Annotated in this window: 75 protein-coding genes, 1 tRNA gene and 4 pseudogenes (1 of these 80 running past the window's edge); 48 read left to right on the top strand and 32 right to left on the bottom strand. The window is 70.2% G+C overall.

Annotated features, from left to right (window positions below; all coding sequences use genetic code 11):
• Together IPK27_00400 and IPK27_00395 are read left to right on the top strand one after the other, a co-directional pair.
• Positions 1-201, top strand: partial view of a glycosyl transferase family 2 gene (locus tag IPK27_00400; protein MBK8066124.1) — the 3' portion only. It extends 459 nt beyond the left edge of the window; 201 of the gene's 660 nt are visible here — the last part of the coding sequence; its start codon lies off the left edge, out of view; it ends in the stop codon at positions 199-201.
• A complete protein-coding gene (locus IPK27_00395; GenBank protein MBK8066123.1) occupies positions 198-860 on the top strand; it encodes a DUF2064 domain-containing protein in 663 nt (220 codons plus the stop codon). Before IPK27_00400 ends, IPK27_00395 begins: the two co-directional genes overlap by 4 nt.
• A 143-nt stretch (positions 861-1,003) precedes the next feature.
• Here the strand turns inward: IPK27_00395 and IPK27_00390 are convergent, their stop codons facing one another.
• On the bottom strand, positions 1,004-1,630 hold the full coding sequence (locus IPK27_00390) for a thymidine kinase (GenBank protein MBK8066122.1): 627 nt from the start codon (positions 1,628-1,630) through the stop codon (positions 1,004-1,006).
• Between the two features lie 287 nt (positions 1,631-1,917).
• A tRNA-Arg gene (locus IPK27_00385) sits at positions 1,918-1,994 on the bottom strand.
• A gap of 219 nt (positions 1,995-2,213) precedes the next feature.
• On the opposite strand from IPK27_00385, the gene IPK27_00380 reads away from it, so the two are divergent.
• The 10 genes from IPK27_00380 (at position 2,214) to IPK27_00335 (ending at position 15,335) form a co-directional block, all read left to right on the top strand.
• Complete coding sequence (locus tag IPK27_00380; protein MBK8066121.1) at positions 2,214-3,527, top strand: autotransporter outer membrane beta-barrel domain-containing protein; 1,314 nt, start codon at positions 2,214-2,216, stop codon at positions 3,525-3,527.
• Between the two features lie 2 nt (positions 3,528-3,529).
• Positions 3,530-4,249 (top strand): SH3 domain-containing protein, encoded by a 720-nt coding sequence (locus IPK27_00375; GenBank protein ID MBK8066120.1) that lies wholly within the window; start codon positions 3,530-3,532, stop codon positions 4,247-4,249.
• Between the two features lie 341 nt (positions 4,250-4,590).
• Positions 4,591-5,364, top strand: a complete 774-nt coding sequence (locus IPK27_00370) for a DUF3450 family protein (protein ID MBK8066119.1) — start codon at positions 4,591-4,593, stop codon at positions 5,362-5,364.
• On the top strand, positions 5,361-6,761 hold the full coding sequence (locus tag IPK27_00365; GenBank protein MBK8066118.1) for a MotA/TolQ/ExbB proton channel family protein: 1,401 nt from the start codon (positions 5,361-5,363) through the stop codon (positions 6,759-6,761). Before IPK27_00370 ends, IPK27_00365 begins: the two co-directional genes overlap by 4 nt.
• A 175-nt stretch (positions 6,762-6,936) precedes the next feature.
• Entirely contained in the window at positions 6,937-7,572 is a 636-nt protein-coding gene (locus IPK27_00360) for a MotA/TolQ/ExbB proton channel family protein (protein ID MBK8066117.1), read from the top strand.
• The gene (locus IPK27_00355) at positions 7,569-7,985 is read left to right on the top strand and encodes a biopolymer transporter ExbD (protein ID MBK8066116.1); all 417 of its coding nucleotides are present in this window, start codon (positions 7,569-7,571) and stop codon (positions 7,983-7,985) included. The genes IPK27_00360 and IPK27_00355 overlap by 4 nt, the downstream gene beginning before the upstream one ends.
• Positions 7,986-8,160: 175 nt before the next feature.
• Positions 8,161-8,799 (top strand): energy transducer TonB, encoded by a 639-nt coding sequence (locus IPK27_00350; GenBank protein MBK8066115.1) that lies wholly within the window; start codon positions 8,161-8,163, stop codon positions 8,797-8,799.
• A gap of 61 nt (positions 8,800-8,860) precedes the next feature.
• The gene (locus IPK27_00345) at positions 8,861-10,003 is read left to right on the top strand and encodes a hypothetical protein (GenBank protein ID MBK8066114.1); all 1,143 of its coding nucleotides are present in this window, start codon (positions 8,861-8,863) and stop codon (positions 10,001-10,003) included.
• A 199-nt stretch (positions 10,004-10,202) separates the two neighbouring features.
• Entirely contained in the window at positions 10,203-13,346 is a 3,144-nt protein-coding gene (locus IPK27_00340; GenBank protein ID MBK8066113.1) for a TonB-dependent receptor, read from the top strand.
• Positions 13,347-13,610: 264 nt separating this feature from the next.
• Positions 13,611-15,335, top strand: a complete 1,725-nt coding sequence (locus IPK27_00335) for a hypothetical protein (GenBank protein ID MBK8066112.1) — start codon at positions 13,611-13,613, stop codon at positions 15,333-15,335.
• Positions 15,336-15,970: 635 nt separating this feature from the next.
• Here IPK27_00335 and IPK27_00330 read toward each other — a convergent pair.
• Both IPK27_00330 and IPK27_00325 read right to left on the bottom strand, forming a co-directional pair.
• Positions 15,971-16,474, bottom strand: coding sequence for a DNA-deoxyinosine glycosylase (locus IPK27_00330; protein ID MBK8066111.1), 504 nt, complete (start codon positions 16,472-16,474; stop codon positions 15,971-15,973).
• Positions 16,467-17,873, bottom strand: coding sequence for a PLP-dependent aminotransferase family protein (locus tag IPK27_00325; GenBank protein MBK8066110.1), 1,407 nt, complete (start codon positions 17,871-17,873; stop codon positions 16,467-16,469). Before IPK27_00325 ends, IPK27_00330 begins: the two co-directional genes overlap by 8 nt.
• A 224-nt stretch (positions 17,874-18,097) precedes the next feature.
• On the opposite strand from IPK27_00325, the gene IPK27_00320 reads away from it, so the two are divergent.
• On the top strand, positions 18,098-19,036 hold the full coding sequence (locus IPK27_00320) for an EamA family transporter (GenBank protein MBK8066109.1): 939 nt from the start codon (positions 18,098-18,100) through the stop codon (positions 19,034-19,036).
• A gap of 199 nt (positions 19,037-19,235) precedes the next feature.
• A complete protein-coding gene (locus tag IPK27_00315; protein ID MBK8066108.1) occupies positions 19,236-22,637 on the top strand; it encodes a hypothetical protein in 3,402 nt (1,133 codons plus the stop codon).
• Between the two features lie 1,056 nt (positions 22,638-23,693).
• Here the strand turns inward: IPK27_00315 and IPK27_00310 are convergent.
• Positions 23,694-24,899: an acyl-CoA dehydrogenase family protein gene (locus tag IPK27_00310; GenBank protein ID MBK8066107.1), complete on the bottom strand. Its 1,206-nt coding sequence runs from the start codon at positions 24,897-24,899 to the stop codon at positions 23,694-23,696.
• A gap of 356 nt (positions 24,900-25,255) precedes the next feature.
• On the opposite strand from IPK27_00310, the gene IPK27_00305 reads away from it, so the two are divergent.
• Positions 25,256-26,914 (top strand): tetratricopeptide repeat protein, encoded by a 1,659-nt coding sequence (locus tag IPK27_00305; GenBank protein MBK8066106.1) that lies wholly within the window; start codon positions 25,256-25,258, stop codon positions 26,912-26,914.
• 255 nt (positions 26,915-27,169) lie between these two features.
• Here the strand turns inward: IPK27_00305 and IPK27_00300 are convergent, their stop codons facing one another.
• Positions 27,170-28,633, bottom strand: a complete 1,464-nt coding sequence (locus IPK27_00300) for a glycosyltransferase family 39 protein (GenBank protein ID MBK8066105.1) — start codon at positions 28,631-28,633, stop codon at positions 27,170-27,172.
• Positions 28,634-28,977: 344 nt separating this feature from the next.
• Here IPK27_00300 and IPK27_00295 point away from each other — a divergent pair, with 344 nt between their 5' ends.
• The 3 genes from IPK27_00295 to IPK27_00285 all read left to right on the top strand — a co-directional run bounded on the left by IPK27_00295 (position 28,978) and on the right by IPK27_00285 (position 30,912).
• On the top strand, positions 28,978-29,160 hold the full coding sequence (locus tag IPK27_00295) for a hypothetical protein (protein MBK8066104.1): 183 nt from the start codon (positions 28,978-28,980) through the stop codon (positions 29,158-29,160).
• Positions 29,161-29,368: 208 nt separating this feature from the next.
• A complete protein-coding gene (uraH, locus tag IPK27_00290; GenBank protein MBK8066103.1) occupies positions 29,369-29,722 on the top strand; it encodes a hydroxyisourate hydrolase in 354 nt (117 codons plus the stop codon).
• 2 nt (positions 29,723-29,724) lie between these two features.
• A complete protein-coding gene (locus IPK27_00285) occupies positions 29,725-30,912 on the top strand; it encodes a urate hydroxylase PuuD (GenBank protein MBK8066102.1) in 1,188 nt (395 codons plus the stop codon).
• A 218-nt stretch (positions 30,913-31,130) separates the two neighbouring features.
• On the opposite strand, the gene uraD is transcribed toward IPK27_00285, so the two are convergent.
• Both uraD and puuE read right to left on the bottom strand, forming a co-directional pair.
• Positions 31,131-31,634, bottom strand: coding sequence for a 2-oxo-4-hydroxy-4-carboxy-5-ureidoimidazoline decarboxylase (gene uraD / locus IPK27_00280; protein ID MBK8066101.1), 504 nt, complete (start codon positions 31,632-31,634; stop codon positions 31,131-31,133).
• Positions 31,635-31,741: 107 nt separating this feature from the next.
• The gene (puuE, locus tag IPK27_00275; GenBank protein ID MBK8066100.1) at positions 31,742-32,662 is read right to left on the bottom strand and encodes an allantoinase PuuE; all 921 of its coding nucleotides are present in this window, start codon (positions 32,660-32,662) and stop codon (positions 31,742-31,744) included.
• 88 nt (positions 32,663-32,750) lie between these two features.
• On the opposite strand from puuE, the gene IPK27_00270 reads away from it, so the two are divergent.
• Complete coding sequence (locus IPK27_00270; protein MBK8066099.1) at positions 32,751-33,725, top strand: 2OG-Fe(II) oxygenase; 975 nt, start codon at positions 32,751-32,753, stop codon at positions 33,723-33,725.
• 166 nt (positions 33,726-33,891) lie between these two features.
• Here the strand turns inward: IPK27_00270 and IPK27_00265 are convergent, their stop codons facing one another.
• On the bottom strand, positions 33,892-35,772 hold the full coding sequence (locus IPK27_00265; protein ID MBK8066098.1) for a hypothetical protein: 1,881 nt from the start codon (positions 35,770-35,772) through the stop codon (positions 33,892-33,894).
• Positions 35,773-36,357: 585 nt separating this feature from the next.
• Between IPK27_00265 and IPK27_00260 the strand changes: the two genes are divergently transcribed.
• Complete coding sequence (locus tag IPK27_00260; GenBank protein ID MBK8066097.1) at positions 36,358-38,508, top strand: protein kinase; 2,151 nt, start codon at positions 36,358-36,360, stop codon at positions 38,506-38,508.
• Positions 38,505-39,896 (top strand): hypothetical protein, encoded by a 1,392-nt coding sequence (locus IPK27_00255; GenBank protein MBK8066096.1) that lies wholly within the window; start codon positions 38,505-38,507, stop codon positions 39,894-39,896. The genes IPK27_00260 and IPK27_00255 overlap by 4 nt, the downstream gene beginning before the upstream one ends.
• Before the next feature lie 441 nt (positions 39,897-40,337).
• Here the strand turns inward: IPK27_00255 and IPK27_00250 are convergent, their stop codons facing one another.
• Positions 40,338-41,894 carry a YdiU family protein gene (locus IPK27_00250; protein ID MBK8066095.1) on the bottom strand — a complete coding sequence of 519 codons (1,557 nt, stop codon included), beginning with the start codon at positions 41,892-41,894 and terminating at the stop codon, positions 40,338-40,340.
• A gap of 232 nt (positions 41,895-42,126) precedes the next feature.
• On the bottom strand, positions 42,127-42,741 hold the full coding sequence (locus IPK27_00245; GenBank protein ID MBK8066094.1) for a TetR family transcriptional regulator: 615 nt from the start codon (positions 42,739-42,741) through the stop codon (positions 42,127-42,129).
• A 31-nt stretch (positions 42,742-42,772) separates the two neighbouring features.
• Between IPK27_00245 and IPK27_00240 the strand changes: the two genes are divergently transcribed.
• The 4 genes from IPK27_00240 to IPK27_00225 all read left to right on the top strand — a co-directional run bounded on the left by IPK27_00240 (position 42,773) and on the right by IPK27_00225 (position 53,835).
• Positions 42,773-44,368 carry a PfaD family polyunsaturated fatty acid/polyketide biosynthesis protein gene (locus IPK27_00240; protein MBK8066093.1) on the top strand — a complete coding sequence of 532 codons (1,596 nt, stop codon included), beginning with the start codon at positions 42,773-42,775 and terminating at the stop codon, positions 44,366-44,368.
• Positions 44,369-44,661: 293 nt separating this feature from the next.
• Positions 44,662-45,798: a hypothetical protein gene (locus IPK27_00235; GenBank protein MBK8066092.1), complete on the top strand. Its 1,137-nt coding sequence runs from the start codon at positions 44,662-44,664 to the stop codon at positions 45,796-45,798.
• Positions 45,795-51,104, top strand: a complete 5,310-nt coding sequence (locus IPK27_00230; protein ID MBK8066091.1) for an SDR family oxidoreductase — start codon at positions 45,795-45,797, stop codon at positions 51,102-51,104. Before IPK27_00235 ends, IPK27_00230 begins: the two co-directional genes overlap by 4 nt.
• A 451-nt stretch (positions 51,105-51,555) precedes the next feature.
• A complete protein-coding gene (locus IPK27_00225; protein ID MBK8066090.1) occupies positions 51,556-53,835 on the top strand; it encodes a hypothetical protein in 2,280 nt (759 codons plus the stop codon).
• Positions 53,836-54,343: 508 nt separating this feature from the next.
• On the opposite strand, the gene IPK27_00220 is transcribed toward IPK27_00225, so the two are convergent.
• On the bottom strand, positions 54,344-54,580 hold the full coding sequence (locus tag IPK27_00220; protein ID MBK8066089.1) for a hypothetical protein: 237 nt from the start codon (positions 54,578-54,580) through the stop codon (positions 54,344-54,346).
• A gap of 545 nt (positions 54,581-55,125) precedes the next feature.
• Here IPK27_00220 and IPK27_00215 point away from each other — a divergent pair.
• Together IPK27_00215 and IPK27_00210 are read left to right on the top strand one after the other, a co-directional pair.
• Positions 55,126-57,432: pseudogene (locus IPK27_00215) on the top strand (3-hydroxyacyl-[acyl-carrier-protein] dehydratase FabA).
• Positions 57,350-58,024 carry a hypothetical protein gene (locus IPK27_00210; GenBank protein MBK8066088.1) on the top strand — a complete coding sequence of 225 codons (675 nt, stop codon included), beginning with the start codon at positions 57,350-57,352 and terminating at the stop codon, positions 58,022-58,024. Before IPK27_00215 ends, IPK27_00210 begins: the two are co-directional and overlap by 83 nt.
• 868 nt (positions 58,025-58,892) lie before the next feature.
• Here IPK27_00210 and IPK27_00205 read toward each other — a convergent pair.
• The 4 genes from IPK27_00205 to IPK27_00190 all read right to left on the bottom strand — a co-directional run bounded on the left by IPK27_00205 (position 58,893) and on the right by IPK27_00190 (position 63,871).
• On the bottom strand, positions 58,893-60,986 hold the full coding sequence (locus IPK27_00205; GenBank protein MBK8066087.1) for a hypothetical protein: 2,094 nt from the start codon (positions 60,984-60,986) through the stop codon (positions 58,893-58,895).
• Positions 60,987-61,111: 125 nt separating this feature from the next.
• The gene (locus IPK27_00200; protein ID MBK8066086.1) at positions 61,112-61,324 is read right to left on the bottom strand and encodes a helix-turn-helix transcriptional regulator; all 213 of its coding nucleotides are present in this window, start codon (positions 61,322-61,324) and stop codon (positions 61,112-61,114) included.
• The gene (locus tag IPK27_00195; protein MBK8066085.1) at positions 61,321-61,947 is read right to left on the bottom strand and encodes a DUF2178 domain-containing protein; all 627 of its coding nucleotides are present in this window, start codon (positions 61,945-61,947) and stop codon (positions 61,321-61,323) included. Before IPK27_00195 ends, IPK27_00200 begins: the two co-directional genes overlap by 4 nt.
• 196 nt (positions 61,948-62,143) lie before the next feature.
• Positions 62,144-63,871 (bottom strand): hypothetical protein, encoded by a 1,728-nt coding sequence (locus IPK27_00190; GenBank protein ID MBK8066084.1) that lies wholly within the window; start codon positions 63,869-63,871, stop codon positions 62,144-62,146.
• A 185-nt stretch (positions 63,872-64,056) separates the two neighbouring features.
• Between IPK27_00190 and IPK27_00185 the strand changes: the two genes are divergently transcribed.
• The 8 genes from IPK27_00185 to IPK27_00150 all read left to right on the top strand — a co-directional run bounded on the left by IPK27_00185 (position 64,057) and on the right by IPK27_00150 (position 75,612).
• Complete coding sequence (locus IPK27_00185) at positions 64,057-64,620, top strand: hypothetical protein (GenBank protein ID MBK8066083.1); 564 nt, start codon at positions 64,057-64,059, stop codon at positions 64,618-64,620.
• A gap of 23 nt (positions 64,621-64,643) precedes the next feature.
• Positions 64,644-65,306, top strand: a complete 663-nt coding sequence (gene creB, locus IPK27_00180) for a two-component system response regulator CreB (GenBank protein MBK8066082.1) — start codon at positions 64,644-64,646, stop codon at positions 65,304-65,306.
• Positions 65,306-66,757 carry a two-component system sensor histidine kinase CreC gene (gene creC / locus IPK27_00175; protein ID MBK8066081.1) on the top strand — a complete coding sequence of 484 codons (1,452 nt, stop codon included), beginning with the start codon at positions 65,306-65,308 and terminating at the stop codon, positions 66,755-66,757. The genes creB and creC overlap by 1 nt, the downstream gene beginning before the upstream one ends.
• Positions 66,758-66,784: 27 nt before the next feature.
• Positions 66,785-66,952 carry a hypothetical protein gene (locus IPK27_00170; protein MBK8066080.1) on the top strand — a complete coding sequence of 56 codons (168 nt, stop codon included), beginning with the start codon at positions 66,785-66,787 and terminating at the stop codon, positions 66,950-66,952.
• Positions 66,953-67,434: 482 nt separating this feature from the next.
• On the top strand, positions 67,435-67,977 hold the full coding sequence (locus IPK27_00165; protein MBK8066079.1) for an RNA polymerase subunit sigma-70: 543 nt from the start codon (positions 67,435-67,437) through the stop codon (positions 67,975-67,977).
• Positions 67,974-70,532: a serine/threonine protein kinase gene (locus IPK27_00160; protein MBK8066078.1), complete on the top strand. Its 2,559-nt coding sequence runs from the start codon at positions 67,974-67,976 to the stop codon at positions 70,530-70,532. Before IPK27_00165 ends, IPK27_00160 begins: the two co-directional genes overlap by 4 nt.
• 168 nt (positions 70,533-70,700) lie before the next feature.
• Complete coding sequence (locus IPK27_00155; protein ID MBK8066077.1) at positions 70,701-73,121, top strand: hypothetical protein; 2,421 nt, start codon at positions 70,701-70,703, stop codon at positions 73,119-73,121.
• Between the two features lie 907 nt (positions 73,122-74,028).
• On the top strand, positions 74,029-75,612 hold the full coding sequence (locus IPK27_00150) for an alpha-amylase (GenBank protein ID MBK8066076.1): 1,584 nt from the start codon (positions 74,029-74,031) through the stop codon (positions 75,610-75,612).
• 211 nt (positions 75,613-75,823) lie between these two features.
• Here IPK27_00150 and IPK27_00145 read toward each other — a convergent pair whose 3' ends face one another.
• The 6 genes and pseudogenes from IPK27_00145 to IPK27_00120 form a co-directional block, all read right to left on the bottom strand.
• Positions 75,824-77,491 carry a sigma 54-interacting transcriptional regulator gene (locus IPK27_00145; GenBank protein ID MBK8066075.1) on the bottom strand — a complete coding sequence of 556 codons (1,668 nt, stop codon included), beginning with the start codon at positions 77,489-77,491 and terminating at the stop codon, positions 75,824-75,826.
• A gap of 3 nt (positions 77,492-77,494) precedes the next feature.
• Positions 77,495-78,791, bottom strand: a pseudogene (locus IPK27_00140) (sodium:proton antiporter).
• 391 nt (positions 78,792-79,182) lie between these two features.
• Positions 79,183-79,377, bottom strand: a complete 195-nt coding sequence (locus tag IPK27_00135; protein MBK8066074.1) for a hypothetical protein — start codon at positions 79,375-79,377, stop codon at positions 79,183-79,185.
• Entirely contained in the window at positions 79,374-81,035 is a 1,662-nt protein-coding gene (locus tag IPK27_00130) for a delta-60 repeat domain-containing protein (protein ID MBK8066073.1), read from the bottom strand. Before IPK27_00130 ends, IPK27_00135 begins: the two co-directional genes overlap by 4 nt.
• A 36-nt stretch (positions 81,036-81,071) precedes the next feature.
• A pseudogene (locus IPK27_00125) lies at positions 81,072-81,131 on the bottom strand (hypothetical protein).
• Between the two features lie 85 nt (positions 81,132-81,216).
• Positions 81,217-81,477 (bottom strand): annotated as a pseudogene (locus IPK27_00120) (delta-60 repeat domain-containing protein).
• Between the two features lie 218 nt (positions 81,478-81,695).
• Here IPK27_00120 and IPK27_00115 point away from each other — a divergent pair.
• The 3 genes from IPK27_00115 to IPK27_00105 all read left to right on the top strand — a co-directional run bounded on the left by IPK27_00115 (position 81,696) and on the right by IPK27_00105 (position 87,011).
• On the top strand, positions 81,696-82,589 hold the full coding sequence (locus IPK27_00115; GenBank protein ID MBK8066072.1) for an OmpA family protein: 894 nt from the start codon (positions 81,696-81,698) through the stop codon (positions 82,587-82,589).
• A gap of 8 nt (positions 82,590-82,597) precedes the next feature.
• Positions 82,598-85,708, top strand: a complete 3,111-nt coding sequence (locus tag IPK27_00110) for a serine/threonine protein kinase (protein ID MBK8066071.1) — start codon at positions 82,598-82,600, stop codon at positions 85,706-85,708.
• Between the two features lie 118 nt (positions 85,709-85,826).
• Positions 85,827-87,011, top strand: a complete 1,185-nt coding sequence (locus IPK27_00105) for a hypothetical protein (GenBank protein MBK8066070.1) — start codon at positions 85,827-85,829, stop codon at positions 87,009-87,011.
• Here the strand turns inward: IPK27_00105 and IPK27_00100 are convergent.
• Together IPK27_00100 and IPK27_00095 are read right to left on the bottom strand one after the other, a co-directional pair.
• Positions 87,002-88,231 carry a tetratricopeptide repeat protein gene (locus IPK27_00100; protein ID MBK8066069.1) on the bottom strand — a complete coding sequence of 410 codons (1,230 nt, stop codon included), beginning with the start codon at positions 88,229-88,231 and terminating at the stop codon, positions 87,002-87,004. The two genes, IPK27_00105 and IPK27_00100, sit on opposite strands and share 10 nt — an antisense overlap.
• Entirely contained in the window at positions 88,231-89,661 is a 1,431-nt protein-coding gene (locus IPK27_00095; protein MBK8066068.1) for a DUF4331 family protein, read from the bottom strand. The genes IPK27_00100 and IPK27_00095 overlap by 1 nt, the downstream gene beginning before the upstream one ends.
• A 246-nt stretch (positions 89,662-89,907) precedes the next feature.
• Here IPK27_00095 and IPK27_00090 point away from each other — a divergent pair, with 246 nt between their 5' ends.
• Complete coding sequence (locus IPK27_00090; protein ID MBK8066067.1) at positions 89,908-90,552, top strand: AhpC/TSA family protein; 645 nt, start codon at positions 89,908-89,910, stop codon at positions 90,550-90,552.
• A 92-nt stretch (positions 90,553-90,644) separates the two neighbouring features.
• A complete protein-coding gene (locus IPK27_00085; protein ID MBK8066066.1) occupies positions 90,645-91,316 on the top strand; it encodes a GNAT family N-acetyltransferase in 672 nt (223 codons plus the stop codon).
• A 40-nt stretch (positions 91,317-91,356) separates the two neighbouring features.
• Here IPK27_00085 and IPK27_00080 read toward each other — a convergent pair whose 3' ends face one another.
• The gene (locus IPK27_00080; protein ID MBK8066065.1) at positions 91,357-91,947 is read right to left on the bottom strand and encodes a lysophospholipid acyltransferase family protein; all 591 of its coding nucleotides are present in this window, start codon (positions 91,945-91,947) and stop codon (positions 91,357-91,359) included.
• Between the two features lie 241 nt (positions 91,948-92,188).
• On the opposite strand from IPK27_00080, the gene IPK27_00075 reads away from it, so the two are divergent.
• Both IPK27_00075 and IPK27_00070 read left to right on the top strand, forming a co-directional pair.
• The gene (locus IPK27_00075) at positions 92,189-94,507 is read left to right on the top strand and encodes a hypothetical protein (protein MBK8066064.1); all 2,319 of its coding nucleotides are present in this window, start codon (positions 92,189-92,191) and stop codon (positions 94,505-94,507) included.
• Positions 94,491-95,936: a right-handed parallel beta-helix repeat-containing protein gene (locus IPK27_00070; protein ID MBK8066063.1), complete on the top strand. Its 1,446-nt coding sequence runs from the start codon at positions 94,491-94,493 to the stop codon at positions 95,934-95,936. The genes IPK27_00075 and IPK27_00070 overlap by 17 nt, the downstream gene beginning before the upstream one ends.
• Positions 95,937-96,077: 141 nt before the next feature.
• Here the strand turns inward: IPK27_00070 and IPK27_00065 are convergent, their stop codons facing one another.
• Positions 96,078-97,226: a hypothetical protein gene (locus IPK27_00065; protein ID MBK8066062.1), complete on the bottom strand. Its 1,149-nt coding sequence runs from the start codon at positions 97,224-97,226 to the stop codon at positions 96,078-96,080.
• A 138-nt stretch (positions 97,227-97,364) separates the two neighbouring features.
• Between IPK27_00065 and IPK27_00060 the strand changes: the two genes are divergently transcribed.
• Positions 97,365-97,769 (top strand): hypothetical protein, encoded by a 405-nt coding sequence (locus IPK27_00060; GenBank protein MBK8066061.1) that lies wholly within the window; start codon positions 97,365-97,367, stop codon positions 97,767-97,769.
• Complete coding sequence (locus tag IPK27_00055; protein MBK8066060.1) at positions 97,754-98,605, top strand: DUF547 domain-containing protein; 852 nt, start codon at positions 97,754-97,756, stop codon at positions 98,603-98,605. The genes IPK27_00060 and IPK27_00055 overlap by 16 nt, the downstream gene beginning before the upstream one ends.
• A gap of 76 nt (positions 98,606-98,681) precedes the next feature.
• On the opposite strand, the gene IPK27_00050 is transcribed toward IPK27_00055, so the two are convergent.
• The 5 genes from IPK27_00050 to IPK27_00030 all read right to left on the bottom strand — a co-directional run bounded on the left by IPK27_00050 (position 98,682) and on the right by IPK27_00030 (position 107,974).
• Positions 98,682-98,909, bottom strand: a complete 228-nt coding sequence (locus IPK27_00050; protein ID MBK8066059.1) for a lasso RiPP family leader peptide-containing protein — start codon at positions 98,907-98,909, stop codon at positions 98,682-98,684.
• The gene (locus IPK27_00045; GenBank protein ID MBK8066058.1) at positions 98,906-103,843 is read right to left on the bottom strand and encodes a hypothetical protein; all 4,938 of its coding nucleotides are present in this window, start codon (positions 103,841-103,843) and stop codon (positions 98,906-98,908) included. The genes IPK27_00050 and IPK27_00045 overlap by 4 nt, the downstream gene beginning before the upstream one ends.
• A gap of 121 nt (positions 103,844-103,964) precedes the next feature.
• A complete protein-coding gene (locus IPK27_00040; protein ID MBK8066057.1) occupies positions 103,965-105,692 on the bottom strand; it encodes a hypothetical protein in 1,728 nt (575 codons plus the stop codon).
• Between the two features lie 103 nt (positions 105,693-105,795).
• On the bottom strand, positions 105,796-107,166 hold the full coding sequence (locus IPK27_00035) for a sel1 repeat family protein (GenBank protein ID MBK8066056.1): 1,371 nt from the start codon (positions 107,164-107,166) through the stop codon (positions 105,796-105,798).
• A 19-nt stretch (positions 107,167-107,185) separates the two neighbouring features.
• On the bottom strand, positions 107,186-107,974 hold the full coding sequence (locus tag IPK27_00030) for a hypothetical protein (protein MBK8066055.1): 789 nt from the start codon (positions 107,972-107,974) through the stop codon (positions 107,186-107,188).
• 145 nt (positions 107,975-108,119) lie between these two features.
• On the opposite strand from IPK27_00030, the gene IPK27_00025 reads away from it, so the two are divergent.
• Positions 108,120-110,915, top strand: coding sequence for an immune inhibitor A (locus IPK27_00025; protein MBK8066054.1), 2,796 nt, complete (start codon positions 108,120-108,122; stop codon positions 110,913-110,915).
• Positions 110,916-110,964: 49 nt separating this feature from the next.
• Here the strand turns inward: IPK27_00025 and IPK27_00020 are convergent, their stop codons facing one another.
• Positions 110,965-111,297 (bottom strand): hypothetical protein, encoded by a 333-nt coding sequence (locus IPK27_00020; protein MBK8066053.1) that lies wholly within the window; start codon positions 111,295-111,297, stop codon positions 110,965-110,967.
• 329 nt (positions 111,298-111,626) lie between these two features.
• On the opposite strand from IPK27_00020, the gene IPK27_00015 reads away from it, so the two are divergent.
• The 3 genes from IPK27_00015 to IPK27_00005 form a co-directional block, all read left to right on the top strand.
• Positions 111,627-112,295, top strand: coding sequence for a hypothetical protein (locus IPK27_00015; protein MBK8066052.1), 669 nt, complete (start codon positions 111,627-111,629; stop codon positions 112,293-112,295).
• A 48-nt stretch (positions 112,296-112,343) separates the two neighbouring features.
• The gene (locus IPK27_00010) at positions 112,344-115,052 is read left to right on the top strand and encodes a serine/threonine protein kinase (protein ID MBK8066051.1); all 2,709 of its coding nucleotides are present in this window, start codon (positions 112,344-112,346) and stop codon (positions 115,050-115,052) included.
• 111 nt (positions 115,053-115,163) lie between these two features.
• Positions 115,164-115,343, top strand: a 180-nt coding sequence (locus IPK27_00005; GenBank protein ID MBK8066050.1) for a hypothetical protein, incomplete at its 3' end; no start/stop codon positions are given.

Genomic DNA, 115,343 nt, shown 5'->3' with positions numbered 1-115,343 from the left:
GGCTTCGACGAGTCGCGCAGCTACGGCGAGGACCACGCCCTGGTGTGGGCCGCGCGCCGCGCCGGCCTGCCACTGGTGCGGATCCCGGCCGTGCTGACCACCAGCGCGCGCAAGTACCGCGACGGCGGCTGGCTGGCGACCACCTGGCGCCACCAGCGGCGGACCTGGCAGCAGGCCTGGGTGGAGTCGCGCACAGGATGACCGCGGCGGCCGGCATCGGCGTGTTCGTCAAGACGCCCGGACTGAGTCCGGTCAAGACCCGGCTGGCGGCGGCGATCGGCGCCGAGGCCGCACTGGCGGTCTATCGCGGGTGCGTCGAGTGCGTGGTCGAGTGCGTCGAAGCGGCCGCGGCGCAAGCCTCGCTGCAGCCCTACTGGGCAGTGGCCGAGGCCGAAGGCGTGTCGCACTGGCCAGGCTGGCCGGTGCTGGTACAGCCCGAGGGCGACCTCGGCGCACGCATGGCCGGCATCCACCACCAGTTGCGCCAGCGGCACGCCGGCGCGCTGTTGCTGGGTGCGGATGCGCCGGGGGTGGACTCGACCGTCGTCGGCGACGCCTGCGCCGCGCTGCGGGCCGGTCCCGCACGCGTCATCGCGCCTGCGCACGACGGCGGTTTCGTGCTCTACGGTTCCAACCGGGACCACGCTGGCGACGACTGGTCCGGCGTGCCCTATGGCGCACCGGACACCGCGCTGCGTTTCCTCGCCGCGGTCGGCGCGGAACTGCCGCTGACGGCGTTCGCGACGCAGCAGGACGTGGATACGCTGGACGACCTGCACGCGTTGCTGCGGCAACCGCCAGCCAGCTCGGCACAACGCAGGTTGTGGGCGCTCGCCGGCGAGCTGCTCCTTCCGGCGTAGCCCGGACAGGGCGCGCAGCGCGTTTCCCGGGCTACGCTGAGGGGGGCGTTGGGCGGTGCATCGCGTAACGATTCACCGCCGCGAACTTGCCGCGAGCACCCGGGGAACGCGCTGCGCACGCACCCCGGGCTGCGCGCCCGCGGTCAATCCGTCTGGAACAGATTCCCCTGCTTCAGCGGGATCGTGCTCTCGCCGGCGAACACGCGCTTGAACTCGGCGCGCGAGACCGACACATAGCGGTCGTTGCCGCCGATCTCCACCTGCGCGCCCTGGGTCAGGGCGCGGCCCTGCTCGTCCACCCGGACCACCATCGTCGCCTTGCGTCCGGTATGGCAGATGGTCTTGATCTCGCTGATCGAGTCGGCCCAGGCCAGCAGGTACTGGCTGCCCTCGAACAACTCGCCCTGGAAATCCGTACGCAAACCGTAGGCGAGCACCGGGATGTCCAGCTTGTCGACGATGTCGGTGAGCTGCCACACCTGCGCCTTGGTCAGGAACTGGGCCTCGTCGACCAGCACGCAGTGCAGCGGGCCATGCGCGGCGACGTCTGCCCTGACCTTCTCGACCAGGTTGTCGTCGCGATCGAACACATGCCCCTCGGCGGACAGCCCGATGCGCGAGCGCACCTGGCCAACGCCAAAGCGGTCGTCGATGCGCGGCGTGTAGATCCGCGTGCGCATGCCGCGCTCGTTGTAGTTGTGCGCGCTCTGCAGCAGCACCGTGGTCTTTCCGGCGTTCATCGCCGAGTAGTAGAAATAGAGCTTGGCCATGCGGGACGGGACGACAGCTGGGGGCGCGAGCGCACGCTAACGTCGGGGCGTCGCGGGTGCAACCGGCTGGCAGCGTCGAAGGTGCGCTCGCGGGTGCTCAGGGAGCGCAGTGGGGGCGGGCCGAGCCGAGCCGCGGTGGGAAGTTCACTCGGGGCGCAGCCTGAGGAAGTCCTGCACACTCTGGTCGGCAGGCTCGCAGGGACGCTTCGCATCGCCACCGACGATGCGCTTGCCCACGGATTTGCTCGGCAGCCCAATGCCGGCGGTGCACAGACCATCAAGTGAACTGGCGCGCCCGGAGGGATTCGAACCCCCGACCACTGCCTTCGGAGGGCAGTACTCTATCCAGCTGAGCTACGGGCGCGTTGTTGGCGATGATACGGGGTTTGAGGCACCGCTGCCGGAAGCCCATGGGCGTCCGGGCCGCGGAGCATACGCCATCAGTCTGGCGAGGTCAGCGCTTGTGCGCCGGCATGGCACGGCCTGCGCGCTGCCCTCGCTTCGTTGCGATCACACCGGTTTACACTGCACGTCTTGCACGGGCGCCTGACCGTGCCGCCCCCGGACTCACGAAGGAAACGCGATGAACCAGAAGAAGATCCTATTCGGCGCGCTGCTGCTGGGCATGGGCAGTGCCGCGCAGGCGCAGAACGCCGCCGTGGAGCGGCTGATCCAGTTCGCGGCCAGCCGCCCGCAACTGGAAAACGCGCGGGCGATCGGCACGCTGTGCTTTCCCGGGAACCGTCTCGCAGCGCGACTGCAGGACGACTGCAACACCCTGGTCGGCAATGCCTTCGGCGCAAATCCTGGAACAGATATCGTGGTCCGGCGCGCGCTCGCGGCGATCACTGGGGACAACGTGACCATTCCGATCGACCGCTCGGGCCTGGGGCGCGCGGCCAACCTGCCGCTGTCCGTGGGCTCGCCGGGAGCGGGATACGCCGCGCTGATGCAGGCGGACGCGTCGATGGTCTCGCTGAACCTGTCGGGCGATGAGGGCATGGCCAGCGACTGGTCGATGTACGTGAACGCGCGCCTGGACAACAGCGAGCGCGACCGCAGCGCAGACGAGGATGGCTTCGACCAGGACGGCCGCGCATTGACGGTTGGATTCGACCTGCGCACGAGCGCCTCCACCCACCTTGGCGCCGCGGTGGTCTACGGCAAGCGCGAGACGGACTACAGCAGCGATTCGGGCTCGCTCGACACCACCGATGTGGCGCTGAACCTGTACGCCGGCTGGCAGGGCGGCAACGGGTTCTATGTCGACTCGCTGCTCTCGCTGACGCGCCGCGACCACGACCAGCTGCGGCGGATCGCCTATGGCCTGGGCCCAGCGGCGGTCGACCAGCGCTTCGATTCCTCCTTCGATGCCGACGAGCGCCTGCTGGCGCTGACCGGCGGGTTCCAGTTCAACCGCGGCGCGTCCACCTTCGATCCCTATGTGCGCGTGGAACTGGTCGACGCGCAGAGCGATGGCTACACCGAGGTCTCGCGCGCCCCGCTGGCCAACGGCGGTGGCTGGGCGATGGAAGTGGATGCGCTGGACGAGAACTTCACGCGCGGCATCCTGGGCATGCGCTGGGCGCATGCAATCAGCGCCAGCAACGGCGTGTGGATGCCCTTCGTCGATGTCTCCTGGATCAGCGTTTCCGGGGTCGACGCGGACGCCGCACGGGTGCGCTATGCCGGCGACCGTTCGAACCTGGTCAACGCTTCGCGCCTCGACTTCTTCATGCAGGCGGACGAGGAAGACGACAGCTACGGCAGCGCCGCGCTGGGCCTGTCCGCGCAGTGGGCGAACGGCTGGTCCGGTTTCGCCAGCTACCGCCAGAACTTCTCCGAGGACCTGTACCGCCAGCGCGAGTACAACCTCGGCGTGCGCGCGGAGTTCTGAACATGCGTCTGGTGCTGACCTGGATGCTGGCCGTGTCCGCCGCCGCTGTCGCCGGCACCGACAATGCACCGCAACTGCCCGAGGTCGGATTCGCGGGCTTGTCCGTGCAGACGGCGCCCAGCCAGTGCTTCGGTCCCGTCAGCGTGCATTTTGATCCGGCATTGGCGACGCCACGCGACGACTTCATCGAGCTGCCGGACCATCCGGCCGGCGGCTGGCGCGTGATGCTTGCAGGCCGCCTGGACCGCAACTCGCAGGATCGCTACGAGGTCCGCTACGACGATGGCCCGAGTTGCGACCCCACGTTCACACTCTGGCGCGAGGGCGACGAGGCACCACTCGGCGAGTTCGGCGGCGATCACCTGGTGCTGCCAGGCAACGGTTTCCTCTACGTGATCCGGCGCAGCAACCGCAGTTTCGAAGGCCGCGAGAAGTGGGCCGTCCGGAAAGGCCAGCTCGTCGAAGTGACGCAGTCGCACTACTACGTCGGCGTGCACACCCACACGCGCAAGACCGTGAAGCTGCTGCAGACGCCGGCCGCCGGCGCCGAGACGATCGCCGCGGTGCCGCCTGGCGAGCGGGTGCAGATCGTGGTGCAGCAGGTCATCGACGGCCGCGACTGGTACCTGGTGCGCACGCCCTTCGGCCTGCTCGGCTGGACCGAGGATGCGGCCTATGGCGAGGATCGCCAGTTCGAGGACCTGCAGTTCTTCGGGGATTGAGCGTTTGCAGCCGGCCTGGCGGTAGCGGCTTCAGCGGCGATCTTCTCCGGCGGCGCGGAAAGATCGCCGACAGAGTCGGCTCTCACCGAACATGCGCCAAGGTGTTGAATTTCATACATTTTCAGCCCGTGCGAAACGACGACCCTGTGATTGAGTGAGAGTCACGGTTCGATGCGCGAATAAGCGCACCGGCGGGCGACCGGAACTCCCACAGGGAGCGTGCCCCGCGCCGCGCCAGCCCCGCACCGCCGTGCGCCCGATGATGACACTGCAATATCACGGTCACAGACGCTTCCTACACTGATCGCATCGCTTGATCCAAGCGCTGTCGGTCGTGTGCCATGCCTATCCCTACCCCGCGCCTGCGCCTGCTGGTCGCCGGCGTGTCCCTGTCGCTCGGCGCGGCGGCGCAAGCGCCCGATTCGCCCGGCGCGCTGGCGGAATCGCTGATCAAGCTGCGCGCGGAGGTCGAGCAGCTCAACGGCGAGGTCGAGCTGCAGCGCCAGGAGGCGCGCACCAACCTGGCGGCGCTGTCGGCGCAGAAGGCCGAGCTGCAGGCCCAGGTGCAGCGTGCCGAGTTGAACGCGCGCAAGTTGCGCGAGGACCTGGCCAAGCGCGAGGCCGAGGCGGGCGCCGCCGGGGTGGCCGGCGATGCGCTGAAACCGGTGCTGCTGGCGGCGATCGACGAGCTGCGCGCGCGCATCGCCGCCGGGCTGCCGTTCAAGCAGGCGGAACGACTGGCGCAACTGGACGACCTGAAGCGCCAGCTCGAAGGCGGCACGCTGCCGCCGCCGCGCGCTGCCAACCGTCTGTGGGCGGCCTACGAGGACGAGTTCCGGGTCACCCGCGAGAACGGCATCCACAGCCAGACGATCACGCTGGACGGCGCCGAGGTGCTGGTGGATGTGGCCAAGGTCGGTTCGATGATGCTGTTCTTCCGCGCACCCGACGGCCGCGTTGGCATCGCCCGCCGCAGCGGCAGCGACTGGCGCTTCGAGCCGCTCGCCGATGAAGCCGGGCAGAAGCAGGTACTGGCGTACTTCGATGCCCTCGGCAAGCAGATCCGCCAGGGCTGGTTCGAACTGCCCAATGGCCTCGCCGGAGGTGCCCGATGATCCGCATTCTCGCCCTCGCGGCGACGCTCGTCGCCGCCGCCGCAAACGCCCAGGCTCCCGCTCCTGCTCCACCACCAACACCAACACCGACAACCAACACGGCAGTCGACGTCGACGCCGCCTACCGCAAGGAGTACGCCTTCCTGTCCGCGCAGAAGCGCGAACTGGCGGCGCAACTGGCGCAGATGCAGGCGGCCGCCCAGAAGCAGCAGGGGGCCCTGAACGGCGAGATCGCCGCGCTCGAATCGCGCGTGCTGGCGCTCGACAACGAGTCCGCGCAACTGCAGTCGCAGGCCGGTCTCGCCGAGGAACAGGCGATCGCCAACGAGGAGACCAGCTCCCTGCTCGAAGCCACCTTCGCGCAGGCGTCGTCGACCCTGGAAGGCTATGGCGTGCCCACGATGAAGTCGCCGGAGTTCGCCGCGCTGGCGGACGGCGACAAGACCGCGCGGATGTACGCCGCCGCCGCGACCCTGCTCGGCCAGTTGTCGAGCGTGCGCAGCGAGCCCGGCAAGTTCTTCCTTGCCGACGGCACCGAAGTCAGCGGCACCCTGGTGCGCATCGGCAACGTCGCGGTGTTCGGCGTCAGCGATGCGGGTTCGGGCGCACTGGCGCCGGCCGGCGGCGGCGCGTTCAAACTGTGGCGCGAGCCTGCGGCGGATGTCGCCCAGGCGCTGGCGCAGGGCCAGATGCCGGCAACCCTGCCGCTGTTCCTGTTCGAGAACGCCACCGCGGCGGTCAGCGAGCCGGAGAAAAAGACGCTCTGGAACGAGATGCAGAAGGGCGGCCCGATCGGCTATGTGATCCTGATCCTGGGCGCCATCGCGCTGGTGCTCGCCGGCTTGCGCGCGCTGTTCCTGTCGCAGGCCGGCGCCGCGGTGCAGCCGACCATCGAGGCCGCCGCGCCGCTGGTGCGCCAGCACCGGATCAACGAGGCCATCGACGCGGTCAAGCAGCGCAAGGGCTCCGCCGCGCGCGTGGTCACCGCCGCGCTGCGCAACCTCGACCGCGAACGCGAACACCTGGAAGACATCATCTCCGAGGCGATCCTGCACGAGAGCACCCGGCTCAATCGCTTCGGCTCGGCAATCATGATGATCGCCGCGGTCGCGCCGTTGCTCGGCCTGCTCGGCACCGTCACCGGCATGATCCAGACCTTCGACGTGATCACCGAGTTCGGCACCAGCGACCCCAAGCTGCTGGCCGGTGGCATCGCGGTGGCGCTGGTCACCACCGAACAGGGCCTGCTGGTCGCGATCCCCTGCCTGCTGCTCGGCAACCTGCTGTCCGGCTGGGCCGACCGCGTCAAGGACGACATGGAGCAGGGCGCGATCCGCGTCATCAACATGTTCCAGGAGCGCCGCGAAACCGCGCGCGCCGCGATCAAGGCGGCCTGAGGCGGGTATGCGAGCAGCGACGCGACGCGGCTGCCGGGTGCTCTGCCGGAGGGCACGAGGCACGAGGGCACGAGGGCACGCGAAGCGAGCCCGGAGCGAGCTCTTGCTCTTGCTCTCGCTGTTGCGTGCCCTCGTGCCCTCGTGCCCTCCAGGTTCCACCCCCAGGGGTCCTCCGATGATCGGTGACCGCGTCAACGACGTCGGCAGCGCCATCGGCGCGGTCGGCGAGTACCTGGGCGACGGCGGCTACGTGATGCCGCCGCTGCTGTTGTGCGTGCTGGTGCTGTGGTTCGCGATCGGCTGGCGCTGGAGCACGCTCAAGCGCGGCACCGCCAAGAGCGTGCGCGTGCTGATCAACAACGCGCTGCGCGGCAAGGAACGCAGCGCGCGCGGCATCGTCGACAGCGCCGTCGCCACCGGAATCGCACTGTGGCAGGAGCGCCGGCCGTACCTGCGCGAGCGCCTCGACGAGGCGTACCTGGTCTACGAGAGCGAGATCAAGCGCTACGCGACGACGGTGTCGACCGTGGTCACGGTGGCGCCGCTGCTCGGCCTGCTCGGCACCGTCACCGGGATGATCGAGACCTTCAATTCGCTCGGCGACATGACCCTGTTCAGCCAGACCGGTGGCATCGCCGGCGGCATCGCCATCGCCCTGTTCACCACCCAGATGGGCCTGGTCGTCGCGGTGCCGGGCTACATCCTGAAAAGCCTGCTCGACCGTCGCCAGCACCAGATCCAGCACGACCTCGCGCAGATCAAGGACATCCTCTGCTCGCTGGCGCACGAGCGCCCGGAGATCCACGCATGAGCTTCCGCCGCCGCGCCGAAAAGCCCGCCGAGGGCGGTGTCGACCTGACGCCGATGATCGACATGACCTTCATCCTGCTGATCTTCTTCATGGTCAGCACCACCTTCGTCAAGGACATGAAGGTCGACATCGACCGCCCCGGCGCCACCGCCACCCAGGTCGCGTCGACCAAGGCCGTGCGCGTCTACATCGACAAGCAGGGCCAGACCTATGTCGATGGCGAACCGGTGCAGATCTGGACCCTGCAAAGCCGCATCCGCGACCAGATCAAGGGCATGACCGCCAAGAGCGTGCTGGTGGTCACCGACGAAGTGGTGCCCTCCGGCCGCCTGGTCGAAGTCGTCGACCAGGCGCGCCTGGCCGGCGCCGAGGACATCGGCGTGGCGACCAGTGTCGAGGCGGGAGAGGGGTGATGATCGCCGAGGCGTTGCGAATGGGCGCGGACAGCGCTGGAGGGCAGGAGGGCACGAGGGCACGAGGCCACGCAAGAGCAAGACCTCGCTTCGGGCCTGCTTCTGCGTGCCCTCGTGCGCTCGTGCCCTCGTGCCCTCGACTCCCGTCCGACGGGCCCACCGGCGTAGCAGCGCCATGATCCCCTCCCGCACCCGCCGCCTCGCCACCGGCCTGGCCAGCGCCGCGCTTGGTCTGCTGCTGGTCGGCGGCTCGATCATCTGGATGAACCGCAAGGCGGTGATGGCCTCGCAGGAAAGCGGCACGGCGATCGCGCAGATTGCGGCCGAGAAGCGCGAGAAGCCCAAGCCGACGCGCCAGGTGGAAAAGCGCGAGCCGCCCAAGCGCCCGCAGCGACGCGCACCGGCGCCGCCGAGCGCGGGCCTGGGCTCGGCGCTCGCGGGCCTCGATTTCGGCCTGCCGCAGTACGAGACCGAGGACCTGTCTGCGCTTGGCGGCAACCTGCTCGGCGACAACAAGGACGTGGTCATGACCGATTCCTCGGTCGACGTGCCGCCCAAGCCGATGTTGCAGACCGCCATTCCCTACCCGCTGCGCGCCAAGGCGCAGGGCGTGGAAGGCTATGTGCTGCTCTCGGTGCTGATCAGCCCCACCGGCCAGGTCGAGCGCGTCAAGGTGCTGGAAGCCGCGCCCGCCGGGGTGTTCGAAGCCGCCGCGGAAGCCGGCGTGAAGACCTGGAAGTTCGAGCCCGCGCAGTACCAGGGCCAGGCGGTGCGGGTGTGGGCGACGCAGCGGGTGAGGTTTGACTTGAGTTGAGGATGAAACGGTGAAAAGTGAAAGGTCAAAAGTGAAAGGGAAAGCGGCCCCGCGCAATTTCGTGGCTCTCGTTTCACTTTTCACTTTTCACTTTTCACTGCTGCTCGCCACCCCCACCTTCGCATCCGACGACGCCCCCGACTTCCTCGAACTCGCCGCCGTGCTCGCCTCCGACGGGCTCTACGACAAGGCCGCGGTGGAGTACGCCAAGGTCGATGCCGCGGACCCTGAACTGGATGCGGTCAAGTACCACACGCTCGGCGGGCTGATCGCGCTGAACCGGCAGCAGCCGGAGGCGGCGGTCAGGGCCTTCGATGCGGCGATCGCCGCGGGCCAGGCCGAACCGACCATTTACCTCTACCTGGCGCAGGCGCAGTTCGGGCTGGAGCGCTATGCCGACGTGCTCAAGACCCTGGACCGCGCTGGCGCCGCCTTCGACACGCTGCCGCCGGTGTTCCTGATGCGCGCCCAGGCCCACTGGCTGCTCAAGGACCGCTCGCGGGCCTTCGCCGTGCTGGCCGATGGCGCCCGGCGGTTTCCGACGAACACCCAGTTCCTGCGCCGCGAAGTGTTCTTCCTGATGGAACTCGGGCTATACCAGGAGGCCGCCGCGCGCGGGCAGCGTTACCTGGCGCTGGCCGAGGGCAAGGAAGAGGATTACGTGGCGATCGGCACCGCGCTCAAGCGCGCGCGGCAGTTCGACGCCGCGCTCGCCTTCCTCGAATCCGCACGGCTCAAGTTCCCGGCCAGCGAGAACGTGGTCAAGGCGCTTGCCGCCACTTATCTCGACAAGGGCCAGCCGCTCGCCGCGGGCGAGCTGATGTACCGAGCCTCGCTGGCCAATCCGGCGCTGAAGCCAGAGGCAGCCGAGTTGTTCCGCCGCGCCAAGCTTTACGCCCGCGCGCTGGCGGTCAACGCCGAGATCGCCGACCAGCCAGTCAAGCTGAAACAACGCCTCGGCATCCTGATCGAGCTGGGACGCACCGCGGAAGTCGCCGGCATGCAGGCTGCGCTCACGCGCACGCGGCTGCTGGACGACGAGGATGTGCGCTACGCGCTGGCTTATGCGCTGTTCAAGGAAGGCGATTTCGCCGCCGCCGAAGGCCACCTCGCGAAGCTGACCAAACCCGAGTTGTTCCGCAAGGCGACCGAGCTGCGCCAGTCGATGCAGGACTGCGCGGACGAACGCTGGCGGTGCTCGTGAGAAGCAGCGGAAAGGGGCCTCGGAGTAGTGGCATGAAAAGCGGGGCAAGGGGCAGGGGGCAGGGGGACTGCCGCCCGCTCCGCCCTCGCAAAGTCGAATCCGGAGTCTGCAGTGCCCCGACGCGCTTGATGCCTGACGGTGGCGACGAGCTTGGTCCCCTGCCCCCTGCCCCTTGCCCCGCTTCTACGCCCCCAGCCCCATGACCTGCCGACCCCCTCGCTGCACCCTGCTCGCCCTGCTGCTGACCACCGCGCTCGCCGCACAGGCGCAGCAGCGCGCGAGTGTCGATGTCTATGGCTTCGACGCCGCGAGCGGCCCCACCGCCGACTGGCGCATCCGGGTCGACGGCGTGGAGCAATCGCCCAACGAGTACGGCGCGCTGCGCCTGGAGCTTGACGCCGGCGAGCACCGGCTCGAAATCCTGCGCGGCGGCAAGTTGCTGCGCACGCTGCCGCTCAAGACCAGCGCCGGCGAGATCGCGGAACTGATCGTCAGCTTCGATGCTGACGGCCAGGCGAATGTCAGCGTGGAAAGCTCGGCAGCGGCCAGCGGCGCGCTGACCGAGCAGATCGCCGTGGCCGATCCGGGCGTGCTCGAAGGTGTGATCGTCAATGCCGAGAACGGCCAGCCGATCGCCGGCGCGCGGGTGTACATCGCCGGCACGCCGATCGACCTCATCACCGATGCGCAGGGCCGCTACCGCGCCGAGGTTCCGGGCGGCAGCTACTCGGTGTCGGTGCTCGCGCCGAGCTTTGCCTCGCAAACCCTGGATGCGGTCGAGATCCCGGCCAAGGGCAAGGCGAAACGTGACATCGAGCTGACGCCGGCAGGACTGGAACTGCCGGATTTCGTGGTCGTGGAGCCCTATGTCGAAGGCTCGCTGGCGGCCTTCGTCGAGGAAAAGCGCACTTCGAGTGCCGTGTCCGACATCATCGGCGCGGAACAGATCTCCCGCAGCGGCGATTCGGATGCCGCCGGCGCGCTGCGCCGCGTGACCGGCCTGACCCTGGTCGATGGCAAGTTCGTCTACGTGCGCGGCCTCGGCGAGCGCTACTCCTCGACTCTGCTCAACAACGCGCAGATTCCCTCGCCGGATCCCACCCGCCGCGTGGTGCCGCTGGATCTCTTCCCCACCGAGATCCTGCAGGGCATCGTGATCCAGAAGACCTACACCGCCGACATGCCCGGCGAGTTCGGCGGCGGCACCATCCAGTTGCGCACCCGCGGCGTGCCGGAAGGATTCGTCGCCAAGGTGCAGCTCACCGGGATCCACCTCGACGGTACCACCGGTTCCGAAGGCCTGACCTACCGCGGCGATGAGCAGGACTGGACCGGCTTCGACCACGGCCGCGAGCTGCCGGGTGCGATCAGCGACCGCATCGCGCTGGATGGCCGCCTGCGCCCGCGCACCACTTTCAACCCGGGCGGCGTCACGCCGGCGGAGTACGAGGCCTTCGGCGAGCAGTACGCGCAGCTCGGCTTCGACCAGAAAAGCGAGTCCCTGCCGCCGGGCGCGGGCCTGAGCGCCTCGCTCGGCAACGTCTGGGAGATCGGCGGCGCGCGCGTGGGATTCCTGTCCTCGCTGCGCTACCAGAACGCCTGGGACACCAGCGAGGAGACCCGCCGCACCTTCCGTGTCGAGGGCACAGACACGCTGGTGCTCGGCGCCGAGCTGGATCGTTTGCGCAGCGAGCAGAACATCGAGCTGTCTGGTTTCTTCAATGCCGGCGTCGAGTTCGGCGAGAACCACAAACTCAAGTCGACCACCGTGCTGGTGCGCCAGAGCGTCGACGAGGCGCGCTTTTCCGAGGGTTACACCGAGGATCCCGGCGACCGTTCGCGCTTCTACCAGAACGAGTGGATCGAGAACGAGCTGACCACCCAGCAGTTCAGCGGCGAGCACATCTTCCCGGCTGCCTCGAACCTGACCTTGGACTGGCAATGGACGCATGCGCGCGCCGGGCGCGATTCGCCGGCCAACCGCCAGTACCGCTACGACCAGGACAACAACTCGGGCGACTACCTGTTCTCCAGCCGCGCCGACAGCAACAGCAGCGACTACAGCACGCTGACCGACAACGCCGACGAGTACGCGCTGAACCTCAAGTGGCCGTGGCATTTCGGCGACGACAGTTCGCTGACCCTGAGCGCGGGTGCCTCGCAGCTCAAGCGCGACCGCGAGTCCGGCATCCTGCGCTTCGTCTACCGCGCTGTCGGCCCGCGCTCGCGCGACCAGGCCGTGCTGATCCTGCCGCCGAACCAGATCTTCAGTGCCGCGAACATCGGTCCGACGGGATTCCAGTTCGACCAGACCGGCCGCGACACCGATTTCTACGTCGCCGAACAGTCGCTCGACGCGCTCTACGCCAGTGTCGACGTGGTCTGGCGCGAGGACTGGCGCTTGACCCTGGGCGCGCGCCAGGAGGACAACTTCCAGCTCGTCGCCAACGGGGATCCCACCCAGCCGGGCGCCGAGATCACCGAGGCACGCATCGAGGACACCGACCTCCTGCCTTCGGCCAGCATCACCTGGATCCGCAGCGACAAGGACCAGTTCCGCCTGGGCTACAGCGAGACCCTGTCGCGCCCGGATTTCCGCGAGCTGTCCGCGGCGCCGTTCACCGACCCGCTGCTCGACACCGAGACCATCGGCAACCCGGATCTGGTGGCCACCGCGATCAAGAATTACGACTTCCGCTGGGAGTACTACTTCAGCGATTCGGACAGCTTCACCGCGAGCCTGTTCGCCAAGCAGTTCGACCAGCCGATCGAACGCGTGCTGGTGCCCGGCACCGGCGAGCTGCTGACCTATGTGAACGTCGAGAGCGCCGAGCTGCGCGGCGTCGAGTTCGACGTCTACAAGACCCTGGGCGCGCTCAACGAGGTCGGCTGGGCCAACCCGCAGTGGCTGCCGGATTTCCAGTGGGACAACTGGTACGTCTCCGGCAACTACGCCTATATCGACTCAACCATCGAGCTCGGCAGCGCGGCCAGCATCCAGACCACCCGCGAGCGCCCGCTGCAGGGCCAGTCGCCCTACGTGGTGAACCTCCAGCTGGGGTACATCAACCCGGAATCGGGGCGCGAGGCAAGCCTGGTGTACAACCGCTCGGGCAGGCGTATCAGCAATGTCGGCACCAATGGCGCGCCGGACATCTACGAGGAACCCTTCGACCAGCTCGACTTCGTCTACAAGCAGTCGCTGCCGTGGGCCGGCTGGACCCTCAAGGCGCGTGCGAAGAATTTGCTCGATCCCAACGTCGAGTTCACCCAGGGCGACGGCATCACCCGCGAATACCGCAAGGGGCGCGAGCTGAATCTGGCCATCGAGTGGAAGTGGTGAGAAGCGGGTGTTGGTGTTGGTTGTTGGTGTTGGAATGAGCGTGATGCACGCGGCGGGCCGCCTGCTTCGCGACGGTATTGGTGTTGGTTGTTGGTGTTGGTCAGAGCCGAGTCTCGCGAGCACGCGCCGGGCCGCATGCCAACACCACCAACCCATACCAGCACCAGCTTCGCGACACCGAACCTTCTTGTCACAGTCAAGAAACCGTCACACCCGGCTCCCAAGATGCGCGGACTCCCCACCGCAACACGCATCGAGGTTGTCATGTCCGCTATCCGTCGCCTGAAAGGCTCCCTGCTCACTGGTGCGCTCGCACTGGCCATTGGCGCTCAGGCCAACGCCGCGCTGCTCGTCAACGACGCGCTCGAAGGCGCCTGGTACAACGCTGCCGAGAGCGGTCGCGGCGCGATGGTCGACTACATCCCGACCGGCCCGGGTACCGGCGTGCTGTTCATCACGATCTTCACCTACGACGCCAACAACAACCCGCTGTGGGTGACCACCCAGACGGTGGTCAACGAGGGTGAGTTCAAGTGGACCAACCTGCCGGTGCTGCGCTTCACCGGCGGCAGCTTCGGCAGCCCGTTCACCGCGCCGAGCAATGCCGCGCTCGGCACCGCCGCAGTCACCTTCAACTCTTGTTCCGACTTGCGGATCACCTTCACCCCCGCCGCGGGCACCACGCTGCCGGCCACCACCTATACCCTGGATCGCCCGGGCGCGGTGCCGCAGACCTGCGTCTACACCCAGCCTTTCAGCGCATGCCCGACCGGCACGACGGCCGTCGCCGGCGCCGAGCGCACCTGCAAGATCAACTCGCCGGTCACCGGCAATGTGCGCCTGACCAACGCCGCCACCTACCTGATCGATGGCCCGACGCGCGTCGGTGAAGGCCGCAACACCGGCCCGGGCACGCTGACCATCGAACCCGGCACCCTGATCACCGGCAGCGGCGCCTCGCTCTCCTACCTCGCCGTGCAGCCGGGCAGCAAGCTGATCGCGCAGGGCCAGTCCTTCGCGCCGATCATCTTCACCGGCCCGACCCCGACCAACGGTTCCTGGGCGGGCCTGGTGATCGCCGGCAACGCGCAGTGCAACGCCTCGCAGGATGGCAGCGCCTGCACCTTCGAGGCGGTCGCCAGCCAGCAGTTCGGCGGCAGCAACAACACCGAATCCAGCGGCATCCTGGAATACGTGCAGGTGCGCTATGCCGGCCAGGAAGTGCGCCCGAACGAAGAGCTGAACGCGATCACCATGCTCGGCGTCGGCAGCGGCACGATCGTCAAGAACGTGCAGATCTACGGCGGCCGCGACGACGGCATCGAGTTCTTTGGCGGCACTGTCGATGCGAAGAACCTGGTGCTGATCGGCATCGAAGACGACGCGCTGGACTTCGACCTCGGCTACCAGGGCCGTATCCAGTACGCCTATATCCGCCAGGTCCCGGCGGTCGGCACGGTGGGCTCGGACTCCAACGGCATCGAGTCCGACAACCACCCGAGCGCCTTCGACCTCGCCCCGCGCACGCGCCCGACGATCAGCAACTTCACCATCATCGGCGCCGGCAACGCGGGCAACGAAGGCATGCGTCTGCGCCGCGGTTCGGGCGGCCGTTACACCAAGGGCATCGTCACCAACTTCAATGCCGAAGGCCTGAACTTCAACGACAACGCCACCTTCACCGTCGCCGGCACGCCGTCCCAGCTCGGCACCGACCTCACCATGCGCGACATCTACCTCAGCAACACCACCAACTTCGAGGACAACACGGCTGACCCGTACCTGGTCAGCGCCTGGTTCGCTGCCGGCAACGGCAACCGCACTGGCGCCAGCCCGCTCAGCGGCACCACCCCGTTCCCGGCGCCGGGCGCGGTGCAACTGGTAGCCCCGTATGCGGTGGACGCCTTCTTCGAGCCCACCGACTATATCGGCGCCTTCCGCAGCGGCGATTCCAACTGGGCCGCCGGTTGGACCTACGACTTCCGCTGATCGCAAGCTCCACAGCCGCCGGGCATCCGGTGTAACCAGGGGGCGCGGAGCAATCCGCGCCCCTTGGCGTTTGTGTTTCAGGCGTGCCCGCGGTGCCTGGCGCTACGCGCGGCGGCTCACGCCGGCGCGAAGCGAGAAGCAAAATGCAACAGGATCGCGGGCCGAGCCACTCTCACCGAACATGTCGCAAAGCATTGATTTAGAGAAGGTAAATTCGGAGGGCACGAGGGCAGGAGGGCACGAGGGCACGCAAAGGCGCTCCTTCGCACCGAACCGGCTCTTGCGTGCCCTCGTGCCCTCGTGGCCTCGTGCCCTCCAGTTCGACGCGCGAATAAGCGCACCGGCCAGGGGCGACCGGGACTCTCACCAACCATCCGATAACTCATTGATCTGAAGAGCAGTTTGTCCGCAAAGGACGCGAAGGACGCAAAGAAGAGCGGAAACCGCTTTCGCTTCCTTTGCGTTCTTTGCGTCCTTTGCGGACAAAAAAGTGGCGCGGGTCGCGAAGAAGTTCGATGCGCGAATAAGCGCACCGGCCAGGGGCGACCGGGACTCTCACCAGTGCGAAGGCCGCAGCAGACCGCCGGCGGCGCATGACTACCCCGAACCACAGTCCCCACAGCGAGGACTGCCCCTCACCCCAGCGCCAGCGCCCCATGCCACCGGCGCAATTTCTCCGCCAGCGGCATCCCCGCGTGTGCCGGGCTGGTCGACGGCAGCCTGACCAGTTCCACCCGCGGCGGCCCCGGCAGCCCGTGGCGCCCATGCAGATCCGCCGCGGCGCCGCCGTTGAAGCACACGCGCACGATCCCGGGGTGCGCGTCGAGCAGCGCGCCGATGGCATTCGGCTGCGCGCTGAGGGGGTCGATGGCGCTGTCCAGGCTGCCGGGCCGACGGCACTGCGCGAGCACATCCCACAGCGCGATGCCGGCGCGCGCCAGCGCATCGACGCGGACACTGTAGGGCGCATCCGCCGCGACGCCGCACCAGGCGGCGAGGATCGGCCAGAAGGCGTTGCGCGGATGCGCGTAATACTGCTGCGCGGCGAGCGATGCGGCGCCCGGCATGCTGCCCAGGATCAGCAGGCGCGCGCCGGTGGCGACCAGCGGTGGGAAGCTGTGCAGCAGCGACTCAGCCATGCGCCAGCCGGCCCAGGGTCTTGAGTGCCTGCTCGACGCGCACGTTCCAGGCGGTGGCGCAGGACAGCCGGACGCAGTCGCGGTAGGCGCCGCTGGCGGAGAACAGCGGGCCGGGGACGATGCCGATGCCGGCCTCGCTGGCGCGCTCGAACAGCGTCTGGGCATCGAAGCCCTGCGGCAGCCGGACCCACAGCACCAGGCCGCCGCGCGGTTGCGAGACGCAGGTGCCGGCCGGCCAGTGGCGGGCGATCGAGCCGCGGAAGCGCACCACGTTGGCGGCCAGTTCGCCGCGCAGCCGGCGCAGCGGGCGTTCCAGGTTGGCGCCGCCGAGCAACTCGGCGGTGACGTGCTGCGCCAGGGTGTTCGCGGCGATCGAGGTGAAGGCCTTGGCGCGCAGCAGCGCCTCACGCCAGCGCGGGCTGACCGCCCAGCCCATGCGCAGGCCCGGGCCGATGATCTTCGACGCCGAGCCGCACAGGATCACGTTGTCGGCCTCGTCATGGCTCATCAGCGGCGGCGGGCGGCTGCCGTCGAAGGCCAGTTCGCCGTAGACATCGTCCTCGATCACCGGCACGCCATGGCGCGCGCAGGCCTGCGCCAGAGTGCGCCGCGCCGCCGGCGGCATCAGCGCGCCGCTGGGATTGGAAAAGCTTGGGATCAGCACCGCGGCGCGGATCGGCTGGGTGGCGAGCGCCTTCAGCGCGCACTCCAGATCCGGGCCCTCGTCGCAGCACACCGGGATCTCGACCACCTTCAGCCCGCGCGCGGCGATCGCCTGCAACAGCCCGTAGTAGGTCGGGCTCTCGACCAGCACCGCATCGCCGGGGCGCGTGAGCGCCTGCAGCGACAGGGTGATCGCCTCCAGTGCGCCGGCGGTGATCACCACGTCATCGGCGTCCACCTCGACCCCGGCCAGCGCCAGCCGGGCGGCGACCGCCTGGCGCAGCCCCGGCAATCCGGCCGACTGCACATAGCCGTACAGGCGCTCCGGCGCGCGCTTGAGCAAATCGCGCGAAAGCGCGGCGACGCGCGCGGTCGGCAACAGCTCGGGCGAGGGAATGGCGACATGCAGCGGGACCAGATCGTCGCGTGCGTACAGCTGCAGCATCTGCTCCAGCAGGTTGCGCGCCGGCGGCCGCGGCTTTGGGGTCGCCCGGCTGCGCCGGCGCTCGATCCCCGGCAACTGCGTGGCGCGCACGTAGTAGCCACTCTGCGGCCGCGCCACGATCACGCCCTGGGCCTCGAGCTGCTGGTAGGCCTGCACCACGGTGCCCACACTGACCCCGGACTGGCGGCTCATCGCCCGCACCGAGGGCACCCGCGAGCCGTCGCCCAGCGCGCCGGTGTGGATGCGCTCGCGCAGCTGCGCCGCGAGGGATTCGTAGAGAGGGGCGGGCATGCTGGGGCGGGAGGTGAGTTGCAGGGATTGAGTTCTGGGTTGTGGGTTGTGGGTTGTGGGCAGCAGGATCAAAGTCCAGAAGCAGCGGCACCCAGGCTCTTGCCGCCCACAACCCACAACCCAGAACCCACAACCCGCTTACCTGAACGCCCCAAACTGTACCACACGAAACTCCACCCGACTGCATCTGTACCAGCACAGTCCCACGCCTCTACGCTGCGCCCATGAACAGAAAAGCACTGCTGCCGATCGTCGCCGCCTTCGCCACGATCTACCTGGTGTGGGGCACCACCTACATGGGCCTCGCGATCATCCTGCGCACGCTGCCGCCGTTTGCCAGCGGGGCGATCCGCTTTGCGCTGGCCGGGACGATCATGTACGCGTTGTTGCGGCTGAAAGGCGCGCGGCCCTTGGCCGGGGTGCCGTGGCGCCAGGCGATCCTCGCCGGCATCCTGCTGTCGGGCATCGGCAACGGCTTCGTGATCTGGGGCCAGCAGACCGTGCCCTCGGGCATCGCCGCACTGCTGGTCGCGGCGCTGCCGCTGTGGATCCTGCTGTTCGACACGCTCGCCTTCGCGCGGCGCAAGCCGGGCCTGAAGGACCTCGCCGGCAGCGTCACCGGACTGGCCGGGGTGGTGCTGATCGTCTCGCAGACACGCAGTTTCGATGGCAGCGGCGCGATCCTGCCGACGCTCTCGATCCTGTTCGCCACTTTCGCCTGGTCGATCGGCACGTTGGTACAGCGCGCCGCGGTCAAGCCGGGCCAGGTCGGCGCCTTCGCCTGCGCGCAGATGCTCGCCGGATCGGCCTGCCAGGCCGTGTGCGCGCTGGTGGCGGGCGAATGGCCGCAGGTGGAACTGGCCGACTTCACCGCGACTACCGTGTGGACCCTGCTGTACATGGCGGTGTTCGGCAGCGTGATCGCGTTCAGCGCCTACCTGTGGCTGGTGACCAAGGTCTCGACGCCGGCGGTGGCGACCTATTCGCTGGTCAATCCGGTGGTGGCGATGGTGCTCGGCGCGCTGGTGCTCGGCGAGCGCATCCCGCCGGCGGCGATCGGCGCCAGCCTGCTGGTGCTCGCCGGTGTGGCCCTGGTGCTGTGGCCGGCGCGCGGCACGCGCACGCGCCCGTTGCCGGCCGCGGCCTCCGCCCTGCGCGCGTAGCCCGGGGTAGGCGCGCAGCGCGTTCCCCGGGTACTTGCCGCGTGGTCCCGGCGGGGAATCGCTGCGCGATACCCCGCCCTACGCCCGATTACTGGCAGTCGCCCGCTCGTCAAGCCTTCCACAACATCCTGCACCCCATGCTTCCGGCTGCACGCGGACGATGCGAAACTCGGGCATCCCTCGCGATCCGGGTGTGCCGATGTCCCTGCGTCCCTTGCTGCTGCCGGTTGTCCTGCTGCTGGCTTCTTGCGCCTCGACGTCACCGCAACTGGCGCAGGAGCCTGCGCCCGCGCCGATCAAGTCGCCGCGCAAGGTGCCGATCGGCGAATTTCTCGCAACCACCTACACCTACCCGACCGGTCGCTTCGATCCCGCCTGGTGGGAGGCCGCGCGCGACGTCGATGCGCGCGTGCTGGCCGCGCTGCCGCGCGGCGAGCGCCGGTTGGAGAAGAGCGCCCATGCGCTCGATCCGACGCGTTTCACGCCGCTCGGCCCGCTGCCGCTGCAGGATGGCCTGGACGTCAATGGTGGGCGCGTCAACGACATCGTGGTGGCGCCGCAGCCGTCGGTCGCAGGCGATGCGAACTCCTTCGTTGCCTTTGCCGCTACCGACGGGGGCGGGGTCTGGCGCACGCGCAATTGCTGCACGTTGACGACCACCTGGGAACCGGTGACCGACGCACCGGAGATCGAATCGATCGCGATCAGCGATCTGGAAATGGACCCGAACAACCCGAACACGATCTACGCCGGCACCGGTGATCTGCGCTTCGGATCCTGGTCCTTTGGCTCGGCCGGGGTGCTCAAGAGCAACGATGGCGGCGACAGCTGGCGCGTGCTCGGGCGCGAGGTGTTCCTGCCGAACTACCCGGCCAACCAGACCACCTTTTCGCAGTACCAGTCGGTCGGCAAGGTGGTGGTCGATCCGAACAACTCGAACCGGGTCGTCGCCGGCACCAAGACCGGGCTGTACTTCTCCTACGACGCCGGCGAGAGCTGGACCGGCCCCTGCCTGACCAATCCCTACGGCCCGGCGAGCGCCAACCCGCAGCGTCAGGACATCACCGGGCTGCTCGCGGTGAACCAGGGCGGGGTCACCCAGTTGTACGCGGCGGTCGGCACGCGCGGATCGGCCACGCCGGTGCAGCCGGACCTGGACTTGAACGGCGCCAACAGCATCTATCGCGTCAGCATGCCCAGCGCCAACTGTCCGACCGGCTGGCAGCGGCTGACGCGCGCCGACAACGGCTGGCCGGCCGGCATCGGCGAAGGCACCGGCTTTGGCCCGGTCGGGCGCATCGAGATCGCGGTGGCGCCGAGCCAGCCGAACGTGATCTACGCCGAGGCGATCCACCCGCAGAACTTCAGCATCATCGGCCTGTGGCGCAGCGGCGACGGCGGCCAGACCTGGGCCGCGCGCGCCACGCCCGCCCAGTTCAGCGGCTGCGAGCCCGGCACCCAGAACTGGTACAACGCCGGGATCACGGTGGCGCCAAACAATCCCGACGAACTGATCCTGAGCGCCTGGTGGCCCTACCGCTCGGCCGACGGCGCAGCTACCTTCGCCAACATGGCGCGCCTGGACAACGAATGCGCACAGTCCAGCGCCAACATCCATGTCGACCAGCACGCGCGCGCCTATGTCGGCGGCGATCCCGCGCGCCTGCTGATCGGCAACGACGGCGGCGTCTACTACAGCAGCAATGCCAACAGCGGCAGCCCGACCTTCATCCCGCTGAACCTGACGTTCAACACCATCGAGTTCTACTACGGCGACCTCGGCCCGGACTTCGCCAATGCCAACCCGCGCATTGCGGTCGGCGGCGCGCAGGACAACGGCACCTCGTCGCTGGTGCAGTTCGGCGATCAGGTGGTACCGGAAGCCTGGCAGCACATCTACGGCGGCGATGGCATCGCCACCCGCATCGAGCCGGTGTTCGGCCAGCGCGTGTGGATGTCCAGCCAGCGCGGCAACATTGTCGCCAGCGTCAACGGCGCCAATGCCCCGGAGGTGGCGGCCAGCGGCCCGTGGTCGCCGGGCGAGGCCGGCGGCGACCGCAAGAGCTTCCTGATGCCCTTCGATTTGTACAAATTCGGCAGCACCAGTGATCCCGAGAGTGGTTGCGGCACGGTCCAGGGCTGCAACCACCTGATCGCCGGCACCTACCGGGTGTGGGAGAGCACCAACGGTGCCACTGGCAGCAGCCAGGCGCAGCGCTGGGTGCCGATCAGTCCGGACCTGACCAAGAACAACCTGATCGTCGGCACCGACAACCGCTCGGTGATCCAGGCGATCCGCTTCGCGCCGTCCACCCGCCGCGTGGCGATGGTCGGCACCCTCGACGGCAGCGTCAGCTTCGGCTTCGCGCTTGGCACCGGGTCGGCGAGCTGGGTCAACGTCACCGGCGGCAACCAGGTGCTGCCGAACCGCCCGATCCTCGGCGTCGCGGTCGATCCGCTGGACCCGACCAAGGGCTACGCCGCGGTGGCCGGATTCGGCGCCAACACGCCAGCGACACCCGGCCATGTCTATCAGGTGCGCTGCAGCGAGAACTGTGCCAGCTTCACCTGGCGCGATGTCAGCGGCAACCTGCCGGACATCCCGGCGAATGCCGTGATGGTCAACCCGTGGATCCCGCAGCAGGTGTTCGTCGGCACCGACTGGGGCCTGTACTACAGCGACAATGTGGAGGCGGCGCAGCCGGTGTGGAACCGCTTCCAGACCCTGCCGCGCGCGATGGTCTGGGACCTGGTGGTCGACCGCGGCTCCACCACGCTCGGCGTCTACACCCGCGGCCGCGGCGCCTGGGTCTGGCCGCTGCCGCGCACCCTCGCACCGACCGGCCCGCAGGACGAGCCGGCGCTTTCGCGCTACACGCTGCCCCCGCCCAACCCGGCCAATGCGAGCTGCCCGGCGGGATTCTTCATCGCCTCGGTGAGCGACGGCCCAGGCGCCGGGTTGACACCAGGCGCATTCGGCATGGAGTTGCTGCTGGACGATCCGGGCACCCGCGTGCTCGCCGGTGGCCTCAATTTCGGCGGGCTGATCGACGCCGGGCAAGTGGGCTTCGCCGGCTTCAATTTCGCCAATGCGGCGAACGAGAACCAGCGACTGAATTTGCGGGTTACCGGCAGCCCGGCGGACAATGCCAGCGGCAGCGTGCCGGTGCGGATCCGCATTGCGCGGCGCCCGGACGCCAACACCAGCGTAACCGTGTTCGAAGCGACCACCTCGCTCTCGCTGGCCAGTGCCTACGCCCAGTCCATCGACCTGCCACCGGGTTTCTACGAGACCACCGTGGCACCCGTGAACGGCGCAGTCGGTGGCGCTCCCGAGGGCCAGTTCTTCTTCGAACTCAGCACCAGTTTCACCGATCGGCCTGGCGGCGGCTTCCAGGGCGGCGCGGTGGTCGGCGGCTACCACGCCGCGCATCCCTTTGGCGGCGTCAGCGGTTTCGCCGGCTTCTGCCTCGCCACCCCGCACAGCACCAGCCTGCGCGTGTTTTCGCAGCCGACCTACGGCCCGAGCGGCGCGAAGGACTTGCGCCTGCGGCTGCAGGATGCGCAGCAGCGCGAATTGGTGGTGGTGCCGGGCGGGTGAATGGCCGCTGCCGGTGCGCTGGTTCGCCCATCGAACCTGCTGGTGCGCTTATTCACGCATCGAACTTCTTCGCGACCCGCGCCATTTTTTTGTCCGCAAAGGACGCAAAGAACGCAAAGGAAGCGAAAGCGGTTTCCGCTCTTCTTTGCGTCCTTTGCGGACAATCTGCTCTTCAGATCAATGAGTTATCGGATGTTTGGTGAGAGTCCCGGTCGCCCCTGGCGGTGCGCTGATTCGCGCATCGAACTGGAGGGCACGAGGCCACGAGGGCACGAGGGCACGCAAGAGCCAGTTCGGCGCGAAGGAGCGCCTTTGCGTGCCCTCGTGCCCTCGTGCCCTCCGAATTTATCATTTCTAAATCAATGCCTTGCGACGTGTTCGGTGAGAGTCCCGGTCGCCCCTGGCGGTGCGCTTGTTCGCGCATCGAACTGGAGGGCACGAGGCCACGAGGGCACGAGGGCACGCAAGAGCCAGTTCGGCGCGAAGGAGCGCCTTTGCGTGCCCTCTTGCCCTCCGAATTTACCTTTTCTAAATCAATGCCTTGCGACATGTTCGGTGAGAGTCCCGGTCGCCCCTGGCGGTGCGCATATTCGCGCATCGAACTGGAGGGCACGAGGCCACGAGGGCACGAGGGCACGCAAGAGCCAGTTCGGCGCGAAGGAGCGCCTTTGCGTGCCCTCGTGCCCTCTTGCCCTCGTGCCCTCCGAATTTACCTTTTCTAAATCAATGCCTTGTGACATGTTCGGTGAGAGTTCCGGTCGCCCCTGCCGGTGCGCTTATTCACGCATCGAACTTCTTCGCGACCCGCGCCATTTTTTTGTCCGCAAAGGACGCAAAGAACGCAAAGGAAGCGAAAGCGGTTTCCGCTCTTCTTTGCGTCCTTCGCGTCCTTTGCGGACAAACTGCTCTTCAGATCAATGAGGGATCGGATGTTCGGTGAGAGTTCCGGTCGCCCAATCACAGGGTCGTCGTTCGCCACTCCCGCTTGAGCCTCGATCCGGACGCTCGTCTCTGCGTCCCTTTGCGCCTCTGCGTTGAACGGTTCAAGCAACCGCGTCAGACCACGGCGCGCTCGCACTCCATCTTCGCCAGCGACATGATGTGCACCTCGTCCGGGCCATCCGCGATGCGCAGCGAGCGTGCGCCGGCGTAGGCAGCGGCGAGGAAATGGTCGTCCGACAGCCCCGCGCCGCCGTGGATCTGGATCGCGCGGTCGATCACCGTGCAGGCCATGCGCGGCACCACCACCTTGATCATCGCCACCCGGTCGCGCGCGCCGCGGGTGCCGAGCTTGTCCAGCGCCCAGGCGGTCGACAGCGTCAGCAGGCGCGCCTGCTCGATCTCGCAGCGGCTGAGCGCGATGGCCTCCTGGGCCATGCCGTGGCGTGCGATCGGCTGGCCGAACACGATGCGCGACTTGGCCCTCGCCACCATCGATTCCAGCGCGCGCTCGGCCAGCCCGATCGAGCGCATGCAGTGGTGCACCCGGCCGGGACCCAGGCGGCCCTGCGCAATCTCGAATCCCTTGCCTTCGCCATAGATCAGGTTGCCCAGCGGTACGCGCACATCCTCGAAAGCGAGCTCGGCATGGCCGCATGGCGCGTCGTCGTAGCCGAACACGGTCAGCGGCCGCACCAGGCGCACGCCCGGGGTGTCGCGCGGCACGATCACCATCGACTGGCGCGCATAGGGCTTGGCTTCCGGGTCGGTCTCGCCCATGACGATGAAGAACTTGCAGCGCGGATCCATCGCGCCGGTGGTCCACCACTTGCGTCCGCTGATGCGGTAGTGGTCACCCTCGCGCAGGATGCGGCAGCGGATATTGGTGGCGTCCGATGAAGCCACGTCCGGCTCGGTCATCGCGAAGCCGGAGCGGATCTCGCCTGCCAGCAGCGGCTCCAGCCACAGCTTCTTCTGGAACTCGTTGCCGTACAGGTGCAGCACCTCCATGTTGCCGGTGTCCGGCGCCGAACAGTTGAACACCTCGGAGGCGATCAGCGAGCGGCCCATGATCTCGGCCAGCCGCGCGTAATCGAGGTTGGTGAGGCCGGCGCCGTGGCGGCTGTCCGGCAGGAACAGGTTCCACAGCCCGGCGGCCTTGGCCTTGCGCTTCATCTCCTCCATCACCGGCGGAATGCTCCAGCGCTGGCCTTCGGCGGCCACATGCGCGTGGTACTCGCGCTCGCCCGGCTCCACCACCTCGCGCATGAACGCCAGCAGGCGCTCGCGGATCTCCTGGGCACGCGCAGACAGGTCGAACATGGGGGCATCTCGGCGGGAAAGGGGCCCTAGGGTAAGCCCGATTCGGTCGGGAGTGCAGTCGGCCATTGGTTCTGGTTGTGGGTTGTGGGTTCTGGGTTGTGGGCAGCGAAGCTCGCACGCCGCGGGCCTGTGGGAGCCGACTCTGTCGGCGATCTTCTGCTCGCGGCCGCCGGGAAAGGATCGCGGCTGAAGCCGCTCCCACCAGGATTCGGCACACCGGCTGTGGCCGCCCACAACCCAGAACCTACAACCCACAACCCGTTTCAACGGACCCACAACCCACAACCCACAACCCGTTTCAGCGACCCAAACCAGAACACCCGCTATCCTGCCCGCAACGAGACAGGGGATCCGCCATGAGCCAGCCGACCGCGCGCGAGCGCCTGGAGCGTTTTGCGCTGGAATTTCGCAGCGGCGATGTGGAGCGCGCGCTGGAGATGATCGAGGCTCTCGCGGACGAGCATCCCGACCAGGCACCGCTGCACTGGCATCGCGCGCGCACCTTGCACGCGCTGGGGCGTGAGGACGATGCGCTGGCGGCGATCAAGCGCGTGCTCGACCTGAAACCGGATTACGCACCGGCCTGGCTGATGCGCGCCGAGCTGGCCACCGAGGACGCGCAAGGCAATTTCCCGGAGTCCGATGTGCGCCGCGCGCTGGAACTGGACCCGAAGCTGGCGCGCGCGCACCTGCTGCTGGCGCGCTACCTGGGCCCGGGCGAGCGTCGCGACGAGGCACAGGCAGCGCTGGCGCGCGCGATCGAGCTCGACCCGCAGCAGCCCGAGGCCTGGAGCCTGCGCGGCGATTGGCAGCAGCGCGCGGCGGTGGTCGGCTTCGGCGACGAGGGTGGCGAGGATCCGGATGTCATCCGCACCTTCTCCGGCCAACGGCTGTCGCGCACGACGCTGCTCGCGGCGCGCGCGGATTTCGAAACCTCGCTGGCGCTGAAGAACGATCCGCGCGTGCGCCTGCGCCTGGCGCGGCTGCTGCACGACCTCGGCGAGTTCGACGCCGCGCTGGCGGCCTACGACGCGGTGCTCGCCGTGACCCCGCTCGACGATCCGCGGCGCGCGGCGATCGCCGACATGCGCGCGGCCTCCGAGAATGGCGGGCGCGGCGAGCACGAGCAGGCGGCCCGCCTGCTGGAGGAGGCGCTGGCGGACACCGACGAGCGCGAGCGAGCCACGCTCGGCCATGAGCTTGCGGCATCGATGATCAAGAGCGCCGCCGCCGGTGTGCGCAGTGGCATGACCCTGGAGCAGGCGCTGGCGCGCTTCGTCAGCGACCACCCGGACGACATGCTGGCCATCGACATCGCCTGGAAGATCTACGCCCTCGGACACGAGCCGGAGCCGGACTACCGCCCGAGCCAGCTGCAGGACTACCCGAAGTTCATGCGCGAGTTTGCCGAGCGCACCGCGGCGACCCTGGGCGCGCAGGGTTTCCGCGTGGTCGGCGATTACGAGCCGCTGCACCTGGCGCCGCAACTGGGGCGCCCGACCCTGGTGCGCATCTACGCGGCGGGCGACGGCATCACCTGCGGCGCCAGCTACGCAGTGGAGCCCAAGTGGCCGGGCTGGATCGCTTTCCTGCTGCTCAAGATCATGCGTCAGTGGAAGCGGCCCAGGGTGTTCGAGCTGGAGACCGAGTTCGACGATGGCGGCTTCCTGGTCAGCAACAACGCGGGCACCACCAGTGCCTTCGGTTACCGCGGCAAGGTCGACCTGCTTGCCCTGGCGGCGGACACCCCGCCGGCGGTGGTGTACTCCCGCCATCGGGAGCGTATCGAGCGCTATCGCCGCGATCATCCCAACGCCACCGCCGAGCGTGTCGACACCCCCGAACGGATCCTCGCGATGCAGGTGCGCATCGGTGCCGCCAAGAGCGCCTGGCGGCGTTCGATCGGCTACATCGAGGAGAACGAGCTGCGCCAACTGCTCGGCGCGCACTACGACCGACTCGCGCTGCGGGTGCGCGAGAAGCTGCGGCAGATCGTGGAGGCGGCGGGGGGCTGAGGCGGACGGGATCGGCTTTGGGTCACGTCCACTGGAAGCGGGGCAGGGGTCAGGGGGCAAGGGGACGGGACCGGGGCGATCTCTAGAACGCGACGCCGTTCGCGACTCGCGGCTTCGTTGGTCCACCCGACCGCGGCCCGGCCCATCGGCGTGCCCGGTGGTACGCGCGCAGCGCGTTCCCCGGGTGCTTGCCGCCTGCCCCCGGCGGTGAATCACTGCGCGATACACCGCCCTGCGCCCGCTCCCGACAGCCCCTCACCCGCCGCCCGCCACCACCTCCACCCGCCCCACCACATAACGTTCGAGGCGCTGCTGCGGCACGAAGCGGTAGCCGTGCGGCGCCAAGGCGGCGTCCACTCGCGCGATGCGGTTCGCGGTGGTCACGAACACGCGCGCTTCCAGTTCGGCCAGCTCTTCCAGCAGCGGGCTGTCGTAGGCCGGATCGTCCTTTTCCGAGAGGGTCACACGCTCCACCGGCACGCCGAGGTAGAAGCGCAGCCCGTACAGCGCGGATTCCTCGATGAACACGATCTCGCCGGGATCCGGCCACTGCTGGCGCATCGTGGCAGCCAGTTCGCGGGTGTCCTTGGCATGCGGCAGCAGCGGCACGCCGCCCTTCAGTGCGAGCAGCGCAGCGGCGCTGATCGCGGCGGTCCAGCCGATGCGGCGCATCTGCCCGGGCAGCGCCGGCTGCCAGCGGCGGGCGATCAGCAGCGCGAGCGGGACCATCAGCGGTAGCAGGTACAGCGGCAGGCGCGAGCGCGCCAGGCCGAACACCAGCAGCGGCAGCGCGAACCACAGCAACAGCCAGCGGTCTTCGACGGCGCGCGCCTGCCACCAGCCGCGTAGCGCGCCGCGCTGGCGCCACAGTTGGCGCATCCGCGGCCACAGCACCCAGGACCACGGCAGCATGCCGAGCAGCAGCACCGGCGCGTAGACCTGGATCGCGCCGTACCAGTGCGAGTTGCGGTCGTGCACATCGGTGAACACGCGGCCGTAGACCTCGTAGCCGAGGAAGTAGTCGAGCAGGCCGGGATTGGCGACGATCACCGCCGCGTACCAGGGCAGCGCGACCAGCGCGAACAGCGCCAGCGATGGAAGGTCGATCAGCCGCGGCCGCGGCGCGGGCAAGGTGCGCAGGAACACCCACATCGGCAGCAGCGGCAGCAGGCCCGGCGGTCCCTTGGTCATGAACGCCAGGCCGAAGCCGGCCCAGATCCACAAGCGCCCGGCGCGCGCCTCGCGTGCATCGCCCGCCTGCCACAGGCGCACGAAGCCGTACACCGCGAGGGTCTCGAAGGCGGTCAGCAGGTAGTCGGTGTTGATCAGGTTGGCGGCGGCGAAGGGCACCAGGCTGGTCGCGAAAATCAGCCCCGGCAGCCACGGCGTTGCCGGCACCAGCCGCCGCCCGAGCAGGATCAGCAGGATCACGGTGGCGATCAGCGACAGCGCGTTCGGCAGCCGCAGCGCCGCCTCATGCTCGCCGAACACGCTGACGCTGGCGGCGATCGCCCAGTAGGTCAAAGGCGGCTTGGCGAAATGGGTGTGCTCGGGATGTCGCCGCGGCGTCAGCCAGTCGCCGGAGTGCACCATCTCCAGCGCGATGTTGCTGTAACGCCCCTCGTCCGGCCCCCACAGCCCGCGCGCGCCCTGGAAGGACAATGCCAGCAGCAAGGACAGCAACAGCGTCCACATCAGGGGCCGTGAGGATGCGCTCATCGATGGGTGTTCGGCTTCGAGTCGGGCGGCGAATTCGTGCAAGGCCGCAGGGTCCATCGCAAACGCGGGAACGATAGCCTGCCGCGCGTCGCTTAGGCGTCGCTTAGCCGAACGTGTGGTTTTCGTTGGATTGCGCTCTGGACGGGACCGGTTCAACGCGGAGACGCGGAGGACTCGAAGAGAAGCAGGAAAGGAGATCGATCGGCCACGCATTCTTCGGCAGTTCTCCGCGTCCTCTGCGTCTCCGCGTTGAACGGGGTCAGTTCGCACACACCTGACCCCGGTCAAGGACGCACCTGGCGCCGCGCAACGACGATGCAGGCGCTTGCCCAGCGGAGGACACCATGGCGAACGAAACCCTGCATTGCTACCTGAGTGCGCTCGACAACGCCGCGCATGCCATCGAGCAGGCGCGCCGTATCCGCCCCGATCCGGGCCTGGACCACGCCATCGACCGACTGCGCATGCTGCTGCTGGATGCCAGCCGGGAGCTGTATCGGGACGATCCGCACCAGACCGAGTGGTAGCGGAGCTTGCTTCGCGATTCCGCTGCCGATCCAGCCGAGCAAGCTCGGCTCTACGGGTGCCGACTGGGCCCACGCCCTGTCGTAGATCAGGGCTTGCTCCGCTGATCCGCCGCAGATCCAGCCGGGCAAGCCCGGCTCCGCGGGCGCTCGGCGGAAACGGCAGGTGATCGCTAGACTGGGGCGCTCCAGCCACACTCCGACGCGCCGCATGGGCCGACTCACCACCCACATCCTCGACACCGCGCACGGCCGCCCCGGCGCCGGCATCGCGATCCGCCTGTACCGCGTCGATGGCGCCGCGCGCACGCTGATCGACAACCGCACCAGCAATGCCGACGGCCGCTGCGACCAGCCCTTGCTCGAGGGCGACGCGCTGACCGCCGGCGTGTACGAACTCGATTTCGCCGCGGGCGACTACTTCGCTGCCTGCGGCGTGGCGCTGGCCTCGCCGCGCTTTGTCGATGTGGTCACGCTGCGCTTCGGCATCGCCGATCCGGCCGCGCACTACCACGTGCCGCTGCTGGTCTCGCCCTACAGCTACAGCACCTACCGGGGCAGCTGAGCGTGGACTTCTGGATCGAGGCGGCAACCTTCCTGCTGCGCTGGCTGCACGTGGTCGCCGCGATCGCGTGGATCGGCGAGTCCTTCTACTTCGTCATGCTGGACCGCGCGCTCAAGCCCAACGGCGCGCCGGGCGTGTTCGGTGAGCTGTGGTCGGTGCATGGCGGCGGCTTCTACCACAAGCAGAAATACCTGCTGGCGCCGGCGCACATGCCCGATGACCTGCACTGGTCGAAGTGGAAGTCCTACACCACCTGGATGAGCGGCTTCGCGCTGCTGTCCATCCTCTACCTCGCGCAGCCCGGCATCTACCTGATCGACCCCGCGGTGGCGGCGCTGACACCCGCGCAGGCGATCGGCGCGGCGCTGGCCTTCCTCGCCGGCGGCTGGCTGGTCTACGACACCGCCTGCCGCGTGGTCGGCCTCCGCGATGGGGTGCTCGGCATCGTGGTGGCGGTGTTCGTGCTCGGCCTCTGCTGGCTGGCGACCCAGCTGTTCGCCGGGCGCGCGGCTTTCCTGCTGGTCGGCGCCACCCTGGCGACGATCATGTCGGCGAACGTGTTCTTCATCATCATCCCGGGGCAGAAACGGATGGTGGCGGCGCTCGCGCGCGGCGAGACACCCGATCCCCTGCCCGGCAAGCGCGGCAAGCAACGCTCGGTGCACAACACCTATTTCACGCTGCCGGTGGTGTTCGCGATGTTGTCGATCCACTACGCGCCGGCGCACGCGCACCAGCATGCGTGGATCGTGCTCGCGCTGTTCATGAGCGCCGGCGCGCTGATCCGACAGTTCTTCGTGCTCTGGCATTCGGGTGGGCGCGCCTGGTGGCTGCTGCTGGCCGGCTGCGCGGTGTTGCTCGGCACCTTCGCATGGCTGGCGCCGAAGCCGCAGCCGGCGAGCACGCCGCTGGTACGCGGCGACCACGAATCACTCGATTTCCTGCCGCCCACCGCCGCCCAGGTGCAGGCGGTGCTGGCGCAGCGCTGCGTGCAGTGCCACGCGCGCCAGCCCACGCTGATGCCCAGCGCCCCGCTCGGCGCCTTCCTCGAGACCGAGGCCGACATCGAGGCGCGCGCCGACAAGCTCTACCAGCAGACCGTGGTGCTCCGGATCATGCCGCCCGGCAACCTGACCCAGATGACCGACGAAGAGCGCGCGCTGATCGAGCGCTGGCATCGCGCACGTTAGGAGAAGCCGGTGTTGGTGTTAGTTGTTGGTGTTGGCTGAAGCGGCTTGGGGCGATGAACCGGTCCGCGGAGCGGACTTCTTTCGCCACGCCCCGTGGACACGGCCTGGTACCAGGCTCGCCCGGCTGCCGGCTCCTTCCAACACCAACAACCCACACCAACACCGGCTTCGTCCAGCACCAACAACCAACACCAACACCTGCTTCATCCGCACCAGATTCAACCCAGCAAATCCCCCAGGCGGAAGCGTGCGATGCGTTCGATCTGCGCGAGCGCGGTGGGGATCTCGGTGGCGCGGTCGTTGTCGATGCGCGCGGCCATGTTGGCGATGATCGATTCGCGGGTGTGGCCGCGCACCGCCAGGATGAACGGGAAGCCGAAGCGCGTGCCGTAGGTGGCGTTGAGCTCGGACAGGCGCGCGTATTCCTCGGGGCTGCAGCGGTCCAGGCCTGCGCCGGCCTGCTCGCGGGTGGAGGCCTCGGTCAGCTCGCCGCGGACCGCGAGCTTGCCGGCCAGCTCCGGATGCGCGCGGATCAGCGCCAGTTTCGCGTCGTCATCGGCGGCCGCGAGCGTGGCGCACATTGCCGCGTGCAGCGCGTCCACACTGGCAAAGGGCCGCGCCGCCCAAGTCGCCGCTGCGATCCAAGGCGAGTGCTCGAAGATCCCGCCCAGCGCGGCGGTGAAGGCGGGTTGCTCGAGGGCGTTGAGTTCGGCGAGGGTCATGGGGCGGGGCACGGGGCACGGGGCACGGGAAAGGCTCGCACGTCCGCTTCCTCAAGGCCATGCTTCCGCTGAGGCCGCTCTTCCCGTGCCCCGTGCCCCGTGCCCCGTCACCCGCCCCACGGATGCCGCTGCCGCCAGTGCCTGGCGATGTCGATACGCCGGCACACCCAGACGTGGTCGTGCTGCTCGATGTGGTCGAGGAAGCGCCGGAGCGCAAGGAAGCGGCCGGGGCGGCCGAGCAATCGGCAGTGCATGCCGATCGACATCATCCGCGGACGCTCGGCGCCCTCGGCGTAGAGCACGTCGAAGCAGTCGCGCAGGTATTCGTAGAAGTGGTTCGCGGTGTTGAAGCCCTGCGGCGTGGCGAAGCGCATGTCGTTGGCGTCCAGGGTGTACGGCACCACCAGGTGCGGGCGCCGGCTGCCGTCGCCGCACGCCACCTCGGTCCAGAACGGCAGCTCGTCGCCGTAATAGTCGCTGTCGTATTCGAAGCCGCCGTGTTCGACCACCAGGCGGCGGGTGTTCGGGCTGTCGCGCCCGGTGTACCAGCCGAGCGGCGCGGCGCCAGTGACCTCGCGGTGGGCCGCGACGGCCTCATGCAGGTGCGCGCGCTCGGTGGCTTCGTCGAGGTTCTGGTAATGGATCCAGCGCCAGCCGTGCGAGGCGATCTCGTGCCCGGCGTCGACACAGGCGCGGATGAACTCGGGATGGCGCTGCATCGCCATGCCCACGCCAAACACCGTCAGCGGCAGCTCGCGCCGCGCGAATTCGTCGAGGATGCGCCAGCCGCCGACACGGCTGCCGTATTCGTAGATCGACTCCATGCTGAGGTGGCGCGCCGGGTAGGCCGCGGCGCCGATGATCTCGGACAGGAACTGCTCGCTGCCGGCGTCGCCATGCAGCACGCAGTTCTCGCCGCCTTCCTCGTAATTCAGCACGAACTGCACCGCCACCCGCGCGCCGCCCGGCCAATCGGCGTGCGGCGGGTTGCGGCCGTAGCCGATCAGGTCGCGCGGGTAGTTGGCCATGTCGATTCCTCACTGAACCGGGCAAGCATAGCCAGCAGCGCCCGGGTTTACGGCCTGTGCGTGTGCGCCCTATCGTTGCCGCGCCATCATTTCCCGCGAGCTCGCCGTGCTCGATCCTTGCGTCGCCCAGCGCAGCGCCGAACTGCATGCCGAGTTCAACCGGCGCAATCCCTTTCGCCATGTGGTCATCGAGAATTTCTTCGCGCCGGAGTTCCTGGCCCGGCTGCGTGCGGAGTTCCCGGATTTCACCCGTGGCGATGCGCGCAACGAGGCCGGCGAATTGGCCGGCAAGAGCGTGGTCGAGCGCATCCGGGCCCTCGGTCCCGCCTACAAGGAACTGGACGATCGCATCCAGTCGCCGGAATTCCTGCGGCTCATCTCGCAGATCACCGGAATTCCCGACCTGCTCTACGATCCGCACTATTTCGGCGGCGGCACCCATGAGAACCGTCGCGGGCAGGACCTGGACCCGCATGTGGATTTCAACCGCCACCCGGAGACCCACTGGCATCGCCGGCTGAACCTGATCGTCTACCTGAACCCGGAGTGGGACGATGCCTGGGGCGGCGCGCTGGAGTTGCATTCGGACCCGCGGCGCGAGGACAACCGCAGGGTCACGCTGACCCCGCTGCTGAACCGAGCGGTGATCTTCGAAACCACCGAATGGAGCTGGCACGGCTTCGCGCGGATCGAGCCGCCAGCAGACCGCCCGGAGCTGACGCGACGCTCGATCGCGCTGTACTTCTACACGCGGAAACGCCCGGCCGAGGAACTGGCCGATCCGCATTCGACGATTTATGTCGACCACCCGGTGCCGGCCGAATGGACCGAGCCGGGACGCACCTTGAGCGAGCGCGACGCACGCGAGCTGCGCATCGCCCTGACCCGCCGCGAGCAGCACATCCAGCGGCTGTATCGCGACATCACCCAGCTCAGCCGGCAACTGGAGAACGCCCGCGGCTTGCTCGGCCTGGGGGCACCTGGCAGCCTGGCGCGACGTCTCTACTGGCGTGTGCGTCGCCTCGGCGGACGCGTGCTGCGCAGCCTCGGGCTGCGCCGGTAGCCTGTTCAGCGCGGAGACGCAGAGGACGCGGAGAAGAGCACTCTCTGCGTCTCTGCGTTCATCGGGTCGCGCCAGCGCCAAGGACGCGAGGAAAGGCGGCCTGACCCTGACGCTTCTCTCCGTGCGTCCTCCGCGACTCCGCGTTTGACCGGCCCGGTCAGCGGCGCTAAAGCGACGGTGTCCCGAGCAGCCGGAACTCGTAGTTGAATCCGCCCTCCCAGGGATTCACCTGGCGCGCCGTCAGGCAGTAGCTTTCACCGGGCAGCCAACCCGGACCGCTCAGGGTCAGCGAGGCTGAGGCACCGTTCTGCAGCGGCGTCGGCCCGGCGATGACGGTCCCCGACGCCCGGGTGACGCTGAAGTCCATCCCGGAATTGCCTGGGCAGGGCGCCGGCGCGGGCAGCGTGCAGATGATCGGTGAACGGCTGATCCGGAGCGTGTTCGGGCTGTTTGTCGAGTAGTTGCTGCACAGCGTGAACAGCAGATTGTCGCTGCGCCCGGCGCTGCCCATCGACAGCAGTTGCGCGAACTGGGTGGCCGAGCCGACGCAGCCCGGCACGGTCAGCACCGGCTGCGGGCAGAAACTGGTGGTCGGTCCGAAAGTCTCCGGCGTGATCGTCGCCACCGAATCGCCGCTTGGCGCGGCAGCCAGGTCCGCATAGCTCTGCTGCAGGATGGTCGCAACGAGGCCAGTGACGTTCTGCACCGCGCGTACCCGCGCCGACTGGCTGGGATTGACCACGAAATACACCCGCGGGTTGCCGCTCAGCGTGTTGTTGCGCACGGTCACCGGGCCGGCGAGGCCCGGGATCGCCAGCGCGTCCTCCTGCCCGGTGAGCCCGTTGAAGATGCGCACCTGCACCGGCGCCGGGTTGCCCTGATCGATTACCGCTGAATACAGCGCAATCGGCGACAACGCCTTGTCGGCGCCCGCAGCGGTTTCGATGGCGACGTTGTTGTGGCCCACGCTGGCCACCTGCACCTGGCCATTGGCGCTGAACACGATCTCCTCGCTGCGCACCAGGCGCACGGCCTGGCCGAAGGGACTGGTCGCAACGCGGAATTCCAGGCGCCCGCGCGAAGGTCCCTGGTAGGCCAGGTCGATGCTCTGCTTGGGTGCGACATCGGCCCAGGACACGTCATTGAGTCGCGGCGCGTACAGCCGGGTGTCCAGCGTGTTGACGATGCGCAGCGTGGCCTGCACCGCAGACGGCGCGGTCGGATTCGAGTCGTACAACAGATCGCCCGCCGCGGTTGAGTTGTCGCGCACCAGCTGGATGCGCAGGTCCCCGGCGCCCACGCCCGGGAAACTCGTGCGGCCGAAGGTGCGCACGCTCACGCTGTGGGCGTCGTCGAGGCAGAAACCCGCAAAGCCAGAGACCGGCGCGGCGGACGCGTCGTGGTAGCCGCCGAAGTTGACGCCGCCCTGGAAACCGCCGCCCGGGCGGTCCACGAAACTGGTTTCGAGGCCGATCGCGAGCTGCGCGTCCGCGCCGGCCCCGCCATCCAGCGGAAGCACCTCGAAGGCATAGAAGCCGGGCTCGACGGCGACACTGCGGGTGAATGGCAGGCCCGCCTGCAGCGTCGCCGTCTGCGCATACACCACGCGTTCTGGCGACGGCGCACGCGCGCGCAGGCGCAGCTCCACGCGCACATCGGCGCTGCTGCCGGGGCGCGTGCCGCTGACGGATACGCGCAAGGTCTGCGCTTCGTTCGCCGGATTGGTGATGTAGATCGCCGCGAAGGCCGGCACCGCGGTATCCGCCAGGCCGCCGAAATTGAAGCCGCCGGCGAACACCCGGCTGCCCGGTTGCTGCAGCTCCAGCCCGACCGAATAGAAACCCGGTGCATTGCCGGGCTCGGCGCCATCGCTCACGCGCAGCGCGTAGAAGCCCGCCGCACAACCGGGCGTGGTGCCCGCGGTCTGCGAGGACAACGCAATCTGGAAGCCCGGCTCGTCGACCTTGAGATGTCCCGCGGCGCCGACCGGGGAAGCCGCTCCCAGCAGCCAGGTCGTGCCTGCCAGGAGTGCGAGGTAGCTGCGCATGGCCGATGCTCTCCGCTGGGGATCCGAAAAGCGGGGCAGGGGTCGGGGGGCAGGGGACCCGCGTCGCCGCATGCACCGATTGTGGCGCGGATCGGGCTGTCGTGAAAGCCACGCAGGAAAGGAGGGCACGAGGGCACGTCAACGCGCTCCTTCGCACCGAACCGGCTCTTGCGTGCACTCGCGCCCTCCAGTTCGATGCGCCAACAAGCGCACCGTCAGGGGCGACCGAAACTCCCCCAACCCACTGCAGGGGCCGGAACCGCGGCACGGCGGATCCCTTTCCCCCTGCCCCGCCTCTGCTTCTCGTCCCCGCTTCACTCCAACCACGGATGCAACTGGCGGTGCGGTGCATGCCTTGGCTACCATCGCCGGGTCTCCCGCCGAGCCGACCATGACGGACCATCCGCTGCCGCAGATCCCCGGCTACGAGCTCCAGAAGGAGCTCGGCGTCGGCGGCATGGCCACGGTTTACCTCGCGCGGCAGACCTCGTTGGACCGCAAGGTCGCGATCAAGGTGATGCGCACCAATCTGCGCGAGGGCGACCCGGCGAGCGCACCGAGAAGCGCTTCCTGCGCGAGGGCCGCATGCTCGCGCGGCTGTCGCACAAGAACGTCTGCGGCATCTACGACATCGCCAAGGTCGGCAACGTCGCCTACATCGCGATGGAGTACATCGAGGGCGGCACCCTCGGCGACCACCTGCGGCGCGGCATGACCGCGGCCGAGGCGATCGGCGTCACCGTACAGCTGGCCTCGGCGCTGGCCGCGGCGCACGCGCTCGGCATCGTCCATCGCGACCTGAAGCCCGCCAACGTGATGATGCGCGGCAAGGTCCCGGTGCTGACCGACTTCGGCATCGCCCGGGACCTGTCCGGCGACCGCACCGAGATCACCGGCGACAACATCCTCGGCACGCCGCATTACATGAGCCCGGAGCAGATCAGCGGCAAGCCGATCGACGGCCGCTCCGACGTGTATTCGCTCGGCGCGATGCTCTACGAGCTGCTGACCGGGACCCAGCCCTACCAGGGCGATTCACCGATCGCAGTGTGCATGCAGCACCTGCAGGCGCCGATCCCGCAACTGCCCGAGCACTTCGCCGACCTGCAGCCGGTGATCGACCGCATGCTGGCCAAGGACCGCGACGAGCGCCTGCCGGACATGGCCAGCGTGGTGGTGGCGCTGCGCACCGTGCTGATGGAGAACGCGGACCTGCGGCAGGCGTTGCGCTTCGACGTGGGTCTGCCGCTGTCCGAGCAGATGCGCGGCCTTGGCTTCTCCTACGATGGTCCGGACGAGGACACCCTGCGCGAGCTGCTCAAGCGCACGCCGCGGCCGCAAAAGCCGATGGTGCGCGACAGCGGCCCGCCGTCGGTGGTGCAACCCGCGCCGCCGCCGCCGCCGGACCGGCGCAAGGCCTGGATGGCCGGCGCCGCGGCGCTGCTGGTGCTGCTGGCGGTGGGCCTGTGGTTCGCCTTCGGCTCGCGCGAGCTGTCGGACAAGGACCGCGCGCTGCTGGAGACGCTGGCGACGGTGTTCGACGACCGCCTCGCAGCCGGCAAGCTGGTGCGCCCGCCGAACGAGAGCGCGGCGCATGCGCTGGACCTGATGCAGGAGCTGTCAACCAGCCACAAGCTGGTGGTCGAGCGCCGCCAGCGGCTGCGCGCCGAGGTGGAAAATCAAGTCCAGGCGCTGGTCGCCACTGACGGCCAGTTCGGCGCCGCGCGCAGCCTGCTCGCCGAGGCCGCGCCGGCCTTCGATGAGGACGAACTGGCGCAGCGCCTGGCGCAACTCGACGACGCCCAGCGCGCGCTGACGCGCGACGCCGACGTCCGCCAGCGTGGCGACGCGCTGGAGACGCTGCTGGCCAGCGAGGGAGGGCTCGACAGTCCTGAGCTCGGCGCGCGGCTGGCCGAGCTGGCGGCGATTGCCGGCGCCACGGACGCGCGCTACCAGGCGCTGGAACAGCGCGTGCGCAAGGGCCTGGATGCGCGCCTGCAGCAGGCCTTGGCGGCCTCCGACCTGGCCGCCGCGCTGGCGCAGCGCGACCGCATTGCCGAGCTGTTCCCGGATGATCCGGCAGCGCGCGCGGCGGCGGTCGCGGCCGACCAGCTCAGCGTGCGCCTGCAAGCGGGGCGCACGCGCGGAACGATCGAGCAGCTCCTGCGCGACGGCCGCTTCACGCCAGGCACCATCGTCGAGGTGCTGGCTGGCCTCGAGAGCCTGCGCTATGCCGGGCTGGACGAGGCCGAGCGTGTGCTGCGCGAACAGCTCCTCGACCGCACCGCGCGCGAAGCGAACAGCGCCCTCCAGGCGATGGATCTGCCGCTGGCGCGTTCGCTGCTGGGCCCGGTGCTGCAGCGCTACCCCGACAGCGCCGCGCTGCGCATCCTGGAGGGCAAGGTGGCGACGGCCGAACAAGCCGCGCTGGCGCGCGAGCGCGCGGCCGAGGAAGCGGCGCGCGCGGGCCGCCTGGCGCTGGACGCGGTGCCCTGGGGCAAGGTGCTCAAGGTCGTCGGCAGCGATGGCCGCGAGCAGCCGCTTGGGCAGGACGCCGCCACCCCGCTGCTGCTGACCCTGCCCGAGGGCGAATACACGATCACCGTGCAGGGTCCGGACGGGCGCAGCCAGCAGACCGCCAAGGCGCAGGTGGCGCGCGGAAAAGTCAGCGCCGCCGAGCTGCGCTTCGCGGCGCTGGACGCGGACGCCTACCTCAAGCAGGCGGGTTTCCGATGAGTGCGCGCGCCCGCCTGCTGCTGGTTGTCCTGGCGCTGCTGCTGCCGCTGGTGGCGTTGGCCGACTACAAGAAGGACTACCAGGACGGCGTCGCAGCCGCGGAGAAGGGCAACTGGGCCGAGGTGCGGCGGCTGATGCAGGCTGCCATCGCCGAAAACCCGACGCCGGTTCCGCGCATGCGCACCTACGGCACCAACTTCATCCCCTACGTGCCGCATTACTACCTCGGCCTGGCGAATGCGCGGCTGGACGACTGCAACGCCGCGGTCGGTGCCTTCAAGACCGCCGCCAGCGCGCGCGTGGTCGCCGGGCTGCCGGCCCTCGCCAGCGAACAATCGACCCAACTCAAGGGCTGCGAGCAGCGCCTGCTCGCGGCTGCGAATCCGCCGCCGACCGGCCAGCCGACCACCGCACCCGCCGGGACGCAGCCCACCACCCAGCCGACGTCGCAGCCCACCACCCAGCCCACCCGGCCGCCGGTCGCGCCCACCCAGCCCGCCGTGGCCGAAACCCGCCCGGCTCCGGGCGTGACGCCGCTCGGCAGCGCGCAGACCGCCCCGGTGCAGACCGCGCTCGCCGCGAGCGACCGCCGCATCGCCGCCATCGAGGGCCGCCTGGGCAGTGCGCCGCTGGCCGGCACGGGCGATGCACGCGCGCTGTCGCGCGAACTCGGGCAGTTGAAGAGCCAGCGGCAACAGCTCGGGGCCAGTCTCGAACGCGCGCGCGCTGCCGGCGACGCCAGATCACTGCAGACGGTCAAGGCGGACGCCGGCAAGCTCGACACTGGCCTCGCGTCGCTCGACGAGCGCGCCCAGGCGGCCAGCGCCGGTTTGGCGGAAGCCCTGGCCGCGCAGACCCTGGCCCAGGCGCGCAAGCGTGGCAACGACGCCCTGGCGCGCCTGGACGGGCGGCTCACGGCTGCCAGCCAGGCCGGCATCGCCAGCGACGCCGCCGCGCGCAGCCAGGCCGCGGCCCAGCGCCAGGCACTCGAGCGCGCGCTCGGCGGCAAGGATCCCAAGGCGATCGACAGCGCGCTCGCCAGCGCCGCCAGCGCCATCCGCGGCCTCGACGCCGCGATCGCCGCCGCACCCAAGCCTGCGCCCGCGGAACTGCGCACGCTGGTCGGCTGGTACCTCGCGGCGAACTACGCCGAAGCCGCGCGCTGGAACCAGCTGGACCGCCTGACCGACGACCGCGCCCGCGCCCACGCCCTGCTGCTGCGCGCCGCCGCCCGCTGGCACCTCTACGTGCGCGGCGGCGAGCAGGACCAGGGGCTGATCGCCGCCGTCGACGCCGACCTGCGCGACGCCAAGCGCCGCGACCAGACCCTCAAGCCCAACGCCCAGGTGTTCTCGCCCAAACTCATCGCGCGCTTTGCCGGGCTTTGACGAGGCAGTTCCGGGGCGATTAAACGCGGAGACGCGGAGGGCGCAGAGAAAGCGCGTCCCGCAAGCCAGCTCATTGGGGCTGGTCGCGAACGGACGAAGAGCAGGACGCAGAGGAAAAGCAGAGAGAACACAGAGAATTCGGGGGGAGGCCTGGGTGGAGGATGGCATCGGCATCCGGGTGGTTCCGTTGCTCACCGCTCCCGGCCACGAGCGCTCTACTCCGCGTTCTCTCTGCTTTTCCTCTGCGTCCTCTGCGTCCGGTTCTTTGCAACGCGCGGCACAACGGGCTACGCGACGGCGACTCCGTGACGATCGGTCCGGTCAAACGCGTAGGCGCGGAGGACTCAGAGAAAACCGTCCTGCATCTGCTTCTCTCCGCGCTCTCTGCGTCTCTGCGTTGAATGGGTGGTCGGCGGCCCTGCGCCTCCGCGTTTGACCCCGCTACGAACTGCACGAAAGCATCGAGCATCCGGGGCGTTCGCGGGCCCAGTCGGGGCGGCGGGTGGCGTGGTGCTCGCGGCCGGGCTGGGCGGTGTAGGGCTTGCGCAGGGTGTCGATCCATTCCTGCAGCGGCGCCAGGTCGCCGCGTTCGGCGGCGTCGATGCACAGTTGCGCGAGGTAGTTGCGCGGCACGTACAGCGGGTTGACCGCGTCCATCGCTGCGCGCCTTGCGGCGGCCGGGCGCGGGTCGTCGGCGAGGCTGGCGGCGTAGCCGGCGAGCCACTGCTGCCATTCGCCCGCCTCGGCTGCGACCAGCGCCGGGCGATAGACGGCGGGTTCCAAGGTGGCGATGTCGGGAGCCGCGGGATCGATGTCGGCGACGTGCCGGAAGGCCAGCGTAAGGTCCATCTCGCAGCGTTGCAGCAGGGCGTAGAACTCGCGCGCGAGGCGCTGGCGTGGTTCGTCGAACGCTTCCCAGCCGAAGCGAGCCGCGGTCTGCCGCGCCTGCTCGGCCATGAAGGTGCGCGCGTAGGCGGCCAGCCCGGCGTGCAGCGGCGCCTGATCCGGGAACAGCGATGCGAGCGCGCCGGCCAGCGCCGACAGATTCCACTGCGCGATCTCCGGCTGGCGCCCGTAGGCATAGCGGCGGCCCTCGAAGTCGGTGGTGTTCGGGGTCCAGCCCGGATCGAAATCCTCCAGCCAGCCGTAGGGGCCGTAGTCGATGGTCAGGCCGAGGATCGACAGGTTGTCGGTGTTCATCACGCCGTGGACGAATCCGACCCGCATCCAGTGCGCGAGCATCCGCGCGGTGCGCTCGCACACCTCCACGAACCAGTCGCCACGGCGCTGCTCCGGCGTACCGCCAAGGTGCGGGTAGTCGCGCGCCAGGGTGAAATCGACCAGCCGTTCCAGCAGCGCGCGCTCCTTGCGCGCGGCCGGCAGTTCGAAATGGCCGAAGCGGATGAACGAGGGCGCGACGCGGCAGACGATCGCCCCGGGTTCGGCGCGCGGATTGCCGTTGTAGAACATGTCGCGCACCACCTCCTCGCCGGTGGCGACCAACGACAGTGCGCGCGTAGTCGGCACCCCGAGGTGGTGCATCGCCTCGCTGCAGACGAATTCGCGCAACGACGAGCGCAGCACTGCGCGCCCGTCCGCATGGCGCGAATAAGGCGTGCGCCCGGCGCCCTTGAGCTGCAGCTCGTGGCGCGCGCCGTCGGCGCCGATCACCTCGCCCAGGCTGATCGCGCGGCCATCGCCGAGCTGCCCCGCCCAGTGGCCGAACTGGTGCCCGCCGTAATTGCTCGCCCACGGCTGCATCCCCGGCCACAGCCGGTTGCCGCCGAACACCTGGGCGAAGTCCTCCGACGCGACGACGTCCGCCGGGATGCCGATGGCCGCCGCCACCTCCGGCGAGTGCGCGAGCAGCCGCGGCGCGGCCACCGGCGTCGGCATCACCGCCGACCACAGCGCGCCGTGCACCTGACGCGTGCGGTTGTCGCCTAGCGGATCGCCGGGGAGTTCGCGCAGAAAGCGGTTGTCGTGGGGGAGGGGCATGGGCGGCTATGGTGTGCGCTGGCGGGACCGGTTTGGGTTGTGAGTTGTGGGTTCTGGGTTGTAGGCAGCAGAGCTCGTGGGCCGCGGACCTGTGGGAGCCGACTTTGTCGGCGATCTCTCCGGCGGCCGCCGGGAAGAGATCGCGGCTGAAGCCGCTCCCACTGGCTTCCGGTGTGCAGGGCTTTGCTGCCTACAACCCAGAACCCACAACCCACAACCCGCAATCGGCGCCTCACCCCGCCCGCTGCCCGCCCAAAAACCCATCCTGCAGCGCATCCAGCGCCTGCTGGCCGAGCTGGCCGAGGTCCGGGCGGCCGTCGTGCTCGAACCAGTAGCGCATGGTGGCGCGGATCACGCCGATGGCGGCGCCGGCGAGCATGCGCGCACGCAGCTGCGCGAGTTCGCCGCCGCCGAAGCGGGCGACGAAGGCCTGCGCCATCGCGTGCTCCCAGTCCTGGTCGATCTCGTGTTCGCGCGCGACCAGCGAGGGTACCGACTGGATCAGGCGCTGCTGCGCGATCAGCTGCTCGCGGTTCGCGGCGTACTCGCGGGCGAACACCTGGGCGATCGCGCGCAGGCTGGCGAAAGGGCTCTCCTGTTCCGGCGCGCCTTCGAGCAGTTCCAGGAAGCGCTCCAGCCGCTCGGCGCGGTGCGGGAAGGCGAGCGCTTCCTTGTTCGCGAAATAGCGGAAAAAGGTGCGACGGCTGACGCCCGCGTCGGCGCAGATGTCGTCGATGGTGGTGGCGTCGAAACCATCGCGGTGGAAGCGCGTGTTGGCGGCGCGCACCAGCGCACGGCGGGTGGCGTCCTTCTTGGTTTCGCGCAGGGGCACGGGTGACTTCTTCATACGCGAAGGATATAAGGGCGCGTCGGCAAAAATGCCACTCAGTGCCAAAAGAACCTCAGTGCCAGATTCCATCACACCGCAGGCTCCGGCCTTCACCCCCGCGGCCATCGTCGCGCTCGCGGCCCAGCCGCGCCTCCCGCTGCTCCTGCTGCGCGATTCGCGCGGCGCGATCGGCGTCTCCCACGCACCCGCGGCCGGCTGCGAGACCCTCGGCAGCCTGCCGCCGCTGTACCCCGAGTGGCTGGGCAACCGCGGCTTCTGCGAGCAGCACGGCACGCGCTTCGGCTACATCGGCGGCGCGATGGCCAACGGCATCGCCTCGACGCGCATGGTGATCGCGCTCGCGCGCGCCGGGTGCCTGGGTTTCTTCGGCGCCGCCGGGCTGTCGTTGCCGCGGATCGAGGCGGCGATCGACGAGCTGGCGCGCGAACTGGACCCGGCCGGGCTGCCCTGGGGCGTCAACCTGATCCACGCGCCGAGCGAACCCGCGCACGAGGAGGCGGTCGCCGATCTGCTGATCCGCCGCGGCGTGCGCGTGGTCGAGGCCTCCGCCTACCTGCGCCTGACCGCCGCGGTGGTGCGCTATGCCTGCACCGGCCTCACGCGTGCGGCCGATGGCACCGTCCAGCGCCGGCACCGGCTGGTGGCCAAGATCTCGCGCGCCGAGGTGGCGCGTCATTTCCTCCACCCGGCGCCTGCCGCGCTGCTGGCCAAGCTGGTCGAGCGCGGCCAGCTCAGCCCACAGGAAGCCGAACTCGCGGCGCAGATCCCGCTGGCCGAGGACATCACTTGCGAGGCCGATTCCGGCGGCCACACCGACAATCGTCCGCTGCCTGCGCTGATCCCGGCGATCGCCCGCCTGCGCGACGACATCGCCGCCGAGCGCGGCTACACCCTGCCGATCCGCATCGGCGCGGCTGGCGGCCTGGGTACGCCGGGCGCCGTCGCGGCGGCCTTCGCGCTCGGCGCCGACTATGTGCAGACCGGCTCGGTCAACCAGGGCTGCGTCGAATCGGGCCTGGGTGAGGCGGCGCGCGTGCTGCTGGCGCAGGCCGACATGGCCGACGTGACCATGGCGCCGGCCGCCGACATGTTCGAGATGGGCGTGGACGTGCAGGTGCTCAAGCGCGGCACGCTGTTCGCGGTGCGCGCACGCAAGCTGTACGAGCTGTACCGCGCGCACCCGTCACTGGAGGCGATTCCCGCCGCCGAGCGCGAGAAAGTCGAGCAATCGATGCTGCGCGCCAGCTTCGACGAGGCCTGGGCCAGCACCCGCGCCTTCTGGGAGAAACGCGACCCGGCCCAGGTGGCGCGCGCCGAGCGCGACCCCAAGCACCGCATGGCGCTGGTGTTCCGCAGCTATCTCGGCCTCGCCAGCCGCTGGGCCATCGACGGGGTGCCTGAGCGCAGCTCCGACTACCAGATCTGGTGCGGCCCGGCGATGGGCGCCTTCAACACCTGGGCCCGCGGCAGCTTCCTCGAAACGCCGGCGAACCGCGGCGTCGCCCAGGTCGCGCTGAACCTGCTCGAAGGCGCCGCCGCGATCACCCGCGCGCAGCAACTGCGCAGCTACGGCGTGCCGGTGCCGGCGGCGGCGTTCGACTTCCGCCCGCGGGCGCTGGCGTGAAGAGCATCTGGTCCGCAAAGGACGCAAAGGACGCAAAGAACAGCGAAAGCAGGACTTTCGCGGCTCGCCCGCTCCCGGTCGTCCCCGGATCCGACCTCTGTGGTGTTCCGTAACCTTGAATTATTTCCGCCTTTGCGCCGATGCGGCTGATGCTCGTCGTCGCCATAGGCCTACGGCTCCTCCCTCGCCTTGCCTCGCCGCAATCCGGAATTCTCACAACCCGGAACACCACACCGTCCCCCTTCCGCCCCCCGCCCTCGGCCAAAGGGCATGATTCTCGCGAGTCACCCGTCATGATCGCAAGCACGCCCCGCGCCCCCATCGCCATCATCGGCGTCAGCGCGCTGTTCCCCGGCTCCACCGATGCGACCGGATTCTGGCGCGACATCCTGGCCGGGCGCGACCTGATCACGGACGTGCCGGGGACGCACTGGCGGATCGAGGACTATTACGACCCGGATCCGGCGGCGCCGGACAAGACTTACGCGAAGCGCGGCGGCTTCCTGCCCAAGGTGGATTTCGATGCGCTCGGCTGGGGCGTGCCGCCGTCGCAGCTGCCGGCCACCGACACCTCGCAGCTGCTCGCGCTGATCGTCGCGCAGCAGGTGCTTGAGGACGCCGCGCGCGAGCAGTTCGACGCCATGGACCGCTCGCGGATCTCGGTGATCCTGGGCGTCACCAGCGCGCAGGAGCTGTTGTTCTCGATGGTCAGCCGGCTACAGCGCCCGGTCTGGCTGCGTGCGCTGCGCGAGGCCGGGATCGCCGAGGACCAGGTGCAGGACGCCTGCGCGCGGATCGCGGCGCAGTACGTGCCGTGGCAGGAGGCGAGCTTCCCCGGGCTGCTCGGCAATGTGGTCGCCGGGCGCATCGCCAACCGGCTCAACCTGGGCGGCACCAACTGCGTGACCGATGCGGCCTGCGCCTCCTCGCTGTCGGCGCTGGCGATGGCGGTGGCGGAGCTGGAACTCGGCCACAGCGATCTGGCCATCGCCGGCGGGGTCGACACGCTCAACGACATCTTCATGTACATGTGCTTCTCGAAGACGCCGGCGCTGTCGCCCAGCGGCGACTGCCGGCCCTTCAGCGACGCCGCCGACGGCACCATGCTCGGCGAGGGCCTGGGGATGTTCGCGCTCAAGCGCCTGGCCGACGCCGAGCGCGACGGCGACCGCATCTACGCGGTGCTGCGGGGCTTGGGCACTTCCAGCGACGGGCGCAGCAAGAGCGTCTACGCGCCGGTCTCGGAAGGCCAGGCGCAGGCCCTGCAACGCGCCTACCGGCAGGCCGGCTACGCGCCCACGACGGTCGAGCTGGTCGAGGCGCACGGCACCGGCACCAAGGCCGGCGATGTCGCCGAGTTCAACGGCCTGCGGATGGTCTACGCGGGCGAGAACCCGTCGCGCGGCCGTGGTGCGCGCTGGGTTCGGTGAAGAGCCAGATCGGCCACACCAAGGCCGCGGCCGGCGCGGCCGGCCTGTTCAAGGCGGTGATTGCCTTGCACCACAAGGTGCTGCCACCGACGATCAAGGTCGAGCGGCCCGATCCGCGCCTGGCCATCGACAGCAGCCCGTTCTACCTCAACACCCGCGCGCGGCCGTGGATCCGCGGCCGCGAACATCCGCGCCGCGCGGCGGTCAGCGCCTTCGGCTTCGGCGGCTCCAATTTCCACGCGACGCTGGAGGAATACACCGGGCCCGCGCCGCGCGCCGAGCGCCTGCCGGTGCACGCGTCGGAACTGGTGCTGCTGCACGCCGACAGCGTGCCCGGCCTGCTGGCGAAGATCGATGCGCTGGCCGCCTCGCAGCGCCCGCTGGCACACATCGCGCACGAGAGCCGGCGCGACTGGCGTTGCGATGCGCCGCGCCGGCTGGCGCTGGTGGTCGACTCGGCGGACACCCTGCGCCAGCGGCTGAAGGCTGCGGCCGAACGCATCCGGCTGGCACCGGAATCGGCGCACGCGCTGGCCGACGGCAGCAGCTACGGCGTCGGCGCGCCGGAGGGCGGCGTGGCCTTCCTGTTCCCCGGCCAGGGCAGCCAGTACCTGGAGATGGGTGCGGGCCTCGCGATGCAGTTCGACGCCGCGCGCGGCGTGTGGGACCAGGCAGCCGCGCTGGCGCTCGACGACGGCCTGCGACTGCACCAAATCGTGTTCCCGCAGCCGGTGTTCGAGCCGCAGGCCGAGGCCGCGCAGCGCGCACGGCTGACCGCCACCGAGCACGCACAGCCGGCGCTCGCGGCGCATTCGGCGGCGTTGCTCGCGCTGCTGGACGAACTCGGCGTGCGCGCCGATGCGACCGCCGGCCACAGCTTCGGCGAGCTGATGGCGCTGCACGCCGCCGGCGCCTGCGACTTGCCCACCGCGATGCAGCTGGCCCGTGCGCGTGGCCTGGCGATGCGCGACGCCGCGCGCACGCCGGGCGCGATGAGCGCCGTGTCGGCGCCGGTGGAGCGCGTGCGCGAGCTGCTCGCCGGCCAGCGCGAGGTGCTCCTCGCCAATCACAACGGTCCGCAGCAGGTGGTGGTCTCCGGGCCCACCGAGGCCATCGCGGCCTTCGAGCAGCGCCTCGCCGCTGAGCGCATCGGTTTTGCCCGGCTGCCGGTCGCCAGCGCCTTTCACTCGCCGATCGTCGCCGGCGCCAGCGCCGCCTTCGGCGCCGCGCTCGCCCGTGCGCCGATGCAGATGCCGCGCTTGCCGGTCTACGCCAACGCCGAGGCCGCGCCCTATGCGGGCGACGAGGAAACCCTGCGCGGGCAGCTCGCGGTGCAGCTGTCGCGCCCGGTCCGATTCGTCGAGATGATCGAAGCCATGCACGCCGCGGGCATCCGCAGCTTCGTCGAGGTCGGCCCCGGCCAGGTGCTCTGCGGCCTGGTCGGCAGCATCCTAGAAGGCCGCCCGCACCGCGCCATCGCACTCGACCGCAAGGGCCGCGATGGGGTCGAGACGCTGCTGGTGGGCCTCGCCCGCCTCGCCGCCGCCGGCGCGCTGAGCCGCCCCGAGCGGCTGTACGCCGATGTGCGCCTGCCGCCCGAAACCCCGGCCAAGCCCAGGCACGCCATCGCCATCGACGGCAGCAACCTCGGCAAGCCCTACCCGCCGCCGCCCGGCACGCCGATGCCGGCGCCGAACCCGGAGCGCGAATCCGCCAACCTTGCCGGGGAGCGCGCCGGCGGCGCGCACCCCGGCCTACGCGAGCCCGGCGTAGGCCGGGGTACGGCACAGCCGTTCCCCGGCACTTCCGATGCCCCGCAACGCACCGCTTCCGAGCCCCAGGCCATGCCGAATCAACCCGAGTTCTCCCCCGCCTGGCTCGCCGCATTCCAGGACAGCCAGCGCCAGGCCGCCGCCGCGCACGCCGCCTTCCAGCAGGCGATGGCCGACAGCCACGCCGCCTACCTGCGGCTGACCGAAACCGCGTTGGCGGGGTTGGGGGCGATGGTCGCCGCCGACGGCGGCGACGGGGCAGGGGTCAGGGGTCAGGGGGACGGGACTGGGGCGGCCGCGGCGCGTGTCGTGTCCTCGCAGTCTCCGGCAGCGCCGAGCCACTCCGGCGGTGAAGCGGGGGCAGGGGGCAGGGGGCAGGGGGACAAGACAGCGGCGACCTTGTCGACCGTCGAGTCCCCAGGGTTTGTCGCTCCGCCAAGCCTCCAGCCCGCTTCGAAGTCCGAGCCTGCCCCAGTGCAGGTCCCCCGCCCCCTGCCCCTCGCCCCTGCTTCTCCGTCCCTCGCCACGCTCCTGCTCTCCGTGGTCGCCGACAAGACCGGCTACCCCGTCGACATGCTGACCCTCGACATGGACCTCGAAGGCGACCTCGGGATCGATTCGATCAAGCGGGTCGAGATCCTCGCGGCAGTCGACGAGCGCGCGCCGGCGCTGCCGAAGGTCGACCGCGCGCGGCTGGGGGCGATGCGCACGCTGGCGGAGATTGTCGCCGCCTTGGGCGGTGGTGAAGCGGGGGCAGGGGGCAGGGGGCAGGGGGACGGGACTGGGGCGACTTTTCCGACCGACGTGGCCCCAGGGTTTGTCGCTCCGCCAAGCCTCCAGCCCGCTTCAAAGTACGGGCATGCCCCAGTGCAGGTCCCCCGCCCCCTGCCCCTCGCCCCTGCTTCTCCGTCCCTCGCCACGCTCCTGCTCTCGGTGGTCGCCGACAAGACCGGCTACCCCGTCGACATGCTGACCCTCGACATGGACCTCGAAGGCGACCTCGGCATCGATTCGATCAAGCGGGTCGAGATCCTCGCGGCAGTCGACGAGCGCGCGCCAGCGTTGCCCAAGGTCGACCGCGCGCGGCTGGGGGCGATGCGGACGCTGGCGGAGATTGTCGCCGCCTTGGGCGGTGGTGAAGCGGGGGCAGGGGGCAGGGGGCAGGGGGACGGAACAGGGGCGACTTTTCCGACCGACGTGGCCCCAGGGTTTGTCGCTCCGCCAAGCCTCCCGCCCGCTTCAAGGTACGACAATGCCCCGGTGCAGGTCCCCTGCCCCCCGCCCCTCGCCCCTGCTTCTCCGTCCCTCGCCCGCTACGAACTGACCCTGCTCCCCGCCCCGCCCACCGGCCTGGCGCTGGCGGGGCTGCTCGGTGGCGGCACGGTGCATGTGCTCGGGCACGACACGCTGGCGCCGGCGCTGGCGGCGGAGCTGCAGGCGCGCGGGGTGGATGCCTGCGCGGTGCTGCGGCTGCCGGCCGATGCGGATGCGGCGATCCACCTCGGCGGCTTGCGTGAATTCGCCGACCTGGATGCGGCGATCGCGCTGAATCACGAAGTGTTCGCGGCCGCGCGCCAGCTGGCGCAGCGTGCGCCGCGGCTGTTCGTCACCGCGCAGGACAGCGGCGGCAGTTTTGGCCTGGAGGCGGGCGACGAAGGCCGCGCGTGGGCCGCGGGGCTGCCGGCGCTGGTCAAGACCGCGGCGCTGGAATGGCCGCAGGCGGCGCTCAAGGCGATCGACATCGAACGTGGCGGGCGCAGCGTCGAGGCGCTCGCGGTGGCGCTCGCCGACGAGTTGCTCGGCGGTGGTGGTGAAATCGAAATCGCGCTCGGCGCGAATGGCCGCCGGCGCACGCTGCAGAGCGTCGCGCGCCCGGTGCAACCGGATGCGCCGGTGATCGCCGATGGCGATGTCGTGGTCGTGTCCGGCGGCGCGCGCGGCGTGACCGCGGCCTGCCTGGTCGAATGGGCGAAATCCTGCCGCGCGCGCTTCGTGTTGCTCGGGCGCAGCGAGCTGACGGCCGAACCGCCCGAATGCGCCGGGATCGCCGACGAGGCCGGCCTCAAGCGCGCGCTGCTGGCCAAGGCGCAGGCGCGCGGCGAGGCGCTGACACCGGCCGCGCTGCAGGCGCGCGTGCGCGGCGTGCTGTCCGCGCGCGAGGTGCGCGCCACGCTCGCGGCCATCGCCGCCGCCGGCGCGCGCGCCGAATACCGCAGCGTGGCGGTCGAGGACGCCGAGGCACTGGCGCGCATGCTGGCCGAGGTGCGCCAGTCGCTCGGGCCGATCCGCGGCCTGGTCCACGCCGCCGGCGTGCTCGCCGACAAGCGCATCGCGGACAAGACCGATGCCCAGTTCGAATCGGTGCTGCGCACCAAGGTCGGCGGCCTGCGCGCGCTGCTCGACGCCACCGCGGGCGACGACCTGAAACTGCTCGCGGTGTTCTCGTCGGTATCGGCGCGCTGCGGCAACACCGGCCAGGCGGATTACGCGATGGCCAACGAGGTGCTGGCGAAGGTCGCTGCGGCAGAACAGCGCCGGCGGCCCGGCCTGCGCGTCAAATCGCTCGGCTGGGGTCCGTGGGAGGGCGGCATGGTCAACCCGGCGCTGCGCGAGCGCTTCGCCGCGCTCGGCGTGCCGATGATCCCGCTCGGCGTCGGCGCGCGCATGTTCGTCGACGAGATGGCCGATGGCGGCGCGGTCGAACTGGTGCTCGGCGGCGAGCCGCGCCCGCAGGCGCTGCTGGCGGATGGCGCCGACGCGCGCGTGGATGCGCTGGAACTGATTGTCAGCGAGGCCAGCCACGCCTGGCTCGCCGGGCACGCGGTGGCCGGCCAGCCGGTGGTGCCGTTGGTGCTGGTGGCCGAATGGCTGGCGCGCGCCGCGCAGAGCTGGCGTCCCGGGCTGAAGCTGGTCGCGCTGCACGACCTGAAGGTGCTGAAGGGGATTCGCCTGGGGCATTTCGGCAACGGTGGCGACCGTTTGCGGATCGAATCGCGCGCCGGACGCGACGGCCGCACGCTGGAACTGCGCGTGCTCGGCGCGCGCGGCGAACTGCACTACAGCGCACGCGCGGAACTCGGGCAGGCCGCGCCGCCGCCGCAAGCGCAGCCGCGCCTGGAACTCGACCAATGGGATGGCGCACCGCTGTACCAGGATTTGCTGTTCCACCGCGAGTGCTTCGAGCTGATCGACGCAGTGGGCGGCATTTCCGACGCGGGCATCGCCGCCCGCGTGCGCGGCGTCGCCGATGCGCAGTGGCCCGGCGAAGCCTGGCAGCTCGACGCCGCGGCGCTCGACGGCGGCCTGCAGCTCGCCGTGCTCTACGGCCAGCGCATGCTCGGCGGGCCCAATTTGCCGATGGCCATCGGCGAGCTGCGCGCGCACGCCGCGCCCTGCGCCGGCCCGGTGCACGCCACCGCCCACGCGCGCCGCGTAGGCAGCGGCGTGGCCACCACCGACATCTACCTCGACGATGCCCGCGGGCAGCGCGTCGCGGAGCTGATCGGGGTGCGGAATGTGGCGGTGGCACTGTGAGGGCTGGGTTGAGAGCGGGGCTGGGGGCTGGGGGCTTGGGTGAGTGCGCGGGGAGCGCATCGCGGGACGCGGCTGATCGCAAGCAAAGCCCATCTCCGCCCGCGCTGCCGCCCCCCCGCCCCTGGCTGGAGCGGGGCTGGGGGGGGTGGGGGCGCCGGGATGCGGCTGATCGCATGCGCGAAGCAAAGCCCATCTCCGCCCTCCGCTGCATGCCCTGCGCACGCGCCAGCCAACGCCGCGCCCTGGCTGGGTTGAGAGCGGGGCTGGGGGCTGGGGGCTTGGGTGAGTGCGCGGGGAGCGCATCGCGGGACGCGGCTGATCGCATGCGCGAATGCGGCTTCCACCGCATGCCGTGCGCTCGCGCCAGCCAACGCTTTGCCCCGGCCTTCCGCGCACTCGCCCCAGCCCCCAGCCCCCAGTCCCGCTTCTGCTTCCCCCGAGCCCCCCGCCCATGACCCCCATCGCCATCGTTGGCCGTGCCTGTGTGCTGCCGGGCGCGTTGTCGCCGCAGCAGTTGTGGGATGCGGTGCTGGCCGGGCGCGATTTGACGCGCAGCGCGCCGGCGGGTCGCTGGCGGGTGTCGTCATCGGTGCTGTGCGCCGCTGACCAGCCCGCGCCGGACCACTGCTGGTCGGACTGCGGCGGCTATGTCGACGGCTTCGATTCGATCTGGGATCCGCGCGGTTTCGCGTTGCCGCCAGAGCAGCTCGCGGGCCTCGACCCGCTGGTGCACTGGCTGCTGCACTGTGGCCGCGAAGCGATCGCGGACGTGCGTGCGCGCCCCGCGCGCGTCGGCGCGGTGGTCGGCAACCTGGGCTTTCCCAGCGAGGCGATGGCCGCGTACGCGGACCGCGTCTGGCGCGGGCTGCCGCCGGGCGACGCGCGCAACCGCGCGATGAGCGGCGGCACCGCGGCGCTGCTGGCGCAGGCGCTCGGACTGACCGCCGGCAGCTTTTGCCTGGACGCGGCCTGCGCCAGCTCGCTGTACGCGATCAAGCTGGCCTGCGACGCGCTGGCCGATGGCGACGCCGATTTGATGCTGGCCGGCGCGGTGCAGCGCGCCGACGACCTGTTCCTGCACCAGGGCTTCGCCGCGCTAGGCGCGCTCAGCAAGAGCGGGCAATCGCGCCCCTTCCACCGCGACGCCGATGGCCTGCTGCCGGCCGAGGGCTGCGCCCTGCTGGCGCTCAAGCGCCTGGCCGACGCGCGCCGCGACGGCGACACCATTCATGCGGTGATCCGCGGCATCGGATTGTCCAACGACGGTCGCGGCAAGGGCCTGCTGGTGCCGGACGAGAGCGGCCAGCGGCGCGCGATGGCGGCCGCGCTGGCGATTGCGGGCATCGCAGCCACGGAGGTCTCGCTGCTCGAATGCCACGCGACCGGCACGCCGGTCGGCGACGGCACCGAGCTCCGCAGCACCGCGCAGGTCTACGGCGCGCGCCCGTTGCCGATCGGCTCGCTCAAATCCAACCTCGGCCACCTGATCACCGCCGCCGGCGCCGCCGGCCTGATCAAGCTGACCGAGGCGCTGCGCCACGGCGTGCTGCCGCCCAGTCGTGCCGTCGATGCGCCCATCGCGGCGCTGGCCGCATCGCCCTTCCACTTGCTGCAGCAAGCCGAACCCTGGCCCGCCGACGCGCCGCGCATCGCCGCGATCTCGGCCTTCGGTTTCGGCGGCAACAACGCGCACCTGATCCTGTCCGACGACGCCTCCACCCCGCCCGTAGAGCCGAGCTTGCTCGGCTCGTCCCCCGCGCAAGGCGTCCGCGGAGCAAGCTCCGCTCTACGGGGTGAGACGCCCATCGCCATCGTCGGCATCGGCGCCTGCATCGGCAACGCGATGGACCGCGCGGCGGTCGTCGCGGCGCTGTTTGGCGAGGCCGCGATCGAGCCGCGGATGGAGACCATCGAGCTGGATCTTGCCGGCCTGCGCTTCCCGCCGAACGACTTGAAACAGGCGCTGCCGCAGCAGCTGGCGATGCTGCGCGCCGCGCGCGAGGCGCTGGCGCAGTCCGGCCCGCTGCCCTCGCGCAGCTCGGTGTTGGTCGGGATGGAGCCGGATGCAGAGGTCGCGCGCTATGGCACGCGCTGGCGCAGCGCCGATCTGGCGAAAGACGGCGTCATCGCGCCGCTGGAAGCCGCCGGCGTGCTCGGCTGCATGCCCAACATCCCGGCCAACCGGCTGTCCTCGCAGTTCGATGCCAGCGGTCCTTCCTACACCGTGCAGGCCGGCGCCGCATCGGGGCTGATCGCGCTGCGCATCGCTGCGCGCGCACTGGCCAGCGGCGAGATCGACGCCGCGCTGGTCGGCGCGGTCGACCTGTGCGACGAGCCGGTCAATCGCGCCGCCGGCAACGCGCAACCCGGCGATGCCGCGGTGGCGCTGGTGCTGCGGCGGCTCGTGGATGCGGAGGGGGAGGGGCTGCGGGTGCTGGCGCTGGTTGCGGTGAGTCCTGGAGGGCACGAAACAGCTCCGCCAGAGCGCCGCCCTGCGACAGCAATCAGCTTGCGCGAAACCGACGTGCCGGATCCCGCCGCGCTCACGTGCCCTCGTGCCCTCGTGCCCTCGTGCCCTCCAGCCGACCACGGCGCCGCCACCTCCCTCATCCGCACCCTGCACGCCACCCTCTGCCTGCACCATCGCCGCCATGCCGACGGCCGCCCCTGGCTGGGCGCGGCGACGCGCACCATCGACCTGCCGCTGCCTGGTTTGCCGGGATCCGGCTGAGCGAAGCCCGTGGCCATCGGCGCGTGAGTGAATCGCCGCAGCCGCGCCTGCATCTCTACGCCGGTGCCGACCGCGCCGCGGTGATCGACGCGCTGCGCGCGGATCGGCCGGGTGGCGAGGGCCCGGCGCGCGCGGTGCTGGTCGCATGCGGGGACGAGCTGGCGGAGGTGCGCCAGCGCGCGCTGGCGCATCTGGAGGGCGGCGCGCCGGCGGGCCAGGCGGTGCACTTCCGCGAGCGCCCGATCGGCGGCGAACTGGCCTTCTGTTTCGCCGGTGCCGGCGCGTCCTATCGCGGCATGGGCCGCGAACTGCTGCTGGCGCTGCCACAACTGCTGCAGCGCCTCGCCGCGCGCAGCACGCGGCTGTGCGAGGTGCTCGACTGGTCCTTCGATGAAGCGGCGCCGCCGCCGACCGCGCTGCAACAACTGTGGGGCGCCTCGGGCCTGTCGCAGGCGCACGCCGAGTTTTCGACTGGCGTGCTCGGCCTCAAGCCGGACGCCTGGCTGGGCTATTCCTCCGGCGAGACCAACGCGCTGGTCGCCAGCGGCGCCTGGCGCGATGCCGATGCGCTGATGCTGGAGATGGAAACCAGCGGCCTGATCACGCGTCTGCTCGGCGGCGCCTTCGAGGCGGTCGCGCCGCAATGGGGCAGGGCGGTGGCCTGGGCCAGCTGGACCGTGCTCGCGCCGCTCGCCGAGGTGCGCGCGGCGCTGGCCGACGTGCCGCGCGTGCATCTGGCGATCATCAACTCGGACAGCGACTGCCTGATCGCCGGCGAGGCCGCGGGGCTGCACTGTGGCGGTCGAACGCCTCGGCGCGCACCGCTGCCTGAAACTGGACTACCCGCTCGCGGTGCATGTGCCGGAGCTGGATGCGGTGGCCGGCGAATGGCTGGCCTTGCATCGCCGGCAGACGCATCCCACCCACCGCGGCCGGCTGTATTCGACCGCCGCCGCGCGCGCCTACGCCCCGGAGCGCGAGGCCTGCGCGCAGGCGATCCTCGCGCAGGCCAACCACACGCTGGACCTGCGCCCGCTGGTGCTCCAGGCCTGGGACGACGGCGTGCGCGTGTTCGTCGAGCACGGCCCCGGCAACAGCTTCGGCCGCGCCATCCGCAACATCCTCGGCGAACGCGAGGCGCTGGTGGTGAGCCTGGACCGCAAGGGCGCCGGGCTCGACGGCGCGCTCGCCGCTGCCGCCGCGCTGCTCGCCGCTGGCGTGGCGGTCGATGTCAATGCGCTGCACGCCGAACTACCCGCCGCCGCTCCACCAGCGGCACCGCAGCGGCCGATGCGCCTTGCCGCGCACTGGCCGCCGGTGCGGATTCAGCCGCCCGCCCAGCACATGCCCCCGGCGCCCGCGCTGCCGCCGGTGCTCGATGGGTATCGGCAGCGGGTCGCGACGCCACCGCTCAGCGCAGCTCCGGACAGCGAACTCACCCACACCGTGCAGGCCGACCGGCACTCCCCGCCCGCAATCATCCCTCGCGCACCCGCCAGCATCGCCGCCATCACCGCCATCCAACGCGCCGTCGCCGACCTGGCGGCCGCGCACCAAGGCCATGTCGCCGCGCTGGCCGGTGCGCAGCAGCAGTACCTGGCAGTACTGGGCAAGGCGCAGGGCTTGCTGATGCAAGCGGGGGCACGGGGCAGGGGGCAGGGGGAATGGCAGCGGGCTCCGCAACCCATCGTGTCGAAGTCCGGTGACCAGCGCCCCGCGACGGCGCCCGGGCTTGCCCCGGAACAGGCCTCCCGCCCCCTGCCCCTCGCCCCGCTTCCGGCATCTCCCCGCTTCACCCGCGACGACCTCGAAACCCACGCCGCCGGCCGCATCTCCGCGATCTTTGGCCCGGCCTTCGCCGGCCAGGACGGCTACACCCGCCAGGTGCGCATGCCGCAGCCGCCGCTGCTGCTGTGCGACCGCGTGGTCGCCATCGACGGCGAGCCGCTGTGCATGGGCAAGGGCCGCATCGTCACCGAGACCGATGTCGCCAACCACGCCTGGGCGCTGCACGCCGGGCGGCTGCCGGCCGGGGTGATGATCGAGGCCGGCCAGGCGGACCTGATGCTGATCTCCTGGCTCGGGGTGGACGCGCTCAACCGCGGCGAGCGGGTCTACCGCCTGCTCGGCTGCGAGCTGACCTACCACGGCGACCTGCCGCGCGCGGACGACACCCTGCACTTCGACATCGTGCTCGACGGCCACGCCGCGCAGGGCGATGTGCGCCTGATGTTCTTCCACTACGACTGCGTCAACGGCGGGCGCGCGCAGCTCAGCGTGCGCGGCGGCCAGGCGGGCTTTTTCACCGATGCCGAACTTGCAGCGTCCGCGGGCTGCCTGTGGTCGCCGCAGGCACAGGCGATCGTCGAATCGCCGCGACTGGATCCGCCGGCTGCGGCCTGCACCCGCGCGGCGCTCACACGGGCCGACCTGGAGGCCCTTGCCGCCGGCGACGCCGCGGCCTGTTTCGGCGCGGGCTTCGAGCTGGCGCGTACGCACACGCGCACGCCGAACATCCATGCCGGGCGGATGCTGCTGCTCGACCGGGTCACCGAGCTGGCCATCGACGGCGGCCCGTGGCAACGCGGCTATCTGCGCGCCGAACTCGACATCCACCCGGCGCAGTGGTTCTTCGCCGGGCATTTCAAGAACGATCCGTGCATGCCGGGCACGCTGATGTTCGAGGCCTGCCTGCAGGCGATGGCGGTCTACCTCGCCGGCTGCGGCTACACCCTGAAGCGCGACGGCTGGCGCTTCCAGCCGGTGGCGGAGCTGCCGTACCCACTGCAGTGCCGCGGCCAGGTCACGCCGGCGTCGAAGCTGCTCGTGACCGAAGTCTTCGTCGAGGAGCGCATTGCCGGGCCCAGGCCTACGGTCTTTGCCGATTTGCTGTGCACCGTCGATGGCCTGAAGGCCTTCCACGCGCGCCGGGTCGCGCTGGAACTGGTGCCGGACTGGCCGCTGGCCGACGCGCCCGCCGATGCGCCGGTTGACCTGCGCGCTCCGGTCGTCGATGGCTTCCGCTTCGATCGCCACGCGCTGATGGCCAGCGCGCTGGGGCGCCCATCGCAGGCCTTCGGGCCGATGTACGCGCGATTCGACGGTACCACCCGGGTGCCGCGGCTGCCGTCGCCGCCGTATTTCTTCATCAGCCGCATCGCGCGCATCGACGGCCCGATCGGCGTGATGCAGGCCGGCGCGCGCGTGGTCGCCGAGTACGACGCGCCGGAAGACGCCTGGTACTTCCGCGACAACGGCGCGCCGGTGATGCCCTTTGCGGTGCTGCTGGAAGCGGCGTTGCAACCCTGCGGCTGGCTGGCGAGCTACGTCGGATCGGCCCTGACCAGCGACGGCGAACTCGGCTTCCGCAACCTCGACGGCGAGGGCGTGGTGCTCGCCGAACTGACCCCAGGCTGCGGCACCCTGGTCGCCGAGGTCGAGCTGACCCGCGTCTCCGCCAGCGGCGGCATGATCATCCAGGGCTTCAACGTCCGCTGCCATCTGGGCGGCCGCGATGTGTACCGACTGCAGACCGTCTTCGGCTTCTTCCCGCCCGAGGCCCTCGCCGCGCAGGCGGGGTTGCCGGAGGATGTGGCGATGCGGGGGGTGCTGGAGGGCGACAGCAAAGGGGCAGGGGCAGGGGCACGGGCCGGGGACGTGCTGGAGCCGGGCAACCCACTTGCCCGCCGCTCGCGGCGGGGCTCCCTGCCCCTGCCCGCCCCGCTGCGCCCTGCCCCGTGCCCCGCTCCTCCCCCACTCCCACCTCCGCCTCCTCGACCCCCACCCGCGCATCGACCTCAACGCCGGCCAGGTATGCGCCGGGCGCCGGGTCGATCCCGGCGAGTGGTACTTCAAGGCGCATTTCTTCCAGGACCCGGTGCAGCCGGGCTCGCTGGGGCTGGAGGCGATGCTGCAGGCGCTGCAGGCCTACCTGCTCGACTGGAACGCGCACAGCGACATCGCGCAGCCGCGTTTCCAGGGGATCGCGACCGGGCTGACGCACCGTTGGAAGTACCGCGGCCAGGTCTTGCCGCATCATCGGCAGGTGCACACCACCCTGGAAATCACCGACCGCGGGCGCGACGAGCAGGGCGTCTACGCCATCGCGCGCGGCAGCCTGTGGGTGGACGGGCAGCGCATCTACGAGGCGCAGGGCATCGGCATGCGCATCGTGCCGGGCGCCGCATGAGCGACGCGCGCGTGGTGGTGCGGCGCATCGCCGACGTGCTCGCCGGCGCGCCACCCGCCGGCGAGTGGCTGTCGCCCTGCGAGCAGGCGCGTGCCGCCACTATGCGGGCGCCTGCGCGCCACGCGCAGTACCTCGCCGGTCACTGGTTGCTGCGCACCTTGCTGGCGCAAGCGCACGGCGGCGATCCGCGCGACCACGCGCTGCTGGAACGCGAGAACCAGCCGCCGGCCGTCGCCGGATCGGCGTTGCACACCTCGCTCAGCCATGGCGGCGACTGGATCGCGGCGGCGCTCTCGCCCGCGCCCATCGGCATCGACCTGGAACCGCGCACCCCGCGCCCCGCGCTGCGCCGGCTGCAGCACCTGCTGTTGAATCCGGACGAGCCGCCCGGCAGCCTGGACGACGACGCCCTGCTGCAGCGCTGGGTCATCAAGGAAGCCCTGATCAAGCGCGACCACGGCAGCGCCTTGCCGGAGACACTGGCGGCGATCCGCGTCCACGCGACTCCGTCCGTGGACCGCGCGGACGTCCGGTCATGGACCACCGAGACCTTCCACCTGTCCGTCGCTCCGGCCGGGGTGGCGGTGCATCGGAAGAGTTCGACCTGCCCTGGCCCAGGTCGCGTTGAAGGGAGGGAGGGCGGTGAGGCTGAACGCGCCTGCTCCGCGATCTGCGCGCTGAAGGGCGGGAACGGCAACCGTTCAACGCAAAGACGCAGAGGACGCAAAGGGACGCAGAGAAAAGCAGCTGATGGTGTTCTCGCGTCCTCTGCGTCTTCGCGTTGAATCGGCGGGTGTGCGGATGGGAAGTGCGGCGCCGCCTCTGCTTTGCTGCCCACAGCCCACAACCCACAACCCACAACCCTCCCCTAAGGCACCTGCACCCGGTTCGTCGCCCCCTGCAGGTCGCGCAGCAGGGTGATCCAGAGCTCATTGGTGTCGGCGCGCAGCGATGGCAGGTAGTCGACGTCCTGCACCAGGGTCTGGCCGTTGAAGCGGATGCCGGCGGGCAGCGCGGCGGTCCAGTTCGACACGATCAGCAGCGGCCGGCGCAGGGCGCCGTTGGCGACCGCGAGGTTGGCGTCGAGCTGGTTGCCGGCGGCGTCGAAAGCCCAGGCGGCGCGGACATGGTTCCAGCCCGCGGGCGCATAGGTCACGCTGTCCGGCCGCGCCACGCCGGCCGGGCCGCTGGTGCGCACGCTGCCGACGGCCGCGCTGGCGGTGGTGGTCTGCACGGTCTCGATTTCGGCCACCTGCGCGCCGACCGGATCCTCGCTGTGGCGGTCGAGCACCACGAAGGTGGCGTAGCTCTTGCGCGGCCAGCCGCTGGCGGTGGTGTTGGGCAGCGGGCCGCCCCAGAACGCGCTGCCGTGGGTGAAGTAGGCCTGCTGGCCGAGCCAGCCGAAGTTGCTGCCCCAGGCCAGGCGCGTGTTGTTGGTCGCGCCGCCGCCGCCGAGCGAGTAGTTGATCGACTGGTACGGCCAGTTGAAGTCGCAGGGCATGCGGTAGTTGTTGCCGAACACGGTGCAGGCCAGGCCCGCGGCGCTGGTGCTGTTCCAGCGGTTGGTGCCGAAATAGCCGCCGGCGTCCTGCTGCACGATGGTCTGGGTCTGCACCGTGCCCATCGTCGCGTCCACCGCGCTGGTCCAGAGCTTCACGTAGGGAATCGTGTTCGGCTGGTTCCAGGTCCACTCGCTGCCCAGCGTGACCGGATTGGTGGTCGAGACGAACTGGTAGCGGTCGCCCCAGCCGACGCCGGCGACCACGCTGTGCGCGCCGGCGCTGGCGGCGCCGTCGAACAGCATCTCGCCATAGGGCGCGCGGGTGTCGTCGTTCAGCGCATCGGCCGGCACCGCATTCGGCAGCGCGCCGGTCAGGTCCCAGGTCATCGCCCACAACGGATGGCTGCGCCCGTTGGCGATCATCCATTCGATCGTCACCGGCACCTGGTACTGGGTGTTCGGCGGCACGGCGTCGGTGCGCGAATAGCGCGGATAGCGCTGGGTGAAGCGCAGGATCGCGTGGTGGCGGCCGGCGAACACGCTCAGGAACTGGCCGCTGAAGCCATGGCCCAGCGGCGAATCGTCATTGCCGCCGATGCCCGTGGTGCCCTCGTTGCGATGGCTGACCACATAGCCGAAGCCGCCGGCGAAGCTGCCGGTCTGGCGCACGATGCGGGTGCCGCCCGGCACCTCGTAGCGGTATTCCCACAGCTCGCCGCCGCGCTGGCCCTGCGGGCCGACCTGGCCGTCGTTGCGCGCCAGCGCGGCCACGCGCGGCTGGTTGTCGGCGTCGCGCCAGGTGTAGCGCTCGCTCTGCATCCCGCCCACCGCGACATTCGTTTCGACCAGCAGCAGCGGCACCGCGGGTCCGCCGCCGTCACCCTCGAAGCCGTTGGCAAAGATCGCGTTGCCGCCGGGATTGGCCGGCGGTTCCAGGCTGATCGTGTCGACATACATCACCGGCTGCGCGCCGGCGACATCCGACTGCAGGTCGATGCGGTCATAGCTGCCGTTGTAGGACAGCGGCGGCTGGGTCAGGTTGACCAGCACCTCGCGCCACTGCCCGGCGACGATGGCGCCGCCCGTGATGTAGCCGTCCAGCTCGCCACTCGCCAGCGCGGTCGAGTTGCCGCCGCCGTCGGTGGTCTGCAGGAAGATCCGCAACTGCTGCCCGCCGCTGGCGCCGCCATGGACGAAGAAGCGCACCACCGGATGCGTCGCGGTGGCGTAATCGGTGCCGACATTGGCCAGGCCGATGGCGTTGAAGTTGCTGCCGGTGAACGCAATCGACGCCGCGCCCGCATGCACCGGCGCCGGGTTGGCGAAGTCCGGCGCCGGGGCGCCGAAGGAAAAGTTCAGAAAACCGTTCTGCAGCGCGTCGTCGTAGACCACCACCGACTGGCCGGAGGCGAAGCCGGGCAGTGCCAGCAACATCGCCATCATTCCCTCGCGCAAACGCATGGCTTACCTCGGGTACTTGGCAGGAGGAACGGCGTTTCCCGCCCTTCGGTACGGTTGCGCCAGCATGCGCGCGATTGCGCGATTGTGCGACCGCGCGCACCGCGCAGGCCCAGGTCGGCATCGGCTCAAGGCCGGTACTGGAACACCGCCTCGATGCCGACGCCGAGCGCGTGGGCGAGGCGGAAGGCGAGTTCCAGCGAGGGCGAGTAGCGCCCGGCTTCGAGGGCGATGATGGTCTGGCGCGTCACCCCGCAGCGGCGCGCCAGCTCCTCCTGGGTCAGCTCGCCCTGCTCGAAGCGCAGGCGCCGGATCTGGTTGTGGATGGCGCCCGCGCTCACGGCTGGTCGCGCCGGTACTGCAGGGTGGCCGACAGGTGCTCGGCGACGCTGGACACGATCAGCAGGCCGATCAGCCAGTGGGCCACGCTGACCGGGTTGGCCAGCGCCTGGAAACCGGCGCCGCCGAAGCCCAACTGCACGATCAGCGCGATCAGGGCGATCGCCAGCACGCTGTAGGCATGCGCCGAGGCGCGCGTCGCGATGGTGCGGTCGCGCTCGTCCTCGATGCCGTCGTCGCGCCGCAGCCCGCGCAGGATCGCTGCCGACACCGGCCACAGGATCAGCATCAGCAGCACATTGCGCCCGAGCACCCAGGTCTCGGCAGCGTCCGCGTCCAGCGTCCAGCCGAGGCGGTTCAGGCGCGCGAAGAAGCTGATGCCGATGGCCAGGCTGAAGCCGAAGCCCAGCAGCGCGAGCTGCTGCCCGAGCGAGGCGTATTCCTCGGCGACGTCGCGCACCCGGTGCCACAGCCAGACCACCAGCCAGGCGGTCGCCAGCAGCAGGATGCTGCCGAGCACCCCCGAGTCGATGCCGAACACGCGGTCCGGTGCCAGCCACATCAGGTAGGCGGCGAGGGCCGCGAGCGCGGCGGCCGGCAGGTTGCGGGCATGCATCAGGGTCATCGGATGTCTCCTCTAAAAGACAATATGTAATCTACAGCGTACATTTTGTCCGTCAAGGATGACTTCTGGCCCGGTGGGCTCAATCAGCTGAGGTCGCAGCCCAGGGTCCTGCCGGCGCTGCGCTGCGCGCTCCACCCGGCCTACTTGAGCAGTCCGGTTTCATCCCTCGCCGGTGTCGGACCCTTCGATGCGCGGCTCACTCGAAGCCATTCGCGAACACCGCCTCTGCCGGCGCGAGCGCGAAGGCGAGGCCGTCGGAGGTGCGGTGTTCCCAGCCCCATTTGCGCCAGGGGCTGACGCGGAAGGCGGGCAGGCCGGAAGCCGGGCCGGCCGGGCGGATCCAGTAATTCACGCCGATGTCGTAACTGGCGTAGAGGTTGTTCGCGGCGGTGCGGAAGGCTGCGGACGACTGGCCCGTCAGGTCGGCGAAGTAGGCCGACCATGCCAGCGCGCCGGCCACATTCAGCGCGTGCTCGACATCGGTACCGTTGCGCTGGCCGCTGCTGCCATCCAGCAGCATGGCGTAGCGCGGCTGCCACAGGGTGCCGCCGTAGTCGGTGTCGCTGGCCTGCTCCAGCGTCGCCACCAGGAAGGTGCCCAGGCGGCGCAGGAACTGGGCCGTCGCGGCATCCTCGCCGGTGGCATAGGCGCGCACCGCGGCGTCGAGCAGCAAGCCGGTCATCCACGACGAGCCGCCGAGGTCGGCGCTGCCCCAGTCGCCGGCGTGCTGGTCGCCAGTGTGGTACAGGCCGCCGTCGATACGCTGCGCCGGGATCGCGCCGCCGGCGCCGTCCTGGTGCGCGCGATAGTCGGCGAGGATCTGCTCGACCGCGTCGCGCCGGGCAGCGCCGCCGAGCACTTCGTACGCCACCACGTTCGCCATCAGCTTGTACGCGGCGTGGCGCTCGGTCCAGAAATTGCGTTGCGGCGTCCATGCGTGCGGGAACCCGGCGTGCGCGGTCGGCACCAGGGCGATCTTCGCCTCGGCCAGCGGGTCGGCCACGGTCCACAGCGTGTAGGCCAGCGATTCGTTGTAGGCGTACTTGGAATCCCCGGCGGCGAGGGTGTAGAAGCCCTGCGCGTCGAGCCGGTCGCCGTAGAACTGCGCCGCCTGCACCGCCTCGCGCAGCGCGGTGAAGAAGCCGCTGCGGAAATACAGCACGAACATGGTCCCGGCGCGGTCGTACAGCCAGGGCTCGGCCTGGGTCTTGTACGGGCATTGGTTGGCCGGCGTGACCAGCGGATCATCGCGGTTGATCACGCTGTAGAAGTTGTTCTTCAGCGCGCGCTCGGCTTCCTGGGTGCCGGGCCAGCTGAGCGTCGCGTCCATCGTCGCCGGGTTGTCGCGCGCCTCGCCATTGCTGGCGTCGAAGGGCGTGCTGCGCGAGGACTTGAGCAGCCCCTGGCTCAACCAGGCCGCCGGCAGCACCGCGTAGACATCCGGTTCGAACACGTTGTCGCCGGCGACAAAGCTGCCTGCGGTGACCCGGTGCCAGGCGCTGCGCGGATCGACCAGCGCAGGCACGTCGAGCGTGCGCGGCGGGCCGCCCCAGTCCAGAGTGATGGTCTCGCTCGCCGGAAACGAGGCGGCGAAGGTGTACTGGATCTGCACCCGCGCCACCCGCACCGAGGCGCCGTCGAGCGCGGCATTGCTGCGGTGGCGCCAGGGCGTCAGCAGTGAGACATGCGCCGGCTGCTCCACGCCGCCCTTGAGCACCCGCAGCGTGTTCAGCTGCGCCGGCGTCAGCGAGCCGCGCGGAAACGGCACGCCGAAGCTCACCCGCACCGGCACACCCGCGGCGACGGCTTCGGTCGGGTGCAGGCGCACCGTGAGGCTGCCCGCGGGCACCGGCGGCGCGTGGAAAGCCGGTTGCGCCCAGGCGGGTGCGACCAGGCACAGCAGCAGCAACAGGGCGATGCGCATGGCGACAGTCCCGCGACCTGATGACAACCAAGACGATAGATCCCGCCGGCTTGGGACAACCGCGCCGCGCATCACGCCTCGGGAGCTCGCGACGCCTGCATGAAACTTCATGCAGGCCTCACCGAGCGCTCCTAGCCTGTGCACGACCGGCGGCCCGACGCCCGCCACCCGATGGAGCCCGCCGCATGCCAGCAGACGCACACCCGCACGCCATCAGTCGCGGCAATCCCCGGCCCGAGGCTGTCTGGGTCGCCGCCGGAATCCTGCTGCTGCTGCCGCTGGTGGCGATGCATTTCACCCGCGAGGTGGACTGGTCGCTGGCGGATTTCGTGGTCTTCGGCGGCATGCTGCTGGCGGCCTGCGGCAGCTACGAGGCGGCCATGCGCTTGTCCGGCAGCACCTTGTACCGCGCCGCGGTCGGCGTCGCGGTGGCGAGCGCCTTCGTGCTCGTGTGGATCAACCTCGCAGTCGGGATCATCGGAACGGAGGGCAATCCGGCCAATCTGGTCTATGCCGGGGTGCTCGGGGTCGGATTCGTCGGGGCGCGGGTCGCGCGGATGCGCCCGGCCGGGATGGCTGTGGCGCTCCAGGCGACGGCGGCGGCGCAGGGCCTTGCAAGCCTGGTGGCGTGGGCTGCCGGAGAGTCGCTTGCGGCACTGTTCTCGCTGCTGTTCGTGCTCCCCTGGCTGGCGTCGGCATGGTTGTTCGGGCGCGCGGCAGCGGCGCAGACTTCCCCGCCGGCGCGCTGAGCCCGCCCACCACACTGGGGACCATGACCCGGATCCTGCTGGTCGAAGACGAGGGTGCCATCGCGCAGACGGTCGAGTTCGCGCTGCGCGCGGCCGGCTTCGAGGTGGCGCACGCGCTGACCGCGCGCGCCGCGCTGCGGCTGGCCGCGGCGAGCCCTTTCGACCTAGCCATCCTCGATGTCGGGCTGCCGGATATCGATGGCTTCGCGCTGTGCGCAGAGCTCCGCCGCCTGCGCGAACTGCCGGTGATCTTCCTGACCGCGCGCGCCGGCGAGGCCGATCGCGTGCATGGACTGGAACTGGGTGGCGACGACTACATCGCCAAGCCCTTCTCGCTGCGCGAGCTGGTGGCGCGGGTGCGCGCGGTGCTGCGCCGCGGCCAGGGCGCGGCGCCGGCGAGCGGCTTCGGCCACGATCCCGAGGGCCACCGCATCCACTACCGCGGACGCCTGCTGGAGCTGACGCGCTACGAGTACCGATTGCTCGCCGCGCTGCTGCAACGGCCGGGCGCGATCCTGACCCGCGCGCAACTGCTCGACCGCGCCTGGGGCCCGGACAGCGACAGCACCGATCGCACCGTCGACACCCACATCAAGACCCTGCGCGCCAAGCTGCGCGAGATCGATCCGGACAGCGACCCGATCCGCACCCAGCGCGGCCTGGGCTACTCGCTGGAGCAGGGCTGATGCGCATCGGCCTGCGCATCCTGATCGGCACCTTTGCCATCGTCGCGCTGACCGCGCTGCTGCTGAGCCAGGTGTTCCTCGCGCAGGTCAAACCCGGGGTGCGCCAGGCGATGGAGGACACCCTGGTCGACACCGCGAACGTGCTGGCGGAGCTGGCCAGCGACGATCTGCTGGCCGGACGCATCGCCGACGGGCGTTTCGCCGCGCGCGTGCGCGGCATGCACGGGCGCGATCCGGGCGCGGCGATCTGGGGCTTCGCCAAGCGCCGCACCAACTACCGCATCTACGTCACCGATGCGCGCGGCATCGTGGTGTTCGACAGCAGCGGGGTCGATGTCGGCGCCGACTACTCGCGCTGGAACGATGTCTACCTGACCCTGCGCGGACGCTACGGCGCGCGCTCCTCGCTCGCCGATCCGGACGATCCGGACTCCAGCGTGATGCATGTCGCGGCGCCGATCCGCGACCCCGGCGGGGCAATCGTCGGCTCGCTGACGGTGGCCAAACCGAATCGCGTGATCGCACCCTTCATCGAGCGCAGCCAGGCGGTCGTCGCGCGCTGGGGCGCGCTGCTGCTCGGCTTCGCGCTGCTGGTGGGCATCGCCAGCGCGGCCTGGCTGTCGCGCCAGTTGGGCGCGCTGCGGCGCTACGCCCAGGCGGTCACCGCGGGCGAGCGCGTCAGCCTGCCGCGCGCGGCAGGCGAGTTCGCCGAACTCGGCCAGGCGCTGGAAACCATGCGCGCACGGCTGGAAGGCAAGCAGTACGTGGAGCGCTATGTGCACGCGCTCACGCACGAGATGAAGAGCCCGCTGGCGGCCATCCGCGCCAGCGCCGAGCTGCTGGAGCAGCCGCTGCCACCAGCCGACCAGGCGCGCTTCGCCGAGGCCATCCGCACCCAGGGCGAGCGCCTGACGCAGATGATCGACCGCCTGCTCGCGCTGGCCGAGGTGGAGCACCGCCAGCGCATCGAAGCGCCGCAGCGGCTGGTCGTCTCCGAGCTGCTCGACGCGGTGGCCCAGGACAGCCGCCCGCACCTGGCCCGGCGCGGCCAGCAGTTGCGCATCCGCGTCGATGGCGCGCCGCAGGTGGATGGCGACGCCTTCCTGCTGCGCCAGGCGCTCGCCAACCTGGTCGAGAACGCCGGCGACTTCGCGCCCGCCGGGAGCGCAATCGAGCTGAGTGCGGGCATCGACGGCGAGTGCGTGCAGCTCAAGGTATGCGACGACGGCCCGGGCGTGCCCGATTACGCCCTCGGCCGCGTGTTCGAGCGCTTCTACTCGCTGCCGCGCCCGGACGGCGGCCACCGCAGCAGTGGCCTCGGGCTGTGTTTCGTCGCCCAGGTCGCGGACCTGCACGGCGGCAGCGCGACGCTCACGAACCGGCCCGAGGGCGGCGCCTGTGCCACGTTGCGGCTGCCGGTCGCCTCCAGCCGTGCCGGCATGCCCACATAGCCACCGCCCGGGCAGTGCGCGATCGAGGTGCTTGCCGACATCGCCCAGGCCGAGAGCCCGGGCGAGGTCGCCGCGCGCAGGCAGGCGCTGCTCTCGCATGACGCGCGTCGCTGCCACCTGAACCACCATCGAACGCTGCCGGCCTTCACCAAGCCCGCCCGCGGGCCCTGGGAAGCCCAAGTGCGTCCGAGATGACTCAGAGGTTGCGCGATCGCACCGCCGCGAAGCCAACGAGCACCAGGCCGAGCATCGCCATGCCCCGGGGCGTCCATCGCCGGCGCCGTTACTGGAGCCGTCACCGTCGCTCCGGCCCGCGTAACCGCCGCCCGGTCCGATTCAGGACTCACCGGCATGACCGGTCGCTCTTGCCGCCCACATAATCTCGCGCACGGCCGGCCGCATCATGATCGCCTGCCGGGACTCGGCGCCCCATTCAGCAGCGGGCGCGCCTGCGGCGCGACCGCCTCGTCGCCCGCTCGGCAATCACCACATCCATGCCGGGACGCTTCTCCGCGGTCGCCGCGGCCTCGCCTGCGAGCGCGCTCAGCAGGCACCGGCCCCAGGTCGCGAGCCGCGATCATCCCGCGTCGGGGTGCTGCGGCGGGGAGATGCGGGATGTCACGTCAATCCTTGCGCCGTCGGTATCGTCGGTGTGTCGCTTGTGCTGAAATGCACGCATGGACGACCTGAACCGCTTCCTCGACGAGCTCGGCGGCGGCGATCCGGCGCTGGCGCAGCGCGTCTATGCGCAGCTGCGCGCGCTGGCGGCGCGCCAGCGGCGCCGCGCTGGCGGCGGCGAGGCGAGCACCACCAGCATCGTCCACGAGGCCTACGAGCGCCTCGCGCGCCAGCGCAGCGTAGACTGGGTCACGCGCGCCCAGTTCTTCCACCTCGCCGCGCGCGCGATGCGCTGCCTGCTGGTCGACCGCGCGCGCCGCGCGCAGAGCGTGCGCCACGGCGGCGACGCGGTCCAGGTGGAGCTGGCCGACGTGGACGTCGCGCAGATGCCGGCGGAGGAACTGCTCGCGGTCGACCAGGCGCTGGTGATGCTCTCCACGCTCGACCCGCGCGCACACGATGTGGTCGTCTGCCGTGTCTTCGGCGGACTCGATGTGGACGACACCGCACTTGCGCTCGGCTGCGGCAGCGCGACCGTCAAGCGCGACTACGCCTTCGCGCGCACCTGGCTGTACCAGCAACTGGCGGGCACGCCCCGGTGAGCGACTACGCGCGCCTGCGGGCGGCCGTCGAGGCGGCCTGGGAGGCGCCGGCGCAGCGACGCGACGCGCTGCTGGCAGCGGCGCTGGACCAGGCTCCGGAGCTGCTTGCGCAGGCGCGCGCCCTGATCGCCGCGGATGCGCCCGCCGCGGCCCATTTCGATGCCTTCGGCGCGCGCGCGGTGCACGACGCCGAAGCGGAACTGGCGCGCCGGCAACTGGTCGGCCGCGTCTACGGTGCCTACCGGGTGCTGCGGCGGCTCGGAAGCGGCGGCATGGGCGAGGTCTGGCTGGGCGAGCGCTGCGACGGCCAGTTCGAGCGCAAGGTCGCGATCAAGCTGCTGGCGCCCGGGATCGCGGCCGAATGGACCGCGCCGCGGCTGGCGGCCGAGCGCCGCATCCTCGCCAGCCTGGACCACCCCGGCATCGCGCGCCTGCTGGACGCCGGCATCGACGCCGAGGGCCAACCCTGGCTGGTCGAGGAGTACGTCGAGGGGCGCGGCTGGCAGCAGGCGATCGCGGAGCTGCCGCTGGCAGGGCGCGTGCGCCTGCTGCTGGCGGTCTGCGCGGCGGTGGCGCACGCGCATGCGCGGCTGGTGGCGCACGGCGACATCAAGCCCGGCAACCTGCTGGTCGACGCGCAGGGCCAGCCGCGCCTGATCGACTTCGGCATCGCGCGCTGGCTGGACACGACCGATGCGGCGCCGGCCGCCGCCACGCCGGCGTGGTCGGCGCCGGAGCAACGCGCGCAGGCGCCGGTGACCGCCGCCACCGATGTGCACGCGCTCGGCCTGTTGCTGCACCACGCCTGCGGCGGCGCGCGCGCCGCGGAGGGCGCCCCGCTGCCGCTGGCGCGCCGCCTGGGCGACCTTGCGCGCATCACCGCGCAGGCGCTGGCGGCCGATCCCGCGCAGCGCCACGCGTCGGTCGCGGCCTTTGCCGAAGACCTCGAACGCTGGCTGGCGCATCGGCCACTGGCGGCGCAGGCCGTGTCCGCGCGTCGGCGCGTCGCGCTGTTCCTGCGGCGCCATCCGTGGGCCTGTGCGACCGCTGCCGCGGTGCTCGCCTCGTGGCTGGCGCTGACGCTGCAGATCGCGGCGCAATCGCGCCGGCTGGCGGCGGAGCGCGACCGCGCCGCCGCGGTCACCGCGATGCTGGTCGACCTGTATTCGGCGGCCGATCCCTCGCGCGCCCAGGGGCGCGAGACCACGCTCGCCGAACTGCTCGCGCCGGCGCAGGCGCGCCTCGCCGCGCGCGCGCTCGACCCCGAGACCCGCGCGCAGTTGCAGCGCGTGCTGGCGCGCACCTGGCAGGCGCTCGGCGCGCACGCCGCCGCGGCGCCGCTGGTCGAGGCTGCGCTCGCCCACTACCGCGCAATGCCAAGGGCGTCGAAGGAACTGGCGGCGACGCTGGTGCAGGCCGGCGAGAACGCACGCCTGGCCGGGCGACTCGACGCGGCGACCGCCGCCTTCGACGAGGCGCTGGGGATCTACCGCGCGCTCGCCGGCGCCGGCTCCGCGGACTCCCTCGACACCCTCGCCAAGCGCGCGCGGCTGGCGATCCTGCGCGGCGAGCCCGCGGTCGCGCGCGCCGACCTCGAAACCGCACTCGCCGGCAGCCGCGCGCTGCTCCCGGCGGACCCGGCGCGCGTGGCCGAGCGCCTGAACGACCTCGCGGCGGTCGATTTCGCGCTCGGCGATTTCGCCACGGCGACCGGCCGACTCGAGGAAGCGGTGGCCTTGCAACGCGCCGCGGCGGGTCCGGGCGGGCAATCGCCCGAACTCGCCACCAGCCTCAACAACCTCGGCCTCGCGCAGTTGCAACTCGGCCGCACCGACGCCGCCCGCGCATGGCTGGAAGAGGCCCTCGCGCAGCGCCGCCAGTTGCTGCCGACCACCCACCGCGACCTCGCGCAGACGCTCGCCAACCTCGGCGTGCTGCTGCAGGGTGCGGGCGAGCTCGAGCGCGCCGGCGAACTGCTCGACGAGGCGCTGCGCATCCGCGTCGCGGCGCTCGGAGAATCCCACCCGCAGGTCGCGCAGGCGCGCAACAACCTGGCGTTGCTGCAACAGGACCGCGGCGAGCTCGAAGCGGCGATCGCGGGCTTTCGCGGTGCTCGCGAGAGCCTGCACGCGCAACTGCCGGCCGGCCACGCGTTGCGCGCGCAGGCCGACCACAACCTCGGCCAGGCCTTGCTCGAAGCGGGTCTGCGCGAGGAAGCGCGCGGCTTGCTCGAGTCCGCGCTGGCGGCGCGCCGCCAGGCCTTGCCGGCCGGCCATCCGCACCTCGCGTGGACCCTGGTCGCGCTCGGGCGCCTGCGGCTGGAGGAAGGCGCGGACGCGCAAGCGCAGGCGCTGCTCGCGGAAGCCGCCGCGATCCGGTCCACGCTGGAGGCCGACGACTGGCTGCGGCTGGAGGCCGAGCTCGCGCTCGCGCAGGCACGTGTCCAGGCCGGCGAGGTCGCCGCGCGCGCCGACGTGCAGCGCCTGGCGACACAACTGGCGCGCCATCCGGGGAGCCTGGGACGCCAAGGACGGCGCGCGCTGGCGCGCCCGTAGCAGCACGCATGCATCGGACCGGCTGCGCGCGTGCCCGGGCCTCGGGCCGACGCTGCCCGGACACGCCCGGGGCCTGCCGACGCCGTCACCGCCGCTCGCGCGTACGTCCGTGATCCGCCGCGGCGCCCGATCTCGTCCCTGCGATCGTCCAGGCGAAGGAGATCGTCCATGTACCTGCGCATCCTCGGCTTGCTGCTCGGCCTCGCCACCGCGGCCAGCGCCGCCGCGGCGACGCTGCGCCCCGAGCCGGGGCTCTGGTACAACCCCAAGCGCAGCGGCCACGGAGTCGACTTCCAGTTCGCCGGCAGTACCCTGATCGGCATCTGGTACACCTACGATTCGTCGGGACGGCCGACCTGGTACATCGCGAGCGCGCCCTACTCGGGAACGACCTGGAGCGCATCGCTGTTGTCGGCGCGCTGGAACGGCAGCGCCGCGGCGCTGACCCAGGTCGGCACGATCGGCCTGCGCGTGCACGAGGACGACCGCGCCGAGTTCTCCTGGAACCTGGACGGGAACACCGGCAGCGAGCCCTTCGAACGCCTGCGCTACGCTGCCAGCGTGCCCGCGTCCAACCTGACCGGGATCTACCACCACGCCACGCAGACCGGCTGGGGCCTGAGCTTCGAGGTGCAGGGCAGCACCGCCGCAGCGGTGCTCTATTTCTACGATGGCAGCGGCTTTCCGCGCTGGGCGCTCGGCACCGGGCCGCTCGCCGCCAGCGGGGCCGACAAGGCGGGCGCGCCGACGATTCCAATGAACGCCTTCTTCAGCTTCGGCGCCAACGCCCCCTACGGCGGCGCTCCGGCCGTGGAGCCGGCGGGCACCCTGGGCCTCGTGGACGGTCGGTTGAGCATCGACGTGCTGCTGCCGGGCGCTCTCGGCGGCTGGCAGCGGGACGTGCCCGCCACGCTGCTGACCGACTTGAACCCGAGCTACCTGTTCGCGCACATCCAGGGGCCGGCGATCATTCCCGCCGGCGCCAGCGTGCCCTACAGCGCGCGCTTCGACACCGACCTCGCCAACCTGGACGGGCTGCAGTACGAGTGGACCGTGGTCTACGGCGATCGCGTCGTGCAATCGACCAGCAACACGGTGACGGTCCAGCCGATGGGCGCCGAAGGCCTGGTCGGCATCCAGCTCGAGGTGCTGCATCCATCGAGCGGACGCAGCGCCTTCGCCACGCTGACCGCGTCGGCGCAGTTGGCGGACCTGTTCGATGTCGCCATCCTGCCGGCCCACCCCAGCGCTCTCGTGGGCCGCGACAACCGCTTCGACGCGGTCGTGATCGGCGGGCGCGCTCCGTACACCTACCTCTGGGACGGCGAACACCTGAGCAGCATCGATGCCAGCAGCACCTCACTGCTCCCACCGTGCTACCTGACCGTGACCGGCAGCGCCAGCCTGGAACTGCGCGTGGAAGATGCCGACGGGCGCGTCGCCACGACCCGGCACGTGTTCAGCTACGCACCGGGCCGCTGCGCGATGACCATCCTCGGTCCGGACTGCCTGCTGCAGGGGCTGCCGAATGCCTTTGGCGTGCGCGTGGACGGCGAGGAGTACTCCGGCGATGACTATCAATGGAGCTTTCCGACGAGCCTCGGCCTTGGCTGCCAGCGTGCTTACTGCACGCTGATCGGTACCCCGAGCGCGCCCGACCAGTTCTTCGCCTTGAGCGTCAGCCACCCGGCCTACGGAACCGCCGAACGGCGCATCGCGCGCATCTGTCCAGACGGCCCGCGCCTGGCGATCCAGGCCAACCCCGCCAGCCTGGCGCCGAATGCGAGATACGTGGACCTGGTGCTGACCGCGTCCGGCGGCGTGCCGCCCTTCTCGATGGACCTCTGGTGTGTCCGGGGCGACGAGGATGAGGAACCCGAAGGCTCCGCCGCGGTGCAGACCGGCAGATGCGATTTCGACCCGCTCCAGGTTGGCGTCCAGCAGGCGCGCGCAACCGTCTTCGATGGCGAACGACGTGGCTTCCGCACCGAAGTGCTGATCCCGATCGTCGCCAGCCAGCCGCTCGCCGCGACCCTCGATTCGCCGTCTGCGCCGTCCACCTGCATCGATCATGCGATCAGCATCGCGATTGCCAACGGCACCGCGCCCTTCGACGTGCTGCTCGACTTCGGCGACGGCAGCAGTCCCTACAGCACGCGCACCAGCAACCGCAGCCTGCAACTCGTGCATGCCTGGGCACCGGCGAGTGCCGGAAGCCCGCGCACGCTGAGCCTGCGGGTGAGCGACAGCGCCGGTGGCAGCACCGAGCTGACGCGCCAGCCGGTGCCGGTCAACGCCGCGGTCGATGTCGAGGTCAGGCTGCGCAACGCCGCCGCCCAGAACATCCACATCTACGACCGCAGCACGCCGCCCGGCGGCTGGTTCGATCCCGCGACACGGCTGACCCCGGGCGCCACGCGCATCGAAACGGTGCGCCTCCCCGCAGAGGCCTGCGAGGGCCAGGTCGAATGGGGCGCCGGGCGCAATTCCACGCAACTGACCGAGCGCAGTTGCACCTACCGCAAGCGCGAACCTGCCGCCGGCCTGACCTTCACCGAATCCGGTGGCGCCATGCTCTCCTGCGACTGAGCCGGACCGCGGTAGATCCGGGGCCGACAACAACCCCTACCCAGGTGCCGATCGTGCTGGTACCGACACCCGACCACGACCAGCGTGCCGGGCGCGTCGGCGGCACGGCCGATCGCGGCGCGCACGAGTTCTCGTATGACGGCAGCTTCGCCCGCGATCCCTGCCGGGCAATGTCGGCGGCAACCCGACGCAGCTGTTGCGGGCACCGATTCCCTTGCTGTCCAGCGATTTGCTGGCGCCTTCCTGGGCAAACAAGCCAAGGGCCCGGGAGCAGGCCGCCGTCTCGCCGATCGCCAGCGCAGGACGAATGCCCACTTCGCTGCTACCGGGCTTTTCACCCTGACTGAAGCCCGAGCCAATCCCGATGAGGAAACCACCGACTGGAGCCGCGATGCGAAGAGCGTTCGGACAAGGTCCGAACCCACAGATGCCGCGAGCTTGCTGTGCGTGGGTTTGGACCTTGTCCAAACGCGGTTGCTCTTGGGGCGCTCCCGCGATGAGGATTGGTACGAATCAGGACCGCACTCTCGGTTCGAAGGGCGCAGCGGCGATGCCCTTCCCGACCCCTGTCAGGAAAAGCGCCGGGCGCCTCGCGTCGCGGGTTTGTGGCCCGTTGAAGGATGGCGGACGCGAGGACCCGGCCTGCGTCGCGCGGCTCCGGAGCACGCGGTGTCTTGGTGTGGCGTGACGGCCGACCGCGCCGGCGGCCGCGTGCTGACCCGCCGCAAGTGCCGCGCCGGCGCTGCAAACGATTGCAGTCACTCGACAGGGCCGCCTTGGCTCGGGACACTGCCTGCTTTCCGATCGCTTGGGGCTTTGCATGTCGATATCGTGGATGCGATCGGTCTGTACCGGGCTGCTGCTTGTGGCTGCCTTGGATTCGAACGCGGGTGACAGGGCTGCCGCCTTGGATCCTTTCTGGCGCAATGCCACGATCTACTTCCTGATGACCGATCGCTTTGCCAATGGCGATTCGGGCAATGACCAATCGGTGGGACGCATGCCCGATGCCGACACCCTCCGGAGTTTCGCCGGCGGCGATATCCAGGGTGTGATCGACAAGATCGAATCGGGTTATTTCAACGCCCTGGGTGTGGATGCGATCTGGACCACGCCGCTGATCGAAAACGTCCATGGCCACGTCGGCGAGAACGAATGGGGCAAGACCTACGCCTATCACAGCTACTGGCCGAAGGACTGGACCGCGGTCGATCCCAATCTGGGCGACGAGGCGCTGATGGCCAAAATGATCGGCGCAGCCCACGGCAAGGGCCTGCGGGTGCTGAAGGATGTGATTCTCAACCACGCCGGCGCGCCGACTAAGATCGACCCGAAGTGGCCCGCCGACTGGGTGCGTCCGGGTCCGGCGTGCACCTACACCAGCTTTGCCACGACGGCCACCTGCGAGCTGAGTTTCACCCTGCAGGACATCCGCACCGAATCCGAAGAGCCGGTCGAACTGCCCGACTTCCTGGTCGAAAAGTGGCGCTCCGAAGGCCGGCTGGAACAGGAACTGGCTGAGCTGGATACCTTCTTCGAGCGCACGAAACTGCCGCGGGCGCCAAAGTACTATCTGGTCAAGTGGTTGACCGACTGGGTGCGCGATCATGGCATCGACGGCTTTCGCATCGATACCGCCAAGCACGTCGACCCCGAAATCTGGGCGGTGCTCAAACGCGAGGCCGAGTTTGCCCTGGCGCAGTGGCGTGCTCGCAATCCCGATCGTATCAGGCCCGATCGCCCCTTCTACATGTTCGGGGAGGTCTTCAACTACGGCGTCGCCGGATTCCAGAACGCTGCCGAGGAGGGCCTGGCCTACGACTACGGCGACCGTCAGGTCGACTTCTACGAGCTGGGCTTCGACGCCCTGATCAACATGGGTTTTGCCACCCATGCGGCGCAGCCTGCCGGGGCGCTGTTCGCGCAGTACCACCAGGAGTTGCAGGGCCGATTCGCCGGCAAGGGCGTGGTCAATTACATCAGCTCGCACGACGACATGGGTCCGCTGGACCCTGCGCGCAAGGATGCCTTCAATGCCGCGATCAAGCTGATGCTGGCGCCCGGGGCGGCGCAGATCTACTACGGCGACGAACTCTCACGCAGTCTGGTGGTCCCCGGCACCAAGGGCGATGCGACCCTGCGCTCGTCGATGGACTGGTTGGCGGTCGAGGAGCAAGCCGAGATACTCGCCCATTGGCGCAAGCTCGGACAGTTCCGCCAGCGTTTTCCGGCCGTGGGCGCCGGCGTGCATCAGGAACTGCAAGCCAGGCCGCTGGTCTTCTCGCGCACGCTCCACGGCGCCGCGCCGGCGCTGGTGGCCCTGGACCTCAGGCGCAAGAACAATGTGGTACCGGTCGCGGGCGTCTTCGAGGACGGCCAGGTCCTGCGCGATCATTACAACGACGAGGTCTATACCGTGCGCGATCAACGGGTCGAGGTGAGCGGCCGACGGCCGGTGTTGCTGCTGGCGGCGCAGGCGAACACACCGTAGCGCAGCTCCGAGCTGCGTAGCGCGGCTCCGGTGCCCAAGCCGTGTGTGCCCGGTTGACGCCAAATCGAGCCTTCGCGCCAGCGGTCGCAGCCATGCCAGCGTCAGCCTGCAACTGCCCTCGTGGCCTCGCTCCCTCCAGCGCGATGCGAAGAGCGCACCGGCAGGGGCGACCCGTCCTTGGCCGCGTGAGAAGCTGAAATCTCGCAGCCTCTCAGCCCTGCTGGCGCTCCCCGCCCTCAGCGCCCCAGGTCGCGAGCCTTCGATACAGCGTCGCCCGCGAGATCCCGAGGCGCGCGGCGGCAGCGTCGACATCGTCGCCGGATCGGGCCATCGCCGCTTCGATCAGGCGACGTTCCTCGCGGGCGAGCTGGCTGGCCAGGTCTTCCCCGGCCGTGGCGGCGCCGCGGATCTCCGGGCGCAGTTCCTCGGCGGTGAGTGCCGCATCGTGGTCGAGAAAGGCGACCGCGCGCTGCATCTCGCGTTCCAGCTCGCGGATGTTGCCGGGCCAGCGCCACGCGAGCAGCGCGTCGAGCGCGCGTTGGCTGATGCCGCGCACGCGCAGGGCCGCGCGCCGCGGCGGCGCGGGCGAGGAGTGCAGCGCAAGGTTGCCGATGTCGGCGACCCGTTCGCGCAAGGGCGGCAGTTCGACTTCCCAGTCGGCGATGCGGTGCCAGAGGTCGTCGCGGAAAGCGCCGCTGGCGCGCATCGCGGCGAGATCGCGGTGAGTCGCGGAGACCACGCGCACGCGCGCCGGCCGCGCGCTACGGGCGCCAAGGCGCCAGACTTCACGCTCCTGCAGCACGCGCAAGATGCGCGCCTGGGTGGCCGGCGCCATGTCGCCGATCTCATCGAGGAACAGGGTGCCGCCGTCGGCGCGCTCGAACAGGCCGGCGCGTGCGTCGACGCCGGTGGCGACGCCCTTCTCGACGCCGAACAACTCGGCCTCCAGCAGGTCCTCCGGGAAGGCCGCGCAATTGACGGCGACGAAGGGCGTCTCCGGCTGGCCGCTGTGCGCGTGCAGGAAGCGCGCGAGCAGTTCCTTGCCGGTGCCGGATTCGCCGCGCACCAGCACGTGGATGCCACTGCGGGCGACCCGTGCGGCCTGCCGGTGCAGCTTGCGCACGCGCGGATCCAGCGGTTGCGGCGTGGGCCATTCGATCTCCGCCTCGGCGGGCGGCGCGCGTCGCGCCGGGCGCGCCAGCGCGAGCAGCGCATGCGCGAGCTCGGCGAGATGGGAAAACCCGGCCGGATCCTGGCCCGGCGCCAGCTCGGCCTGTACGCGCAGGTCCTCGTGTTCGAGTTCGATGGGCGTGCCGGCGTCGGTGCGCGCGAGGAACAGGCAGGCATCGGCTGAATCGGCGATCGCCAGCGCGCGCAGCGGCAGCAAGCGCATCCACGCTTCGCCGAGCGCACGCGCCAACTCGACGCGAGCGGCGCCGGCGGCGGCGAGCCGCAGCAGCGGCGCCAGCGACTTGCGCGTGAAGCGATCGCTGGCGCCCGCCGCCAGGGTCACGGCCGGCAGCGGCGAAGTCGCGGGCGCGTCCGCCTGCGGCAGCGCCAGCGCGACCTCGGCGTCGCCCTCGGCGAGCGCCCGCAGGCGCAGCGGGACGTGGCCGAGGCGCAACTCGCACCCTTCCGGCAGTCGCACCCAGTCGCCCGGCGCGATGCGCACGCCGTCGATCTCGACACCATTGCGCGCGCCGAGATCGCGGATCGCCGGCGCGGGTTCCAGGCGCAAGGTCGCGTGGCGGCGCGAGACTGTCGCCAGGGCGATGCAGGGCTCGCAATCGGCGCCACTGCCCAGCGTGTACTCGCGCGTGCCATCCAGCAGACAGCGGGTGCGCGCCGAGTCGTTGCCGATCAGCAGTTCAAAGCGCATCGATCAGTGCGTCGCGGACTTCGGCAACAGCCGGCCGATCGTGCTGCCCTGCACCAGCAGCGAGAACAGCACGATCGCGTAGGTTGCCATCAGCAGTTGTTCGCGGATCGGCCCCGGCGGCAGCGATAGCGCGAGCGCCACCGAGATGCCGCCGCGCAATCCGCCCCAGGTCAGGATGCGCACGGTGCGTTCGGGGAAGGTGTGGCGCATGCGGAAGGCGGCGATCGGCAGCCCAACGCTGACCCAACGCGCGAGCAGCGCCACCGGGATCAGGACCAGGCCGGCGACCAGGTACTGTCCATGGAAGGTCAGCACCAGCACTTCGACGCCGATCAGCAGGAACAGCACCGCGTTGAGGATCTCGTCGATCAGTTCCCAGAAGTCGTCGAGGCGCTCGCGCGTCTGCTGCGACATCGCCAGCGCGCGTCCGTGATTGCCGATGTAGAGGCCGGCGACGACGATCGCGATCGGTGCCGAGGCGTGCAGGCGGGAAGGCCAGCGCATAGCCGCCCATGACGATCGCCAGCGTCAGCAGCACCTCCACATCGTACTTGTCGACCCGCTTCAGCAGGTGGAAACCGATCCAACCGAGCACCAGCCCGAAAACGGCGCCGCCGACCGCTTCGAACAGGAACAGTTTGCCGATGCCCTCGATGCTGGCCGGCGCGCTGCCGTTGGCGATGCCGAGCAGCACGATGAACACGACGACGCCGATGCCGTCGTTGAACAGCGATTCGCCGGCGATCTTGATCTCCAGCGCCTTCGGCGCACCCAGGCGCTTGAGGGTTGCCATCACCGCGATCGGATCGGTGGGCGCGATCAGCGCGCCGAACAGCAGGCACCACACCAGCGGCAGCGGGATGCCCATCACGGTGAACACACACCAGGCGCCAAGCCCGAGCACCGCGGTGGAAATCAGCACCCCGACGCTGGCCAAAGTGGCCACCACCCAGCGCTGTTCGCGCAGTCGTTCGAGGTCGACGTGCAGCGCACCGGCGAACAGCAGGAAGCTCAGCATGCCGTGCAGCAGGGCTTCGTCGAAATCGATCTGGTGCAGCATAGTTTCGACATCGCTGGCGAAATCGAGCCCGGCGCGCCGCATCAGCGCGAGCGCGAGCGACAGCACCAGGCCAAGGCGCATCACGCCGAGCGTGGTCGGCAACTTCAGCCAGCGGTGATTGATCCATGCGAACAGCGCGGCGGCGCTGATGACGATCGCGGCGAGGTCGAAGAGATGGCGGCGCCCCGGAATGGCCTGGCCCGATCGCAAGGTCAGAACGACGTCGATCGCCCCCGGCATTCGTCCGACCGCGCGCCCGCGCCTTGCCGGACGGCGAGGACGACCCTGGCCCGGCCTGCAAACAACCGCGCGCCAAGCAACGGCCAGCCGTTGTCGTCAGGTGCGATCATGTGAGCTGCCTTGCCCGGTTCGCCGCCTACCCCGATGCGCCAACTCCGCCCATGAGTCACACCGGGACCTGCCGCCTGCAAGCCGCGTGCTGCTGGCTGCTGGTCGTGGCTGCCCTCGCATCGTCCCCCGGGCTGCGCGCCTGCCCGGGCGCGATCGAGCGGGCGCAGAGGCGAGCGCATCGTCGGCGCTCTTGACCTCGGTCGCGGCGTCGCTCGACAGGTGCAGCGCCATGCGGAAGTCAGTGAGCGGCGCACGCGTCGCGCCCGGTTGTCAGGCGCAACTACTCGAAGCCATTCGCGAATACCTGCGGCCCCGCGTTCTCGCCCGGCCGCAGCAGCAGCGCCTCGATCCGGCCGCTGCCGCCACCGACCGAGCTCGCGACGGTCGCCACGCCGCGCACGCGCAGGCCGAGCAGGGTTCCCGGCGCGGCCGCGCCAATACCGGTGCGGGTCCAGCCACCGGCGATGCGGGTCATCGGCAACTGCTCGACCGCAACGCCGGCGTGCTCCACCTGCAGGACCGGCGCCTGCACCAGTTCCGGCGCGGCAAAGCGGGATCGAGGCTGCCGTCCGCCCGCAGGCGCGCGATCCGGCTGCGCGGCTGGCCATCGATCTCGAGGAACTGGCCGCCGATCAGGATCCCGCCATCCGCCTGCACCGCGATCGCCTGCACCGTCCCGCCGACGGCCGGCGCGAAGCCGGGATCGACACTGCCGTCCGCCCGCAGGCGGGCGAAACCGGGGCGCGCCAGGCCATCGATGGTCTGGAAGTGCCCGCCGACGAGGATGCGCCCGTCGGCCTGCAGCGCCAGCGCGTGCACCACGCCGTCGGCGGCCGGGTCGAAGGCCGGATCGAGGCTGGCGTCCGCGCGCAGGCGTGCCAGCCGGCTGCGCGGCAGGCCGCCCGCCTGCAGGAAGGCACCGCCGAACACCACGCCGCCATCCGCCTGCGCGGCGAGCGCGATCACGCGCGCGTCGGTGGCGGTGGTGAAAGCGGCGTCGTGGCTGCCGTCGGCGTGCAGGCGCGCAAGGCCCTGCTGCGGCAGGCCTTCGACCGAACTGAAGTTGCCCCCGATCAGCACCGAACCATCATCGAGCGGCAGCACGGCGCGCACCTCGGCGTCGAGCGCGGCGGGCAGGAAGCCCGGATCGACGCTGCCGTCCGCCCGCAACCGTGCGAGATTCCGCCGGCTCTGGCCAGCGACCGCGGTGAAGTCGCCGCCGAGCAGCGCGCTGCCGTCGCCGAGCACGGCGAGCGCGCGCACGTAGAAGCCGGTGACGACCGGTGCGTAGCCCGGATCGAGCTGGCCGTCGGCGCGCAGGCGCGCCAGGCGGCTGCGCGGCTGGCCGTCGGCGCTGGCGAACTCGCCGGCCACCAGCAGCGCGCCGTCGGCCTGCTCGACGAAGGCCATCGGCGCGATGTCGAAACCGAACAGCGTAGACACATCGGGCCGGCCATCGCGGTGCAGCCGCGCCAGCGCCGGAACGGTCGCCCCGCCCACATGATCGAAGGCGCCGCCGACCAGCACGCGGCCGTCCTGCTGGCGCGCCAGCGCCCAGCCGTCGTCGTCCAGTTCGCTGCTCATCGCCGGATCAACGCTGCCGTCGGCACGCAGCCGCACCAGGCCACGCCGCGGCTGGCCGTTGACGCTGGCGAAGGCCCCCGCCGCGAGCACGCCGAGATCGTCCTGCGGCAGCAGCGCCGCCGCCGGCAGGTCGAGGCTGGCGGCGAAACCCGGCAGCACGCTGCCATCGGCGGCCAGCGCGGCGATGCGCGCGCGCGGCTGGCCGCCGACCGTGGCGAACAATCCACTGGCGTAGATGCGGCCGTCGCCCGCCTGCACCAGCACGTCGACATCGCCATCGGCGCCGGGATTGAAGCCGGGATCGAGCGCGCCACCCGGCAGCAGGCGCGCGAGGCGCTGGCGCGGGCTGCCGGCGAGCGTGGTGAAGCTGCCGCCGACCAGCACCGCGCCGTCGTGCTGCAGCGCGAGCGTGCGCACGCTCGCGCTGGCGTTCGCCGAGAAACTGCTGTCGAGGCTGCCGTCGGGGTTGAGGCGCGCCAGCCGCTGGCGCGCCGTGGCGTTGACCTGGGTGAAGCTGCCGCCGATCAGGATGCGGCCGTCGCCGAGCACCAGCAGCGCCGCGACCGCGCCGTTGACCTGCGGCGCGAAGCCCGGATCGAGACTGCCGTCTGCCAGCAGGCGCGCGAGGTGCGCGCGGCTGGCCGTTGACGCTGGCGAACAGGCCGGCGATCAGCAGCCGGCCGTCGACCTGCTGCGCGCTCGCCACCACGGCGCCATCGGCGGCCGCAGCGAAGCTGGCGTCCAGGCTGCCGTCGACGTGCACGCGCACCAGGCGGTTGTGCGCTTCGCCGGCGACCATGCCGAAGTTTCCGCCGGCGAGGATGCGGCCGTCGGCCTGTTGCAGGACGGTCAGCACGCTGTCGTCCGGCTGCGGACGGAAGCCCGCGTCCAGGGGCCAGGCTGGGAGCCGGGCGCAGGCCAGCAGCAGCAACAGGGCGAGCACGACCGGATGGCACGGGAACGGTGCGGGAGTTGCGGCAGAAGTGGGCATCGATGCGGCTCGGGTGGCGGCGATGGCGCTGTTCCGCAAGCCGCGTGCCAACCGGACCCACGATCAAAAGGCGCGTACTATCAATACCTTGTATGCCGCGGTTGCGATCGCCGTCGCGATCCTGAGACGGCGCTTTCGCAGTCGCGCGACGCAACCCGGCAGGCATGCGGCGGGCTTGCGCGCTATGGTTGCACCCTCGCGACCACGGAGATCCGTCGATGCGCCGTCTGCCGCCCCTGCTCGCCCTGCTGGTCGCCGTCGCGGCCGGCGCCCAGGACCACCCGCTGGTCAGCGCCTACCCGGGCTCCACCCAGAGCAAGCGCGAGGTACTGGAGTACGCCGAGTACCAGCGCATCGTCGGCATGCGCGAGGACGCCAGCCAGACCGAAGCGCTGGCCGGCAGGGTCACGCGGCTCACCTACCGCAACCCGGCCGGGCGCTCGACCCTGGAGATCGCCGCCAACTACAAACAGGCGCTGGAGCGCGCCGGGATGCGCGTCGATTACGAGTGCGTCGGCCGCGACGCCTGCGCCAGCAGCGGCGTCGGCTGGCGCAAGATCCCGTCGTGGAACGCGATCAACGGCATGAACGTCGGCGCGGTGGCCGATGTCCGCTATTTCACCGGCAGGCTCGAACACGAGGGCCGCCAGGCTTACGTCGCGCTCGCGATCAACCCCAGCGTGCACCACCTGCACGTCGTCGAAGTGCAGGCGATGCAGCAGGGCCTGGTGGTGGCGGACGCCGCGGCGCTTGCCAGCGCGCTCGACCGCGACGGCCGCGTGGTCGTCGACGGCATCTATTTCGACACCGACAGCGCGCGCCTGCAGGCGGCCTCGGACCCGGCGCTGGAGCAGGTCGCGAAACTGCTCGCGGAGCGTCCTGCGCTGACGCTCTACGTGGTCGGCCACAGCGACAGCCAGGGCGGCTTCGCGCACAACCAGAAGCTGTCGGCGGAGCGCGCCGCGAGCGTGCTTGCCGCGCTGGTGCAGCGCTTTGGCGTGGCCGCGGCGCGACTGTCGGCGCACGGCGTCGGCCCGCTGGCGCCGGCCGCCGGGAATGCCAGCGCAGACGGCCGCGCGCGTAATCGGCGGGTCGAGATCGTGCTGCAGTAGCCAGCGACGTGGCGCAGGTCGAACAGCGGCTGATCGCGCGCTACGGCACGCTGTCGCTGCTCGGCAGCGGCGGCATGGGCGCGGTCTATCGGGTGCACGATGCGGCACGCGGCGGCGAGGTGGCGATCAAGACCGTGGCGGTCGCCGATCCGCGCCTGCGCGCGCGCCTGCGGCGCGAGGCGGAACTGCTGGCGCGGCTGTCGCACCCGCATGTGTGCCCGATCCTCGAATGGCAGGAGGAGGACGACGGCGCCTGGATCGTGATGCCGGTGCTGGACGGCACCACCCTCGATCGTTGCGCGCGCGATCTCACCGTCGACACCATCGTCGAGCTGCTGCAGCAGGCCGCGCGCGGGGTCGCCGCCGCGCACGTTGCCGGCCTGGTGCATCGCGACCTCAAGCCCGCCAACCTGATGGTGCTCGACGCCGGCGGCAGCCAGCCGCGCGCGGTCGTGATGGACTTCGGCATCGCCCATGCCAGCGACGCCAGCACGCTGACCGGCACCCACGAAGTGCTCGGCACGCCCGCCTACATGGCGCCCGAACAGGCGCGCGGCGAGAGCGCGCAGGTGGACGCGCGCGCCGACGTCTGGGGCCTCGGCGCCACGCTCTACGACGCGCTGACCGGGCGCCCGCCGCATGGCCACGGCAGCCTCGCCGAGGTGCTCGCGCGGGTGCTCGACGAGGACGTCGCCTCGCCGCGCGTGCATCGCCCGACGCTGCCGGAGCCGCTCGCGCGCATCTGCCTGAAGGCGCTGGAGCGCGATCCGGCGCGTCGTTACCCAAGCGCGGACGCATTCGCCGACGACCTGCAACGCTACCTGCGCGGCGCACGCGTGCGCGCGCCGACGCCGGGTCCGCTGTACCAGTTGCGGCGCATGCTGACGCGCCATCCGCGTTTCTGGGCGGCGGTCGGTGCACTCTCGCTGGCCTTGCTGCTGGCCACCGGCGCCGCCATCTGGAGCCGCATCGATGCCGGCGTGCAGGCTGCCGCCGCGGCCGAGCGCGCCGCCCTGGTCGAGCGCGTGCGCGCCGGCATGCGCGCCGCACGGCTGGCGCCGGCGCACCCGATCGAACGCGAACGCGCCCCGCTGCTGGCCGACATCGAGGCGCTTGCCGCGCGCCAGGCAGGCGCGAGCGGCGCGACGCGCATCGAGCTGGAGCGGGCGCTGGCGCAGGCCTGGTTCGAACTCGGCGACGCCCAGCGGGCGCGCGCGCCGGCCGCCGCGCTGCTCGAGGGCGAGCCGGCGCCGAGCCACCGCGAACTCTACGCGCGCATCGAACTGGCGCTGTACGCGCAGGCGGCGGCGGGCATCGCCGACCTCCCACCCGGCCCGCGCGCGGCCGCGCTGCAGGAGTTGCAGGCGCGCCACCTGCAGCCGGCGCTGCAGGCGCTGGCGCCACTGCCGGCGCCGCCGGCGCTGCTGCAAGCGGAGCTGGCGCTCGCCGAGCGGCGCTTCGAGGACGCCGACGCGGCGCTCGCCGACATCCGCGTGGAGGACCCCAGCGACGAGCGCCCGGCGCTGCTCGCCGGCGATCTCGCCAGCGCGCGCGCGCTGGCCGCGGCCGAGCGCGGCGAGCGTGCCGTCGCGCTGCAGCAACTGGAGGCGGCGGCTGCGCACTACCGCGCAGCGCTGGAGATCGTGCGCAGCGACCCGCATGCGCTGGCGCGCGCCTGCGAGGTCGCCGCGCGCCGGCAGTCGCTGCTCGGCGCGCAGGCGAGCACCGATCCGGGGCAGGCGGCCGAGATCGATCCCGCCTGCGCCAGCCTGACGCGGGTCGACGGCGACGGCGCACTTGCCGCGCAGACCTTCGCCGCGGCCTGGCTGGCGCTGGCGCGGGCCGCGCAGCAGGCCAACCAGCCGGCGCGCGCGCGCGAGCATCTGGCGCAGGCGATCGCCGCCGCCGAGCGCGCGCAAGCCGTGCCCGGCAGCGAGGCGCCGCTGCTGCTGGCGAACGCGCTGCAGCGCGACGCCGCGCTGCTGCCGGACGACTACGCCGGGCGCAAGGCGCGCCTGGACCGCGCGATCGGCGTGCTCGAGTCGGCGCGCGCGGCGGCGCCCGGCGCGCTCGCGCTGCGGATCGCACTGGGCGAGGCGCTGCGCGATCGCGGGCGCCTGCTGCAGAACCATCGCCAGTTGCAGGCCGATGCCGAGGGCCCGGCGCTGCTCGACGACTATCGCGCGGCGCGCGCGGTGCTCGAGCAGGCGCTCGTCTTGCGCGCCGACTCGCTGCCGGCGCGGCGCGCCCTGGCGCTGACGCTGATGTTCCACTTCTACGCGCTGCGCGACGAGGACCCGGCGCAGGCGCGCAGCCTGGCGCAGGCCGCGCTCGCCAGCCTGGAACCGGCGCTGGCCGCGCAGCCGGACGATCCCGACCTGTTGTTCGACCAGGCGGCCAATCTCGGCGACCTGTGGACCTTCGAGTCCGGCTACACCGAACCCGGCGGCCGTCGCGCCACGCTGCCGCTGCTCGAGCGCGCGTGGCCGCTGTTCGAGCGCCTGCGCGCGGTGGCGCCGGCGCGCGTCGATGGCTACGACTACGAGATTGCCTTCCGCGCGCAGGCCGGCGAGCGCCTGCGCGAGGCCGGCGAGAAGCGCCTCGACCAGCTGGCGCCGCTGCCGGCGCTGGTGGACGCCGCGCGCGCCGCCGACGTCGAGCTGTCCGAGCATTTCCTCGGCTGGGCGCTCACCGAGTACGCGCTCGCGCTGGCCGACGAATCGCCGGATGACGCGGCGGTCGAAGCCGCGCTCGCCGCGGCGCTCGCCGAGCTGGAACGCGGCCTCGCCGACCCGCATCGTCGCTACGACAGCGTGCGCATGCTGCTGCAGTGGTCCGGCGCGCGCGCCGAGCGCCTGCCCGCCGGCGATCCGACGCGCGCGGCGATCCTCGACCGCGCCGAGTCGATGTTCGCAGAGGCGGTGGCCGGCGAACGCGGCCAGGGCGACAACATCCTCTGGTGCGAGGGTGGTCGCATCGCCTTCGAGCGCCGTCGACACGCCGATCCGGACGCCGCCACGCGCCTTGCGCTCGAACGCTTCCAACGCTGCGAGGCCCTCGGGCCGATGTGGTTTCGCGCCTGGCAACCCTATGTGCTGCGCCTGCGGAAGGCCCGCTGAGGGGCAGCGTCGGTCCGCGGCCGCTGCTTCCACTTGAACTTCAACATGCGCGGGCTATTGTGCGCGGATGTGCCGATCCATCCATGCGGCTCTCCGCCGCCCCGCCCATGCCGCCTTGATGGCCGTCCTCGCCTGCCCCCTGAATTTGTCGGCGGTGGAATGGAGCGGGCAGCTGGAAGTCGGCGTCGCTGGCGGCAGTGGCGAGCGCCACTGGACGGATGGCGGCCTCAGCACCGCCGGTCGCGCCGACGGCGCTAACGCGGAATTGCGCTTCGGTTTCGATCATCGCGCCGAGTCGGGCTGGGCCGTGCACGCGTCCGGGTTGGCCCGCGACAACGGCGAAGCCGGTCGCGAACTCGGTCTGCTCGAGGCCTACCTGGACCTGGGTTCGCTCGCCGAGGACGGCTGGCGGCTGCGCATCGGCCAGGCCTTTGCGGGCACCAGCCGGGAGAACATCGAGGCCTTCTGGCAGAGTCCCTACAGCTTGAGCCTGTCGGCGCTGAACGCCTGGATCGGCGAAGAGTTCCGGCCGATCGGTGCGGAGTGGACCCGGCGCTGGCCGCGCGACGACGGCGCCGCCTTCGACCTGGCGGCGGCGGTCTACATCGGCAATGACACCGGCCCCGCTGCGCTCGCCTGGCGCGGCTACGCGACGCATCATCGCCTGAGCGTGTTCGGGGAATCGCTGCCCTTGCCGCGGCTGCCCGCATTCGCCGCGGACGGCGCGTTCTCGATGCAGCGCAGCGATGGCACCCAGCCCTTCGGGCCGGATCTCGACGGCCGGCCCGGCTGGTCCTTGCGCGCCCGTTACGACACTGGCACGGGGCTGCGGTTGTCGGCCTATGTCACCGACAACCGCGGCGACCAGGACCTGCACTCCGGCGACGAGTACGCATGGGCAACGCGGATGGCGCTGATCGGCGTCGACTGGCAGTTCGCCGATGCCTGGACCTTCCTCGCGGAAGTCCAGCGCGGCGACAGTCTGATGGGCTTCCCGCCCGGCCCGCATGTGGACATCCGCTTCGACGCCGCCTATCTCATGCTCAGCCAGCAACGTGGCCCTTGGACCCTGAGCGGCCGCCTCGAGGCTTTCCACGTGGCTGATCGCGACGGCCTCGCGCGCGATCTCAACCTGCAGGATGGTCGCGCCCTGACGCTGGCGGCGCAGCGCGAGTTCGAGCGCTGGCGGCTGGGCGTCGAGTGGCAGTCCGCCGACATCCGCAGGCCGGGTAACCGCGACGCCGGCTTCGCGGTCGACCAGGGCGGGCAACGCTGGCAGGCGATGCTGCGGCGCTATTTCTGATCCTTGCAGGCGGCTTCGATCGGGACGATCTCCGCAAGCTCGGGCGGTTGCAGGCCAGTCGCCCGCGCCCGCTGCGCGCTGGCACAGGCGATCTCGTCTTCTCCAGCCGCCGCAGCGCTGCGCGCGAGCAGGATCAGGCTGCCGATGTCGACGCGCAGGCGCGCATTCTCCTGCGCAAGCGCCAGCGCGCGCCCGGATTCGCCGCGGTCGAGGTAGAACTCGGCCGCGTGCTGGGCATAGGCCGCCGGATGCCGCGCCAGCAGGTCGGCAAAGCCCGCGCGTGCTTTCTCGGTGGCGACCGCTGCCGCCGCCGTTGCGCCGGCGGCGGTTTCGACGTCCGCCAGTGCCGCCAGGAATTCGGGATTACCGGTCTGTTCGATGACTGCGTGGTAGCGCTGGCGCGCGGGCGCCAGCTGACCGAGCGTGGCCTCGCACTCGGCGAGATGCTCGGCCGCCAGGTAGTACTGCGGCAGGCGCTGCAGCGCAGTTTCGAAAAAGACCCGCGCGCTGGCGCAATCGCCATGCCGCAGCAGCGCGATCCCCTGCTGCGTATGCAGCCAGGCGAGCGGATAAGGGTCGACATCCGGGTACAGGTCCTGGGCCGCGCGGTACCAGCGGAACGCGCCCGCAGGATCGCCCAGCATCAGCCGCAGGTCTGCGCGGTGCGCCAGTTCCTGGAAGTCCCCGACCGGCAGGTTCGATGCCGCGAAATCCGGCTGCAGCAGGTCGTAGCGTCCGAGCGCCATCCACAAGTCGCGGCGCAGGCCGGCCACCTCCGCACCCAAGGACTCGGCCGCATCCAGCGCCTTCGCGGCATCCTCGAACAGATGGAAGCTCATCAGCGTGGCGGCGAGGACGCGGTGCGCGTCGGCGTGGTCGGGCGCGACCAGCACCGCCTGGCGCGCTTCGGCCAGTGCGGCCTCGGCGTCGGCAATCCGGCCGACGATGCGGAAGCGCGCGTGCAGCGCTGCAGCCAGCAGCGCATGCGCGCCCGGGGCATCCGTCCGTCCGCGCAGGCTGGCGATCCGCGAATCGAGGTTGCCGAGATAGATGTCGCTGGAGGTGGTTGCGCGCGCGTCCACCGATGCCGGGTACCGCACCGGCGCCCTGGGGGGCGCCGGTGCCTCGGGCGGTACGCTCGCACAGGCGCCCAGCAGGACCGCCAGGACGCCGCCGAGCAATCGCCGCGCCCGCGCCCGGATGGCCGCGCGCGCCGCCATCACAGCGGAGTCCCGAGGAACGGGAAGTCCGCGAGGAACACGCTGTCGTTGGCCACGTTGTCGCGCACACCGGGACCGACGATGGCGCCGAGCGAATCGTCGATCACGTCGCGCGCGAGCGTGCGGCCACCGCAGCCGGCCGCGCCCAGTTCAACCGCGAGGTAGGCATCGCACTGAGCCCTGGAGGTATCGATGACCAGGCGATCGTCGACCAGGACGCCGGCCAGGGTGGCCGCCGGCAGCAAGGCATTGCCGCTGGTGCCGTCGAGGGTGTCGAGCGCCGCCAGGTTGGCCTGCATCTCGGCCTGGAACAGGCTCGCCCAGCTGCTGCGGTCGGCGGCCCGGTTGTAGGCATCCTTGAGCGCCGTTCCGGTGTTCGGCAGCACATTGATCAGCACCGTGTTGATTCCGGGGCGGCCCATGCGGTCCACTTGGCCGGCGGTGTTGAAGCTGCACGGCTGGTCCTTGATCTGGGTCAGCCGGGTCATCGTCAATTCGCCGCTGGGCGTGCCGAATTCAGCCGGCGCGCCGGCCCAGGTCACGACCGTCGAGTTGCAGCCGGTGAAGCGGAAACTGAGCGACCCGAAGGGAATCTGGCGCACCTGCGCGGGATCGAACGCGGGCGGGAACATCCCGCCTTCGGTGTACACCGCCACCGGAATCGTCGCCGTGTCATTGGCGATGGTGCCGGCGCCCACGATCCAGCGCTGCTGGCCGGCCGCGTTGTAGGCATACCAGGCGACCGCGACACGGTCCGGTTCGCCGGCGGCGACTGGCGCAAGCACCTCGATGTGGGCACCGTGGCCGGGCTTGGCGGCGTCGTACCAGAAGCCGGACATGCCGGCACTGATGCCGATCTCGCCCGTGCGCACTGTCGCGCCCCAGACTCTCCAGACCGGGTTGGCCCCATTGTTGTTCAGACGCGAACGGTCCACCGCGACCACCAGTGCAAGCGTATTGCCGCTGAAGGAATTCACCCCGGGATTGGTGAACGATGGGGTCAGCGTGGTCCGAGTGCGCTGGAACGCTGGCCCGTCGAAGAAGAAGGGATCGTCGCGCAGGCCGGCCCAGACCCGCATGCCGCTGCCGGCCACGGTGCGCTCGATACCGCCGCTGGCGGAGAGGCCATTCGGACCGGAGCAGCTGACGCGATTGCTGCGATCGAGGAAGCGGCAACTGAGGACCGCTTCGCTGGCACCGTTGTCGATATGGAAGCGGTACTCGACGGCATCCGAGAAGCGCGAGTTGTAGTCGGCGAAAGGAACCACGGTGTTCACCAGCACGATCTCATTGGGATCGTTCGGATTGGTGAAGGCGTAGATGTCGTTGATGTCGGCGGCCGGATCGGCGGTGGCGATCGGCGCATCGCGGTGATCCGCGGCGAAAGCGCCGCCGGCAACCAGCAGGAGGGGCAACAGGGAGGGGCGCATGGGCAAGCTCCATGAAGACGTCAGGGCACGCCGGGATGGCGTGCCTGCAACAGTATGGGCTCGCAATGACAATTGGATGCAGTTCGCGCAAAAAGAAAAAAGAATCTGAGCGGATCCGGGCTCGCAGCCTTCACGGATACGCGCATCCGGTCACCGACCTGGATGCAACCACGGCCGGCGTTGGCCGGCGAAAGCGTCACCCGCCGTCGGCGGTCTGCTGCGTTTCACCAGTAGCGGGAGCCCGAAATGCGTCGTTGGACTGTCTTTATCCTGTTGTGCGCCATTGCATGGGTGCCCCAGGTCCGCGCCCAGATCGCCGAGTCGGCCGAGGAGGTGCGGCCGATCCTGGTCGGGTCGCCGGTACCGGCGGTGGAACTGACCGAGCTGTCGGGCGAGACAACCACGCTGGCGGCATTGCTGGGTGGCAGGCGCACGGTGCTGGTGTTCTACCGCGGCGGCTGGTGCCCATTCTGCAATCTGCAGTTGAGTGAGTTGCGCAAGCTCGGACCGGACCTGGCCGCGCAGGATTTCCAGTTGCTGGCGGTCAGTCCGGACCGCGCCGAAATCCTGCGCAAGACGCTGGAAGAGGGCGATATCGACTTCACCCTGGCCTCGGACAGCCGCGCGCTGGCGCTGCAGGCCTTCGGCATCGCGTTTCGGGTCGACGACGCCACGCTGGAGAAATACCGTGGCTTCGGCGTCGACCTGGAGCAGGCCAGCGGGCAGGCGCACCATGCGCTGCCAGTCCCGAGCGTGTTCGTGATCGACGCCGCGGGCCTGATCCAGTTTGCCTACGTCAATCCCGACTACCGCACGCGCGTTCCCCTGCGTATGGTGCGGGCGGCAATGGAAGCGGTCGCCGCGGGCGAAACCGGCAAGCCGCTGAAATAGCCGGTCTTCCCCGATTTCGGCGTCCGAAAGCGGCCAGCGACGATGCCGGGGCGGGACCACAATCCGCCGTGAGCCGCAATCCCGGACCTGCAATGACCGCCGAACTCGACAACCCCTTCTGGAGCGCGCTGGCAACACGCCATCGCCATCTCGCCATCCGCGGCGAGGGATGGGCGCGCTATCCGGCCGAATGTGCGCCCTTCCTCGGCGTTGAACACGCGGGCGTGGACATGTCTGGCGCACTCGCGCCGGGCGAACAGGCGTTCCTGCTCGGCGTGTTGCCGCCGGTGCCGGAGGGCTGGCAACTCACGGCCTTCCGTCCGCTGGCGCAGATGGTCTGCGATGCACCGATCGAGGTAATCGACGGCGCGCCGATCCTGCCGCTCGCGAGTGACGCGGATCGCGCCGATGTGCTGGCGTTGACCGCGCTGGTCTACCCGCACTATTTCCGCAGCCGGACGATGGAACTCGGGCGCTACTTCGGCATCCGCCAGGACGGGCGCCTCGCGGCGATGATCGGCGAGCGCCTCGGCACCGAGCACGCGCAGGAGATGAGCGCGATCTGCACCCACCCGGAGCACCTCGGGCGCGGCCATGCGCGGCGGCTGACCGCCTGGCTGGGCAACGACGCGCTCGCGCGCGGCCTGCTGCCCTTCCTCCACGTCAGCTACGAGAACCCGCGCGCCCAGGCGCTGTATCACCAGCTCGGCTACCGCGTGCGCGTGGACATCCCGTTCTGGTCGCTGGTGCGGCCGGCGTCCTGACCAGGCCGGTGGCAGTGCGTCATCGAGCGCGGTACGGGACTCAATCCGCGGCGAACTGAGAGGCGTTGCGCCCCTTGATCGGCGCATAGAAACGCTTGATGGCGGCCATGTCCGCCGCGACATCGCCGGTGGGCTGGAACACCGGTCCGAGGCCACTGACCTTGCGCGCGTAGTCCATGTAGGCCAGTACGATCGGCACCTGCGCGGTCAGCGCGATGTAGTAGAAGCCGGTCTTCCAGTGGCGCGTCTTGCCGCGTGTGCCCTCCGGCGGGACCGCCAGTTGCAGCGGGCCGTCCGCCGCCTCGATCGCCGCGGCCGATGCCGCCACCAGGTTGCCGGACTTCTCGCGGTCCACCGGGATGCCGCCCAGCCATCGCATGACCGGGCCGAATGGCCATTTGAACAGGCTGTGCTTGCCCATCCAGTAGACGTGCAGCCTGAGCGCGAACGCCACCATCAGCGTGTACGGCAGGTCCCAGTTGCTGGTGTGCGGCGCCGCGATCAGCACGCACTTGGTCGTACCGTGCGGCAACTCGCCCTCGACTTTCCAGCCGGTGATCCGCAGGAAGGCCAGCGAGAACAAGCGCAGCAAGGTGTTCACGACGGGCGTGTGGAAAATCGTCCGGTGCATGCGGGGGCAGGGAAGTCGGCGGAATCGTTGACGCAGGGCGCGCGATCCGGGCCCGATGGCGACAGGATAGCGGTCTGGCGGCCCAAACGCGTCATTCGCAGCCCGGTTTGCCCGGGCAATCCGCGATGACCTCAGGCCCGATCCAGTCGGCGCACGCGAATCCCCACGCGTGAATGGCAGACCGTTTACAGCGGGTTGCAATCGCGCAACACTGCAGGGGCCGCGGCTGGGGGAGAACGCCATGCAACGCCTTGCACTCGGGCTGGTGGTCATCGCGCTCTCGGGGTTCGCACTCAGTCGACTCCCCGGCGGCGGGGAGCGCCCGGAGTTGCGCCTGCCGCCGCCGGTGGAACAGGCGCCTGGCGAACGCGCGGACTATCGTCGCCGGCGCGAGGACTGGATCGAGTTGCTGCACCGTGCGGCACCCGCGACCGACTGGCGCGGCCAGGATGCAGCCTTCCGCGCCGAAGCGATCGCCGAACGACGCCAGGGCATCCACGTTTTGCGCGCGACGGGTGCGCCGCAAGCTTCGTACCGCGCCTTCCGCTCGCCCACGGTCAGCGGCCAATGGGTCGAGCGCGGTAGCGGGAACATCGCCGGGCGCACGCTCGCCACCGAATACGATGTGGCGGCCAACCGGCTGAACGTCTTCAGCCATGGCGGCAATCTCTGGCGCGCGGATCGCGGGCCGTTGAACTGGAGCAGTCCGGCCGATGGCGCCAGCTTCACGCCCAACGGCAGCTTCGGCTACCTCGACCGCCTGACCGGCCCGGAGCGCCTGCTGGTGCTGGGGGACGCCCCATCCGGCGTGTGGCGCAGCGACGACGGCGGCGTCAGTTGGCAGGCCGCCACCGGCTTCGCGACCAGCGCCTTCTGGTACGCCACAGGTTTCGCCAGCCGCGACCCCGGCGGCACCGAGGTGTACGCATTGCGCAACGAATTCAGCGGCTCCTGGCGCCCGCGGCTGTACGCCTCGACCAACCGCGGCGCCAGCTTCACGCCGGTGGCGTTCATGGCCGCGCGCGACCAGGCGGCGCTGTTCTCGCCGCGCTACAACAGCAGCACGGTGTACCTGCTGGATGGGCTGCAACTGAAGACCATAACGCCGGGCACCCAGGCGCTGGTGAATGTCGCGACGGTCACCGGCGCGGCGGCGCTGTCCAGTTCCAACCGGGTAGCCCTGAGTGGCGGCGTCAACGGCGGCACGACCTTCCTGTATGCCTTCATCGAGCGCGGCGCGGTCACCGAGGTCTATTACAGTGTCGACGGCGGCAGCAACTGGGTCCGCCGCAGCGACGCGCCGACCACCATGTTCGGCCTGAACTCGGCCGAGAGCTCGACCCGCGATCCGCTGCGGCTCTATGTCGGCGGGGTCAATGCCTATCGCAGCCACGACGGCGCGCTGAGCTGGCAACTGGTCAACCCCTGGCAGGACTACTATGGCCAGGAGGCGACCAAGCTGCACGCGGACATTCCCAACATCGACGTGTTCGTCGACGGCAACAACGCCGAGCGGGTGTACATCTCCACCGACGGCGGCACCTACGAATCCACCGACGGTTTGCTGACAGTCCAGAACCTGTCGCTTGCGGGCTTGCTCAACGGCCAGTTCTACGGCAGCTACACCGTGCGCAGCCAGCCCTACGCCATGCTCGGCGGCTCGCAGGACCAGGGCTACCAGAAATCGGTGTCGCCCGTTCCCGGCGTCAACAACTTCGTGCAGACGATCAGCGGCGATTACGCGCACCTGAGTTCATCCAACAACGGCGGCGCCCTGTGGATGGTCTACCCCGGCTTCGTGCAGCTCGACACCAACCCCGCGAGCGGCAACTGGATGGCGCTGCGCAGCTGGGACTACGCCGCGAACAACCTGCAGGACTGGTTGTTCCTGGCACCGATCGAAGCCGACCCACTGAACCCCAATCGCGCCCTCCTTGCGGGCGGCGGAATCGGTGCCAACCGCAACCGGCTGATCACGCTGACCTACAACGGCAGCAGCATCAGCCACAGCGAGGGCAGCTTCGACTTTGCCAGCAAAGTCACCGACGTGCAGTTCTCGCGCGACGGGATGACCCGCTACGTGGTCAACGATGGCGGCCAGTTCTACCGCGACAGCGGTGCCGGTTTCAGTCTGCGCAGCAGCGGCATGCCGGATGGCCAGTTCTTCTACGGCAACTGCATCCTGGTCCACACCACGACACCCGGGACCGTGTACGTGGCCGGCGCCGGCTACTCCGGGCCGGGCGTCTACCGTTCCACCACCAACGGCGACAGCTTCAGCCCGTTCAATACTGGCCTGCCAAGCACCCTGGTCTACCATCTGGCGATGTCCGCAGACGGCTTGCACCTGTTCGCCGCGACCGAACTCGGGCCGTACTACTACGACAACACGCTCTCCAGCTGGGTGTCGATCGCAGCGGTGCAGACGCCGGACCAGATCTACTGGCACGTCGACTACATCGACGCACTCCAGACCGCGCGTTTTTCCACCTATGGTCGCGGCATCTGGGACTTCGTGATCGGCGGGGAGAACCTGTTCCGCAATGGATTCGAGAACTGAAGGTCGCGAGGTCGCGGGCGGGGCTGGCGAGGCCCGCCTGACCGTGCGCGCGCGCGCTGGCGGGCGCTGGCTCCCGGCACTGCGCCGTACGGCTTGCGTGCTGCTCGCCGCGCAGTGCGCCGCGGCCGTCGAAGCGCGCGACTGGCATGTGCGCACCGACGGCAACGACAGCGGCGATGGCAGCGTGTCCGCGCCGCTCGCCAGCCTGCGCCGGGCGCTGCAACTGGCACAGCCGGGCGACGTGGTGCAGATCCACGCCGGCAGCTACTTCGAGACCGCCGGCGCGAGCGCGTCCAGGCTGGCCAGCGCCGGCGCGGAGATCGTGGTCCAGGGATACGCCGGCGCGCGCCCGGTGCTGGATGCCAGCCTGATGCCCGAAGACACCAACTTCATCACCGTGGGCGGCAGCCACTATGTATTTCGCGGCCTGGAGTTGCGCAACGCCAGGCGCACCACCTTCTCGGTCTGGGGCGGGCAGGACATCCGCATCGAGGACTGCTGGATTCATCATGGCTGGCGCGGCGCCCTGTATCCCGGCAACGGGGCCGCGCGCATCCAGTTCCTTGGCAATCGGGTCTGGCGCAATGTGCAGATCAACAATCCGGTGGCAGCGTCGGGTGGCTGGCCCTCGGCAGTGAACCTGGCCGGCGAAGGCCACCTGGCGGCCGGAAACTGGATCCACGAGAACTTTGGCGAGGGCATCGGCGTCTACGGGCGCAACCACGCGGTGCGCGACAACCGCGTCCACGACAATTACTCGGTCGACATCTACGTCAACAATGTCGAATCCAGCGTGGTCGAACGCAATGCGTTGATCGCCACTGGCGTGCCGGAATTCTGGCGCCTGGGCGCGCCCGCGGTGGCCATCAGCCTGGCCAACGAGAGCGCCGAGGATCCCATCCGCCTGGACCTCGTGCGCATCGTCAACAACGTGGTCGGCGGCCCGCGGCGGCGCTGCCTGAGCCAGTGGAACGGCTATTCGGGCGCGCCGATGAACCGGGTCACGGTGCGCGGCAACACCTTCGCCTGCAGCGCCGCCGACGTCGCCTGGCACCTCGATCCCGGCACCCACACCGGCAGCGTGTTTGCCGGAAATCTGGTGTGGCAACGCAACCCCACGCAAGCAGTCGTGCGGGTCAGCGGCAGCAACGGCGTGGCCTACGACCACAACGCGTGGTTTGGCGGCAACGCAATGCCGGCTGCAGCGGTGCAGGGGCCGGGCGATGTGCTGGCCGATCCGCAGTTGCTGGCGCCCGACAGCGGCGGCGTGGCAGGTTTCGCCCCTGGCGCCACTTCGCCGCTGGTCGATGCCGCGGTCGCCGCCAGCATCGACGAGGATCACTACGCCTTGCCGCGGCCATGGGGCAGCGCACCAGACCTCGGTGCCATCGAATACCGCGGGCCCCTGTTGATCGATGGCTTCGAATAATCCCGGAAACTTCAGGGCAGTGCGCCGGCTTCCCGCTTCACACGCCGCAGTCCGATGGTAACCGGACCCCGCAACGCCGCAGGTCGTGCCGACGCGCGTGGGGCCAGCGGCGCTGGGCGCCAGGCAGGATCGGCGGCAGGTTCAGCGCGGCCGCTGCACCAGCTCGCGCAACGCGCGCCCGATGTCGACCTGCGAAAAGGCGCAGTGCCCATCGCCTACCGGCGCCAGGGTCAGCACCTGATCGGCGTACCCCGCGGCCTGCGCAAGCTCGGCGTAACGGCCGGCGAAGCGCGCCGGTACGGTGGGATCGTTGGCATTCGACAAGATGACCACCGGGCGCAGCGCCTTGCCGGTCAGGGTGACGTTCGCCCGCAGGTAGGCCGCAGCATCTGGATCGGCGTCGTAGCGGCGCACCGCGGCATTCAGCCCGACGTCGTCGTCGAAGCCGCGATATACCGTTTCGCGATTGCTCACCGGCAACCCGCCGGCGCGCACGCTCAGTTCGCGCAGCACGAGGTACTGCAGCATCAAGGCCCCGGCGAGGTCGCCGCGGTGGATGTCGAAGCTCGCCGCCAACTGGCCGGCCCGCGACTCGTTGCTCGCAAGCGCGGTTTCGATCGTTTCCGGATCTGCCGACAGCGGCGATGCGGGATCGGCCAGGCCGCCCGCTGCCAGCCCGAGGGTCCCGGGGAAATAGTGGTCGAATGCGGCCAGCGGATCGAGACCGCCGCGCCCGATGATCTCTTCGGCCGAGGAGTTGACGCCGCACAGCGACAGTCCGCCGTCATAGGCATCGGGGTGGCGCTCCAGGCTCGCCAGCACCAGCAGGCCACCCATCGAGTTGCCGACCAGCCAGGTGCGGCGGGGCTTGCCCAGCAGCTTCACCGCGTGCTGGCGCAGTCGCTCGTTGTCGGCCAGCGCCTCGGCCACCGCCCAGCCCTGGGCGGAGTAGCTGCTGCGCGCCACGGCGAATCCCTCGGAGAGCAGCCAGCGATCGAAGTCGTTCGCCGCCAGCGGCGTCTCGCGCGGAGTGCCGACGGGCTCGTAGCCGTGCAGGAACATCACCAGCTCGCCATTCCAGCTCGGCGGCACCTCGATCAGGAACGGCGCACCTTCGAGCGAGCCGGTGCTGGCGCCAGGCGCGGCTGCAGCGGCTGGCGCCTGCGCTTCGAGCGGCGCTTGTGGTGTGCGCGGCGCCCCGGCGCATCCGGCCAGGGCGACGGCCAGCAGCAGAACCAGGCCGGGGCGCAGGACAGCGTTGATCCGGGACACAGCGTAGATCCGGGACATGCAGGTATCTCCGTGCGAAGAGCGCGGAGCATGCCGCCTGGCGGCGTCGGCGCCAACCGTATCGACCCGCCAGCATGGGCTTGCCTCCCGCCGGCGCGCGCGCGCAGCATCGCGCGGGTCGGTCACGGAGCTGCCGCCATGCTGTCGCTGCGCATCGCCCAGGTTGCCATCGCGCTGTTTGCCCTCGGCCATGGCGTGGGGATGCTGCAGGGGCGTTTTCGCGACGACGCCGAGAAGGCGGCGATCGAAGGGCTGCGGGCTTACCGCTTCGACATCATGGGTGTGCGCCGCAGCCATCACGACTTTTACCTCGGCATGGGCCACAGCCTGACCCTGTTCCTGGTGTTCGCGGCTGCACTGATCCAGTGGCTGATTCCTCTCGGCGCCTCCGATCCGCAGGGCCTGCAACCGATCCTGGCGGCCTTGTGCATCGTGTTCGCGGTGATGACCGCCTTCTGCATCCGCTGGTTTTTCCCCGCCCCGCTGGTGCTCAGCGCAGTGGCGTCGGTGGCACTGGGCTGGGCGGCATGGGGGGTGGTTTGAGCGGGTGTCTGGATGCTTGGCGTTGTGGGTTGCTCCTCGCCCTGTGCCTGCTGACCCGCGCCGCGTGCGCCTTCGAGCATGACCATGCCGCATGGTCCGGCTTGCTGCGGGCGCATGTGCAATGGACTGCGGCGGGTACCGCCACCACGGTCGACTACGCCGGCCTGGCGCGCGACCGTGTCGCGCTCGGGCGCTACCTTGCCAGCCTGTCGGCGCTGCCGTTGGCGGAATTCGACAGCTGGAACCGGGCGCAGCAGCGCGCCTTCCTGATCAATGCCTACAACGCATGGACGGTCGAACTGATCCTCGGCGCGGAACCCGGCCTGGCATCGATCCGCGAGCTGGGCTCGCTGTTTTCCTCGCCCTGGAAAAAGCGCTTCTTCCAGCTGTTCGGTCAGCCCGAATCGCTCGATGGCATCGAGCACGAGCGGCTGCGGGGCGCCGCTGACTACGCCGATCCGCGGATCCATTTCGCGGTGAACTGCGCCTCCGTGGGCTGCCCGGCGCTGCGCCCGGAGGCCTATCGCGGCGACGACCTGGACGCGCAACTGGAGGATCAGACCCGGCGCTTCCTGCGCGACCGCACGCGCAACCGCTGGGACCGCGCCGAGGGCACCCTGTACCTGTCGCGGATTTTCGACTGGTACGCAGAGGACTTCGTGCTCGAGTTCCGCGGCGGACGCTCGCTCGGGGAGTTCCTTGCGCAGCATGCCGACGAGCTCGGGATGACCGCGGATGAGGCCGCTGCGCTGGCGGCCGGGGAGCTTGAGATCGACTTCCTCGATTACGACTGGTCCCTCAACGCAGCCAAAGCCGCAGCGGGCGCTCAGCAATAAGGATTGCCCGCGCGGCAGTTGCCTGGCCGTCGGTCATGCCGACACCCGGGATCGATGCGCCGGATTTGCAACCGGCTCAGAAGCGCTGGACACCGGCGTTGCCGCTGTCGCCGGTACCCAGCGAACCGCCGAGGGTGCGCTCGCGGATGTCGCCGAATGCCCGCAGCCTGGGCGGTTGGTACAGGCCCGGCCCTGAGGGCGGTTGTCGTTCGGTTGGCGCAGGCTCCTGCCCGATCTGCTCTTCCCTGAATTGCGTGTTCCGCACTTGAGTTCCTTGTTGCGTGTGGGTGCTGGTTGCGATCAACGAACCTGCTGGGCTGGATCGCCCAGCAGGATCTGGCCCAACAGGATTTCCGGCCCGGCAGGCTCATCGGTATCGCCAGCGAGTTCGGCCTTGGCAGCCAGCAACGCATCGCCGATCCGGGTGCCAACCCGCAGGTGGCGGGCGATCGCGCCCGCCATCCGTTCGTGGCTGCTCTGCTCCATCAGCACCGAGGCGCCGAGAATCGCCGAGGCACCCCGCCCGGGACTCAGGAGCAGAGCCTGGGCCATGGTGTTCTGCGACGGCGACACGAAATAGGTGGTCCAGCAGGCGAACTGCAGCACGATCGGCTGGTTGACGCCGGGCTGCAGGTTCGGCAACGCCGGATTGCTGCTCGTGCCGAGCACCTGGCTGACATCCAGCAGCGGGTCGAAGGTCCACCGGGTGGGCCCGGAGTGGCCGATGTACGACACCACGCTGCGGCCGCCGTCCAAGGCCGCCACCAGCGCCTGGCGCGCCGCGCCGAGCCCGAGGTCATCCTGGTAAACGCGATCCAAGGCCCAGGACGTCGGCAAGCCGGCCGCAAAGGCTTCCGAAGCGAGCCTGAAGGGCTGCGGCGCGTTGTTGTCGCGCGGGCCCGCCGCCAGCAGGAACTGGTTGCTCACCGGCTGCGACTCGTAGGCGAGGATCTTGCGCACCGCTTCTTCCGCTTCCGCCAGGGTGCGCACCGGCAGGCGCCCGAGTGCCAGGTCCGGCGCGCCGTCGCCATCGCCGTCCGCGAGCAGCGGATCAGCTGGCGCGTAGCGCACGAACCGGCTGGTGCTGACATAGGGCGTTGGCAGGAAGCTCACCGAGCCGGAGTTCAGGTATCCCGGCGCGTCGAGCGTGTCCGCGCCCACCAGCAACACATAACGCACGCCCATCGCTGCCCGCGCCGCCGCGATGTAGCTGCGGATCGCTTCCGGGTCCGGGTTGCCGGCGCTGTAGCGGGCGTAGATCGCGGACACATCGACCATGCGCGTCGCCAGGCCCTGGCTGGAACGCCGCGCGAGCAGCGGCTGCAGGGCCGGGGCGAAGCTGCCATGGCTGATCACCAGCCAGTCCGTCGCGCTGCCGAACAGCCCCTCCGGCGGCGCGAGCAAGGACAGCTCCGGCGTCAGCAACTGTGCCTGGGTCCCTATCCACAGTTCCGACAGCGGCGTGAAGTCCACCGAGTCCAACGCCACGGGCCCGCTGTCGGCAACCGTGTATTCGACCGCCGCGCCGCCTTCGATCCGGAACGCACGCCGCGCGGATGCGGCGACGCCGTCGACGGTCACCACGCCGCCGCGGACCGCCGGCAGCGGGTCGCCGAAGGCGTCCGCGTAGATCGAATCCCAGGCAGTTCCCTGGATCGCGGTTCCCAGGAAGCGCTGGCCGTTGGCCTGCGCCAACGCCGGGTAGCGCAGGCGGATGCTCTCGACATGCACGATGTCCGCGGCGAAACCGGTGTCGCGGGGCAAGCGCAGAGTCACCGTGGCATTGCCCGAGGTCAGCGCGACCGGCACCCGCAGGATCGACTGCGCCACGCCATCGAAGCGCTCGCTCGCCACCAGTTGGCCGTTGAAGAGCAGTTCGACCGAGTGATCCGGCTTGCTGCCGGGCCAGTCGATGCCGCCCCACAGCACGACCTCGAGTTCACCGCTGCCTCCCAGTGGCGCCGGTCCGGTGAGGTTGATGCTGCGTGTGGCCGCGGCCCCGTTTGCCACCACCCGGTCGGCATACCAGGGATCGCCGCTGGGCGAGGCCTCGTTGTAGGCATTCTGCGGCGCGTACTCGACCAGCGCGGTGTGGCTGGAGATCGATGCCGGCGCGACCGGACGATCGATCAACGGCATGTCGACGGCTTGCGCGCGATCGACCAGCAGCAGGAAGTAGTGATCGCGGCTCCAGAGGCTGGGGGCCGCCTCGCCGAAGAACTCGATGCTGGACCCGGGGCCGAACACCGCCCCGCCGCGGACCCGGCGGGGAACTGCGCCGCTGCGGCCCACCACTGCGATATCGCCGGCGGCCACACCGCCGAGCAGGATCCCCGCGGCCTGCAACTGCTCGAAGTCGATCCGCTGCATGCCGTGCACGCGGACACCGATCCGTGCGACCGATCCGTTGGAACCGCGCAGTGCGCCATGGTAGGCATCGCGCTGCGCGCGGCCGACGGACCAGTCGTAGGCGACTTCGACGGCCGGCTGACCGTATTCGCTGCCGGGCACGAACGGCCCGCGTGCCGTCTCCCGGCCTTGCAGGTCGACATCGACCAGGTACAAGGCGCGAGTTGCCGGCGGCAGGTCGAGCAACTGGCGATATCTGCGGGCGAGGCTGGCGCTTTCGCCCGTGGTGGGTATGAACCCGCTCACACGCTCGCGCCGGCCGTCGGCGGTCTCGGCATCGATCCAGTACCCTGCGTTGCCGGCCTCGGCGGTGGCGGCGAATTCGATCTCGGTAGCGGCGGCCCCCGACGGCCCGCTGCGGAACCAGGCGTTGCTCACCGGGGTGGTGAAGCCTGGCCCCTGCAAGCAGGCAAAGGGTGAAGCCGCGCCCGCACTCGGCGGCACGGCTGCGAACGAGCCGGATGCACCGGACGTGGCGCCGTTGGGCGGGAACCGACGGGTCGAGCTGTCGTCTGCCGGGTCACGCAGGCCGCCTGAGACTGACGTGCCGTGCAGGCCGCCGGCCAGGCTGCTGCTGCCACCACCGGGATACAGGATCACACCGCCACCGCCGCCGCCGCCCGGACCTTCGCTTTCAGGGTCGATGGCGAGCTGGTTGCCGCCGCTGCCGCCACGCGCCAACACGCTCAAGCCCGGCGCCACCGCGGCGCCGGCCTGGATCAGCACGGTGCCGCCGCCGCCGCCGCCGCCCGGGGCATCATTGTTGCCGCCGCCGGCGGTGTTCTGGCCAGGTGCACCATCGGCGCGGATTTGTCCGGTGCCCAGCACCCGTCGCGCGACCAGGAACACCAGACCACCGCCAGCGCCACCGCTGCTGCCCTGGTTGTTGTTGGATTCGCCAGCGCCACCGCCGCCGCCGAAGTACAGTCGGCGGTAAGGGTCGGCACCGCTGGGCAAGCCATTCAATGGCCGGCCGCCCAGGCCTCCGACTGCCCGCCGCAGGTCGCCGCCCCAGGCCGCGTTCCCCGGCTCGGCGGTCTGCGGGTTGGCGCGCGACGCGGCGTAGGTGTAACCGCCACGACCGCCGCCAGTGCTGGTCTGCGGCGCGCCCGCGCCGCCCAGGTCCGGATCGATCTCGGCATCCAGCGCCCAGGAAACCAGGAAGTCGAACGGGCTGCCGGGACCACTGCCTCCGGGGCCCGCCGGGTACACGCCGATCCCGCGCAGCCAGCCTCCAGCCGCCGGATCGGCGGAACTGAAGCCGCCGTTGGCGCCGCCGCCACCGCCGGAATTGTGGTTGTTGCCGCCGCCACCACCGTTGGCAGCCGCGCCGCGGCAGCGGTTGTTGACCGAGGAATAGATCCCTGCGCCGATCCCTTCGCCTTTCTGCGCGCCGTCAGGATTGGCACAAACGTAGCTGGTGACGCCAAAGACGACGGTCTGCTGCGCAACCACGCCGCCGCGGAAACCCCGCCCGTCCGCGTGGATTGCGCCGTTCACGCTTGCGATGCCGGTGCTTGCCGTCGGTGTGCCGCCGACGTGGATTGCCACCACGCCCCCGCTGCTGCCGTCCCACGCGGGTGCAACCAGGCTCGCCCCGGCATTCACGGTCAGGTTGCTGTATTGCGGCACGCGGATGACCAGGGTGCCGGGGACTGCATAGGTGAAGCGCAGGCCGCCGCCACAGGTGCCAGCGGCACCGTCGGAATCGGCAATGGTGATGACATTGCCCGCCACCGACTGGACGTAGACAAATTCGTAGCGCCCGGCCCCGTTGTAGTTGCTCACCGCGCCGTAGCTGCTGCTGTTCGAGGCGGTGTCCAGGGTGGCCCCCTGCGGCTGGTAGATCATCAGCAGATCGCCACGTTGCAGGGCGCGATTGCTCGCGTCGAAGCAACCGCCGGTGGCTGCGGGACAGGCGGCGGCGGGTAGCGCCAGGTTGGCGCTGTTGGCCACGGTCAGCGTACTGCCGCTCTGTGCGGTCAAGGTGGAGTAGCTGTTGACCACCACGCCCGTTGCGGTGAAGGTCTGATCGCCGTCCTCGCCCGGCCCGCCGTTCTCGGTGGTCGGCGTGTTCAGGTCCATGTCGACGGTGAATGAAGCCGAGGCGCCAGGCGCAATGTTGACGGCGGTCCACTGCAGGCCCACGGTGATGTCGCCAGCGGCGAATGGCAGGCCGGTGTTGGCGAAATTGTCGTTGGCGGTGTCGTTCAGCGCTACTCGCAAGGTGTCGTACTGAGTCACGCGATAGGCGGCGTTGGTGCCCACCATGTCCAGGGTGCTGGCGCCGTCGCTGATCCGGACATGGTTGTTGCCTGCGCCGATGGATATGGCGGAGTCGCCTCCGGAGGAACCGGCGAGGTCGACGTCCACGTAGCGAAACACCGTCACCATCTGGCTTGCGGCGTTGATGTTGGTCAGCGTCAGCACATTGCGCACCGACGTTCCGCCGCTCGATGATGGGTTCTGCAGTTGGTCGGTGTGCACGGCACCGAGCAGGCCCCGCGCACCTACGTTGTTGTAGCTGACGCTGATCGTGTCGCCGACGAAACTGCTGTCGTCGGGTACACCGGTGACCGGGAACTCGCGGGTGTCACCACTGACGCGGTAGTACCAGCGACCCTCGTAGAGGTGTTCGACCGGACCCGCGGTCTGCCAGGTCGCATTGGCTGGCGCGACAAAGTCGAGGTAACCGTAGGTGACGGCGCCGATGCTGATCGTGCCGGGTGCCGTGCCCTTGTCGACCTGGGGTGGCAGCTTGCTGGCAACCGTGGTGGACGCAAACAACCCAGCGGATGCGCAGAGCGCAAGCTTTGCCCACACTCGCATGTCGACTCCCAAGCTGCCGATTCGTGACGGAATTCACGAATTTAACCCGCGGACAGCGATCGATAGGTTGCCGCAAGGTGAATTTCTGACTGCAAAGTGCCAACGAATATGACGCGTCGGATCAGGGTTGGCGGGTGCCACCCGCACTGCACCGAGTGCTCGACCACAGGCTGAATCCGACTAGCAGCCAGCGCAGCAAGCCGGGGAACTCGTCGCCGTCGTGCGCTCCTGCGGCAGCGGCGACGGCGGCCGGGTCGACGAATTCGGCCCAGAGCGGGCGACTCTGGTCGATCAGTTCCTGCGCGCGCTTCTGCCCGCTGCCGAACAGGCTGGCATCGAAGAACGGCTGCATCGAAGTGCTCTTGGGCTGTAGGCGCCAGGGGTCCGGCAGGCATCCGGTCAATGCGGCGCGCACCAGCCACTTTCGCTGACCCTGGCGCTCGCTGAGGTGGGCAGGCAGGCTCAACGCGAAGCGCACCAGTTCCACCTCGCGGTAAGGGTGGCGCACGTCGATCCCGTGCTGCGCAGTGAAATAGTTCTCGCCGGCGGCGTCGATGGCCGCATAGCTGCCGAGGGCCTGCGCCGCCTGTGCCGGCTGTGGCCAGGCGTGATGATGCGCGAGCCTCTCCTGACGGGCGGCAAGAAGACGCGCGGTCCATTCCGGGCGCAACCAGGGCGCCGCCCCGGCGCGCCGGGATCCGCCCAGCCACTGGCGCCAACTGCGGTCGCGCCAGACGGCGATTGGCCCCGACTGGCGCAGCAGTGCGGTGTATCGCTGGCAGATGAGGCGGAACGCGCGCTGGTTCCAGGCCGAGCCCAGCCAGGCACCGGGCGCCGGCTGCAGATGATCGGCGAAATGTCCAGTCAGCAAGGCGTCGACGCCGTACGCGCGGGCGCGGCGATAGAGTTCGGTCTTGATTTCGCGGTACGGGTTGCTGATTGGCGTGTCTGGGCACACTGGACGATCGCCGCTTGGCGCGAGCGGCGCCAGTGGGTCGATTGAGAACGCTGCATGCTCGATTCCCAACCGCCGCGCAAGACCTGCCGCCGCGGCGCGTTCGTCCACCGCAACCAACTGGTCGCTGCCATAGGTCAAGGCCATAGCCTTCCCGCGCTGCTCGCCGGGCAACAACGCCGCAACCGACCCGGAGTCCAGCCCCGAGCTCAGGCTGATTCCGATCCGGCTCGCCTGGCGGCATTCCTGCCCAACGGCGGCACCCAGCAGCTGGCGGAACCGGTCGCTCGCCGCGCGTTCCGGCAGGCGTGCAACTGACGAATCCGGCTCGAGGGGCGTGTGCTCGCTGCGCTGGCTGTGCGCGTCCAGATGCAGGCATTCTCCTGGCGCGACCGTGTGCACCCCGCGCCAGGCACTCGCCTTCGCCGGCGGCGCGGTCGCTCCGAAGTAGGCGGCGAAATACTCCGGATTCCATGCCCCGTCCACCTGTGGATGTGCCAGCAGGATGTGCTCGCCGGAGGTGACCAGAATGCCGTCGCGCACGCGCGCCCAGACCAAAGGACGTTGCCCGAGGCGGTCGCGCAGCAGGCGCAGCCTCCCGGCCAGCGGATCGACATGGATCACCGCTGCAGGGGTGTCCTGCACGCGCGCTACCAGGGACCGCTCGCTAACGTCGAGATCCAGGTCGGCCAGCAGCCAGCTGCCGTCGGCGAGCGGGCGCAAGGATGGCGGCGCTGCAGCCCGGTGACGGATGCAGAGCACGCGCAGGCGCTCGCCGCGGAGCCGGGTGGCCTCGCCTGGCGCGCGCGCCAGCGCGCGCGACTCCAACGCCTGCCAATGCTGCTCGTCAATCGCGCCGGACTCGAATCCCAGCCACAACAGCAGCGTCGCCATTGCCTGCGTTCATCGGGAGAGGGGGCGATTCTGCCATCCGCAAGTACCCGCCGCCGCCAGCCAGCTGATGCGGCCCGGCGCCCGGCCTGAACGCCGGCGCCGCTCAGCAATAAGGATTGCCCGCGCGGCAGTTGCCCGGCGTGCCATAGCTGCTGACCGACTGGATGAACTGCTGGAAGTCGGCGTTGTCCTGCGGCGAGTAGCCGCCGGACGGAGCGCTGTAGGCTGGCGGCGAATAGCTCGACGCCCCGGAATAGCTGCCGCTCGACACCTGGCCCGCCGAGCCCAGGCCCGCGATCACGCCGAGCACGCCGAGGATGCCTTTCTCCAGGATGTTCATCTCGCCCGAGCCGCTGTTCCCGGAAGACTGCGGCAGCGAGGCGTTGTACATCGCCATCCATGGGCCGCAGGCGGGCTCGTAGCCGTGGTTCATGCAGGCCTGCGCCAGCAGCTTCTGCGCGCCGCCGGGGTCGTACATGCCGAGCTGTCCCTGGGTCTTCATCCACGCGAAATAAAAGCAGGACTGTTGGTCGCCGAGTTCGCAGGTCTCACTCATGAACTTGCGCAGCAGCGCCAGGTCATCGCTGGCGAGCGGCACCGATTGCATCAGCAGGCCGACCAGTCCGAGGCAGCCGCGCCCGATGGCCCAGCGGCAGGCCTGTGCCAGGTCCGGACGCGCGCGCACGAGGTCCTTGGCCACCGTCTTGCCGCTGTAGCGCATGCGTCCGGCGTTGTAGCAGGCGTTGTATTCGGCGTGGCGGCAGGCCAGGTCGAACTGCGCCAGCGCCTGCAGCGCGTGGCCGTCCCGCTCGATTGCCAGCGCCTCGTCGTTGACCCGGCGCGCCAGCGCGATGCGCAGGTCGACGGCCTTTTCCAGCCCGCCGGCTTCCGCTCGCGCATACCAGTCCAGCGCCGTCGGCACATCGCGGTCGACACCGATTGCCCGCTCGTGCACCCAGCCGAGCGCCATCTGCGCCTGCGGGATCGCCAGGTCCGCCGCGATCCGGAAGTAGCGCAGGCCCTCACGCGCATCGGCCTGCACCCCGTCGCCGAGAACCAGCAACTGCCCCGCGTTGTAGCTGGCCTGGCCATCGCCGGCCAACGCGCCGAGTTTGTAGAACATCAATGCGCGCGGCCGGTCTTCGGCCACGCCGATGCCGCGGTCGTGATACAGCCCGAGGTTGAACAGCGCGCGCGGGTGATGTTGCGCCGCCGCCTTCTCGTACCAGGCGCGCGCGGTCGCTTTCGATTCGTCCACGCCCTGGCCGAAGGCGTACATGCTGCCGAGGGTGAACTGCGCCTGCGCATGGCCAGACTCTGCGGCCTGGCGGATCCAAGGGAGCGCTCTGGCATAGTCGCCGGCCCGGCCCAGCGCCTCGCCCTGGCGATAGCTGGCCTCGGGGTCGGCCGCGGTGCCGGCCCGCGCGGCGATCACGAGCAGCAGCACCAGCCAGAACTTCGAGCGCAGGCGCATCCGGTTTCTCACCCCTGACTCAGCGCACCTGCACGTCGATCTCGATCAGTTTCCAGTCCTCGCCCTCGCGCTCGTACTGCAGCTCGAAGCGCGTGCGCGAAGGTTGGGTGTCGTAGTAGCCGCCAAGGAAGAGGATGGCGTCGGAACTGACTGAAGAGCGCTCGATCTCCGGTTGCAGCGATTGCAGCACGCTGAAATCCACTTCCTGTTCGACAAATTCATGAAAGACCTCGGCCAGCCGTGCAGGGTCGGCGACTGCCTGGAAGCGGCGGCTCGCGTGCGAATGCAGGATCCCGAAGTCCTGCCCGTTGATCGAGTCGGCCAGTGCCTGCAGGGTGCCGCTGATCAGCGCGTGCTGCGTGGCATTGTCGGGAGCGGCGACCACGGCGCGCGCAGGCGGAGCCTCGCTTTGGGTGCGCGCACCGGCTGCCGCCTTGCTCAGGTTCTGCACCTGCCAGCCGTCCTCGCCCTTGACCAGTTGCATGGTCACCGGGATCTCGCCGGTGGCCAGCGTCAGGGTGCCTTCGAGCTTGCCGACGTTGTTCTCGATCGAGCGCGCGGACCAGCTGGCGCTGCGGTAGCCATCGAGTGCGTTGCTGCGCGCGAATTGCTCCAGCGCATCGCGATCGGTGCTGGCGCGGAAATCCGGCGTGGTCAGCGCCAGCGCGCCCTCGTAGTCGCCCTTGGCAATGCGGCCAAGGAACTGGTCGGCAGCCTTGGGCAGGTCGGCGGTCAGCCAGAACACGAAAGCGACCATGCCGGCGCCGGCGAGCGCCAGTCCGAACAGCACCTTGAGGAAGGTCTTCATCCGCTCAGCTCCTCCGGCGCGACCGCCGGCTTGCCGCGATGCTCGCCCGTTCGCCCGTGTGCGTCCACCTGGTCTGCGCGCAGGCACTGGCCATGCACGACAGGTCGGGTTATGTTGCCGTCCCCAACTCTGCTGGTGTGCGCCGATGTCGAGGATTATCCCGGTCTGCAGCGCCTGGGCCATCGCCCTCTTGCTCCCCCTGACGGCTTCCGCCGCAGACGCCGAGCGTGGCACTTTCCGTTCCGCCACCACGGCCGTCCAGTTCGATGTGTCGCCACCGCTGCGCGATATTCCGGTCAAGCCGCCAGCGGATGCCTTCGGTGATTTCTTCGGCACCCTGATGATCGATCCGGATCCGCCAGGCAAGCCGAGCTACGGCCCGCAGGATGCCGACGGCCGGGTGCAGTCGCGCATCGAGGGCCTGCGCGCCATCCCGCCGGCGATCGCCAATTTCAACGTCGGCACCGGCACGGCGAATCCACCCGATCCGGTCGGCGACGTCGGTCCCAACCACTACGTGCGCATGGCCAATGCGTCGTTCCAGATCTTCAACAAGACCGGCACATCGATGTTCGGCCCCGCCAACATCAACACCCTGTTCACTGGCTTCGGCGGTGCCTGCGAAACCGAGAACGCCGGCGACCCGATCGTGCTGCACGACCAGCTCGCGGACCGCTGGCTGCTGACCCAGTTCTCCGACAGTACCGGTCCCGGTTTCTTCAACTGCGTGGCGCTCTCCACCAGCAGCGATCCACTCGGCACCTATTACCGCTGGGCCTTCGTCACCCCGACGTTCCCCGACTACCCGAAGTACGGCGTGTGGCCAAACGCTTACCTGATCAGCACCCGTGAAGTGAACGCGAGCCTGATCGGTGCCTACGCGATCGACCGCCAGCAGATGCTCGACGGCGTCGCCAACCCGACCCTGATCAACTTCTCGGTTCCGGTCGACGAGTTCTCCGGCGATGGCCTGCTGCCGGCGGACCTGGACGGCGGCGCGCTGCCGCCGCCGGGATCGCCCGCCTGGTATCTCGGCGCGATGGACAATGGCGGCCCGTATGGCGCCGCCCAGGACGCGCTGGCGCTGTGGGCCTTCGTGCTCGATTTCACCACCCCGGCGAACTCCTCGTTCCAGGTGGTTGCGACATTGCCGATCGCGCCCTACGACACCATCTTCCCGTGCAGCGGACGCTCCTGCATCCCGCAGCCGGCACCGCTCGGGGCAGTCGACATCCTGTCTTACCGCCAGCGTCCGGTGCATCGCGCGGCCTACCGCAATTTCGGCAGCTACCAGTCGATCGTCACCAATCAATCGGTCGAGGCCGCGCCGGCGATGGCCGGCATGCGCTGGTGGGAGATCCGCAACCCTGGCGCCAATGCGGTGGTTTACCAGGACAGCACCTTCGCGCCGGGCATCACCGACGGCATCCACCGCTGGATGGGCTCGATCGCGCAGGACAGCAACGGCAACCTGGGATTCGGCTACAGCGCCGGCGGTCCGACCCTGTTCCCCAGCGTGCACTACACCGGCCGCCTGGAGAGCGATCCGCTGAACGAGATGACCCAGGGCGAAGGCATCTTCGTCACCGGCGGCGGCGGCCACACCGCCGGCACCCGCCGCTGGGGCGACTACACCTCGATGAACCTGGACCCGAGTGACGACTGCACCTTCTGGTACGTCAACGAGTTCTTCGCCACCTCCGGGACCCAATGGACCATGCGCGCCGGTTCGTTCAAGTTCCCCGGCTGCGGCGATCCCAGCCTGGGCGTGGCCGCGGCGCCCGCCTCGCGCGCCGTCTGCGCGCCGGCGGACGCCGTCTACACCGTCGATGCACACGGCTACGAAGGTTTCACCAGCGAGACCACGCTGGCAGCTACCGGCCTGCCCGCCGGCGCTACCTCGAGCTTCTCGCCGGCGACCATCAACCCGGTGCCCGGTTCGTCCACGCTGACCATCGGCACCACCGGCGTGGCGGCCGGCAGTTACACCTTCGCGGTCACCGGCACCAGCACATCTCCGGCGCAGACGCGCTCGCGCAACCTGGCGCTGCAGGTCTTCTCCGACGCGCCCGCCGCGCCCACCGCGCAAGCGCCCGCCAGCGGCGCGCTCAACCAGGTGCTGTTCCCGACCCTGACCTGGACCGCCAGCGCGCAGACCGACACCTACGTCGCCGAGGTCGCCACCGATGCCGGGTTCAGCAACATCGTGTTCACCAGCGCACCCACCAGCGCGACCAGCGTCCAGGTGACCACAGCGCTGCAGCCGGGTACCGAGTATCACTGGCGTGTGCGCGGCAGCAACCTGTGCGGTGCCGGCAGCAACTCCGCAGCGGCCACCTTCACCACCCGCCCCGCCGCCGGCAGTTGCGCGCTCGGCACGGTACTGCGCAACACCTATTTCGACAACGTGGAGAACGGCGTCAACGGTTGGACCACCGATCCGGCGGCTGGTACCACCTGGACCCGCAGCACCGCCCGCCCGTCGAGCGGCACCTTCGCCTGGCTGGCGCAAGGCGTGACCACGGCGTCCGATCAGCGCTTGCTGTCGCCGGCAATCAGCCTCCCCGCCAGCGGCGTGGCGCACACGCTGCGCTTCCGTCACGACGTCACCCTGGAGCCAAACGGCGCAACGGCCTGTTTCGACGGCGGCTTCGTCGAGGTTTCGACCAACGGCGGTGGCACCTGGACCGCGCTTAGCCCAACTGCCCAGCTTGGCGACTTCTACGACGGCCCGCTGGCCAGCGGGCAGGGCGCCTGGTGCGGCACCCAGGCCTACAGCACTGGCAGCTTCGACCTTTCGCCTTTCGCCGGTCAGAGCGTGCGGTTCCGTTTCCGCGCAATCACCGATTCCTCCACCGGCACCCTGCCGCATGGCTGGTATGTCGACGACATCCGCGTCGAATCCTGCCAGGAGGGGCTGTTCTTCGACGGCTTCGAGTAGGCCTCTGCATCCCCGGCCCGCTGCCTGCGCAGCGTGCCGGGGCCCGGGCTCAACCGCGCTGCTCGTCCAGCCTCCGTAACTGCGTCTGGTGAAAGGCCCGGGCAGTCGGGCCGCTCTCGGCGCCAACGTGCAGTCCCAACCGCCTGGCCAGATCGAAGAAGCCCGGCGCGGGCAGTCCGTCGCGAACGCGGCTGACCACGCGCGCGGCGAGCAATGGCCGCCCGGCAGCAGCATCCTCGCGCATCGATTGCTCCAGCGCCTGAATCACGCGGTAGACCGTATGCGGCGGCTTCAGCCGCAAGGCACGCGTCACCTCGTGGTAAGTCGGCAGCGGCTGCTGTGGCGGCAGCGCCGACAGCAGAGCGCGCAGCGCCAGGGTCAACGCGGCCAGCTCGGTGGGCGGCAGCGGTGGGTGCAGGGCGTCGGTCATGGCGGCGATCCTGGTGTGGTGTGCTGAAAGTACTTTGATTGATTTCCGCGTCTTTCGACCCGGATGCTGCGTTGCTTTTGGCCCTTCGGCGCAGCCGCCGGGCGTTCGACCGATCGCGCGGCATGCCGCGCAATCTTGATCGGTCTCACTTTCGCCATAGCGGTGCCATGACGCCTCCTTGCGCCGCGACGCACCGCCGGGTCTGTTGCCGGCGCAAGACCGGTTGATTCTGCAGGCCCGGTTCGTGCTGAAATGGTGCCGACCCGTCCACAGGGCACGGCATGCCTGAACCGGACTCCATCGTTGGCTTGATCGAGGCACTGCGTAGCGGAGATGCCAGTGCGTCCGATCGACTGTTTGTCAGGTTGTACGACGAGTTCCACGCGCGCGCGCATCTGCTGCTGCGGGTCGGGCCTCGACAAACCTTGTGTACGACCGAACTGGTCAACGAAACCTGGATGCGCTTGCAAGGCCGCGCCTTGTCGATCGAGAGCCGAGCGCACTATTGCAACCTGGCGGCGCGCGCCATGCGCCAGGTGCTGGTCGATCGCGCGCGCCATCGCCATGCAGAAAAGCGTGGCGATGGCGTGCAGCCATTGGCCCTCGATGCTGCCGACGAGGTCCTCGGGGAAGATCCTTTCGATGTCTTGCTGCTGGATCAGGTGATGTCCGACCTGAGCCGCGTCGATCCGGGTCTGGCCGAACTGGCACAGCTGCATCTGTTCGGCGGACTGCCAATCGCCGAAGTGGCACAGTTGCAGGGTCTATCCGAGCGCACGGCATTTCGCCAATGGCGAACGGCCCGTATGTTCCTGTTGAACGCGATCGGGGCGGCTGAGTGGCAGCGCAACAACACTGCTTGCGTAACAGCCATCGCAGCGCCACGCTGCGCTGAGCACAGCCGAGGAGCGTGTCAAATTGTGCCGGCGAGCGCGCGAGAGTGCCGATGAGCCAAATCCGAGCCGAACCGCGAAGGCGATTCCGTCGATACCGCACGCATGCGCCGGGCGCTTGAGATCGCCTGCGCAGCACTGGATGAGCCTGAGTCGGAACGGCGTTACTGGGCCGAGTCCCAATGCGGCCAGGATGCAGATCTGCGCAGGGAGGTCCTTGCCTTGTTGGCGGCCGACGAGTCGCCGGACGAGCTCTTGCGCGGCAGCAAGGCTCGGGTCGAGCCGCGGGATCCCTGGCCAGGCCGCCTGATCGGGCGCTACCGGGTTGGCGAACGAATCGGCAGCGGCGGCATGGGTACCGTCTATCGGGCGCAGCCGGAGTCTGGCGTGGGGCGCAGGCCGGTTGCTTTGAAGCTGATCAAGCGCGGCATGGACAGCGAGGAGGTCCTGCGCCGCTTCCTGCAAGAGCGCGACATCCTGGCGCGGCTGGACCACCCCAACATCGCGCGCTTGCTCGATGGCGGCATGACCGCCGACGAGCGGCCCTGGTTCGCCATGGAATTGATCGCGGGTGAGCCGTTGCTGGCCTGGTGCGATCGGCGGGAACTGCCCCTGCGTCAACGCATCGAGCTGCTGCAGATCTGCGCCGCAGTAGCTTATGCGCATCAGAATCTGGTCGTGCACCGCGACATCAAGCCGGGGAATGTGCTGGTCACCGCCGATGGCCAGGTCAAGCTGCTCGACTTCGGTATCGCCAAGTTGATCGACGCCGATGGCGACGCGGTCACCCGCAGCGTCATCGCGCTGATGACCCCCGACTACGCAGCGCCAGAGCAGCTGCAGCGCGGCCCGATCACGACGCAGACCGATGTCTATCTGCTTGGACTGCTGCTGTTTGAGCTGCTGACCGGTCTGCGCTGGGAGTCCGGCGCGGCCACCGCTGGCGAGTCCTTGCCGCGTCTGCAGGCCGCCTTCAGTGGCAGGCACGCCAGGCAGGACCCGCAACGGATCGACCTGGCTGCCCGACGGCGCTGCTCGGTACCCGTGCTGGCGCGGCAGCTGACAGGTGATCTGGAACGGATCGCCCGCCGCGCGCTGGCCACACGACCCGACGAGCGCTACGCCAGCGTGACCGCATTGGCCGACGACCTGAACCGCCACCTGCGTGGCGAGGCGGTACTGGCGCGAGAGGGTGATTGGCGCTATCGACTGGGCCGCTTCGTGTGGCGCCATCGGATGCCGGTGGCCGCCTCGTTGGCAGTGCTGCTGGCGCTGGCGGTTGGTGTCGTGGCGACCTTGCGCGAGTCCGCCCGGCTGCGTATCGCCGAGGCGCGGCTGGAGACCTCGCTGACGATGCTCGAGGACGTCTTCCTGGGCGCTGATCCCTATCTGGCCAAAGGCGGCGACACCCGCGCGACCGATCTGCTGGCCGGCGTCCGCGAGCGGCTGCAGAACGAGACGGAGCTGCCACCTGCACTGGCCGCACGCCTGTGGTCCAAATTGGGTTCGGCCTACGTTTCCCTCGACGAGCGGGAACAGGCCGAGGCTGCCTTGCAGCGAGTCCTGACCCTGGCAGGTGCAGCGCGCTCCTGTCGAACGGGTGCCTGCGTGGATTCGGACCCCGAGGGCACCGCGGTGCTGGTCGCTGCCGCGCAAGCCCGACTGGCGCATTTCCGGTTGGTGCTCGATCGCCAGGACGATGCCCTGCCGTCGCTGCAGCAGGCGATCAGCACATTGCGCGACAGCGGCCCTGCGGGTCGACTGCCTCTGGCCGATGCCCTGAGTTTTCTCAATGACTACGAGTTAGTTGAGGGTCGCTATGAGGCCCTGGATGCTCGCAACCTCGAAATAATCGGGCTGGTCCGTTCGGCGGCAGGCGATGTGGCCGCCCAGACCATCATGGTCATCGGCGTTCGAGCATCGACCTTGCGTGCCACCGGCCATAGTGACCTGGCCGAGGCACCGGCCGCCGAGGCCATGGACCTGGCCCGACGCCTGGGTGAACAAACCCCTGCTGCCATACGCCTGTATGCCGAGCAGCAATACGCCGGCGTACTGACGGACCTGGGGCGTTCGGGCGAGGCGGAGCCGGTGCTGCAACACGCCTTCCAGCGCGCCGTTGCACTGCGCGGTCTGGACAGCGTGATCGCCCAGGGGTTGGGATGGGAACTGGCCAATGCGCATGCCGAATTGGGGCGGTTCGAGCTGGCCCGAGATGAGTATCGCCAGTTGCTGGCCCATTCGGGTCCTATCAAGAGTGCCAATGTCGCCGCGGTTCACAACGCGCTCGGGTTGGCGTTGCTCGCCAATGGGGAATCAGAAGCCGGAGCCAGCGAGCTCGAGCAAGCGGCCGAGGTTTTCTGCGCCAGCGACGCATCAACGCCCCCTTGCATCGCCATCACCTTGAACCGGATAGAGGCGGCACTGCGCCTCGATCAGCGCCCGCAGGCCGAGGCCTGGCTGAACGACATGCGCGACGGGGCGCTGGCTCTGGGGGGGCGAGCCGCAACGCGCTGGCACTTGCTCGCCGCTCGTCGGGCGCTGTTGCACGGTGATCTCAGCAATGCCGGTGCGGAACTGGCACTGAGTCAAAGAGCTTTGCCGGATGGCGCCGGGCCAATCGACCAGGCTCGCTGGCTGGAGCAGGAAGCCGCGCTGGCGGAAGCAGGGGGCAAGCCGGACCTCGCCGTCAGTCGCCTGCGGCAAGCCGAGGCCTTGTATCAATCCCGGTGGGTGGGAACCGCATTCCCCTTGCGCCAGATCCAGGCGGACCTGGAACGGCTGCAATCCAGGGCGCAGGCCACCACACGGTAGCTCAATGCGCTGGCAATAGAGCGCGGCGGCTGCGGATCCAACCCGATCACTTGGCAGTCACCGCTTCGGAACTTCGTAAGGGTCCGGTATCGAAGCTCTGGACGATGCCAAATGAAGACGATTGCACGCGGGTTGCTGGCCATCGTACTGGGATGGGCAGCACTGGGCAGCCCCCCTGCTCGCGCCATCGAGCTGTGCGTCAACAGCGTAGGCACGCTGCAACAGGCGCTGGCGCTGTATCCGCTGCACAACGGCGGTCGACTGACCATCAAGGTCGTGCAGGGGAGTTAT

This window comes from Rhodanobacteraceae bacterium, assembly GCA_016713135.1.
Lineage (GTDB): Bacteria > Pseudomonadota > Gammaproteobacteria > Xanthomonadales > SZUA-5 > JADKFD01.
Note: the sequence above shows the minus strand (reverse complement) of the source record. Positions and strands in the feature narration are given on the sequence as shown.

Excerpts from the sequence above, each read along its gene's own strand:
- IPK27_00395 (MBK8066123.1), top strand. The coding sequence starts at position 198 with ATGACCGCGGCGGCCGGCATCGGCGTGTTCGTCAAGACGCCCGGACTG.
- IPK27_00390 (MBK8066122.1), bottom strand. The coding sequence starts at position 1,630 with ATGGCCAAGCTCTATTTCTACTACTCGGCGATGAACGCCGGAAAGACC.
- IPK27_00380 (MBK8066121.1), top strand. The coding sequence starts at position 2,214 with ATGAACCAGAAGAAGATCCTATTCGGCGCGCTGCTGCTGGGCATGGGC.
- IPK27_00375 (MBK8066120.1), top strand. The coding sequence starts at position 3,530 with ATGCGTCTGGTGCTGACCTGGATGCTGGCCGTGTCCGCCGCCGCTGTC.
- IPK27_00370 (MBK8066119.1), top strand. The coding sequence starts at position 4,591 with ATGCCTATCCCTACCCCGCGCCTGCGCCTGCTGGTCGCCGGCGTGTCC.
- IPK27_00365 (MBK8066118.1), top strand. The coding sequence starts at position 5,361 with ATGATCCGCATTCTCGCCCTCGCGGCGACGCTCGTCGCCGCCGCCGCA.
- IPK27_00360 (MBK8066117.1), top strand. The coding sequence starts at position 6,937 with ATGATCGGTGACCGCGTCAACGACGTCGGCAGCGCCATCGGCGCGGTC.
- IPK27_00355 (MBK8066116.1), top strand. The coding sequence starts at position 7,569 with ATGAGCTTCCGCCGCCGCGCCGAAAAGCCCGCCGAGGGCGGTGTCGAC.
- IPK27_00350 (MBK8066115.1), top strand. The coding sequence starts at position 8,161 with ATGATCCCCTCCCGCACCCGCCGCCTCGCCACCGGCCTGGCCAGCGCC.
- IPK27_00340 (MBK8066113.1), top strand. The coding sequence starts at position 10,203 with ATGACCTGCCGACCCCCTCGCTGCACCCTGCTCGCCCTGCTGCTGACC.
- IPK27_00335 (MBK8066112.1), top strand. The coding sequence starts at position 13,611 with ATGTCCGCTATCCGTCGCCTGAAAGGCTCCCTGCTCACTGGTGCGCTC.
- IPK27_00330 (MBK8066111.1), bottom strand. The coding sequence starts at position 16,474 with ATGGCTGAGTCGCTGCTGCACAGCTTCCCACCGCTGGTCGCCACCGGC.
- IPK27_00325 (MBK8066110.1), bottom strand. The coding sequence starts at position 17,873 with ATGCCCGCCCCTCTCTACGAATCCCTCGCGGCGCAGCTGCGCGAGCGC.
- IPK27_00320 (MBK8066109.1), top strand. The coding sequence starts at position 18,098 with ATGAACAGAAAAGCACTGCTGCCGATCGTCGCCGCCTTCGCCACGATC.
- IPK27_00315 (MBK8066108.1), top strand. The coding sequence starts at position 19,236 with ATGTCCCTGCGTCCCTTGCTGCTGCCGGTTGTCCTGCTGCTGGCTTCT.
- IPK27_00310 (MBK8066107.1), bottom strand. The coding sequence starts at position 24,899 with ATGTTCGACCTGTCTGCGCGTGCCCAGGAGATCCGCGAGCGCCTGCTG.
- IPK27_00305 (MBK8066106.1), top strand. The coding sequence starts at position 25,256 with ATGAGCCAGCCGACCGCGCGCGAGCGCCTGGAGCGTTTTGCGCTGGAA.
- IPK27_00300 (MBK8066105.1), bottom strand. The coding sequence starts at position 28,633 with ATGAGCGCATCCTCACGGCCCCTGATGTGGACGCTGTTGCTGTCCTTG.
- IPK27_00295 (MBK8066104.1), top strand. The coding sequence starts at position 28,978 with ATGGCGAACGAAACCCTGCATTGCTACCTGAGTGCGCTCGACAACGCC.
- uraH (MBK8066103.1), top strand. The coding sequence starts at position 29,369 with ATGGGCCGACTCACCACCCACATCCTCGACACCGCGCACGGCCGCCCC.
- uraD (MBK8066101.1), bottom strand. The coding sequence starts at position 31,634 with ATGACCCTCGCCGAACTCAACGCCCTCGAGCAACCCGCCTTCACCGCC.
- puuE (MBK8066100.1), bottom strand. The coding sequence starts at position 32,662 with ATGGCCAACTACCCGCGCGACCTGATCGGCTACGGCCGCAACCCGCCG.
- IPK27_00265 (MBK8066098.1), bottom strand. The coding sequence starts at position 35,772 with ATGCGCAGCTACCTCGCACTCCTGGCAGGCACGACCTGGCTGCTGGGA.
- IPK27_00260 (MBK8066097.1), top strand. The coding sequence starts at position 36,358 with ATGCTCGCGCGGCTGTCGCACAAGAACGTCTGCGGCATCTACGACATC.
- IPK27_00255 (MBK8066096.1), top strand. The coding sequence starts at position 38,505 with ATGAGTGCGCGCGCCCGCCTGCTGCTGGTTGTCCTGGCGCTGCTGCTG.
- IPK27_00250 (MBK8066095.1), bottom strand. The coding sequence starts at position 41,894 with ATGCCCCTCCCCCACGACAACCGCTTTCTGCGCGAACTCCCCGGCGAT.
- IPK27_00245 (MBK8066094.1), bottom strand. The coding sequence starts at position 42,741 with ATGAAGAAGTCACCCGTGCCCCTGCGCGAAACCAAGAAGGACGCCACC.
- IPK27_00240 (MBK8066093.1), top strand. The coding sequence starts at position 42,773 with ATGCCACTCAGTGCCAAAAGAACCTCAGTGCCAGATTCCATCACACCG.
- IPK27_00235 (MBK8066092.1), top strand. The coding sequence starts at position 44,662 with ATGATCGCAAGCACGCCCCGCGCCCCCATCGCCATCATCGGCGTCAGC.
- IPK27_00225 (MBK8066090.1), top strand. The coding sequence starts at position 51,556 with ATGACCCCCATCGCCATCGTTGGCCGTGCCTGTGTGCTGCCGGGCGCG.
- IPK27_00220 (MBK8066089.1), bottom strand. The coding sequence starts at position 54,580 with ATGATCGCCAGATGCACGCGCGGCACGTCGGCCAGCGCCGCGCGCACC.
- IPK27_00210 (MBK8066088.1), top strand. The coding sequence starts at position 57,350 with ATGTGTACCGACTGCAGACCGTCTTCGGCTTCTTCCCGCCCGAGGCCC.
- IPK27_00205 (MBK8066087.1), bottom strand. The coding sequence starts at position 60,986 with ATGCGTTTGCGCGAGGGAATGATGGCGATGTTGCTGGCACTGCCCGGC.
- IPK27_00195 (MBK8066085.1), bottom strand. The coding sequence starts at position 61,947 with ATGACCCTGATGCATGCCCGCAACCTGCCGGCCGCCGCGCTCGCGGCC.
- IPK27_00190 (MBK8066084.1), bottom strand. The coding sequence starts at position 63,871 with ATGCGCATCGCCCTGTTGCTGCTGCTGTGCCTGGTCGCACCCGCCTGG.
- IPK27_00185 (MBK8066083.1), top strand. The coding sequence starts at position 64,057 with ATGCCAGCAGACGCACACCCGCACGCCATCAGTCGCGGCAATCCCCGG.
- creB (MBK8066082.1), top strand. The coding sequence starts at position 64,644 with ATGACCCGGATCCTGCTGGTCGAAGACGAGGGTGCCATCGCGCAGACG.
- creC (MBK8066081.1), top strand. The coding sequence starts at position 65,306 with ATGCGCATCGGCCTGCGCATCCTGATCGGCACCTTTGCCATCGTCGCG.
- IPK27_00165 (MBK8066079.1), top strand. The coding sequence starts at position 67,435 with ATGGACGACCTGAACCGCTTCCTCGACGAGCTCGGCGGCGGCGATCCG.
- IPK27_00155 (MBK8066077.1), top strand. The coding sequence starts at position 70,701 with ATGTACCTGCGCATCCTCGGCTTGCTGCTCGGCCTCGCCACCGCGGCC.
- IPK27_00145 (MBK8066075.1), bottom strand. The coding sequence starts at position 77,491 with ATGCGCTTTGAACTGCTGATCGGCAACGACTCGGCGCGCACCCGCTGT.
- IPK27_00135 (MBK8066074.1), bottom strand. The coding sequence starts at position 79,377 with ATGACCCGCATCGCCGGTGGCTGGACCCGCACCGGTATTGGCGCGGCC.
- IPK27_00115 (MBK8066072.1), top strand. The coding sequence starts at position 81,696 with ATGCGCCGTCTGCCGCCCCTGCTCGCCCTGCTGGTCGCCGTCGCGGCC.
- IPK27_00105 (MBK8066070.1), top strand. The coding sequence starts at position 85,827 with ATGGCCGTCCTCGCCTGCCCCCTGAATTTGTCGGCGGTGGAATGGAGC.
- IPK27_00100 (MBK8066069.1), bottom strand. The coding sequence starts at position 88,231 with ATGGCGGCGCGCGCGGCCATCCGGGCGCGGGCGCGGCGATTGCTCGGC.
- IPK27_00095 (MBK8066068.1), bottom strand. The coding sequence starts at position 89,661 with ATGCGCCCCTCCCTGTTGCCCCTCCTGCTGGTTGCCGGCGGCGCTTTC.
- IPK27_00090 (MBK8066067.1), top strand. The coding sequence starts at position 89,908 with ATGCGTCGTTGGACTGTCTTTATCCTGTTGTGCGCCATTGCATGGGTG.
- IPK27_00085 (MBK8066066.1), top strand. The coding sequence starts at position 90,645 with ATGACCGCCGAACTCGACAACCCCTTCTGGAGCGCGCTGGCAACACGC.
- IPK27_00080 (MBK8066065.1), bottom strand. The coding sequence starts at position 91,947 with ATGCACCGGACGATTTTCCACACGCCCGTCGTGAACACCTTGCTGCGC.
- IPK27_00075 (MBK8066064.1), top strand. The coding sequence starts at position 92,189 with ATGCAACGCCTTGCACTCGGGCTGGTGGTCATCGCGCTCTCGGGGTTC.
- IPK27_00070 (MBK8066063.1), top strand. The coding sequence starts at position 94,491 with ATGGATTCGAGAACTGAAGGTCGCGAGGTCGCGGGCGGGGCTGGCGAG.
- IPK27_00065 (MBK8066062.1), bottom strand. The coding sequence starts at position 97,226 with ATGTCCCGGATCTACGCTGTGTCCCGGATCAACGCTGTCCTGCGCCCC.
- IPK27_00060 (MBK8066061.1), top strand. The coding sequence starts at position 97,365 with ATGCTGTCGCTGCGCATCGCCCAGGTTGCCATCGCGCTGTTTGCCCTC.
- IPK27_00055 (MBK8066060.1), top strand. The coding sequence starts at position 97,754 with ATGGGGGGTGGTTTGAGCGGGTGTCTGGATGCTTGGCGTTGTGGGTTG.
- IPK27_00045 (MBK8066058.1), bottom strand. The coding sequence starts at position 103,843 with ATGCGAGTGTGGGCAAAGCTTGCGCTCTGCGCATCCGCTGGGTTGTTT.
- IPK27_00040 (MBK8066057.1), bottom strand. The coding sequence starts at position 105,692 with ATGGCGACGCTGCTGTTGTGGCTGGGATTCGAGTCCGGCGCGATTGAC.
- IPK27_00035 (MBK8066056.1), bottom strand. The coding sequence starts at position 107,166 with ATGCGCCTGCGCTCGAAGTTCTGGCTGGTGCTGCTGCTCGTGATCGCC.
- IPK27_00030 (MBK8066055.1), bottom strand. The coding sequence starts at position 107,974 with ATGAAGACCTTCCTCAAGGTGCTGTTCGGACTGGCGCTCGCCGGCGCC.
- IPK27_00025 (MBK8066054.1), top strand. The coding sequence starts at position 108,120 with ATGTCGAGGATTATCCCGGTCTGCAGCGCCTGGGCCATCGCCCTCTTG.
- IPK27_00015 (MBK8066052.1), top strand. The coding sequence starts at position 111,627 with ATGCCTGAACCGGACTCCATCGTTGGCTTGATCGAGGCACTGCGTAGC.
- IPK27_00010 (MBK8066051.1), top strand. The coding sequence starts at position 112,344 with ATGCGCCGGGCGCTTGAGATCGCCTGCGCAGCACTGGATGAGCCTGAG.